Raw genomic sequence first — 86,160 nt, 5'->3', positions numbered from 1 at the left:
GTACCTCGTACCTCGTACCTTTGCCCCAAACAAAAACGGCGTCCCGAAGGACGCCGTTTTTTTGATTCTAGTGAATCTTATTTCTTCATTGCATCGTTCGCGTTGTCGCGAACTTTCGCCAAAATACCTTTCAGTACTTTAGGGCTTGCAGAAACGATGTTGCCTGTCTGCATGTAATCTGTCGCGCCAGAGAAATCGGTGCACAGTGCGCCAGCTTCGCGAGCGATAAGCTCACCCGCTGCCATGTCCCAAGGTTTCAAGCCTAGCTCGAAGAAACCGTCGAAACGTCCTGCTGCAACGTAACAAAGGTCAAGTGCTGCTGAACCTGTACGACGGAAGTCTGCACAATCAACGAACAGTGCACTTACGACTTTCATGAAGCCTTCAGAGTGTTGTTTTGCTTTGTACGGGAAACCTGTTGCTAGGATAGTACCCGTCAGGTCTTTCGGGCTGTTCACACGAATACGCTTGCTGTTTAGCTGTGCGCCAGAACCGCGTTGTGCAGAGAACAGTTCGTTACGGATTGGGTCGTAAACACACGCAACTTCAGTGCGGCCTTTAATACGCAGAGCGATAGACACAGAGAAGTGTGGAATGCCTTTTACGAAGTTGGTGGTGCCATCCAGTGGGTCGATGATCCATTGGTAATCAGCATCTTTACCTGAGATAGCGCCCGCTTCTTCAGAAACGATGCTGTGGTCAGGGTAAGATTTCTTGATTACATCGATAACAATGTGCTCAGCAGAAGTATCGATATTGGTAACGAAGTCATTAGTGCCTTTTTGAGTGGCTTCTACGTTATCAGGGTTTTCAGCAGATTTAGCGATAAAGTCGCCAGCCTTTCGCGCAGCGCGAATGGCAATGTTTAGCATAGGATGCATACAAATTTCCCAACGGATGTTAAAGAACGGAAAGCGGCGGCGAGTATATCAGAGCTGCGGTAAAAGGGAAGTGGTTATTTTTTGCTCGCTCACTGTTCTTGTCGCGCCAAAAGCGGCCCATCTTTAATACCAATATGATAGAATCCGGCGGCTTAATTTCTTCAACAGTATGCAGTGGTTTCTAAATGTTAGAAAATATTCGAATTGTGCTTGTTGGCACATCGCATTCAGGCAACATTGGTTCAGCAGCACGTGCAATGAAAGTCATGGGACTGACAAACTTAGTCTTGGTGGCACCAGAGTGCAGTGTTGATGGACAGGCCATTGCTTTAGCAGCTGGCGCAAGTGATATCGCTAACAATGCTCGCATTGTAAATACTGTGGAAGAGGCGGTCGCTGACTGCGGCTTGGTCATCGGGACAAGTGCACGTAGCCGTACTCTTGATTGGCCGATGTTAGATTCTCGCGAAAGTGGCATTAAAGCTATCGAGGAGTCGACCCAGCATCCCGTTGCCTTTGTGTTTGGTCGTGAGCGCACAGGTCTGTCGAATGATGAGCTTCAAGCGTGTAACTATCACGTAGCCATCCCGGCAAACCCAGAATACAGCTCACTGAATTTGGCCATGGCGGTCCAAACCCTTTGTTACGAAACCCGCATGGCGTGGTTAGATAGCCAAGCGTATAAAGGTGAAGTAAAAGAACAAGAGTATCCACTGGCGGAAGATCTCGAGCGTTTCTATGCGCACCTAGAGACAATATTGGATACCACTGGTTTCATCAAAAAGCAGCATCCTGGCATGGTGATGACCAAACTAAGACGTTTATTTAACCGTGCAAGACCTGAAAGCCAAGAGCTAAATATTCTTCGTGGTGTGCTTTCTTCAGTCGAAAAAATTGTGAAAGAGACGTCAAAATAACCTCTTTTTATTAAGGGTTAAAAACTTGACTAAAACACTCGGGTAAATACTTGACCGTTTTAGTCGGGTATGTCAGACTCGTTTCATTGTTACTCAAAGGTAGAGTGTTATGAGACTGACTTCTAAAGGTAGATATGCCGTAACTGCGATGTTGGATGTCGCGTTGCATTCAGAAATGGGCCCCGTGCCTCTTGCTGATATTTCAGAGCGTCAAGGGATTTCTCTGTCTTATCTTGAGCAACTATTTTCCCGTCTTCGTAAAGCAGGCCTAGTGTCTAGCGTACGTGGACCAGGCGGTGGCTACCGTCTAGGTGTGGATGCTAACGACATTGCCGTTGGCATGGTTATCGCAGCGGTTGATGAATCCGTTGATGCCACTAAGTGTCAAGGTAAAGGCGATTGCCAAGGCGGAACACGCTGTCTGACACACACACTTTGGCGTGACCTTAGCTCACGCATTAGCAGCTTTTTGAATGACATCTCGCTCGGCGAGTTGATGCAAGATAACGAAGTTAAGCAGGTGGCAGGTCGTCAAGACTCATCGCTTGATTCGTCAACAATTGTTAGACATGGCTTAAACTCCAGTAGCAGTGAAAACCCAGCAAGCGCTCTGGGTGTGAATTTTCGCTCTTGATTAGCCGTACCGGAGTATTTGGAGATACAAATGAAATTGCCAATTTATTTTGACTATTCAGCTACATGCCCGGTAGACCCGCGTGTTGCTGAAGTAATGATGCAGCACCTGACGCTAGATGGCGTATTCGGTAACCCTGCATCTCGCTCGCACCGTTTTGGTTGGCAGGCAGAAGAAGCGGTTGATACTGCACGTGAAGATATCGCGAATTATCTGAACGCAGACCCGCGTGAAATCGTATTCACTTCTGGTGCTACTGAGTCTGATAACCTGGCGATTAAAGGTGTTGCGCACTTCTACAGCAAGAAAGGCAAACACATCATCACCTGTAAAACAGAGCACAAAGCAGTGCTTGACCCTTGCCGCCAACTTGAGCGTGAAGGGTATGAGGTGACGTACCTTGAGCCAGAATCAAACGGCATTATCGATCTGAACAAATTGGCAGATGCCATGCGTGAAGACACTGTGCTTGTTTCTATCATGCACGTGAACAACGAAATCGGCGTGATCCAAGATATCGCAGCCATCGGTGAACTATGCCGTGAGCGCAAAGTGGTATTCCACGTTGATGCTGCGCAATCTGTCGGTAAGTTGCCGCTAGATACGCAAGAAATCAAAGTCGACCTTATTTCGATGAGTGCACATAAAGCCTACGGCCCTAAAGGCATTGGTGCTTTGTATGTTCGCCGTAAGCCACGTATTCGTCTAGAAGCGCAAATGCACGGCGGCGGTCACGAACGTGGCATGCGTTCAGGCACATTGCCTACGCACCAAATCGTGGGTATGGGCGTTGCATTCCGCCTCGCGAAAGAAGATCTAGAAAAAGACCAAGCACATGCACTAGCACTGCGTAACCGTTTTTACGATGGCGTCAAAGATCTTGAAGCGGTTTACGTGAACGGTGATTTTGAGCAACGTGTTGCTGCAAACTTGAACATTAGCTTCGCCTTTGTTGAAGGTGAATCACTGCTGATGGCGCTGAAAGACTTGGCGGTATCATCAGGTTCGGCATGTACATCAGCGAGCCTTGAGCCTTCTTATGTATTGCGTGCATTGGGTCTGAATGACGAATTGGCACATAGCTCAATTCGCTTCTCTTTCGGTCGTTTCACGACAGAAGAAGAAGTTGACCACGCAATCGAGCAGGTTCGTAAAGCGGTTATCAAGCTGCGTGAAATGTCACCTCTTTGGGATATGTACAAAGAAGGTATTGATTTAAACACTGTTGAGTGGGCACACCACTAAGCGGTCTCTGGATTTCGAGGAACAGATCATGGCTTACAGCGAAAAAGTAATCGATCACTATGAAAACCCACGCAATGTTGGCGGATTCGACAAGAATGATCCAAGCATTGGCAGTGGCATGGTTGGCGCACCAGCATGTGGTGACGTGATGAAGCTTCAAATCAAGGTTAACGAGCAAGGCATCATCGAAGATGCGAAGTTTAAAACCTATGGTTGTGGTTCTGCGATCGCCTCAAGCTCACTGGTTACCGAGTGGGTAAAAGGCAAGTCACTTGACGAAGCAGCAGCGATCAAAAACGCTGAAATCGCGGAAGAGCTTGAACTGCCACCAGTAAAAGTACACTGCTCAATTTTGGCGGAAGATGCCATCAAAGCTGCAGTCAGTGATTACAAAAAGAAACACGAAGCTTAATACGTAAAAGGGTTGTTGTATCTATGGCCATAACGATGACAGAAGCGGCCGCATCACGCGTTCGCTCTTTTCTTGAAAGCCGAGGCAAAGGCCTTGGGCTGCGCCTAGGTGTTCGCACTTCTGGCTGTTCTGGTATGGCTTACGTACTGGAGTTTGTCGATGATCTCGAAGAAGAAGACCACGTCTTTGAAGAGAAAGGTGTGAAAGTGATTGTCGACAGCAAAAGCATGCTGTATCTCGACGGCACCGAGCTGGACTTTGCAAAAGAAGGGTTGAATGAAGGCTTCCAGTTCAACAACCCTAACGTCAACAGTGAGTGTGGTTGCGGCGAAAGCTTTAACGTTTAATCCGTGAGTTGAAATGAATCATTTCGAATTATTCGGGCTATCATCTCAGTTTGATCTGGATGGTAGCTCTCTTTCTTCACAGTTTCGCGAACTTCAGCGACGCTTTCATCCAGACAAATTTGCCACAGCATCAGAACAAGAGCGCCTGCTCGCCGTTCAGAAAGCGGCTCAAATCAATGATGCTTACCAAACCCTCAGTGATCCCGTCAGACGCGCAGAATACCTGCTTGCGCTGAATGGATTAGAATTGCGTGACGAAACCCAAACCATGCAAGATCCTGAGTTTTTGATGCAGCAAATGGAAATGCGTGAAGAGCTAGAAGATATTGCAGACAGCAATGAGCCAGATGTATTGTTGTTTGACTTCGAAGAGAAGACGGTGGCGATTCACCAATCACTATTGATTGAATTGAAAGACGCCTTGAACAGTGCGCAATGGGAAACTGCTGCGGTACTGGTTCGTAAACTCAAGTTTCTCGTCAAACTCAAACAAGAAATCGAACGAATCGAAGATCGGCTGCTCGGTTAACAACACGCGGCGGCGGGTCCGGCTACAGGAACCAACATGGCACTGTTACAAATTGCAGAACCGGGTCAAAGTGCTGCGCCGCACGAGCACAAGCTTGCGGTAGGTATTGACCTAGGCACCACCAACACGCTTGTTGCTTCAGTACGAAGTGGCACAGCGACAACGCTTAACGACATCCAAGGTCGCGCACTGATCCCTTCAGTGGTTCACTACGGTGAAGATGCGACACTCGTGGGTTATGACGCACAAGCTCGCTCCGAAACAGACAGCGCAAACACCATAGTGTCAGTAAAACGCATGATGGGTCGTTCGCTGGCGGATGTTCAATCTCGTTACCCACACCTTCCTTATGCACTGACTGCGTCTGAAAACGGCTTGCCGTTGATCAACACACGCTCGGGCAACAAAAACCCTATCGAAGTGTCTGCGGATATTCTTCGCACAGTCAACGAACGTGCTGAGGCATCACTCGGTGGTGAACTCGAAGGTGTTGTGATTACCGTTCCAGCCTATTTTGACGATGCACAGCGTGCAGGCACAAAAGATGCGGCGAAACTGGCGGGCTTAAACGTTCTTCGACTGCTTAATGAGCCAACCGCTGCGGCCATCGCTTATGGTTTGGATTCGGGCCAAGAAGGCGTCATTGCTGTTTATGACCTTGGTGGCGGCACATTCGATATCTCTATCTTGCGTCTGTCTAAAGGCGTATTTGAAGTGCTCGCAACGGGCGGCGACTCCGCGCTAGGTGGTGATGATTTTGACCATCTGATTGCAGATTGGATCGCTGAGCAAGCAGGCTTCGCTTCTCTGTCTGGTGATGATCACCGTCGATTACTGAATGCGGCAACTGCAGCCAAAGTCGCGTTGAGCGATGCAGAGATCACAGACATTTCAGTGCTTGATTGGCAAGGCGCACTCACTCGCGCTCAGTTTGATGAACTGATTGGTGCGCTTGTGAAGAAAACGCTGCTGTCTTGCCGCCGTGCGCTAAAAGATGCGCAAGTGAAAACTGACGACGTGCTAGAAGCGGTGATGGTGGGGGGGTCTACCCGCGTGCCATTGGTGCGTGAAAAAGTGGGTGAGTTCTTTGGTCGTACGCCACTTACCACGATTGACCCAGACAAAGTTGTTGCGATTGGTGCAGCAACCCAAGCCGATATTCTCGTTGGCAATAAGCCAGATGGCGAAATGCTGCTGTTGGACGTTATTCCTTTGTCTTTGGGTATCGAAACCATGGGTGGTTTGGTGGAGAAAATCATTCCACGTAACACCACGATACCTGTGGCTCGCGCACAAGAATTTACCACCTTTAAAGACGGTCAAACCGGCATGAAGGTGCACATCGTTCAGGGTGAACGTGAGATGGTGGACGATTGTCGTTCGCTAGCGAACTTTACGCTGAAAGGCATTCCTCCAATGTCTGCGGGTGCTGCGCACATTCGTGTCACCTATCAGGTTGATGCGGATGGTTTGCTATCAGTGACGGCGATGGAAAAGAGCACGGAAGTGCAATCATCGATTCAAGTTAAGCCTTCTTACGGTTTGAGTGATGATGAAATTGCCAACATGATCCGCTCTTCCTTTACACACGCACAAGAAGATAAAGATGCGCGCTACCTTGCGGAGCAACGCGTTGAAGCTGACCGTGTGATTGAAGGCTTGCTGGTTGCGCTTGATGCCAATGGCGATGAGTTGCTGTCAGAAGACGAAAAGAAAACCCTAATTTCTGCCATTGAAGCCTTGATTGTGCTGCGTAATGGCGATGATGCTGCAGCCATTGAGCAAGGCATCAAAGACACAGATAAAGCGAGCCAAGACTTTGCCTCACGCCGTATGGACAAATCCATCCGTGAAGCCTTGGCTGGCCATTCCATTGACGAGGTTTAAACATGCCAAAGATTGTTGTTCTGCCACACCAAGACCTTTGCCCTGAAGGTGCAGTTCTGGAAGCAGAAGCCGGAGAAACAGTACTAGACGTTGCACTACGCAACGGCATTGCAATTGAACATGCGTGTGAAAAATCTTGTGCGTGTACAACGTGTCACGTGGTTATTCGTGAAGGATTCGACTCACTCGACGAAAGTGACGAATTGGAAGACGACATGCTGGATAAAGCATGGGGCCTTGAGCCAGAATCACGTTTAGGTTGCCAGGCGAAAGTGGCGGACAAAGACTTGGTTGTTGAAGTGCCGCGTTATACTTTGAACCACGCAGCAGAAAACCATTAAGCATCGCTTGGCATTGCCGAACGAGTGAGTGATTGTAGGGAGTTGAGACAATGAGCCTGAAATGGATTGATTCACGCGATATCGCGATTGAACTGGTGGAAAAGTTTCCTGATACTGACCCTAAAACCGTGAGATTTACAGATCTACACGCGTGGGTGATGGAGTTGGACGATTTTTCTGATGACCCGAATCACTCAAACGAAAAAATCCTAGAGGCGATCATCCTGTGTTGGATGGACGAGATGGATTAATCGTTGGCTAAAGTGCTTGTTTGATGGGTTTTTTACAGGCACATTAGTTTTATCCAAGCGGGCTTATGGCCCGCTTTGTTTTTCTCATCAATACGTCATTTTTGATGTTCACAATGATACACATACTGCAAAGGGTATGTGCTTGCTATCAAGCTTTCCCTTCGTAGATAACAAACGTCAGCCTTCAGAATTAAAAACCTTACTATTGTTTCAGTAAGGGCTAGGAACAAGGAGTTCAACATGACCGACAAGATGCAAATCGCACTGACCAATGAGCCTGCAGCAGATGTGTGGGGTGGTGCGAACGCCGTTATCTCTTTTGACCAACACGGTGCGACGGTGCACGCGAAGGGTGAAGCCGCTCTGGATAATGTGCAGCAAGCCGCGAGAAAGCTGGATACGCAAGGTATTCGCAAAGTGGCGTTGAAAGGCGATAACTGGGACGTCGAATCTGCGTGGGCATTCTATCAAGGTTTACGTGGCCCAAAAGCGGGCTATGAGTTTGCTGCGCCAACACTGGACGACAAACAACAGAAAGAGTTGAACAACCGCATTGTGGCGACAGATTGGGTTCGCCAAATTATCAATGAAACCGCGGAAGAAGTCGGCCCTCAGCAACTTGCAGTTCGTGCTGGTGAGTTCATTAAATCACAGGCGCCAAACCCAGAAAACGTGAAATACAAGATTGTGTCAGGCGCTGACTTGCTTGAGCACGGTTGGGTCGGCATTCACACCGTGGGTCGCGGCTCTGCGCGTAAACCGGCGATGCTGCAGTTGGACTACAACCCAACGGGCGATGCGGATGCTGACGTGTTCGCGTGTATCATTGGTAAAGGCATTACCTTTGACTCTGGTGGCTACAGCATCAAGCAGTCGAGCTACATGGATTCAATGAAAGCCGACATGGGCGGTGCGGCAATGGCGACCGGTGGTTTAGGGCTTGCGATTGCACAAGGGTTAAACAAGCGCGTTAAGCTGATTCTGTGCTGTGCTGAAAACATGATTTCCAGCAATGCTTACAAACTTGGCGACATCATCACCTACAAAAATGGTGTGACCGTTGAAGTATTGAATTCGGATGCAGAAGGACGCCTAGTGCTTGCGGATGGTCTCCTTTACGCGAACAAGTACAATCCTACATTGACCATAGACTGTGCGACCTTAACCGGTTCTGCCAAAATGGCGTTGGGCAATGATTACCATGCATTGTTCTCGTTTGACCAAAATCTCGCTCAGCGTTGCATTAGCGCTGCTGATGCGGAAAACGAAGGCATGTGGCAGCTGCCACTTGCTGAATTCCACCGCAACATGCTGCCTTCAAGCTTTGCTGATTTGGCGAACGTGAGTGGTGGACAGTATTCACCTGGCGCGAGCACGGCAGCTGCGTTTTTGTCGTACTTCGTTGATGACTACAAAAAAGGGTGGGTTCACCTTGATTGCTCGGGCACGTACCGTAAAGGCGCAAGCGACAAATGGTCGGTTGGCGCAACGGGCATGGGTGTGAAAACCTTGTCTCGCATATTGGTCGACGAATCGGCACGATAACTGATATTTTTGTCGGTAAAAACGCAAAGCAACCTGTTAATTAACAACTCACCCTTAGAATTAACAACAGAGTTAACGGTTCCGCGATATCAGGGTGGGGTATGGCGGAATGCTCTGGTAGGCTGTCCTTAAGATAACAAACTGATAACGCGCTAATAAGGCGTTATCAGGCGAATAAAAAAAGGAATACAAAATGACTATTGAGCGCACTTTTTCGATCGTGAAGCCTGACGCCGTTGAACGTAATTTGATTGGCGCAATTTACCAACGAATTGAAGCAGCAGGATTACGTGTTGTTGCTGCAAAAATGCTGCACCTTTCCGAAGAGAAAGCGAAAGGGTTTTATGCTGAGCATGAGGGAAAGCCTTTTTATAACGATCTCGTTGAATTCATGACGTCTGGTCCAGTGATGGTGCAAACGTTGGAAGGTGACAACGCCATCAGTCGTTACCGCGAACTGATGGGTAAAACGAATCCAGAAGAAGCAGCCTGCGGCACGCTACGTGCAGATTTTGCTGTAAGCATGCGTCTAAACTCAGTGCATGGCTCTGATAGCCCTGAGTCTGCAGAACGCGAAATTGCATACTTCTTCGCGAATGATGAGATTTGTCCTCGTAAGGACTGATTCATAAGAGTCGACGAATCACGTAAACAAAGGGAGCGAATGCTCCCTTTTTTATTTTGTGCGTTTCTCGGCGAATACCCAAACGACATGAAGGTGTTCGCCATTGATGTCCTCTGTTCGAGCAAGTTGAATCCTGCATCTTCAGATTGTTTGGGTATACACTAATCAAATGCACCGTTTGAATGAGCAAAACAGCGTCGCAAGCCATGAATGATGCGCGATGGTCATGCTTGTGTCTTCTTTGTGCGTTTGTTGTGGCGAGCGGGGTCACAAGTAAGAGGTGGAATCTGGATCACAAAGACTGTACAATTTCGCGCCTTGATTTCAGGGCTTGCAGTCAAGTGTTGATGCAACGTTGCTGTTAAATCAAACGCAACATATTCCCGTTCTATTACGTTTCACGAGGCAATCTGATGACGACGGAAAAAATTAATCTGCTGGATTTCGATCGGCAATCACTACGAGCGTTTTTCGCTGATGAGTTAGGCGAGAAGGCGTTTCGTGCTGATCAGATCATGAAGTGGATTTACCATTTTGGTTGTGATGACTTCGATCAGATGAACAACATCAACAAAAAGCTTCGTGAAAAACTGAAAGCGAAATGCGAAATTCGCGCGCCAGAAGTGTCCCTTGCAAAGCATTCAAGTGACGGCACCATCAAATGGGCCATGCGCGTGGGTAACCAAGACGTAGAAACGGTTTACATTCCTGATGAAGACCGTGCGACCCTGTGTGTTTCTTCACAAGTAGGCTGTGCGCTTGACTGTAAATTCTGCTCGACTGCGCAACAAGGTTTCAACCGCAACCTGAAAGTGTCCGAAATTATCGGTCAGGTTTGGCGTGCGGCAAAAGAAATTGGTATCGAGAAAGAGACTGGTCGTCGTCCTATCACCAACGTTGTGATGATGGGCATGGGCGAGCCGTTGCTTAACATGAAAAACCTGATCCCGTCGCTGAATTTGATGTTGGATGACTTGGGGTTCGGCCTGTCAAAACGTCGTGTGACTGTGTCGACTTCAGGTGTCGTGTCAGGTCTTGATCAAATGACTGACAAAATCGATGTGGCGTTGGCTATTTCGCTTCATGCTCCAAATGATGAGCTTCGCAGCCAAATCATGCCGATCAATGATCGCTTCAACATCGAGACGTTTTTAGACTCTGTTCGTCGTTATATCGCTTCTTCAAATGCGAACCGTGGACGAGTCACTGTTGAGTATGTGCTCCTTGATCACGTGAATGATGATATGGACCATGCGCGCCAACTCGCAGAGCTGTTAAAAGACACGCCTGCGAAGATAAACCTGATTCCTTTTAACCCCTATCCTGGGTCACCATACAAGAAACCGAGTAATTCGCGCATCGATAGGTTCATGAAAACATTGATGCAATACGATTACACGGTCACGGTGCGTAAAACGCGTGGTGATGATATTGACGCTGCATGCGGTCAGTTAGTCGGCGATGTGATTGACCGTACTAAACGTACTCAAAGCAGACTGAATGTTGAGGAGCAGATTCCCGTCAAATCAGTCTGATAACTGATTGATAGGATGGGAATATGGCAAGGACGCTTTGTAGTCTGTTATTGATGGGATTATTAGCTGGTTGTGTCACAGTAACAGAAGAGAAAAACAACGCGAAGTTTGATACCATTCAAATTGCTGAATCCCGAATAGCGCTTGGGCTTGCCTATCTCGATGCTGGGCAATGGGAAAGGGCACGACAAAACCTTGAACTGGCTGTGCAGCATGCACCGACCTATTATCGTGCACTGATCAGTTTCGCTCACTATCTTCAAGAAGTGGGCGAATACGACCAAGCGGAAGAACAATTTAAGAAAGCGCTTCGTACATCACCGCGAAACGGAGATGTTAGAAACAATTATGGCGTTTTCTTGTGCCGTCAGGAACGTTATGACGAAGCACAAGCAGCCTTTGCCAAAGCGATAGAGCAGCCGTACTATTACAAAATGTCAGGCAGTTACGAAAATGCCGCCATTTGTGCCTTAAAGTCTGGTGACGCGGTCTTAGCAAAGGAATGGTTTGAAAAAGCCATTGATCATGAACCAAATCGTCCATTGTCTACGCTGCAACTTGCAAAGTTAGAAGTGGAAGACGATGAGCTGAATGAAGCCAGATTACGCTTGTTCCAGTTCCATAAGCGATATGGATACCGCTCCAACAGTTTGCTGACTATGATTTCATTGGAAGCAAAAGCGGAGCGCCCTCACGAAGTGGAGCGTTATGCGAATGTATTGGCTAAACAATTCCCTAAATCGAAAGAATATAGACTGTACTTAGCGAATGAATACTGAAAAAAACGAAGAGCAGCCATTAGACATCGAAGCGACACATCCAGGTACCGCGCTGAAGCAAGCAAGAGAAGCGCAAGGGTTGACCGAACAGGATGTGGCGGATCGATTGCGACTTCGTGTTTCCGTTATTCGTGAATTAGAAGCGGATTGTTGCGATCAAAAACAGATCGCCACGTTTACCCGTGGTTATATTCGTTCCTACGCCAAGCTTGTCGGACTAGATTCTGACAAGCTACTGTGCGATTTTCAGCCAGCAAAAGAACATGAAGACTCTGCACAACAAATGCAGAGTTTTTCGCGTAAAACGCGTTTAGAAAAACATGACAGCCGCGTGATGGGATTAACCTGGGTGATCCTTGCGGTGGTGGTTGGCTTGACGGCATTTTGGTGGTGGCAAAACCAGCAAAATGATCCGTTGCTTTCGCTTCCAGAGAGCGCGAACATTTTTGCGCAGCAAGAAACTGAAACCAGCGATGGCAGTACAGTCACCCTTGATGTTGTTACTGACGTTGTTGAGCCTGCATCAACAGATGCTTCAAGTGATACCTCTGCATCTGTCGATGTTGTGAGCAATGTTGATGCTGCGAGCAATGAAAACACAGCGTCTGACGCAAACGCAGCAGAAGGCAATGCGACAGAAGAGAATGTCTCCACTGACATTGTGTTGTCTAAATCAGAGCCAACGCAGACCGCAAGCAGCGCGGAACGCACTGAAACACCCGCGGTGACGACAACAACGGCATCTTCGACCACATCTACAACACCGACTGCAACGCAAAACTCACCGCTTGCGCCGTTAACCATGCGCTTTAGTGCAGATTGTTGGGTGGATGTGCGTGATGCCAATGGCAAGCGCTTGGTTGCGGGTATTAAAACAGCTGGAGAAAGCGTATCGCTATCTGGCAAAGCACCGTTTAAAATCGTCCTAGGTGCACCTAGCGCCGTAGACCTCGCCTATGATGGCAAAAAAGTTGATCTCAGTGGTTATCCTTCAGGTCGGGTAGCCCGTTTGAGCCTTCCGAAGTAATTCAGAGTACACCTAATGCATACCGAATCTCCTATTAAACGTCGTCAATCCACGCGTATCTATGTGGGTGACGTGCCAATCGGCGACGGCGCACCAATAGCAGTCCAGTCAATGACAAACACCCGCACAACTGACGTCGACGCGACAGTTGCGCAAATTCAGGCGCTGGAAAAAGTCGGTGCTGATATTGTTCGTATCTCTGTGCCTACCATGGAAGCCGCAGAAGCGTTTAAGTTGATCCGCCAACAAACGTCGATTGCGTTGGTTGCTGATATTCATTTCGACTATCGTATCGCGCTTAAAGTCGCTGAGTACGGTGTGGATTGTTTGCGTATCAACCCAGGTAACATTGGCAATGAACAGCGCATTCGTTCAGTCGTGGATGCGGCGCGCGACAAAAATATCCCTATCCGAATTGGTGTGAATGGCGGCTCACTTGAGCGCGATTTACAAGAAAAATACGGCGAGCCAACGCCGGAAGCGTTGGTGGAATCCGCTATGCGCCACGTTGATATCCTTGATCGCTTGAACTTTGATCAATTCAAAGTCAGCGTGAAAGCGTCTGATGTGTTCTTGGCGGTAGAATCATACCGTCAGCTTGCAAAACGCATTGATCAACCGCTTCACCTTGGTATTACCGAAGCGGGCGGCGCGCGTGCGGGTTCCGTGAAATCGGCGGTTGGCCTTGGTATGCTGCTCAGCGAGGGTATTGGTGATACTCTTCGTATCTCATTGGCAGCAGACCCTGTTGAAGAAATTAAAGTTGGCTTCGACATTCTCAAGTCATTGCGCATTCGTTCACGCGGTGTGAATTTTATTGCGTGCCCAACATGCTCCCGTCAGGAGTTTGATGTTATCGGCACGGTGAATGCGTTGGAGCAACGTCTGGAAGACGTGGTTGTTCCTATGGATGTTTCCATCATTGGTTGTGTGGTCAATGGCCCCGGCGAAGCGGAAGTGTCACACATTGGTGTTGCCGGTAGTAATAAACGCAGTGCGTATTACGACGATGGCAAGCGTCAAAAAGAACGTTTTGATAATGACAACCTGATCGATCAGCTGGAAGCGAAGATCCGGGCAAAGGCATCAATGCTTGATGAAAACAATCGCATTGATGTAAATACAGAGAAGTAAGCAATCCGCAGACTTCACGCGAAACATAAGATCGGTTACGAGAGTTAAAGTGGCAAAATCAATTCAAGCGATTCGAGGCATGAACGACTGCCTCCCTACACAGTCTCCACTTTGGCAAAAAGTTGAAGGCACAGTAAAAGACGTGATCAGCGCATACGGCTACAGCGAAGTGCGCATGCCGATCGTTGAAATGACGAATCTATTCTGTCGCGCAATCGGTGAAGTGACCGACGTGGTAGAAAAAGAAATGTACACCTTTGAAGACCGCAATGGCGATAGCCTGAGTCTTCGTCCTGAAGGGACGGCGGGTTGTGTGCGTGCAGGCATCGAAAATGGCCTGCTGTACAACCAAGAACAACGCCTATGGTACATGGGTCCTATGTTCCGCCACGAACGCCCTCAAAAAGGCCGCTACCGTCAATTCCATCAATTTGGTGTTGAAGTCTTCGGTCTAAATGGCCCTGACGTTGATGCAGAACTGATCATGATGACAGCGCGTCTATGGCGTGAACTGGGTATTCATGAGCACGTTCGTCTTGAGCTGAACTCTATCGGTTCTTTAGAAGCACGCGCAAATTACCGCGAAGCCTTGGTGAGCTTCTTGATGCAGCATGAGTCTGTACTTGATGAAGATTGCAAGCGCCGTATGCACACCAACCCGCTGCGCGTTTTGGACACCAAGGTACCAGAAATCCAAGCGGTACTGACTGACGCACCTAAGCTGTCGGAGTACTTGGATGAAGCGTCAACGCAACATTTTGCAGGTTTGTGTGAACTGTTGGACGCGGCTGGCATCCAATACTCGGTTAACGAGAAATTGGTACGTGGTCTTGATTACTACAACCGTACTGTTTTCGAATGGATCACTGAAAGCCTAGGGTCTCAAGGTACGATCTGTGGCGGTGGCCGTTATGATGGCCTTGTTGAGCAACTGGGCGGCAAAGCGACGCCTGCGGTTGGCTTTGCAATGGGTGTTGAGCGTTTGGTTCTGTTGATGGAAACACTCGAGCTTAACGAAACACGTCCCGCTGTTGATGTTTACATGGTAACGTCGGGCGAAGGCACACTGGCTGCGGGCATGAAACTGGCTGAAATGCTGCGTGAAACCGTGTCAGGTCTGCGTGTGATGACCCACTTCGGTGGTGGTAACTTTAAGAAACAATTTAAGCGCGCGGATAAAGTCGGCGCGTCTGTTGCTCTCGTGTTGGGTGAAGATGAAGTTGCGCAAAATATGGTGACTTACAAAGACCTTAAAGGCGGCGAGCAGCTAACCATTTCTCAGGATGATGTAGCCGAAAAATTGGCTCAATTGGTTTAAGAGAGGACAAAACGTGGACGTCTACACCACAGAAGAACAACAAGTCGAAGCGATTAAACAGTGGTGGCGGGATAACGGTAAAGCCGTTGTCCTCGGCGCAGTGATTGGTTTGGGTGGCCTATATGGATGGCGCTATTTCCAAGCTGAACAAGAAACGGGCCGCGAGCAAGCATCTGAAGCTTACACACAAGTCGTCAATGCATTGGCGGCGGGTGATGAAAAAGCAGAAGAACAAGCTGCCGCTTTCATCAGTGAGCGTCAAGGCGAAGCGTATGCCTCTCTCTTGTCTCTACAATTGGCAAAATCGCTGGTTGAAACCAATGAATTGGTAAAAGCCGCGGAACAGCTTCGCATGGTTCAATCATCAAAAGATGAAACCCTAAGTGCGATTGCTTCTGTGCGTCTTGCGCGTGTTGAAGCTGAACTGAAAAATTACGATGTAGCGCTGAAAGAATTGGACAAAGTGACAGCACAAAGCTGGACTGCTCAAGTTGAAGAGCTACGTGGTGACATCGAACTTCGTCAGGGAGACACAGCCGCAGCACGTTCTGCGTATGCAGCATCTATCGCCGCTGCTTCAAACCCTGTTGTTCAGATGAAGCTAGATAATCTGCCGCAATAAGGTCTGACAATGATGCGCAAGGGATGGAAACATGTTGGTGCAGTCGCCCTTTTAGGCGCACTACTTGCTGGTTGTGCGAGTGAAGAAGATTCGATCCAAATGGCACCATTGCCAGTGGTTCAAAGCGAATTTACTCCAGCACAATTGTGGTCTTCTCAAGTGGGTGATGGTGTTGGGCGCTATTTCAGCAATCTATCACCAGCAGTGGCTTACGATAAAGTGTATGCTGCTGACCGCGACGGTATCGTCTCGGCCATGGATCTTGAAAGCGGCAAAACCGTTTGGAGTGTGAACCTTGGTGAAGAAGCGCCTGCGCTTCTTTCTGGCGGTATCACAGCTTCATACAGCAAATTGTACATTGGTACTGAAACTGGCGAACTCATTGCGCTGGATGAAGAAACCGGTGAGCTCGTATGGCGCACGCAAGTTGGTGGCGAAATTTTGTCTAAACCGCTTGCTGATGAAGGGCTGATCGTGGTGAATTCAAGCCGTGGTGAGATTTCAGCTTATGAAGCTGAAACGGGTGAGCAGCGCTGGAGTTTGTCCAGTGAAGTGCCAAACCTGACGCTTCGTGGTGACAGTTCGCCAGTCTCGATTTCCGGTGGTGTATTCTGGGGCATGGCAAATGGTCGCCTAGGTGCTGCATTCATTGAGAATGGCAATATCATTTGGCAGCAAACCATTGCAAGCCCGAAAGGCGCAACGGAAATTGATCGTTTGGTTGATGTTGATTCAACGCCAGTGGTTGCGGGTTCATTGCTTTATGCGGTGGGTTACAACGGTTCGTTGGTGGCGATCGATTTACGTTCAGGTCGCCCTGCATGGAAACGCACGTACAGTTCGTCAACAGATATCATGGTTGCTGGGAGCTACTTGTTCCTGATCACCGATAAAGATTATGTTGTTGCTGTTGATGCACGTAGTGGCACAGAGCTTTGGACGAACAAAGAACTTGAGTATCGTCAGCTAACCGCGCCTGTGGCTATTTCTGGCTATGTGGTTGTCGGTGATGCCGAAGGCTACCTACACTGGATTGATCCAACGTCTGGTGAGTTTGTTGCACAACAGCAGCTTGATGATAGTGGCATTGCGGTTGCGCCAATGAACGTGGACGATGGGTATATCGTTGTTACACGCGATGGCAGCATCAGCAAAAAGCAAACGCCATAGTTAAATCGTAACGTCCAATTCGATACAAGGTATTGAGTATTGGGCGTTTATAAAATATTCGGCTCCTGACTTTTCAAAGTCAGGAGCCGCTGTTATTCATAACCAAGAAAATTCTAGAGGTCAGTATGATTCCTGTAGTAGCCCTTGTTGGGCGTCCGAATGTTGGGAAGTCGACACTCTTTAACCGGCTAACACGTACGCGCGATGCGCTTGTTGCCGATTTTCCGGGATTGACCAGGGATCGTAAATACGGAAAAGCCATGCTGGGCGAGCACGAGTTCATCGTGGTTGATACCGGTGGTATTGATGGCACAGAAGAAGGTGTCGAAACCAAAATGGCTGAACAGTCATTGGCTGCGATTGAAGAAGCTGATGTTGTTTTGTTCATGGTTGATGGACGTGCCGGTTTGACGGTTGCGGATGAAGCGATCGCTCAACATCTACGTTCACGTGAAAAAACCACCTTCCTTGTCGTTAACAAGGTTGATGGCATCGACGCTGATGCTGCAAGTGCAGAGTTCTGGCAGTTGGGCATGGAGCACATGTTCCAAATCGCTGCTGCACATGGTCGTGGTGTTCTCGGTCTGATGGATCGCGCTTTGAAACCGTATGCGGAAGCATTGGCAGAAAAAGAAGCACAAGAAGGCCTGGTCGATCTGACTGGCGAAGAAGAATTTGAGGAAGTAGATAAAGATCTGACGGAAGAAGATGCAGAAACTGCGCTTCAGCGTCTGCAAAATCTGCCAATCAAATTCGGTATTATTGGCCGTCCAAACGTAGGTAAATCAACACTGACTAACCGTATTCTCGGTGAAGATCGCGTGGTGGTTTACGACATGCCAGGCACAACTCGTGACTCTATCTATATTCCTATGGAACGTGATGGTCGCGAGTATGTGATTATTGATACAGCGGGTGTTCGTCGTCGTAAGCGTGTTAACGAAAAAGTAGAAAAATTCTCTGTTATCCAAACACTGAAAGCGATCGAAGATTCGAACGTTGTGTTGCTCGTGATTGATGCGCGTGAAAACATCTCAGACCAAGATCTGAGCTTGTTGGGCTTTGCCTTGAACGCGGGCCGCTCAATCGTGATTGCAGTGAACAAGTGGGATGGTTTGGATAAAGACGTGAAAGACCGCGTTAAATCTGAGCTAGATCGCCGTTTAGGTTTCGTTGACTTCGCGCGCATCCACTTTATCTCGGCACTGCATGGAACAGGTGTTGGTCACTTGTTTGAGTCAATTCAGGAAGCGTATGAGTCCGCGACTAAGCGTATCTCAACAGCAATGCTGACACGCATCATGAACATGGCACAAGACGATCACCAACCACCTATGATCCGCGGTCGTCGTGTGAAGTTGAAATATGCGCACGCGGGTGGTTACAACCCACCGATCTTTGTGATTCACGGTAACCAAGTGAAAGAGCTGCCTGATTCTTACAAGCGCTATTTGATGAACTACTTCCGTAAATCGCTAAAAATCATGGGTACGCCAATTCGTATTCAATTCCAAAGCAGCGAGAACCCGTTTGAAGGTAAGGGTGAAAAACTCACTATCTCTCAATCGCGCCAACGTAAACGCTTGATGGATATGGTTAAAAACCGTAATAAGAAATAATCATTCTGAATGATGATGAAAAACCGGCCCAGAGGGGCCGGTTTTTTTATGCCTTTTAATCTTCACAGAGTTTTAAAAAAACATCTTTCCGTAATTTTGCCATTTTGGCTCATGCTTTCAGAGATCCCTCAGAAAAAATGCCAGATCACAGCGATGTTGTTATTGATCTGTTTCTTCCGTTTCACTAATTAATTGATCTTAGTCACATTAAAAGTGTGATTCAGTTAAAAATATCGTTCTAGATGGCATGGATGAATTAATGTACGCTCGATAAATGACCTTGTATTTATAAAAATCTGTAAATGTTCATTGTGATAACATTGTGCAATATTTTATATTGCCTAAAATCCATATACAGAACATGTAACTTATGCTTTCGGGAGTTGTATTGATAAATATTCTTTTGAGGGGTGATCGCTGATCAGATGCCGTTAACGCGGAGATCTGACGATCTTCTTAGGATCCAGCAAGACGCTGTTCTCATGCGTTCACTATTAAAGATAGAATAGAAAAGCAGACTGCGTGCTGTATAAGCGTATGAAAATACAGTGAGAGAGGTTGATTGGTGGGGAGCGCTATGGAAAATTTATGTCCTGATTGTGGACAAGCATTGATGTGGGAAAGCGGCGTATATGTTTGTAATCCTTGCGATAACACCTTTATCAAACAGGGATACTGCAAAACGTGCAGCGCTCAGTTAGAGAGGCTTCAGGCCTGTGGCTCAACCAGTTACTTCTGCCATGAGTGCAATGAGTTAAAATCTCGCTCAACGGCAAACATTGTCTTTGAAGCAAAAAAAACGGTGTCTTAAAGACACCGTTTTTCCATCAGCAAGATCCCATCAAAGGATCGTGGATTGCACTTCACCGTCTGCAAGTGTCGTTGTAATCACATCACCTTTTGATGTGTCTGCGACGTTTTTCAGCACGTTTCCTTTGTCATTGCGCGTGATCGAATAGCCTCGCGCTAATGTGGCAAGCGGACTTACGGCATCCAGCGTTTCCATTTGTAGCGCCAGAGCATGGCGCTGTTGGCTCATCAATTGTTTCATGCCATCAACCAAACGTTGCTCCGTGTAACGAAGCTGAATACTGAGTTGTGGAATCTGACTGGCAGGAGAGTAACGCTCTAAGCGTTGTGCCGATCGATCAAGACGTTGTGCCTCAGTTTGAAGCGTTTGACGCATGGATTGGTATAAACGTCGCTCAAGCTCATCAAACTGCTGTGCTTGCTGTTGGAGCCTCGCTTGGGGGTGTTGCATTGCCAAACGGTGTTGAAGCCTTGTGAGGGCTGTTCTGCTTCTTGCTAGGTGGGTCGAGACACTGTGCGCTAGCCTATCGGTACGCTGAGAATACTGTTGAGTACGTAGTGAGGTATCACGGCTGACGAGCTCAGCGGCCGCTGACGGGGTCGGTGCTCTAACATCGGCAACAAAATCGGCAATGGTGACATCCACTTCATGGCCGACCGCACTCACAATAGGAATGGTACTGGCAGCAATCGTGCGCGCGACAATCTCTTCGTTAAAACACCATAAATCTTCTAATGAACCGCCGCCACGTCCAACAATCAGCACGTCACATTCATCTCGACTGTTTGCTCTGCCTATGGCTTGTGCAATTTGAATGGCGGCATCTTTGCCTTGTACCTGTGTCGGATAAATCACCACAGGAAGGCTTGGGTCACGTCGTTTTAATACATGCAGAATGTCGTGCAGTGCAGCGCCTGTTTTAGAGGTGATGATACCAACACGACGGGGTTGTTCCGGCAGTGGGCGTTTTAAGGCAGCCGCGAACAGGCCTTCTGCCGCTAAACTCATCTTCAGTTGATCAAACTGTTGTTGAAGCATGCCATCACCTTCTGGCTGCATGCTTTCTACGATGATTTGGTAGTCACCACGTGGCTCATAAAGGGAGATACGTGCGCGAACCAACACTTGGTTGCCGTTGGCTGGTTTAAAGGTAACGCGGCGATTGTTGCCTTTAAACATGGCGCACTTAACTTGAGCGCGGCTGTCTTTAAGCGTGAAATACCAGTGACCGGAAACTGGGACGGTTAAATTCGATATTTCACCGACTAACCAGACGATGCCCATTTCGTTCTCTAACAGAAGGCGAACTTCCGCGTTCAAACGAGAGACAGTGAAAATGTTTTCGTTCGGGCTTGTCATCACCAGTTAGCCTTAAATATCAGCGGGTTTTCGTCATGGTACTGGGGCAAAAAATGAATGCCAAACGATTTCGTGAAAATCTATAGCCAAACGTTTGCGTCATCAGTATAATGCGGCGGCAATATTTAGTCCCCCGTATTTAATTTTGGCGTGAGATATTGCAATGTTACGAATAGCTAAAGAAGCACTAACTTTTGATGATGTATTGCTGGTTCCAGCACATTCCACAGTTCTTCCAAACACTGCCGACTTACGCACTCAACTGACGAAAACTATTTCATTGAACATCCCTCTGATCTCAGCGGCGATGGATACAGTGACTGAAGCCCGTCTTGCGATTGCGTTAGCTCAAGAAGGCGGTATTGGTTTCATCCACAAAAACATGACCATCGAACAGCAAGCGGAACAAGTACGCTTGGTGAAAATCTTCGAAGCGGGTGTTGTTTCTAATCCTGTTACGGTTACTCCAGACCAAACCATCGCAGACGTGAAATTGCTGACAGAGCGTAATGGCTTTGCAGGTTTCCCTGTTGTGACTGAGACCAACGAACTGGTTGGTATCATCACAGGTCGTGATGTTCGCTTTGTAACGGATCTCAGCCTAAAAGTGGCTGACGTGATGACGCCAAAAGATCGCCTTGCCACCGTTAAAGAAGGTGCAAGCCGCGAAGAAGTTCAGAAACTGATGCAGCAATTCCGTGTTGAGAAAGTGCTGGTGGTTAATGACGACCATCACCTGAGCGGTATGATCACAGCAAAAGACTTCCAGAAAGCTGAGCGCAAACCAAACGCATGTAAAGATGAGCAAGGCCGTCTCCGCGTAGGTGCTGCGGTTGGTGCAGGTGCAGGTAACGAAGAACGTGTTGCTGCACTTGCTGAAGCGGGTGTTGATGTACTGCTTATTGATTCTTCTCACGGCCACTCTGAAGGTGTTCTTCAACGTATTCGTGAAACGCGCGCAGCGTTCCCAGATCTACAAATCATCGGCGGCAACGTGGCAACAGCTTCTGGCGCATTGTCACTGATTGAAGCGGGTGTTGATGCGGTTAAAGTGGGTATTGGCCCAGGTTCAATCTGTACCACGCGCATCGTTACTGGCGTAGGTGTTCCACAAATCACTGCGATTTCTGATGCAGTAGAAGTGGCGAATCAGCACGGCATTCCGGTTATCGCTGATGGCGGTATTCGTTTCTCTGGTGACCTGTGTAAAGCCATTGTTGCTGGCGCATCTTGTGTGATGGTTGGCTCAATGTTGGCAGGTACTGAAGAATCTCCAGGTGAAGTCGAACTTTACCAAGGCCGTTCTTACAAATCTTACCGTGGTATGGGTTCTCTTGGCGCGATGTCTAAAGGCTCATCTGACCGTTACTTCCAAACGGATAACGCAGCAGACAAGCTTGTACCTGAAGGTATCGAAGGCCGTGTGGCTTACAAAGGCCGCCTGAAAGAAATCATTCACCAGCAAATGGGTGGCTTGCGCTCTTGTATGGGCCTAACGGGCTCTGCAACGATTGAAGCGCTGCGCACCAAAGCAGAATTTGTTCGTATTACAGGTGCAGGCATGACCGAATCGCATGCGCACGATGTAACGATCACCAAAGAAGCGCCTAACTACCGTACTGGTCAGTAATCGCAACGACGTTTTTTTGAAGGGGCTTCGTGCCCCTTAACTTGATGACTTTTTGAGAAAATCTGAAATGACCAAAAATATTCACGACCAACGTATTCTGATCCTCGACTTTGGCTCACAGTACACCCAGCTTATTGCTCGCCGTATCCGTGAAATCGGAGTTTACTGTGAACTGTGGGGTTGGGATGTTGACGAGCAGGATATCCGTGACTTTAACCCGAACGGCATCATTCTTTCTGGTGGCCCAGAAAGCGTGACAGAAGCGGGTTCACCTCGTGCACCTGAGTATGTATTCAACGCGGGTGTGCCTGTACTTGGCGTGTGCTACGGCATGCAAACCATGTCAGAGCAGCTTGGTGGTAAAGTGTCGGGTTCAACTGAGCGTGAGTTTGGTTATGCGAAAGTAACGCTCGATAACCCTGGCAGCCTATTTGAAGGCATCGAAGATTCTCTGAACGAAGACGGCCTTGGCATGTTGGACGTTTGGATGAGCCACGGTGATAAAGTGGTTGAAATCCCGTCAGATTTCGTGAAAGTCGCGTCGACGGATACGTGCCCATTTGCAGCAATGGCAAACGAAGAAAAACGCTTCTACGGCGTTCAGTTCCACCCTGAAGTGACACACACTCAACAGGGACTTCGCATGCTTGAGCGTTTCGTGATGGACATTTGTGGCTGTGAGAAGCTGTGGACGTCAGCGTCGATCATTGAAAATGCTATTGAAACAATCAAAGAGCAAGTGGGTGACGATGAAGTGATCCTCGGCTTGTCGGGCGGTGTGGATTCTTCAGTTGTTGCTATGCTGATTCACCGTGCGATTGGTGACAAGCTGACTTGTGTGTTCGTTGATAACGGCCTACTTCGTTTGAACGAAGGCGAGCAAGTGATGGACATGTTTGGTGATCACTTCGGCCTGAACATTGTTCACGTTAAAGCGGAAGACCGTTTCTTGTCTGCGCTGGAAGGTATCGCTGACCCAGAAGCGAAACGTAAGAAAATTGGCCACGTGTTCATTGACGTGTTCGATGAAGAATCGAAGAAGCTGAAAAATGCGAAATGGCTGGCACAAGGTACTATCTACCCTGACGTGATCGAATCTGCTGCGTCTAAGACGGGTAAAGCGCACGTGATCAAATCTCACCACAACGTTGGCGGTTTGCCAGACGACATGGAAATGGGATTAGTAGAGCCGCTGAAAGAGCTGTTCAAAGACGAAGTGCGTAAGATTGGCCTAGAGCTGGGTCTGCCTTACAACATGCTTTACCGCCACCCATTCCCAGGTCCTGGCCTTGGTGTTCGTGTGCTTGGTGAAGTGAAGAAAGAATACTGTGATTTGCTGCGCCGTGCGGATGCGATCTTCATTGAAGAGCTGCACAAAGCCGACCTATACAACAAAGTATCTCAAGCGTTCACTGTATTCCTGCCAGTGCGTTCTGTGGGCGTAATGGGTGACGGTCGTAAATACGATTGGGTTGTGTCTTTACGTGCTGTTGAAACGATCGATTTCATGACCGCACACTGGGCGCATCTGCCATACGATTTCTTGGGTAAGGTGTCTAACCGCATCATCAATGAAGTTGATGGTATTAGCCGTGTTGTTTACGACATTTCAGGCAAACCACCTGCAACAATTGAGTGGGAATAATTCATTATTTCCGTTTCAATAAAGTATGCGTTAATCGCCTAGCTTTTTTAAACCCCGAACAGGCTTCGGGGTTTTTTTATGCTTTGGGTAATGTAAAGGTCAAAAATTAACCATTAGTTGACCGAAGGTTGACATGGGATTATGCAAACATCTGCTTATCATTAAACCTGCTTATCATCAGTACAATAGCGCGGATTTTCAAACAGAACGACGTTCCATATATTCCTGTCTTATTCTTTAGAAAAACACTGACTAGACACTCTTATATATTAGTTAATGCTTTTTTAGTCCTCACCCTATGTCATCTAACTTCATGGTTTAACGCTCATTTTCCTGCCCTTGAAACGTTCTCAACCTCTGCCATAGTCGATAGTGCGATGTATGAGCTTCTAGTCTTCTGTAGCCCAGATGTCTATAGGGCTTCCTACTCTTAAAAGAGGTGCTTACATCGGTATTCGTATGACTTATTAAAAGGTATCGAAAATGGCAACGATCAATGGAACAGTGAACGATGACACACTCGTAGGCACATCAGACGCGGATGAAATCTATGGTTCTGATGGCAATGATTATATCCGCGGCGAGGGTGGTAACGACTATATCAATGGCGGTACAGGCAATGACACTTTGCTCGGTTCGGAAGGCGATGATGAAGTGCACGGCGGTACGGGGGATGACACCATCGTCGGAGGTGGCGGTGCCGACTTCCTCTACGGCAATGATGGCCAAGACAATATTGAAGGCGGTGAGGGTAATGACACCATCTATGCCGGTTTAGCGGACGATGTCGTCTATGGCCAAGCCGGGAACGACGTTATTTTCGGCCAGGGCGGTGTTGACCGTTTATTTGGCGGGGATGGTGATGACACCTTAGATGGCGGTCAAGGTGATGACATTCTCTGGGGGGATGCGGGCAATGACACCATGGATGGCAATGTTGGCGACGATATTCTCTGGGGTGGCGACGGCAACGATACTCAGAATGGCGGCAATGGCGCGGATTATCTCTGGGGGCAAAACGGCGTTGATACGCAACATGGTGGGAATGGCGACGATGTGATGCTCGGCGGTGATGGTGATGACCAAATGTACGGCGATGCGGATAACGACATGTTATTTGGTCAGGCTGGTAGCGACTACATGGATGGTGGTGACGGCGATGACAAACTCGAAGGGTACATTGGTGATGACACCTTAATTGGCGGTGACGGCAATGATGATCTCTGGGCCGGGGACGATGATGACACCATCGATGGCGGTGACGGCGATGACATCATTTCCGGTGGGTGTGATGATGACACGATCACGGGCGGCGATGGCGATGATGTCATTTACGGCGACGAAATAAACCTCGTCCTTAACAGTGGCTTTGAAAGTTGGGGGGATAACTCTGGCAACGATTGGGCATTGCTAGAAGATGACCAAGTGCCGGGCTGGTACAGCGTGGATGCCACGAAGATTGAACTTCAGCAAGGCTCCTTTGGTGGTACTCCCTATAACCCGCAACACAACACGGTGCTAGAACTTGATAGCACGGTAAACACTTCTGTTCGCCAAGACATCGATGTGACTAACGTGACGGCAGATGACGATCGCACCATGAATTTCTCGTTTGACTATGCGAATCGTTTTGCGGGTAACAACACCACAACCAGTCCATTTAAGGTGGAGGTCTTTGATGGTGACGGCAATGTGTTGTTTAGTCGCTCATTCGATAACCAATCGACGGTTCGTGCATACCAAAACTTCGAGGCCAGCTTTGAGATCCCTCAAGGCGTTGAAGACATCACACTGAGCTTTACTGCAACAGGCAAGTCCGACTGTATCGGCGCTTTGATTGATAATGTGGTGCTTGAAGCGACGGATGATTGTCACGGCGATGATGTGATCGACGGTGGTGCGGGTGACGACACCATCTACGGGAATGGCGGCGACGATGTCATTACAGACCACAGCGGCAACAACACCGTCTTTGGTGGTGATGGCGATGATCATATCACCACAGGCAACGGCAGCGATGTGCTGCATGGCGGTAACGGTGATGATGGCTTCTGGGCGGGTGGCGGTAACGACACCATCTATGGCGGAAATGGTAACGATTACGGCGATGGGGGGGCGGGTTGTGACACCTTCTTCGGCGGTAACGGTAACGACGCCTTCTCTGGTGGTTCTGGCAACGACATTCTTTATGGGCAAGCAGGAGACGATACCCTAAATGGCAACGACGGCTGTGATAGCTTGTATGGTGGCCCTGGCGATGACACGCTAAACGGGGGCAATCATAACGATCTTCTTTCTGGCGGCTCGGGTGACGACCACCTGTTTGGCGGCAATGGTTGTGACAAGTTGTACGGCAATTCTGGCAATGATTGGCTACAAGGTGGCAACCACAACGACATTTTAGCCGGTGGCAGTGGCTGTGATAGCTTTGTGTTTGAAACCAACGATGGTCGAGACACCATCAAAGATTTCAACAAGCACTATGATTCGCTGGTGATTGATAATTCTGTCGCTACACACATCAGTCAAGTCAACGTGTATTCGTTTGATTGGGGTAAATCGACTTTGATTACGTTTGATTGTGATAACACACAGATCGTTCTCGAAAACTTCAAATGCTGGAACGTCAGTTCAGACATGTTTGATTTTGCTAATGTTTAATCGCTAACCCTTAAAGCGCTCAAGGCCTCTGCCGATCAGGCGGAGGCTTTTTCATTAACGGTGATTTTTTGTTCACCAATGTATGCCTTTCTTTCAATATTCACTTGAACGTGTCTGATCTTTCTGTCCTCTCAAAACCGTGACGTCACTCACTAACAGCCTGCCTAATACTCATTTCTTCATCCTGACGTAAATGCATTATTTCGTTTGTTGCGCGTCAGGTGGTTCATTGTTTCCAGTGTGTATGAAAGGTGTGTATTTTCTGAACTAATATTCTTTTTTTGTGAGTTAATTGGGTATTTGTGACTACCAAATAAGAATTAAATATGTATTTTATGCTGTTGAATAATTATGACGTGGTTTCACGTCAGCAAAATAATTCGCAGTAAGCGAAGCAAACACACACTTTTAACCATGGAGCTTTACATGAGTAACCATGCTATGGACAACATTCCAGACGCGCCGAAAAGCGCAATGGACAAGTTTCTCAACGGGATTGAGAAAGCAGGGAACAAAATCCCTGATCCGGCATTATTGTTCTTTTATGGACTGTTGATTGTTTGGGGCCTGTCGGCACTTCTTTCTCAGGTTGATTTTGGCCTGATACACCCTGTTACCGGCGCATCCGTAGAAATTAACAACCTCCTTACTGGTACTGCATTGGCGAACTTCCTTGCCAATATGGTGACCACCTTCACTAGCTTCGCGCCTATGGGTATCGTGCTAGTGGCAATGCTGGGTGTGGGTGTGGCAGATGCGTCTGGCTTCATCACCACTGGCCTGAAAAAAATGCTAAACGTCACCCCTAAGAAACTGCTGACACCAGCACTTATCTTAGTGGCCATCGTGTCGCACACAGCGGCAGATGCGGGTTATGTTCTGGTTATTCCATTGGGCGGCATTATCTTCCACGCAGCGGGTCGTCACCCACTGGTGGGTATTGCAGCTGCATTTGCGGGTGTATCAGGTGGTTTCTCTGCGAACTTCATTCCTGCGGGTATCGACCCATTGCTTGCTGGTTTCACCCAGTCAGCAGCACAAGTATTGGACAAAGACTATGTGGTAAACCCACTGGCTAACCTTTACTTCACCGGTTTGTCGTCGTTCCTGATCGTGGGTATCGGTTGGTATGTGACCGAGAAAATCATCGAGCCACGCCTAAATAAACTGCCTATCGATGAAGATGCTGAAAAAGCACCGGATTTGGGTAGTTTCACGGATATCGAAAGTAAAGCATTCAACCGCGCAGGTTTTGCAATGCTTGCAGGTATCGCGTTGCTGGTGTTTGCGATTCTTCCAGAATCTTCAGCACTGCGTTCTCCAGAAGGTGAACTGACAGCATTTACCGCACCGCTAATGAAATCTATCGTGCCATTGATCTTCATCTTGTTTGTGATTCCAGGTGTGGTTTATGGCCGCGTAGCGGGTACATTCAAAACCCAAGGTGACATCATCAAGGCAATGAGCCTGACCATGTCTACCATGGGTAGCTACCTCGTGATGTCATTCTTCTGTGCTCAATTCCTTGCTGCATTCAGCCAATCAAACATTGGTACCTTGCTGGCATTGGAAGGCGCTGAATTGCTAAAAGCACTGAACATGCCTGGTCAATTGACCATCATTGGCATGATCCTGCTTACTGCGAGTGTGAACCTATTGATCGGCTCTGCGTCGGCTAAATGGGCATTGATTGGTCCTATCCTTGTGCCGATGTTGATGGCGTTGGGTATTTCCCCTGAATTGTCTCAAGCGGCTTACCGTGTTGGTGACTCCGTATCTAACATCATTTCTCCTTTGATGGTGTTCTTCCCGCTGGTGGTTGTTTACTGTCAACGTTATGTGAAGAGCACAGGTATCGGTACGCTGGCGTCAATGATGATGCCTTACTCGATTGCCATGCTGATCGGTTGGAGTATCTTCCTGCTAGCATACTGGGCTCTAGGTATCCCATTGGGTATCCAAGCGCCATACACTTACTCTATGTAAGCGTGATCCTTGCCGGTGTGCTTGATCAAAAGCACACCGCAATGCATCGAGAGCCTCGCCACTGTGCGGGGCTTTTTTTCGCCTGAATGTTTACGTATGAATGTGTATGTATGAGCACGGCGCGTGAAAGTCTGCACACGAAAAGGCGCCTAAAAGGGGCAGCCAATAGAAGCAGTAAAAGGGATAGATAGAAAAAGAGACAGACATAAAAAAACCGGCGACTGCCGGTTTTTCTGATTCATAGAAGCCTGATGTTACTTGAGATGCTTGGCGTGAAAGCGCACATGATCTTCAATGAAACTAGAGATGAAGTAATAGCTGTGGTCATAGCCTTCTTGCATACGAAGCGCTAATGGATAGCCAACTTCTTCTGCTGCTTGGAGCAGGTTTTCTGGCTTGAGCTGATCGTGTAAGAACTGGTCGGCATCACCTTGGTCAATGAGCATTGGCAGGTGAGATGTTGCCTTTTTGATCAATGCGCAGCTGTCGTATTCGCGCCATGCATTTTTGTCATCCCCCAAGTAATTGCTCAGGGCTTTTTGTCCCCAAGGGACATTGACGGGGTTCACGATCGGGCTAAAGGCAGACACAGAACGGTACAGGTCGCTGTTTTTCAGTGCGATGGAGAGAGCGCCGTGACCACCCATGCTGTGCCCAGAGATCGCTTTAACGTCGCTAACGGGAAAATGGTCTTCAATCACCGCCGGTAACTCTTTCACCACATAATCGTACATGTGGTAATAGCGATTCCACGGGGCCTCTGTGGCATTCACATAGAAACCTGCGCCAATGCCGAAGTCATACGCGCCATCAGGATCGTCTGGAATGTTTTCTCCACGCGGGCTGGTGTCAGGTGCCACAATGGCAATACCTAGCTCAGCAGCAATGCGGTGTGCGCCTGCTTTCTGCATGAAGTTTTCGTCTGAACACGTCAAGCCGGAAAGCCAGTAAAGCACAGGGACTTTGTTGGTTTCAGAGGCTTGAGGTGGTAGAAAAATGGCGAATCGCATATCACAATGAACAGTACGCGATGCGTGGGTGTATTGCTTATGCCAACCGCCAAAGCTGCGGTTGCTGCTGGTGTTTTCAATACTCATGGCGAGCTCCATTCAAACCGCGCTTTACACAAAAGGTAAAACGCGGTTTTTGACTGAATTACTTGTCGAAGTGAATGACAGAACGAATGCTCTTACCTTCGTGCATCAAGTCGAACGCTTCGTTCACGCCGTCTAAGCCCATGGTATGTGTGATGAAGTCATCCAGTTTGAATTCACCCGCAAGGTAGCGCTCAACGATTTCAGGCAGTTCTGAGCGGCCTTTAACGCCACCGAACGCAGAACCGCGCCACACACGACCGGTTACCAGTTGGAAAGGACGGGTTGAGATCTCTTGGCCTGCACCTGCAACACCGATGATGACTGATTCGCCCCAACCTTTGTGGCAGCACTCAAGTGCAGAACGCATGACGTTAACGTTGCCGATACACTCGAACGAGTAATCCACACCGCCATCTGTCATTTCAACGATCACGTCTTGAATCGGCTTATCAAACTTACTTGGGTTGATGCAATCGGTCGCGCCTAACTTGGTTGCGAGCTCGAATTTGCTTTCGTTCAGGTCAATACCAATGATGCGGCTCGCGCCTGCCATTGCTGCACCGATGATGGCTGACAAACCAATACCACCAAGGCCGAATACAGCAACTGTATCGCCTTTTTGTACTTTTGCCGTGTTAAGCACCGCACCCATGCCCGTTGTTACGCCACAACCCAACAAGCACACTTCTTCAAGTGGTGCTTCTTTGTTGACTTTGGCTAACGAGATCTCAGGTAATACGGTGTACTCAGAGAAGGTTGAACAACCCATGTAGTGGTAAATCGGTTGGCCGTCTTTGTAGAAGCGAGTAGTGCCGTCTGGCATTAAGCCTTTACCTTGGGTTTCACGAATTTTCTGACACAGGTTAGTTTTGCCTGATGTACAGAACTTACACTCCCCACATTCTGGTGTGTAAAGTGGAATGACGTGATCACCCACTTGTACGCTGGTGACACCTTCGCCGATTTGCTCAACGATACCACCACCTTCATGACCCAAAATGGCAGGGAAAATACCTTCTGGATCATCACCTGAAAGGGTGAAGGCATCGGTATGACAGACACCCGTTGCTACGATGCGCACAAGCACTTCGCCAGCTTTAGGTAGCATCACATCTACTTCTTCAATGCTCAGTGGTTTGCCTGCTTCCCATGCAATCGCTGCACGAGATTTGATGAATTGGTCTGCCATGAAAAAAATCCTCAGAAATTGGGTCAGTCGTCTTCTTGACTAACCGTAGGAGAAACCAGAAGCAGAAACATGTTCACTTCTGTGACAGCGCAGCATTACGCCATCAATGTGGAAACAGTTTATTTGTTTCCTGTCATTTGATAATCCATAATTCCGGCAATTAACTTTTACCGGACGGTAATAATGGCAGATTGGCAAGGCGTTTCAGAATTTGTCGCTGTGGCAGAAACTGCAAGCTTTACAAAAGCGGCACAACGATTAGGTACATCAACGGCACATGTCAGTCGCCAAGTTTCCCTTTTAGAAGATAGGTTAGATACGCGATTGTTGTTCAGAACAACCCGTCGCGTGTCGCTTACAGATGAAGGGGATACGTATTTTCAACATTGTCGCCTTCTTTTGGATGGATTACGGGAAGCAGAAAGTGCGTTAACGCAACTCAAAGCGTCGCCGCGAGGGCAAATAAAACTGACAGCCCCTGTCACCTATGGTGAGCAAATGATCATGCCCATCATCTTGGATTTTATGGCGCAGTACCCGCAGGTAGAGATAGACGTTGATTTGACCAACAACCAATTGGACTTGATTGATTCAGGGTGTGATTTTGCGATTCGTTTAGGGCGGCTAGCCAATTCTTCATTGGTGTGTAAGCGCTTGGCGACGCGCAAGCTGATCGTATGTGGTTCAGCCACTTACTTGGCGAAAAACGGTACGCCGCATACCTTGTCCGAGTTGAGCCAGCACAACTGCCTGCGAGGGCAACATGATTATTGGCGTTTTCGTGAAGAAGGGCGTGAGAGAAACATCCGCATTTCAGGAACATTGCGTTGTAACAGCGGCATCGCCTTGCTAGATGCAGCAAAGCAAGGGAGTGGGTTGATTCAGTTGCCGGACTATTACCTGCAAACGGCATTGGATGAAGGCTCTGTAGTGCGCGTGTTGAATAACTACCAAGATTTAGAAGAAGGAATTTGGGCTCTGTTCCCTCATCGCCGATTGCAGCCGTTGAGGGTGAAAATGCTGGTGGCATTTTTAACTGATGCACTGACAAATAAGGCACTGTGAAGGTTCTATCAGCGCCCTTATTAACCCAAACAAACGCTCGCTGAACAAGCACCTTGAGGTTGTTTGGGTATATACTTCATCTCGCGATCGAGTAATGGAAAGAAACAGTGGAAAACGACGTGACGCAAACAGAATTAGATCATCAATTTATGCTGCGAGCCATCGAGCTTGCGGGCAATGCAGAAGCCGAAGGTGAAGTGCCCGTAGGGGCTGTGGTTGTTCACAATGGTGTGGTGATTGGTGAAGGCTGGAATCGATTGATTGGTCAACACGATGCGACGGCACATGCTGAAATGATGGCGCTGCGTCAGGCGGGGAAAGTCCTGCAAAACTATCGGTTATTGGATGCCACGCTGTACGTGACGCTCGAGCCTTGCCCAATGTGCGCCAGTGCTATGGTGCATAGCCGAATTGGCAAAGTGGTTTATGGTGCGTCTGATGCGAAAACGGGTGCCGCGGGTAGTGTGATGAATTTGCTCAGTTATGACGGTGTGAACCACCACGTCGCGTACCAAGGTGGTGTGTTAGACGTTGAATGTCGTGAGCAGCTACAAGCGTTTTTCCGTCGTCGCCGAGCGGAGAAAAAAGCGGAAAAGGACGCGCGTAGAGCCGCACTGGCTGCAGAGGGTTCTGAGATGTTGGAAAAACCGAAAAGAACCCCAAAAAATGTCACGTCGGATAAAGACGCTTAATAGCTTTCCTCAAAGTCTGCAAACTCTCTGATCGCAAAGGTGCGCTGTCGCCACAACACTTTCTTCAAGTTGTTAGAACGCATTCTCTTGCGGCGGTTTGCAGCCATACTGCTGCTTCGGCTAAAGCTTGCTTGAGCCTGTCTCTTCTTTGCTAACATCTGTTACTCCATAAAGGAATGAAAAGCGCAGCCAACGCTGCGCTCGTGATTCGCTAGATGGTTAAGGTTATAACCTGCTAGTGTGAACACACTATGACAGGTTAGTTGCCTTTTTTGTCGCTGTCTTTTTCGCCTTTGGGACGTTCTGACTTTTCTGGCTCAGTTAACGCTTTTTCATCGGCATTTTCCGTAGAAGCGTCACCGTCACCTTTGCGTTCACCATTTGGCGTGGCTTGTTCCATGTCTACCACGATGGTTTGCAAGTCATCCACGTTATCGGCTTCTTCGCTTTGGATGGCGAGTGCTTGGTCTTGCTCATGCCCAATGATGCTTTGGTAGTATCGACGGATATTCTCTACATAGCTTTTCGCTTCATAGCCGCGCGCGTAACCATAACGGGTTTGCGTGTAGTACTGACGTTTTGCTAGCAAGGGTAAGCGTTGCTTCACATCTGCCCATGAATCGGGGTTGCCGCCTTGCGCCTTAGTCAGTCGACGCGCATCCATCATATGGCCGAAACCGATGTTGTAAGAGGCAAAGGCAAACCAAATACGCTCGTGATCATTCACACTGTCAGGCACGCGGTCGAGCATTTTGCGCAAGTAAGCCGCACCACCACGGATGCTTTGCTCTGGGTCTAAACGGTTTTTCACCCCAACGGATTTTGCTGTTGGCAGTGTTAACATCATCATGCCGCGAACCCCTGTTGGTGAAACCGCTCGTGGGTTCCAGTGGGATTCTTGATAGGACAATGCCGCCAGTAAACGCCAATCAAATTCGTCGGCGTACTTTTTAAATAGCGGTTCCCATTTCGGCAATTTGCTGTCGATGGCACGCAGAAAAGCGCGGGTGTCTACAAAGTCAAAACTGTCGACGTGACCGAAGTACTTCTCTTCCAGCGCGGCCAATTCGCCACTTTGGGTTTTCTTGCCAAAGAACTCGATCATCAAGGCATACAGGCTGTCGTCTTGGTTTTTCTTCATGAACCAAGCCACAGGCTCATCTTCTGTCAGTTCAATCGCGACCGTGATCGTGGGGTGAGTGCGTTGGATCAGGGCGATATCGACAGAGTCGGCGATGGTGAAATCGAGTTGTCCATCAGCGACTTGCTTAAGAAGCTCATCATCGTCGGTGTCTTTGACGCTTTCCCAAATCAAATCTTGGTATTCGCGCTGGATGGCTTGAAGGGTCATGGCATGGCTAGAACCTTCAACCACGGCAATGCGTGCGCCGTCTTTGTTCAGTTCCGTTAAATTCCGTGGACGCCAATGGCCGTTTTTGTACACCAATTGTTGGCTGACAAAGTAATACGCAGGCCCGGGGCGGAATTGTTTCATGCGCTCTTCGGTAATGGTTAGGCCTGCTGCCAAAATATCAACATCGCCACGCTCAAGCGCAGGGAAAAGGCCAGAAAGGGTATACGCCGGCTGCATTTCGAGCTTCACGCCAAGGCTGTCTGCAAATTGGGTCGCGAGTTCGAAGTCGAGACCTGTCGGGCCATCAGAACCAATGTAATATGACAGTTGGTTGTTGAGCGTGCCTACACGCAACACACCACGATCGCGGATTTTCTCCAGCTCAGATCGGTCGTCATAGTGCCATTCGCAGGCGGAAAGAAAGAAAACCGCGATGAAGCCTGCAAGCAGGGGATAAAGTCGTTTTACTGCGCTCGAGTTCAAAAAGATATGCTCACTCTCTATCGATAGGGGACTGTTATATCAAAGCTCGCACTATGCGAAAAGCCGAGCTGCATTTCTTGCTGAAATTGTGCTGTATTCTGACGAGAACGACGGTCATCAGAAAAAAGTTACGCAAACGGTTGCGTCAGGTGTTACGTCGCTCACCTTTTTACCCTATAATACCGCCCCGAAGGCCTTGTTGGAGGCTCAAAAGTGGTATCGACGTAGCTTTTCCATGAACGTTAGCAGCGATTAATCATGGGGTTAGGTCAATGTCACTTTAATCCACCGCTAACCGAGAGACGTACGCACATGGAAATTTTGCGTGGTTCCCCCGCTCTGTCCGATTTTCGAGTCAATAAACTTCTAGAAAGCTGTCAGGCGAATGATTTGCCTGTTACTGGCCTCTATGCAGAGTATACCCATTTCGCTGATATCAGCGCGCCGTTGAGTGAAGATGAACAACAAAAGTTGGCACGTCTTCTCACGTACGGACCAACAATCGCTGAACATGCTCCAACAGGAACCTTGATTCTTGTTACGCCACGTCCCGGCACCATTTCTCCTTGGTCCTCTAAAGCGACCGATATCGCGCACAACTGCGGATTAAATCAAATCAAGCGTCTTGAGCGCGGCACGGCGTACTACGTTGAGCTGTCTGCTGCACTGACCGAAGCACAAACACACACACTTATAGGCCTACTTCACGACCGTATGATGGAAGTGGTGTTTGCTGACATGGCAGAGGCTTCTGCACTGTTCATTGAAGCGACGCCTGCACCGGTGAAGGCCGTTGATGTGTTGGGTGGTGGTCGCGACGCATTGGTTACCGCGAACGTGGAACTCGGCCTTGCGCTTGCAGACGATGAAATTGATTACTTGGTGGAAAGCTTCATCAAACTGGGTCGCAACCCGAACGACATCGAATTGATGATGTTTGCTCAGGCTAACTCAGAGCACTGCCGTCACAAGATTTTCAACGCCGATTGGACAATCGATGGTGTTGATCAGGACAAGAGCCTGTTCAAAATGATCAAAAATACGTTTGAGCACAACAGCGAAAACGTATTGTCAGCGTACAAAGATAACGCCGCTGTTATGAAGGGCTCTGAGGTGGGACGTTTCTTCCCGAACCCTGAATCTCGTCAATATAACTACCATCAGGAAGCGGCACATATCCTGATGAAAGTTGAAACACACAACCACCCAACGGCGATTTCCCCGTGGCCTGGCGCTTCTACCGGTTCTGGTGGTGAAATCCGTGATGAAGGCGCAACCGGTATTGGTGGTAAGCCCAAAGCGGGCTTGGTTGGTTTTACCGTTTCTAACCTTCGTATCCCAGGTTTCGAACAGCCTTGGGAAACCGATTTCGGCAAACCTGACCGTATCGTCACTGCGCTGGACATCATGCTAGAAGGCCCTCTGGGTGGCGCGGCATTTAACAACGAATTTGGTCGCCCTAACCTGTTAGGTTACTTCCGTACCTACGAAGAAAAAGTCACGTCACACAACGGTGAAGAAGTACGTGGCTACCACAAGCCAATCATGATTGCTGGCGGCATGGGTAACATTCGCGAGCAACACGTACAGAAGAAAGAAATTCCGGTTGGCGCAAAGCTTATCGTACTTGGCGGTCCTGCAATGAACATCGGTCTTGGCGGCGGTGCAGCCTCGTCAATGGCGTCGGGTCAGTCAGCAGAAGACCTCGACTTTGCATCAGTACAGCGTGAAAACCCAGAAATGGAACGCCGTTGTCAGGAAGTGATCGACCGTTGTTGGCAGTTGGGTGAAAACAACCCTATCGCCTTTATCCACGATGTGGGCGCGGGCGGTATTTCTAACGCATTGCCAGAATTGGTCGATGACGGTGAGCGTGGCGGTAAATTCCAGCTACGTGATGTACCGAACGATGAGCCGGGCATGAGTCCGCTAGAGATTTGGTGTAACGAATCTCAAGAACGTTATGTGATGGCCGTTGCGCCAGAACACATGGCAGTGTTCGATGCAATTTGTCAGCGCGAGCGCGCACCTTATGCCGTTGTAGGTGAAGCGACGGAAGAGCGTCACTTGACCCTTGAAGATGCGCATTTTGATAACACGCCTATCGACATGCCGCTTGACGTGTTGCTGGGTAAGCCACCAAAAATGCACCGCGACGTTCAAACGCAGAAAGTGGAAGGCAAAGCGATCGACCGTACAGGTATCTCGGTGGAAGACGCATCACTTCGCGTACTTCGCCTTCCTTCTGTGGCAGAAAAAACCTTCCTGATCACCATCGGCGACCGCACGGTAACAGGCCTGGTTGCGCGTGACCAAATGGTGGGCCCTTGGCAGGTGCCTGTGGCGAACTGTGCGGTAACGGCAGCAAGTTATGACACCTACCACGGCGAAGCGATGTCGATGGGTGAGCGTACGCCAGTGGCTCTGCTTGATTTCGCAGCATCGGCACGTTTGGCCGTGGCCGAGTCACTGACAAACATCGCATGTTCTGACATTGGCGACCTGAAGCGCATTAACCTTTCAGCGAACTGGATGGCTGCAGCGGGTCACCCGGGTGAAGATGCAGGCCTTTACGAAGCCGTGAAAGCGATCGGTGAAGAGCTGTGTCCTGCGCTTGATTTGACGATTCCAGTGGGCAAAGACTCGATGTCGATGAAAACCCGTTGGGAGCAAGACGGCGAGCAGAAAGAAAATACCTCACCACTTTCTTTGGTGATCACGGCCTTTGGTCGTGTTGAAGATGTACGTAAAACGGTGACGCCTCAACTTCGTACCGACAAAGGCGAGAGTGCATTGGTGTTGGTCGACTTAGGTCAAGGCCAAAACCGTCTAGGTGCAACCGCACTGGCGCAGGTGTACAAGCAATTGGGTGACAAACCCGCTGATGTTGATAGCCCTGAACTACTGAAAGGCTTCTTCAACGCGATGCAAACACTTGTGCGTGATGAAAAACTTCTGGCTTACCACGACCGTGGCGACGGTGGTCTTTATGTCACCTTGGCAGAAATGGCGTTTGCTGGTCACGTTGGCCTTGAAGTGGACATCAATACTTTGTCTGCAACAGGCGAGTGTGATGACGAGATTGCAGCTCTGTTCAATGAAGAACTGGGTGCCGTCATTCAAGTGCGCACCGAAGACTTGGATATGGTTCAATCGACGTTAGCTTCCCACGGCTTAGAAGCGTGTAGCCATGTCATTGGTACGCTGAGCGATGAAGATACTGTTCGTATTTGGAATGGTGATGATTTGGTGTTGGAACAAAACCGCACTGAGCTTCGCACCATCTGGGCGGAAACGACCCACAAAATGCAAGCAATGCGTGACAACCCAAGCTGTGCAGACCAAGAGTTTGCAGCGAAGAAAGATGTCACCGACCCAGGTTTGAGCGCAGCATTGTCGTTTGACGTGCAAGAAGATGTTGCTGCACCGTTCATCGCAACCGGCGCACGTCCTCAAATGGCGATCTTGCGCGAGCAAGGCGTTAACTCACACGTTGAAATGGCAGCGGCATTTGATCGCGCTGGCTTTGACGCGAAAGACGTTCACATGAGTGACTTGCTGAGCGGCAATGTGACGTTGGAAGGCTTTAATGGTCTTGTGGCGTGTGGCGGCTTCTCTTACGGTGACGTATTGGGCGCTGGCGAAGGCTGGGCGAAATCTATCTTGTTTAACGACATGGCGCGTGACCAGTTCGAACGTTTCTTCCATCGCGGCGATTCCTTTGCGCTGGGTGTGTGTAACGGTTGTCAGATGCTATCTAACCTTCATGACCTGATCCCGGGTGCTGATTTGTGGCCACGTTTTGTGCGCAACGAATCTGAGCGTTTTGAAGCCCGTTTCAGCTTGGTTGAAGTGCAAGAAAACCCATCTTTGTTCCTTGGTGGCATGGCAGGTTCACGTATGCCTATCGCGGTTTCTCACGGTGAAGGCCGTGTGGAAGTGCGCAATGCTGAACACCTTGCTGCGATTGAACAATCAGGCACAGTTGCCCTGCGTTACTTGGATAACTTCGGCAACGTAACGGACAATTACCCGTCTAACCCGAACGGATCGCCAAACGGCATCACTGGCCTCACAACCACAGACGGCCGTGTGACCATCATGATGCCGCACCCTGAGCGTGTATTCCGTACTGTGGCGAACTCATGGCACCCAGACAGTTGGGGCGAAGATAGCCCATGGATGCGTATGTTCCGCAATGCGCGCGTAACGCTAGGGTAATTTGGTGAAGGAATCACCAAACTTGTGACACAAACCGCTACCCACGGGTGGCGGTTTTTTATCTCATTGCATGCGGTAAGGGCGAAAAGGTATATTCCGGTGGCAATGAAGGAGAGATGCAAATGGACAGTGCAATCAGTTTTACACTCATTCCCACGGGACAAGTCTCATCTGAGCTGTTGACCCGTTTCCCCGCTTTATCTCAACTCGATGAGATTTCTTCCGATCAAGAAGTGCCCGTGTTGGTGGCAGAAAAAGACGGTGCAACGGTCGCCGTTGCCGTGCTTTCTCATGCAAAACGTCATAACGGCATTATGGTGGAAAACGCCACATTGACCCTGCTTGAAGTGGATCAATCTTCACGTTTACAGGGTATCGGTAAAATTTTGCTAAATGCGTTAGAAGCTTACGCAGCAACCATCACTCATGAGCTGAAAGTGGATTGTGGTGCCGTGATTGGGCGTAAACCTATGCAGTCATTGTTGACGAATTCAGGTTACCAACCGCCGTTTGCAAGCGGTGATGCGAAGCCAACCCAATGGAAAAAATCTCTGATTTGAGCCGATGCGGTGCACGAATGTGAGAGTGAAAGCTGCGCGATAATTCTCACCTCGGGTTACAATTAACATCATAGCGTTAAACGAATTTATTGATGATATTGCTGATTCGGTTACTAGGGATTGGCACTTATAGGGAATGCGACATGAAAAAAATCGAAGCGATTATTAAACCATTCAAGCTAGATGACGTCCGTGAAGCGTTAGCTGAAGTGGGTATCACAGGTATGACGGTATCTGAAGTGAAAGGTTTTGGCCGTCAGAAAGGCCACACTGAGTTATACCGTGGTGCTGAATACATGGTCGACTTTCTGCCGAAAGTGAAGCTAGAAATCGTCGTTGCAGATGATATGGCAGAGCAGTGTGTAGATACCATTGTTGAAACGGCACAGACTGGAAAAATCGGCGACGGCAAAATTTTCGTTACCGAAGTTGAGCGTGTTGTTCGTATCCGTACGGGTGAAGAAGACGAAGAAGCGGTGTAAGTTTCACCCTCAAATATTTAGAAGGCCTCCCATTGGGAGGCCTTTTTGTTGCCGAAAGCTTTTGGCTGACGGGTTATTGACCTATGAGCTATTGACCTATGAGTTATTGAGCGATACCCGTTGCGTCATTGATGACATGGTAAATGTAATTTTGCTCTACCGCGCCTTGGAACAACCATGCTTGAGGGCCACGCGCGAAGATAATGACATCTTCTCCTGAGTGGGTTTCAGAGCCCAATCCAACCAATGCTTGTTGGAGATAGTCGAGCTTCAACACTTGTTCTTGAGAAACGCTAGGGCGTGGAGATTCTCCAACGGCGCCCGGGCCATTCCCGTAAACAATGGTGGTGTAGGTGTTGCCATCGACGTCCTTGTTGAATTTACCTTGTTGTTTCGATAGGCCCAGAATTGGGTTACCTCTTTCTGCGTAACCGTTCATGATCATGGTGTGCGCATGGTCAGCAGTAACGATGATGAGGGTATCTTTAGGATCGGTTTTTTCGAGAGCGACCTTGATGGCTTCATCGTAGGCTTTGGTATCTTCTAATGCGCGAGCTGCATTGCCACCGTGGTGCGCATGGTCAATACGTCCCGCTTCGACCATTAGCACATAGCCTTCTTTGTCTTGTTCAAGGATATCGATGGCCTTGTCCGTCATTTGTGCCAGCGAAGGTTCTTTGTTATCGACTTTTCGGTCTGCTTCATATTGCATGTGGCTTGGTTCAAACAAGCCTAGAACACGGGTTTTCTCATCGACCTTGATACTGTCAAAACCTTCAAGGTTATACACGAATTGGCCGTCACTGTAGCGCGCTTGCCATTCTTCAATCAGGTTGCGGTCATCTGTACGCTTCCCACCTTTATCCGGGTATTCAGGGTCAGTGGCATCAGCGGGTATGAATTCGCGACGCCCGCCACCAAAGGCCACTTGGAAACCGTCACCAACATCAAAAGCGACGAGCTGACTTGCGATGTCTTTACAGCCCTGTTCCTTGGCAATGTTCGGGACTTTGCTGTCATTTTCCCAATTACGGTCTGGGCTATGAGCATACGCCGTCGCTGGGGTTGCATGGGTGATGCGCGCGGTTGAAACGACGCCCACTGCTTTGCCTTTGTCTGCTGCTAGCTCGAAGATAGAACTGGCTTCGTTGCCTGCGACAGTGTCGCAAAACCCTCTGCGAACGTTGTCATTAACGTTAATAATACCGCCTTTGGTTTTTACACCTGTGACGATCGCTGTGGCGGTACCTGCAGAGTCTGGGGTTTGCATGTCGGTATTGTAGGTTTTGGAAAGGGCGACATGTGGCAGCGTTTCCATGTTGAGTATGTTTTCTTCACCACTGCTGCCATTTTGTTGGCCCACATAAATGCGTGCGGCGGTTATCGTTCCTAAGCTCATGCCGTCACCGATGAACACGATGACGTTTTTTGCTTGGCCGATGATAGGGGTATTTTTCTTTGCGTTTTCAATAGCCGACTGAGCGTCCTTATACCAAACATCACTTTGTTGCGGTACAGCAGCCGTTGCGGATCCTGCAACTAAGCATGTCGCGATAAGAGAAAGGGTAAATTGCTTTTTCATTGTTTTAATCCATTACTTTTGGTTATTGGCAATATTGTTATTAGCACCAATGAAGCAACGATGATGTTTCAATGACAAAATGAAGTTGGGGGCGGGATGTTTGTATGACTAATAAGACAGTAAATCAACAGAAAAGGGTATAAGTCAGCACGTCGAATTCACGCCGACGTGCCAATTTATAGTGTGTTCGATCGGTTAATAGCACACAACGTAACGGTCAGGTCGGTGGTTCATGGTGAGTACGAGATTCAGTACAAATGCGCCCATTGCCGAGCACGCTAAAAGCCAAGGCGAGACGAAGAAAAACGAGGCGAGTAGAATTGATAAATCGATACCCATTTGAACGTTACCCGCGCGCACCCCAAACTTTTCTTGGCAGAAAAGGGCCAGAACATTGAAACCACCCAAGCTGGCGTTGTGGCGAAAAATCATCAGCATACCCACACCCATCAGTAAGCCACCGATCAATGCGCAATACACGGGTGATAACCAATCCACGCTGAACACATGCCCAATGTTGTCTGTGATAATGGAAACCATTGCGCCTGCAAACACGCTTCTTAGCGCAAATTGACGCCCAAAGCGTTGCCACGCCATGACATAGAAAGGCAGGTTAAACAGGAAATACAGGGTACCAAACGACAGATCTACAAATTGATTGAGCAAAAGTGCCAGTCCTGTCGTACCGCCTGTAAGAAGGCCAGCCTGTTGAAGAAAGAACACGCCCTGCGCCACGATAAATGTACCTGACAGAATGGCGATTACGTCTTCGAGGGACGTGTGTCTAGCGGTTAAGTTCAAAAGGTTCTCCCAAAATGGTGTTGCTTCGCAAATTTGTCGTTTTTAAAGGAAAAAATGACGTTGCTAACGAGCCATTAAAACAAAAAGTGGGAAATCTTAATGAGTAAGGAAAACATTGAAAAGATGTGCCTTAAAGACAGCCTTGAGGCTGTGTCACAAATGCGTTACACACTGTAAAGAGAAAAGGTTTACACACCCTGTTGAATAGCGGCGCTATGCCGCTTTGCAGGCGATGGGTGAATTGAATTCATGGTTAGAATGAAAAATGACCATGTTCGGCAGCGCAAAAAAAATGTGATTGCTACTACCTGTTGCGCAACAAATTTTGTAGAATCGCACCAGTTAGGAAAACCGTGACGAAAACGTTTGCGTCCGCATGGATACTGGTGTTTAAGAAACGGTAAAAACCCACTTATTCTGAGGTTACAACCAGGTTGACTAAATCACTTGTTCCTATCGAGTTATTTAGCCAACTTGGTTAAACACGTTAGCCTAGGGAACAATCTGAGTCAGGAGATACAGATGCTAAAGCGTGACATGAATATCGCTGATTACGATCCAGAGCTTTTTACTGCGATCCAGGAAGAAACTGCACGTCAAGAAGAGCACATTGAGCTCATCGCGTCAGAAAACTACACCAGCCCTCGCGTTATGGAAGCGCAAGGTTCCCAGCTAACCAACAAATACGCTGAAGGCTACCCAGGCAAGCGCTACTACGGCGGTTGTGAGTACGTTGATAAAGCGGAAGCATTAGCCATTGACCGCGCGTGTGCATTGTTTAATGCAGAATATGCGAACGTTCAACCACACTCAGGTTCTCAAGCTAACAGCGCGATTTACATGGCGTTGTTGAACCCTGGTGATACAGTCCTAGGCATGAGCCTAGCGCACGGTGGTCACTTGACGCACGGCTCTCCAGTAAACTTCTCTGGTAAGCACTACAACGTGATTCCTTACGGTATCGACGAAGCGGGTCAAATTAACTACGACGAAATGGAAGCGTTGGCGATTGAGCACAACCCTAAAATGATCATCGGTGGTTTCTCTGCTTACTCACAAATCGTTGATTGGGCGCGTATGCGTGAAATCGCTGACAAAGTGGGTGCTTACCTGTTTGTTGATATGGCACACGTAGCGGGTCTGATCGCGGCGGGTGTTTACCCAACGCCAGTACCACACGCACACGTTGTTTCTACGACGACGCACAAAACGTTGGCAGGTCCACGCGGTGGTTTGATTCTTTCGAATGCTGGCGAAGACATGTACAAGAAGCTGAACTCAGCAGTCTTCCCTGGTGGTCAAGGTGGTCCTTTGATGCACGTTATCGCGGCAAAAGCGGTTGCGTTCAAAGAAGCGATGGAACCTGAATTCAAAGCGTACCAACAGCGCGTTGTTGATAACGCAAAAGCCATGGTTGCTCAGTTCCAAGAGCGCGGTTACAAAATCGTGTCTAACAGCACAGAAAACCACCTGCTTTTGGTTGATTTGATCGACAAAAACATCACCGGTAAAGAAGCGGATGCAGCATTGGGTGCGGCGAACATCACTGTGAACAAAAACAGTGTGCCAAATGACCCACGCAGCCCATTCGTAACATCAGGTATCCGTGTGGGTTCTCCTGCAATTACGCGTCGTGGTTTTACCCAAGATGATGCAAAAGAACTGGCTAACTGGATGTGTGATGTGCTGGATGACATCGAAAACCAAGATGTTATTAACGCGACCAAAGCGAAAGTGCTTGAAATCTGTAAGCGTCTACCTGTTTACGCGTAAGCCGTAAATTGATGACAAAAAGCACCTTCGGGTGCTTTTTTTGGCTCTAAATTCACCACTTTCGTCATTCTACCCACTTACCCTTTAGGTTAAATCGGTTACACTGTTCTTCAATTATTGAAGGAGGCGAGATGCACTGTCCATTCTGTGGTGCAAATGACACCAAAGTGATCGATTCACGACTTGTGGCTGACGGCCACCAGGTGCGTCGTCGTCGCCAGTGTTTAGCGTGTAGCGAACGTTATACCACGTTTGAAACTGCCGAACTGGTGATGCCGCGTATCATCAAAACCAATGGCAACCGAGATCCGTTCAACGAAGATAAAATGCGTGGCGGTATTCAACGTGCGTTGGAAAAACGTCCAGTCAGTACTGACGACATCGAGAAAGCCATCAACACCATCAAGTCCACCATTCGTGCTACGGGTGAACGTGAAGTGTCGTCTACCTTGGTGGGTAACCTCGTGATGGATGCATTAAAAGAGCTCGATAAAGTGGCATATATTCGCTTCGCGTCCGTATATCATAGCTTTGAAGATATTCGTGATTTTGGCGAAGAGATTGCTCGCCTAGAAAAATAAGCGGATCCATGTTTTCTATTTTTGATTCAGAAATGATGCAGCGTGCGATCGATTTAGCGCAGCGCGGCATCTACACCACAGCACCAAACCCGAACGTTGGCTGTGTGATCACCCAAGGTGATGACATTGTTGGCGAAGGTTTCCATTTTCGTGCCGGTGAACCTCATGCCGAAGTTCATGCATTGCGAGAAGCGGGTGAGCACGCTTTGGGCGCCACCGCATATGTCACGCTTGAGCCTTGTTCTCACTATGGCCGAACGCCGCCCTGTGCGGATGCATTAATCAATGCCAAGGTGAGCCGCGTTGTGTGTGCCATGGTTGATCCCAACCCGAAAGTGGCCGGTCAGGGCATACAACGATTGCGCGATGCGGGTATTCAGGTCGATGTGGGCTTGATGCAAGCACAGGCTGAAGCATTGAATCCAGGGTTCATCAAAATGATGAAAACCGGTATCCCGTTTGTTCAGTTGAAGTTAGCCGCCAGTCTTGATGGGCGTACGGCGCTGGCCAACGGGAAAAGCCAATGGATCACTGGACCTGAAGCGCGCAGCGATGTTCAAGGCTTCCGTGCCGTTGCTGGCGCGATCCTTTCAACCAGCCAGACTGTCCATGATGACAATCCATCGTTGAATGTGCGCTGGGCGCAGTTACCTCAAGATGTAAAAGCACATTACGATGAGGCGACCTTGCGTCAGCCTCTCCGTGTGATACTTGATTCGAAAGGCACCGTTTCCTCGACATCGCAGCTGTTTTCTCTGGAAGGGGATATCGTCATCGTCACCGCGAATACCTCGTTGTCTTTTGAGCAAGAGAATGTCGATGTCATTGTGGTGCCCAAGTGCACAAAAGGCATAGACTTGAACGCGGCACTGCGCGCATTGGCAAGCAAAGGCATTAACCACATTTGGGTTGAAGCGGGGGCAACGCTCGCAGGCAGTTTGCTTGCTGAAAACCTCGTTGATGAGCTGATTGTTTATCAAGCGCCAAAGTTGATGGGGGCGGATAGCCGAGCCTTGGTGAATCTCGAAGGGATCGTCTCCATGGAGCATGTTCCGACCTATTCTTTGACGGACGTTTGCCAAATGGGCAACGACATTCGTCTGCGATTACACAAGCAGTAATACTCAAAGCGAAGAAGTATGTTTACAGGAATTATCGAAGCGGTTGGCCGTATTCAGAAGATTACGCCAAAAGGGACAGACATCGCCCTGACTGTTGATAGCGGAAAACTGGATCTGTCAGATGTGAAGCTGGGTGATAGCATTGCCACCAATGGCGTGTGTTTGACCGTGGTTGAATTGACAGGCAACGGGTATGTTGCTGACCTTTCAACGGAAACATTGAAGCGTACTGCGTTTGTCCACTATCAAGCTGGGCAAAAAGTGAACCTTGAAAAAGCCATGCTGCCTACGACACGTTTTGGTGGTCACATGGTATCAGGCCATGTTGATGGGCTGGCTACTGTGGTGTCTCGCGAACAAACGGGACGTGCGATTGAGTTTTGGCTCGAAGCATCCGCAAGTTTGGCGAAATACCTCGCAGAGAAAGGGTCTGTCACGATCGATGGCATTAGTTTGACCATCAATGCCGTTGATGGCGCTCGCTTCAAGTTGACCATTGTGCCGCACACTGCACTGGAAACCACCATTGAAGATTTGAGTGTCGGCAAGCAAGTGAATCTCGAAGTGGACGTGATTGCTCGCTACCTAGAAAGATTGATGATGGGCGACCGCGCCGCGCAGCAGACGGGCGAAGGCGGATTGACCATGGCAAAACTCGCGGAGTCGGGTTTTCTTAGATAATGTAACCCTTGCCGTTTGGGCAAAGGCAGATGTAACAAGGAACGAACAATGGCCATAAGCAGCGCAGAAGAGATCATTGAAGATATTCGTCAGGGCAAGATGGTAATCCTGATGGATGATGAAGACCGCGAAAATGAAGGTGATTTAATCATCGCGGCCGAGAAGGTTACCCCTGAAGCCATCAACTTTATGGCGATGTATGGTCGCGGTCTGATTTGCTTAACCATGACGAAAGATCGTTGCCAACGTCTTGGTTTGCCGCTGATGGTCAGCGACAACAATGCGCAATTTTCTACCGCATTCACTGTGTCTATCGAAGCGGCGACCGGTGTCACCACGGGTATTTCTGCTGCTGATCGTGCACGCACTGTAGAAGCGGCTGTGGCCCCGAATGCGGTTGCTGCTGACTTGGTGCAACCGGGACACATTTTCCCGTTGATGGCGCAAGACGGTGGTGTTTTGACACGTGCAGGCCACACTGAAGCAGGCTGTGATTTGGCGCGTCTAGGCGGGTTTTCTCCGTCTGGTGTCATTGTTGAAATTCTCAATGAAGACGGCACCATGGCGCGTCGTCCTGATTTGGAAAAGTTCGGTGAAAAACACGACATCAAACTCGGCACCATTGCCGATTTGATTGAATACCGTAACAACAACGAAACCACCATCGAGCGTGTGGCTGAGTGTAAACTGCCAACGGATTTTGGTGAATTTGACCTGATTACGTATCGTGACACCATCGATAACCAAGTGCATTATGCGCTGCGTAAAGGTGAGGTTGATAACCAGCCGACCATGGTGCGCGTGCACTTGCAAGATACCTTTACTGACGTGCTTCACTCTGACCGTTCGGCAGAGCGTAGCTGGTCACTGACGGATGCAATGAAGCGCATTAACGCCGAAGGCGGTGTGTTGGTCATCCTTGGCAAAGAAGAATCGGCAGACGGCATCATCGAAAAAGTGCGTAATTTTGAAGCGCAGGACAAAGGTGAACGCCCAGCATCCGCCAAGTGGCAAGGTACAAGTCGCCGTGTGGGTGTTGGTTCGCAGATCTTAGCCGATCTTGGTGTGACAGAAATGCGCTTGTTGTCATCCACATCAAAACGTTATCACGCTCTGTCAGGGTTTGGCTTGAAAGTTGTCGAGTACGTTTGCGACTAAACTGAATTAAGACGTTCTAACAATGAAAGCGCAGCACTCGCTGCGTTTTTTGATTTGCAGGGCGTAAACATAGATACCCAAACAACCTGAAGATACAGGATTCAGCGAGTTTGGTTATGCACAATACATTGCGGGATAAGCGCTAGAAGCTTTGCTGATAAGTGTGATAGAATCCCGCGGTTTCTCAATCCGGATAAATAAGTCACAGGAAGGCCCATGAAGGTAATCGAAGGTGCATTTGCAGCACCAAATGCTCAAGTTGCTATCGTTATCTCCCGATTCAACAGCTTCATTAACGAAAGTCTGCTGGATGGAGCCATTGATGCACTGAAGCGTCAGGGCCAGGTTAGCGAAGAGAACATTACTGTAGTACGTTGCCCAGGTGCTTACGAGTTGCCATTGGTTGCACAACGTGTTGCAAAAAGCGGTCGTTACGACGCAATCATCGCCTTAGGATCTGTGATCCGCGGCGGTACGCCACACTTTGACTATGTGGCCGGAGAATGTAACAAAGGTCTAGCACAAGTTGCATTGGAGTTTGATACTCCTGTTGCTTTTGGTGTCCTGACTGTTGACACCATCGAACAAGCCATCGAACGCGCGGGTACCAAGGCTGGTAATAAAGGGGCAGAGGCTGCACTAAGCGCGCTTGAAATGGTAAATGTCCTGTCCCAAATCGAATCCTAACGGGGGTTATCGTGAAACCAGCCGCAAGACGCAATGCGCGTCATTTTGCACTACAAGCCATTTATTCTTGGCAATTAACCAAAGGCAACGTTGCTGATATCGAAGCACAGTTTCTTTCGGCAGATAATTACGAAGAAGAAGAGCATCAGGCCGAAGAGCCACGCCTACGCCAACCTGAAACGGATGTAGAATACTTCCGTGACCTGTTTGCAGGCGTTGTGTTGAACCACCAAGAAATGGACAGCAAAATGCGTCCTTACTTGTCTCGTCCAATCCAAGATCTGGATGAGATGGAACATGCACTTCTGCGTCTAGCTATGTATGAGCTAACAAAACGTGAAGATGTTCCTTTCAAAGTTGTGATTAACGAAGCTATTGAGCTGGCGAAGCGTTTCGGCGCAGAAGACAGCCACAAATTCGTGAACGGTGTGCTTGATAAAGCCGTACCGACACTAAGAAAGAAATAATCTGAAAGACAGATAAAAAGGCCAGCCTCGCTGGCCTTTTTCTTATCAGCCCTCTAACGTTTGGAAAGAAAGGATGTCAGGAAACGAATTTGATTTGATTCATCGATATTTCAAGGCTCAGCCCGTTGTTCGAAAAGACGTGGTACTGGGGATCGGTGATGATGCAGCCGTGATCTCTCTTCCTGAAAACAGCCAATTGGTGGTGACGACCGATTCGCTGGTCGCAGGCACCCATTTCTTGGCAGATGCCGATCCTGTCAACGTTGCGCATAAAGCGCTGGCGTCAAATTTAAGCGACCTCGCCGCCATGGGCGCCGTGCCTGCGTGGTGTTCGCTTGCACTCACCATGCCTTCACCGGATGAAACGTGGCTCGCAGGCTTCTGCGACGGTTTCTACAAGCTTGCTGAATATTACAATGTCCAGTTGATTGGTGGAGACACCACCAAAGGTCCATTGAGCATCACTATCACATTACAAGGTATTGTTCCTGCTGGAACGGCGATCCGTCGTGATGGCGCGAAAGCGGGCGATTGGCTGTATGTTACTGGTAACTTGGGTGACAGCGCCGCTGGCCTTGATGTCATTCTTTCTGGCAATGCACCAAGCACTGAGCTTGAAGAAACATTACTTAACCGTCACTACTACTCACAACCGCGAGTATTAGCAGGCCAAGCGCTACGGGCGGTGGCATCGTCTGCGCTCGATATTTCAGACGGCTTAGCTGCCGACCTTTCCCATATCCTAAAAGCCAGCGGTGTGTCTGCAGTGATCAATACAGAAGCGCTTCCTGTTTCTGATGAATTGCTCGAATACGCAGGCAGTGCGGAAAATGCCGCGAAGATGGCCCTGTCTAGCGGTGAAGAGTACGAACTATGTTTTACCGTGCCTGAGAGCCACCGTGGAGCGATAGACACGGCATTGGCTCACACCAACACCCCAGTGACCTGCATTGGTCAAGTTCGTCACGGAGAGGGCTTACAGTTGCGATGGCAGGGACAAGCTGTGGATTGGCAGTTAGCCGGTTGGGACCACTTTCGGAGTGATGTATGAGTAACCCTATTAGTAAAATTCGACTCTCAAACCCGATCCATTTACTCGCCACGGGCTTTGGATCCGGGTTGTCACCTTGGGTACCGGGCACCATGGGCACACTCGCAGCTGTGCCTTTCTATTTGTTGATGGCGTCGCTGTCTCCCACGTCACTGATTGTCGCTATTGTGTTGGGTTCAGCGGTGGGCATTTACCTGTGTGAGCGTACCTCGTCTGACATGGGTGTTCATGACCATGGCAGTATCGTTTGGGACGAATTTATCGGTTTTTGGATCACGATGTTACTGGTACCAGTGACCGATTGGCAGACGGTATTGGCAGGCTTTGTGATTTTCCGTTTCTTCGACATGGTAAAACCGTGGCCGATCAGTTGGCTTGATAAGCAGGTTCACGGTGGCGTTGGCATCATGCTTGATGACATTGTGGCGGGCTTAATGTCAATGGTCGCATTATGGGCGGGACACACATATATGGGTTGGTGGTAATCCAAACGAAGATGTGATGTTTTCACACCATGACGAGATCTGACATGACGAGAAAGACTGGAAATGAAAACGGCGCTGAATGCGCCGTTTTTTGATTGGGTTGAAGGTCATGTTACCTGTAACAACTAACTGGCAAGGTAGCGGCGAATTTGCGCCTCAATGCCTTTCCCATCAATTTCCAATTCTTGGTGAAGCTCTTGCTGCGTACCTTGATGAACAAATTTGTCTGGTAGACCAATCTGAAGCACAGGTTTAATTTGGCGTGACTTCATCAGGTATTCAATCACACCTGAACCCGCACCGCCTGCAATCGCATTTTCTTCAGCGGTGACAATCACATCATGGTTTGCCACAAGCTCGTCAATGAGCGCTTCATCCAACGGCTTCACAAAGCGCATGTCAGCAACGGTCGCGTTGAGGTTTTCAGCAGCTTCCAATGCGTATGACTGCATGGTACCGAAGCTTAGAATCGCTACTTTTTCGCCTTGGCGACGGACCACGCCTTTGCCGATTGGCAATGCGGTCATGACTTGCGCGACGTCTGCGCCAATGCCTGTACCGCGAGGGTAACGCACAGCCGAAGGGCCTCGATGTTTGTGGCCAGTGTAAAGCATTTGGCGACATTCGTTTTCATCGCTAGGTGCCATGATCACCATGTTCGGAATGCAACGCATAAAGCTCAGATCAAAGGCACCTTGGTGCGTTTGTCCGTCAGCGCCCACAAGACCACCACGGTCAATGGCGAACATCACAGGCAAATCCATGATGGCGACATCGTGGATCAATTGGTCGTAACCGCGCTGTAGGAAAGTCGAATAGATCGCGACAACGGGGTTATAGCCACCAATGGCCATGCCAGTACCCAGTGTGACTGCATGTTGTTCTGCGATAGCAACATCAAAATAGCGATCGGGATATTCTTTCGAAAAACGCACCATGCCAGACCCTTCGCGCATTGCTGGGGTGATGGCGAGAAGTTTTTCATCTTCTGCGGCCATGTCGCACAACCAATCGCCAAAGATTTTGGAAAAGGTTGGGCCTGATGCAGCCGCTTTTGGCAATTTATTCTCAGCAGGGTTGAATTTCGGCACGGCATGGTAGCCGATAGGATCTTTCTCTGCGGGCTCGTAGCCTTTGCCTTTTTTGGTCATCACATGCAGGAACTGCGGCCCTTTAAGGTTACGCATGTTCTTGATGGTTTTAACCAATTCTTCCACATCGTGTCCATCAACAGGGCCGATGTAGTTAAAGCCGAGTTCTTCAAACAGGGTGCCAGGCACAACCATGCCTTTAAGGTGTTCTTCTGCACGACGAACCAATTCTTTGATTGGTGGTGCGCCAGAAAGCACTTTCTTACCGCCTTCGCGGATAGACGTGTAGAAGTTCCCTGAAAGCAACTGCGCAAGGTGATTGTTCAACGCGCCGACGTTTTCAGAGATCGACATTTCGTTGTCGTTGAGTACAACCAACATGTCTGAATGGACACCACCTGCATGGTTCATGGCTTCAAAGGCCATACCAGCAGTGATTGCACCGTCGCCGATAACGCTGACCACTTTGCGTTCGCGACCTTCTTTTTCCGCCGCGATAGCGAGCCCTAAAGCCGCACTGATCGACGTAGAACTATGGCCAACAGAAAGCACATCGTATTCACTTTCTTCACGCCAAGGAAACGGGTGTAACCCCTCTTTTTGGCGAATCGTAGACATGCGCTCACGGCGACCTGTCAGAATTTTGTGAGGGTAAGCTTGATGGCCTACATCCCAAACCAGATGGTCAAAAGGTGTGTTGTACACATAATGCAGAGCAACGGTGAGCTCAACGGTGCCTAACCCAGACGCAAAGTGTCCACTCGAGTGGCTCACTGAGTTGAGCAGGTAGGTTCGGAGCTCGCCACACAGCGTCGGCAACACATCCCGCGGGAGTGTCCGCAATTCATCAGGTGTATTGGCCAGCGCAAGCGTTGGGTATTTTGCGATATCGAGAGTCATAAATTCGTTTTGGCGCGACTTAATTGTTTTTAGTTATTGCGCTCGATGATATATCGGGCGAATAGCTCTAATTGCTGTGTATTGTAGGGGATTGCGTCTAGCGCGTGTAGTGCTTCTTTATAAAGAAGTTCTGCTTTCTCTTTTGCCCCTTCAAGGCCGAGCAGTGCAGGGTACGTACTTTTGTCCGCTGCAACGTCAGAACCTTGTGGTTTTCCAAGTGTTTCAGTGTCGCTGATAATGTCGAGAATGTCGTCCTGTACTTGGAATGCCAGGCCGATCGCCTCAGAAAACTTATCGAGTTGTGGCAAGCATGCGACGCCTTTGTCGCCCGCTGCGTAAGCGCCTAGTCTCACCGCACATCGGATCAACGCACCTGTTTTGTTTCTGTGAATCATCTCAAGCGATTGCAAATCAACGTGCTTGCCTTCGGCAGCAAGATCGAGCGCTTGACCTAAACACATCCCTGCGGCACCGGACGCGGCAGCAAGCTCTTTTACCATATGAATACGATACGCATTGCCTTGGTCACAAAGATCACCCTCGGCCAGTATCGTAAAGGCGAGAGTTTGAAGTGCATCACCCGCCAATACGGCGCTCGCTTCATCAAATGCAATGTGACAGGTTGGTTGGCCACGACGTAAATCGTCATCATCCATGGCGGGTAAATCATCATGGATAAGGGAATAGGCGTGAATGCATTCAACGGCAGATGCTGGCGTATCCAATGCGTCGTCGTCGAGGCCAAAGAGTTGGCCTGTTACGTACGTTAAATAAGGGCGTACGCGCTTTCCACCCAACAAGGTGCCGTGCTTCATCGCTTGGATTAAAGGCTGGTCGTGATGACCAAGAGAGTCCATCCAGTGAGCGAGCTGGCGATTGTTGCGTTCCTGATAATGACGAAGGGTGGTTTGCAGAGCGGTGTTACTCATCGCGGGTATCTTCGAACTGTTCCAAAGGTGCATTATCATCTTGAGCGAGAAGGATTTCTACGCGTTGTTCGGCATCCGTTAAGGTTTTTTGACCTTGACGTGCCAGCGAGATACCACGTTCGAATTGCTTCAGCGCCGCATCTAGCGGTAATTCACCGTTTTCGAGACCATTCACGATTGTGTCTAACTCTTTGAGTGTCTCTTCAAAGGTCATATTTTCTGGTTTCTTGGCTGCCATGATGATTCTACATTGGGGAGAATGGCGGAGAAGTTAACTCAGCGTCTGATAAGGGTCAAATCCTTGAATGAAATTATGTGTATTAAAAGGGCTTTTCTACAATTTATAAAGAAGCACTAAAACTATCGTCTCTGCTGCCGTTAAATACAGTAGCTGTTAAGATAGTTAGATAATTCAAATATTATTCTGGCTACACATTTTAAGGGGATCGATCTGTGGATCTGGCGACACTTATAGGGATGTTAGGCGCGTTCGCCTTCATCATAATGGCGATGCTACTCGGTGGTACCTTGAGCATGTTTGCCGACGTCCCGTCTGCGCTGATTGTATTTGGCGGTAGTCTTTTCGTTGTAATGATGAAATACCCAATGGGACAGTTCTTTGGTGCCTTCAAAATTGCGGGTAAGGCCTTTATGTTTAAGGCAGATGACCCTGAAGATTTGATCGCAAAAGTGGTTGAGATGGCAGATGCCGCGCGTAAAGGTGGCTTTCTTGCATTGGAAGAGATGGAAGTGACCAACTCTTTTATGAAGAAAGGCGTTGATATGCTGGTGGATGGTCACGATGCGGAAGTGGTGAAAATGACACTTCAAAAAGACATCGCCATGACCGATGAACGCCATGATGGTGGGGCTCAATTCTACAGTGCACTCGCTGATGTTGCACCCGCGATGGGAATGATCGGCACACTGGTTGGTCTGGTAGCCATGCTTTCAAACATGGATGACCCAAAGGCCATCGGTCCCGCGATGGCGGTAGCACTTTTGACAACACTCTACGGTGCGATGCTCGCGAACATGGTCGCCATTCCGATCGCAGATAAACTCCGTTTGCGTAAAGATCAGGAAAAGCAGAATCGACGCCTGATCATGGATGGACTTCTGGCCATTCAGGATGGACAAAACCCACGCGTCATTGATGGCTATCTGAAAAACTACCTCAACGAGAAGAAACGCGCCGTTGACGTAGACGCATAAGGAGCCTGATATGGAAGAAGAATGCAAATGTCCCCCCCCAGGCCTACCGGCTTGGATGGGTACGTTCGCGGACTTGATGTCCCTACTGATGTGTTTCTTCGTACTTCTACTTTCGTTTTCGGAAATGGACGTATTGAAGTTTAAACAGATCGCTGGCTCCATGAAGTTTGCGTTTGGTGTGCAAAACTTACTTGAAGTAAAAGACATCCCGAAAGGGACCAGTGTGATTGCGCAGGAGTTTCGCCCAGGTCGCCCTGAGCCAACACCCATCGAAGTGATCATGCAGCAAACCATCGACATGACGCAGCGCTCCCTCGATTTCCAAGACGGAGAATCTGATCGTGCGGGTGGCTCACAACGGGACTCTGCGAAACTTGAAGGGGGGTCTACCGCCAGTGAAGCCTCAATGCAGGAACAAGAACAAGACGTTGAACAAATGTCGAGTACCGCTCAAATGGTGGTACAAGCCTTAGAGCGCGAAGTGGAAGAGGGGGCTATTGAAGTCGAAAACCTCGGGCAGCAGCTGGTTATTCGCATTCGAGAGAAAGGCGCGTTTCCTGCGGGGTCGGCGTTCTTGCAACCTAAGTTCCGTCCGTTGGTGCGTCAGATTGCTGAGTTGGTGAAAGACGTGCCGGGTGAAATAAAAGTGTCGGGACATACCGATGATTCGGCGCTGGATTCAGAACTGTATCGTTCAAACTGGGATCTGTCGGCGCAGCGTGCGGTGTCTGTTGCTCAAGAGATGGAAAAGGTTCAAGGGTTTGATCCGATGCGCATGCGTGTAGAAGGTTTGGCCGGTTCAATGCCGCGCGCCCCGAATGATTCGCCTGAGAATCGAGCGCTTAACCGTCGCGTCGAAATCTCTATTATGCAAGGCAAACCGCGAGAGTCTGAAGAGTTGTCAGCAGACGCACCGGTTGAGGCAATTCAGGAAAACTGATGGCGTCCTAAGCGAGAAGAATTGGCACCTATAAGGAAAGCAGCGCATCGTCGCTGCTTTTTGGTTCGTGTCGGGTTATTTCGAATACGTTATGCTTGATGTATAATCCGCGCCTTTAAAGAAGCTGTAGCGAAACCTGTTATGAAATTTATCGTAAAAATTCACCCTGAGGTGATGGTCAAAAGTGAATCTGTACGGAAACGCTTCACGAAAATTCTGGAAGGTAACATCCGAAATGTTCTTAAGCGGAAGTCAGTTGCTATGGCGGTATTTAACCGTCGCGACCATATCGAGGTTTCGTTAAAAGACGCTTCTCAACGCGAGCTTATGCTCGACGCTTTGACCAGTACCCCTGGTATTCACCACGTGTTGGAAGTCGAGCAAACTGAATTCACAGATCTGCACAACATTTACGAGATCGTTGCTGCAACGGTAAGCCACCAATTGGAAGGCAAGTCTTTCTGTGTACGTGCTAAGCGTCGCGGTAATCATCCGTTTACGTCTATCGAAGTAGAGCGTTACGTTGGTGGTGGCTTGAATCAAGACGTCGAATCTGCTCGTGTTCAATTGAAAAACCCAGACATCACTGTTCACCTTGAAGTGGACAAAGAAAACGTCAACGTGGTGCGCGAGCGTTTTAAAGGTCTAGGTGGTTTCCCTCTCGGTACACAAGAAGATGTACTGAGCTTGATCTCTGGTGGCTTTGACTCAGGGGTTTCAAGCTATTTGCACATTAAACGTGGTAGTAAGGTGCACTACTGTTTCTTCAATCTTGGTGGTGCTTCCCATGAGATTGGTGTTCAGCAAACTGCTTACTATTTGTGGGAGAAGTTCGGCTCTTCTGCGAAAGTGAAATTTGTGTCTATTGATTTTGAACCTGTTGTCGCTGAGATCTTAGAAAAGGTTGAAGATGGTCAAATGGGTGTGATCTTGAAGCGTATGTTCATGCGTGCGGCCTCGAAGATGGCAGAACGAAATGGCATTCAAGCACTGGTTACTGGCGAGGCGTTGGGCCAAGTCTCTAGCCAAACGTTGACCAACCTTCGTCATATCGATAACTCGACAGACACCTTGATTCTTCGTCCTCTGATTAACTGGGATAAAGAAGATATCATCAATTTAGCGCGTCAGATTGGTACCGAAGATTTCGCCAAAACGATGCCTGAATACTGTGGCGTGATTTCTCGTAAGCCAACCATTAAGGCTGAGAAAGAAAAGCTAGAGATTGAAGAAGCGAAGTTTAACTTTGAGATCCTCGAGCAAGTGGTGCGTGAAGCGCGTACGATCGATATCCGTGAGATCGAAAAGCAAAGTAAAGAAAAAGCTCCCGAAGTTGAGCAGGTTGGTGACATTGAATCAGGTGCAGTGGTGCTTGATATTCGCAGCCCTGAAGAAGAAGACGGCAACCCGTTAGAAATCGATGGCGCTGACGTAATGCACATTCCGTTCTTCAAACTCGCCACCAAGTTTGGCGATTTGGATCAGAGTAAAACGTACTTACTTTACTGTGATCGTGGTGTGATGAGCCGCTTGCAAGCGCTTTATTTGCAAGAGAATGGCTTCACAAACGTGAAAGTGTATCGCCCATAGTTGGTGCAATGCCATATTCAAAAAAAACCGACCATGCGTCGGTTTTTTTATTGCTTATAAAGGCGAAGATTCACATATGTTTTCTCGCTTCTCGCTTCTCGCTTCTCGCTTCTCGCTTCTCGCTCTAGGCGAACTTCTGCTCATAGTGAAGGTTTGGAATGATTACCATTGGGCCAACCACTTCTGCCGCTTTTTCTTTCCCCGCCAAGACATAAACAATCTCAACAGCAAACTCTAGTGCCGTGCCCGGCCCTTGGCTCGAAATCAGCTTGTGGTCGCGATCCGTGAAAACGCGTTTTGTATTGCGCTTGTCTTCGGCGATGTGCTCAACAAATGCAGGGTGACATGATTTGTATGCGTCGGGATAAAGGCCGTTTTTCTCCAATACCAACGCAGGTGCTGCACAGATGGCGGCGACCCATTTTTGATCGCATTGCTGCTGGCGAAGCATTTCAATGATCAGTGCGCTTTCACCCAAACAGGTTGCGCCTTCAACACCACCAGGAATGACAATACAGTCGTATTCGTCGTCCGCCACTTTGACGAGAGGTGCGTCAGCAATCAACCTTACGCCGCGCGAGCAGGTCAATTCGAGTTCGCCATTTGGTGCTGCGCTTGCCGTCGTTACGTTAAATCCGGCGCGTACCATGACATCAATGACGGTAACGGCTTCCATTTCTTCGGTGCCTGGTGCGAGGCACACTAAAACGCTAGGGGTGGTCATAGGATTGCTCCAAGTTCTTAATTGCGAGGTATAACGCCTGATTTTCAGGCGTGGCAATACTATGGCGACTGGCACAACGAATCAAATAGCCTGTAATGGCATCGATCTCTGATGCGCGTTTGAAAAACACGTCACGATTCATCGAGGAATAGTTTGTCGCTGTCGCATTCGCCACTGAGAGGGTGCGTTGTAGCACCGTGTCGCTGTCGGTATCTATGCCTTCCGCATGCATGACGAGGGCAATCTCGCTTGCAAGTTGGTGCAGCTGGTCTCGGTATTCGGGTTTGGTGAGTTCACCGTTTTGAATCTGAAAGATCCCCGTTAACGGGTTGATCATGCAATTGATAGCGAGCTTTTGCCACAATGCCTGTTCGATCTTGTTCTCCCAGGCGCAAGGGGGGAGGGCATGGTTCAGCACCTCTGCTAAGAAATTACAGCGCTTACCGCTTGGGTTAATACCGCCTAGCCGTGTTTCACCAATGCCTGTGTGCCTCACGGTGGCCTCTGATAACAACAAGCTTGCTTGAGAGGTGGTCGCCAGCAACAAAGGAATACCCCCCAGTTTTTCTAGGGCGCTTTGTGCAGTGCCCATGCCGTTGTGCATGAGAATGACGGGCGTGTCTTGGTGAAGGTGTGGCAATAGGCTGTTTAGTGCTGTATCGACTTGAAAGGCTTTGACACAGACAAGGATGCAATCGCTATCAGCAAGTAAGGCTGGGTTGTTTGCAGGAAAGTGTTGCTCTGCTTGCGATTCAAGACCGCGTGTTAAAGAGGTCTGTTCTGCCCGCGTCCAGAAATGAACGTGGTGGCCAGCTTCTTGAAGTTTTAATCCCCAAAGTGTGCCAACAGCACCTGCACCGACGAGCGTGAAATGCATGATGTATCCTTTCTATCTTCAACACTCAGAAGAATACCACTGATTATCCTTTCTTATCATTAATGTTGAAGTGACGAACAATGTTGGTTTTTTATTTAGAACGACAGGTGATAGAAAGCAAAAAAGCACCCGAAGGTGCTTTTTTCGATAATCTTGCGATTACAGGTGCATACCGATGCGGAAGATAGCCGCGTCGCCGTAACCGTCTACACCCAGTTTGTTGGAGAAGTAACGGTAGGTTACGCTGGTGTAAACACTCTCGGTAATGTCGTAAGACAGAACAACAGCGCCATTTACGCCCGAAGATTTAGTACCTACTTGTGCTTGGTACTCATCTGAACGTGCGAACTCTACTTCGTTCCAGTTAACCAGTTGCAGCGGTTGGCCTGCAATTTCGAAGCTGTAGCCTGCTGACCAGCCTAGCATACCGCCGTTCATGCCGCTTGCGCCTGATTGACCTTCACGAGAAGCATCGTGAACACCAACCCAAGGTTTGAACCAGTAGTTGTCGCCAGTAAGACCAACGTAGCCAAGACCAACAACGCGATTTTGTTCGCCGCCAAACTTGTTATCAACGAGGTCGTAAACTTGACCGTATGCGGTTACGTTGCCGGCAATTTTGTAATGGATAGAAAACTTAGCTGCTTGGCCACGCTCGTCGGAACCTTTGTTCAGTTTCTCGTACTCGTAGAAACCGTAGATCTCACCCCAAGTAAAGCCTGCGCCACCTTCAGCACCGATGGTGATGTGATCGTCACGCATGTCACTTACATCATTACCATCAAAGCCTTGAGTACCATTGGTCCAAGTCAGGTAGTCGGTGTATACGTTACCGAAACCGTATAGATATTCAGCTTGTGCTGGTACAGCTGCTGCTGACGCCAGAACGGCAAGTGCTACTACTGATTTACGCATCTTAAGTTCTCTTTTACATCGCTAAGATTGGAGTGGCAAAGACACCGAATGGTAGGACCTCCGCCGTTGCGAGCGCCATTCTATGTAAAAGTTCAAAAAAGGAAATGCAATGTAACCGCAATCGTTTGCTTAATGTGATGCAGATCTCTATGTAACGGATTACATATGAGAATTCGATATCAATATATGACGGGTGTTTTGGTTTTGAGTCGATTTGGTGTGGCAACCCGTGACGAATACCACGGGTTCAACAGGTTTGAGGTTATTTCTGTAACTCAGCGAGACGTTTGAAGTGGTGTCGAAGTCCGACAATCATCGCAAGGCTTGGTAAAACCATCAGCGTTGTAATGATGAAGAACAGCGACCAAGGGTTAAGCCAATCAACGCCATTCAACCATTCAAAGCTTTCAATCCAATCGACCATGGAGCCGCTGAAGGATGACAGCGTCGTGCGTCCAAGGTTGCCGAGGGAAGCCAAAAGCGCATATTGCGTGGCTGAAAATGCGCGCCCCGTTAGGAAAGTGAGGAAAGAAACAAACGCGATCGTGGCAAATGCACTGGTGAAGTTATCAACCAATATCGTAGCAAGGAAGAGATCTTTGTTTGGGCCTATCTGCGCCATGAGTGCAAACATTAAGTTGCTGGCAGCCATGGCGATACCGCCAATCAATAAGCCTCTTACAACACCGAATCGAACGTTGACGGCACTGCCAATTAATGTGAAAACGACGGTTGCGCCCCAGCCAATGAGCTTAGAGTAGTTGCCAATATCTTCGTTACTAAATCCGATCTCTTTGTAGAATACGATCGACATGCGTCCAAGGAAGGCTTCACCGATTTTAAAGAGAAAGACAAAGAGCAATAGCGTCAATGCGACTTGCACGCCATTACGTCGGAAAAATTCGGCAAACGGCTCAACAATGGTGACTGAGAACCAAACCATAATACTGCTTTCACCTTGATTAAGGCGCTTGGCATAGCGAGATTCAGCTTCTGCTTGAAGTTTTTCTCGATTGGTATTGGGTTCACCGACGAACAAGGTGAAAAGGATCAGCAACCCTACAAATGCTGCCATGCCGTAATACACGCCATTCCAGCCAATGCTATCGGCATTGATAAAAGCGAAATAACCAGGAAGGCTGTATCCCGTCCACCAACCGATAACCGCCATTGCAGCGGCCTGCGGCAGTTTGTTTTTTTCCTGCTCTTGGAAGCTATCTATCCTGAAGGCATCAATGGCAATGTCTTGCGTGGATGATGCAAGTGCGATTGTAAAAGCCAGCGTGGTGGTTAGCCAAAGGTTGAACGAGGGATCTGTGTTGGCAATGCTCAAGGTACAAACGAGCATAATGACCTGCATGAGCAAGATCCAACTGCGGCGTTGCCCTAAATATTTATGTAATACAGGGAGTTTTACGCGGTCAATCAGCGGTGCCCACATCCAGTTTATGGCGTATACGGCAAATACAGAGCCAAACAACCCGATGGCAGTACGCGTAAGACCCGCATCTTTGAGCCAACCTGACATGTTGGAGCCGATTAAAAGCCAAGGGAAGCCACTGGCGCAACCGAGAAGAAAAACCCAAAGTAGGCGTCTATCAAGGTAGCTGGTTAGTGTCTCTCGCCAAGTTTGCGCGGGATCGTGGGACATGAAAAGACGTCCTTGTGAGTAACAGAGAATATCACCATGCTACCGTGCTTCAAGGTCGAATGCCACGAGCAAAGTCGGGGACTTTTCCTTTATTGATCAGATAACAAGCGCATTCTTGAACACGCTGCTTAACGAAGCGATTGCCTCTAAGTTCATGCTCTTGTCGGGATTCGATGAGGTAAATGAGATACCAGTAAACCGATTCGTACTGGTCTTCTGGAGGGCCGCTAGGAACGGAGAGCTGCCACCAGTCTAAAAATTGGTGCTTTACCGACTCTTTTAACTCATCGTAATCGGACTGACGAATAATAAAGCGCACGACCTCAGCAGCAAACGCTGGCGCATATTGTCGAATATGCTCGCCAGCCGCTTGCTTGTCGTTGTTTTCCGGGTTGTCCGCAACGAGTTTTAGCATGTCCCCAAGGCCTATTACTTAGTGGTGATCGTGATTTTCTCGATAAGTATAGGTTGCTGTGGCACATCGCGCATGCGCGCATCTGGGATTGTTACAGTTTTCACGCTCGCAATTTTTTCAACCGTTGTAAAGCCTTGAATAACCTTGCCAAAAACGGTGTAGCCAAACTTGTAATCAGTCCCGTCTAGGTTGCTGTTATTTTGCAGATTGATATAAAACTGGCGCGTTGCTGAATCTGGATCTGAGGTACGTGCCATCGCAATAGTGCCGCGGCTGTTGCTCAAACCATTTTTGGATTCGTTCACTACTTCTTCGTAGCTTGGTCTGCGCTCAAGAGACTTGTCGAAACCGCCACCTTGCACAACGAATCCTTTGATAACACGGTGGAATTGTGTGCCGACATAGCTGCCGTCTTCAACGTATCGTAGAAAGTTTGCCACTGTTTTAGGGGCTTTTTCTGGATAGAGTTCAAGCGAGAAATTGCCGTCAGTCGTCGTAACATTCACTATCGGGTTTGCCGCCCACGCCGACAGCGAAGCGAGCATGAAGGCAACGGTTAACGCCGCTTTTAAAACGTTTTTCATTAGAAGTTCTCGTTCATAAAGGTTGCAAGTTGCTTGTCACGCGAAATGTCTTGAAGCACAGCTTCCAACAATGTGTTTAAAGCAATTTCCATGTCTTCCACCGAAGCACTGGTTGCGCCTTCCATGGTGGATTTACCTGTGTAGCGTTTCACGAATTTGTTATCGCTTGTCTCAGCCACAAGTTGGATTTGCACGTTGGTTTGCATGGTGTGTGAAAATACGGAGTGTTCAACTTTGACCAATGCATCCAGCACATCTAGGCGCACTTTGCCTTTGCTGTCAGTCGCAACGCGGTAGCCTTGCGAGTTGAATTGGCGAGTTAGCGCGTCTTCAAGAACAATGCGTACGTTAGAGGTTGCGTGGATCGGTTGAACATTTTTACGGCCGTTATCAACGACAGCAACAAATTGGGCAGTACGTAAGTCACGGCTTTCTACCATCACCGTTTTACCCTGAACGACAGGCACTGACGAAATCGTTGGTTGAGGTGCGACGGTAAGTTGCGGCTCTTTGGGCGTAGAGCACGCGCTCAAACCTAAAACGAGACCAGATATAAGTAGAATTTTTTTCATGTGTTAACACATCCCTTTAGCGTCTGACTTATTTAGAAGCTTCGACAATAACAAACTTACTGTTGGAGGCAATGATCTGCGCATTGCCAAAAAGACGTTTCAATTTAGCATGATAGCCGAGGTGACGGTTTCCTATCACGACAATACGTCCCTTCGGTTCTAGAACTCGCTTGGCGTCACAAAACATTTGCCAAGCAATATGATCAGTCACTGCATGTTGTTGGTGAAACGGAGGATTACAAAGTACCAGATCGGCACAGTTTTCTTCGAATTCATCAAGACAGTTGTTGGCACGACATTCGAACCGTGATGGATCAATACCATGGGCGGCTAAATTGTGTCTTGCTGAGGCGATCGCCATGTGACTTTCGTCCACAGCCGTCACTTTTGCTTGTGGGTTCAATTTCGCCGATTGGATCGCCAGAACGCCGTTTCCACAGCCTAAATCGATAATGTGTTTTATTTCTTCGCCACGTGGAAGATGCTCGAGCATTAAATAAGCAGCAATATCGAGGCTTTCAGATGAAAACACATTTGCGTGGTTTGATAGCGTAAGCTGGTATTCAGGCACATCAAACGAGGTCATTGCGTTTGGCAAGGCATCGAGTTGAATGTGCTTTTCACAAAAAATCAGACGCGCTTTCTTTTTCGCCAACGACGTGTGTGTTTCACCCAAGTGTTTTTCGAACAGTTTGAGTGTTGAGGTGTGCACATCTTTCGCTTTTGCGCCAAAAACCACAGAAGGTGATTTGCCGCTCAATTGCGCGATTTGTTGCAATTGCCACACCAAGAGTCGATTGTTTTTTGGCAGTTTTGCTACCACGATATCTACATCAAAAGAAAGCACATCAAGCGATGTCAGCAATGTTGCACCGTGGAGGTCATTTTCTTCTAGGTTCTTTTCAATGCTCTGTTGTGAGAGCAGGGAATCGTTTATAGCTGTAACATTAAATTGCTGCGCGAGAGCCCAGCAAGTTAGCGCACCGAACCCATCATTTAAGATCAATACACGCGATTGCGGGGGCAGGGCGAGACCTTTAACATGCTCAATTAAATATTCGTCCGCGGCATCCCATGCTTGCAGAGTTTCGTTCTTTTGGATTGGATAGCGACGTAGCGCTAAAGCGAGGCTTTCAATTTGCAAAGTGGTTTTCATTCAAAGATGCCAGCGAAGCGAGAAAAAGAGTGGGATTGATGGCGTATATTGTCGCAGATGATGCAAATACTGCAATCCTCTTCGCTTCTGCCTATCATTAGACGGGACGCGATGATGTTTCAAAAAGATAAGGGCTATAACGAATAATGGTTGTACAGCAAAAAATCGAACAAAAACTGGCCGCAGCATTTTCTCCTGTGTTCTTAGATGTGATCAATGAAAGTCACATGCACAATGTTCCCGCTGGGTCAGAGAGCCATTTCAAAGTAACGGTTGTTACGCAGGGCTTTGAAGGGAAACGATTACTGGCAAGACACCGTTCGGTTAACCAAGTGCTCGCGGACGAGTTGAAAAATGATATCCATGCTTTGGCAATTCATACATATACTGAAAGCGAGTGGCACGAATTAAACGGACAATCCCCGGTTTCTCCTCCATGCCATGGCGGGTCAAATTTAGACTTGTAAGATTGAACAATATTCAAGGCTGTTAGTATAAACGGCCTTTTTCTTGGCAAAAGTAAAAAATGCATAACGCGTAGTTAACAACTTGAATGAAAAATTCAGTGAAGTGAAATGTAAGTGAGCAAATGTTAAAGATTTACGTGTCGACGAAACACGATATGCATGCATGAACACATTTACAGTTTGTTACGCTTGTAACACTCTTTAAACAACGTCTTTGCATGCCAATTTGTGCACTTGCTCATACTTATCAATCAGAATTGGCGATAGTTTGCTCAGTTGCCGAAAATTCAAGGTGTATCACGGTGATTGCCGTGGAATAGCGACTTTGGTTGATGGTAGAATCCACCGCTTGAAAACTAGCCCGACACTGAAAAATGTTGCGGGTTAGTCATTTGGAAGTTGCGAAGGTTGAATAATTTCGTTGTTCAGCCAGACAGTGGAAAGTCGTGTATTAACTGCGCAATAACAGAATTCTTTTTCCCGTTAATGTAGTGCAAGTGCGTATGATTACAATAAAAAAGGGTTTGGATATCCCCATTTCAGGGACTCCTACTCAGGTGATTAATGATGGCCCAGCCATCAAAACAGTTGCCTTGCTTGGCGAAGAGTACGTTGGCATGCGTCCAACGATGCATGTTCGTGTTGGCGATGTAGTAAAGAAAGGTCAGATGCTTTTTGAAGACAAAAAGAATGCTGGCGTTAAATTTACTGCACCTGCTGCAGGTACTGTGGTTGAAGTTAACCGCGGTGCGAAACGTGTTCTTCAGTCGGTTGTCATCGAAGTCGAAGGCAATGAGCAAGTCACTTTCAATAAGTACGAAGCCTCTGAAATTGCAGGCCTAGACCGTCAAGTTGTTGTAGAACAACTTGTTGAATCTGGTGCTTGGACAGCGCTTCGAACCCGTCCATTCAGCAAAAGCCCGGCAGTAGATGCGAAGGCTGCGGCTGTATTCGTTACAGCAATTGATACCAACCCTCTGGCTGCAAATCCAGAGCAAATTATCAATGAGCAGCAAGAAGCATTCGTTGCTGGTTTGGATGTTCTTTCACGTCTAACTGACAATAAAGTGTTCGTATGTAAAGGTGAATCAAGCCTTCCGCGTAGCTCACAATCTAATGTCGAAGAACACGTGTTCAACGGTCCTCACCCAGCAGGTTTGGTTGGTACTCACATCCATTTCCTTCGCCCTGCAGGCTTGGAAGCGCAAGTTTGGCACCTGAACTACCAAGACGTTATTGCGTTCGGTAAACTTTTCCTAACCGGTGAAATTTACACTGATCGCGTAATCTCTTTGGCAGGCCCTGTGGTAAACAACCCTCGCCTAATTCGCACACAAGTCGGTGCGTCAATCAATGATCTTACTGACAATGAATTGATGCCTGGAGAAATCCGTCTTATTTCTGGTTCCGTACTAAGCGGTACAGATGCTGGCGGTGCTCATGGTTTCCTTGGTCGCTTCCACCTGCAGGTGAGTGCGCTTCGAGAAGGCCGTGAGAAAGAACTGTTTGGCTGGATTGTTCCAGGCAAAAACAAGTTCTCTGTAACCCGTGCGTTCCTGAGCCAGTTCTTCAAAGGCCAGCTGTTCAACATGACAACCACTACCAATGGTAGTGAGCGTTCAATGGTGCCAATTGGTAACTACGAACGTGTTATGCCTCTGGACATTGAGCCAACCATGTTACTTCGAGACATCTGTGCAGGTGATTTGGACAGCATGGTTCAGTTAGGTGCATTGGAACTTGATTCAGAAGATTTAGCTCTGTGTACCTTTGTTTGCCCTGGCAAATACGATTTTGGCCCGATGCTTCGCGAGTGCCTTGATCAAATTGAGAAGGAAGGGTAACTGATGAGCCTAAAAAAATATCTGGAAGACATCGAACCGCATTTTGAACCTGGTGGTAAGCATGAAAAATGGTTTGCGCTGTATGAAGCAGTAGCAACCTTGCTTTACACCCCAGGTACAGTGACACATCGCGGTGCGCATGTTCGTGACAGTATCGACCTAAAACGCATCATGATCATGGTGTGGATTGCTGTGTTCCCTGCCATGTTCTTCGGCATGTACAACACAGGTAACCAAACCGTCATGGCACTGAATGCCATGTACAGTGGCGACCAACTTACCTCAATCATTGATGGTAACTGGCACTACTGGCTAACACAGATGTTTGGTGGCACCCTCCAAGCCGATGCCGGCTGGGCAAGCAAGATGATTCTTGGTGCGACCTACTTCCTACCAATCTACGCGACAGTGTTCCTTGTCGGTGGTTTCTGGGAAGTCCTTTTCTGTATGGTCCGCAAGCATGAAGTTAACGAAGGTTTCTTCGTTACCTCTATTCTGTTTGCTTTGATTGTTCCGCCAACGCTTCCGCTATGGCAAGCAGCGCTAGGTATTACCTTCGGTGTTGTTGTTGCGAAAGAAATCTTCGGTGGTACCGGACGTAACTTCTTGAACCCAGCACTTGCTGGTCGTGCATTCCTGTTCTTTGCATACCCTGCACAGATTTCAGGTGACTTGGTTTGGACTGCTGCTGATGGCTTCTCTGGTGCAACTGCACTGAGCCAATGGGCTGCAGGCGGTCAAGGCGCGCTGGTTCATAACGTCACGGGTAACTCGATTTCTTGGATGGACGCGTTCATCGGTAACATTCCAGGTTCAATCGGTGAAGTATCAACACTGGCTATCATCATTGGTGGTGCAATGATCGTTGCGATGCGTATTGCATCATGGCGCATCATCGTAGGTACCATGATTGGTCTTGTTGCTACTGCGACCTTGTTCAACATCGTTGGCTCAAGCACTAACCCAATGTTCAGCATGCCTTGGCACTGGCATTTGGTTCTAGGTGGTTTTGCGTTCGGTATGATGTTCATGGCGACCGATCCAGTTTCAGCCTCATTCACCAATAAAGCAAAATGGTGGTATGGCATTCTGATTGGTGCGATGGCAGTTATGATTCGTGTTGTTAACCCAGCATACCCAGAAGGTATGATGCTGGCGATTCTGTTCGCGAACCTGTTTGCCCCGCTGTTCGACAACCTGGTCATTCAGGGCAACATCAAACGGAGGCTGGCTCGTGTCAAGCAATAACGATAGCATTAAAAAAACGCTGACCGTAGTTATCGCGCTGAGCCTTGTGTGTTCAGTCGTGGTATCTTTCGCGGCGGTTTCTCTGCGTCCTTTGCAAGAGAAAAATGCCGTTCTAGACGTACAGCGCAACATCCTTTCTGTTGCCGGCATCGATGCTGACGGTGACATTCAAGCAGCCTTTGGCAAATTCATTCAACCGCAGTTGGTTGATTTGGCAACAGGCGAGATGGTGGGTACTGAAGCAGAAGCTGCGAAGTACAATCAACGTCTTGCTGCCAATGACCCAGCTGAGTCGGTTCTGCTTCCAGCAGACCAAGACTTCGGTGGTATTGGCCGTCGCGCCAACCTAGCGAAAATTTACTTGGTGAAAGACGCAGAAGGCAAAACGAGCGAAATCATTCTTCCAATGCACGGTAACGGTCTTTGGTCGATGATGTATGCGTTCGTTGCAGTTGAAACCGATGGCAACACCGTTGGCGGCATCTCTTACTACCAACAAGGTGAAACTCCAGGACTGGGTGGCGAAGTCGAAAACCCACGCTGGCGTTCACAGTTCGAAGGTAAGAAGCTGTTTGACGAGCAGGGTAAACCAGCGATTCGTATCGTAAAAGGCGGCGCTCAACCTGGAGATATCCATGGTGTTGACGGTCTGTCTGGGGCTACTCTGACTGGTAACGGTGTTCAGTACACCTTTGACTTCTGGTTGGGAGACAATGGTTTCGGACCATTCCTGACTAAAGTTCGTGAAGGAGGCCTGAACAATGGCTAACACTAAAGAACTTAAACAGAATCTGTGGGGCCCACTACTAGACAACAACCCTATTGCACTTCAAGTGCTAGGTGTGTGTTCTGCGCTAGCGGTTACCACTAAGCTAGAAACAGCATTTGTTATGACGCTAGCGGTAGTATTCGTTACCGCTTTCTCTAACTTGTTCGTTTCGGCGATTCGCAATCATATCCCTAACTCAGTGCGTATTATCGTGCAGATGGCGATCATCGCCTCGCTGGTAATCGTTGTTGACCAGATCCTTAAAGCATACGTTTACGACATCTCTAAGCAGTTGTCAGTATTCGTTGGTCTGATCATCACTAACTGTATCGTAATGGGTCGTGCTGAAGCATACGCAATGAAATCAGCGCCACTTCCATCTTTCATTGATGGTATCGGTAACGGTTTGGGTTACGGTTTCGTTCTGATCTCTGTCGGCTTCTTCCGTGAGCTTTTGGGCTCAGGCAAGCTGTTTGGTATGTCTGTATTGCCTCTGACTTCAGAAGGCGGTTGGTACCAGCCAAACGGTATGATGCTTCTGGCACCATCAGCATTCTTCCTGATCGGCTTCCTGATCTGGATTGTACGTACGTTCAAACCTGAACAAATAGAAGCGAAGGAGTAAGGACGTAATGGAACATTACATCAGCCTGCTGGTCCGTTCGATCTTCATCGAAAACCTGGCACTTTCTTTCTTCCTGGGTATGTGTACTTTCTTGGCTGTATCTAAGAAAGTTAAAACATCGTTCGGTCTTGGTGTTGCGGTAATCGTAGTACTGTCTGTGGCCGTTCCGGTTAACAACCTGATTTACAACTTTGTACTAAGAAACGGTGCGATTGTTGAAGGCGTGGATCTTAGCTTCCTGAACTTCATCACTTTCATCGGCGTTATCGCGGCTTTGGTACAGATCCTAGAAATGGTTCTGGACCGCTTTTTCCCGCCGCTATACAACGCACTGGGTATCTTCCTTCCATTGATCACAGTTAACTGTGCAATCTTTGGTGGTGTATCTTTCATGGTTCAACGTGACTACAACTTCGTAGAGTCTGTGGTTTACGGTTTCGGCTCTGGTGTGGGCTGGATGCTAGCGATTGTTGCGCTGGCAGGTATTCGTGAAAAGATGAAGTACTCAGATGTACCTCCTGCACTTCGTGGTCTAGGTATTACCTTTATCACTGTAGGTTTGATGGCGCTGGGCTTTATGTCTTTCTCCGGTGTTCAACTGTAAGTCGGGTAAACCGCGAAATAAGGAATAGTCAATGGACATTATTCTTGGTGTAGTGATGTTTACTCTAATTGTACTGGCTCTGGTACTGGTGATTCTATTCGCCAAATCCAAGCTAGTACCATCAGGTGACATCACCATATCTGTAAACGGCGATGACTCTTTAGCTATCGTTACACAGCCTGGCGGCAAGCTGCTAAGTGCGCTTGCAGGTGCAGGCGTATTCGTCTCTTCTGCATGTGGTGGCGGTGGTTCTTGTGGCCAGTGTCGCGTGAAAATCAAATCGGGCGGCGGTGATATTCTGCCAACTGAACTTGATCACATCAGCAAAGGTGAAGCGCGTGAAGGCGAACGTCTAGCATGTCAGGTTGCAATGAAAACCGACATGGACATCGAGCTTCCAGAAGAAATCTTCGGTGTTAAGAAGTGGGAATGTGCTGTTATCTCTAACGATAACAAAGCAACCTTCATCAAAGAGCTTAAGCTTCAAATCCCTGATGGCGAATCTGTACCTTTCCGTGCAGGTGGTTACATCCAGATTGAAGCACCAGCGCACCACATCAAGTACGCTGACTTTGATGTACCAGAAGAGTACCGTGAAGATTGGGACAAGTTTAACCTATTCCGTTATGAGTCTAAGGTTAACGAAGAAACTATCCGCGCATACTCAATGGCGAACTACCCAGAAGAGTTTGGCATTATCATGCTGAACGTGCGTATTGCGACGCCACCACCTAACAACCCAGAAGTTGCTCCAGGCATCATGTCTTCGTTCATCTGGTCGTTGAAAGAAGGTGATAAGTGTACGATCTCTGGTCCATTCGGTGAGTTCTTCGCGAAAGACACTGAAGCTGAAATGGTATTCGTTGGTGGTGGTGCTGGTATGGCACCAATGCGTTCGCATATCTTCGATCAGCTTAAGCGTTTGAAGTCTAGCCGTAAGATGTCTTTCTGGTACGGTGCACGTTCTAAGCGTGAGATGTTCTATGTAGAAGATTTTGATGGTCTTCAAGCAGAGAACCCTAACTTCCAGTGGCATTGTGCGCTGTCAGATCCGCTTCCAGAAGATAACTGGGAAGGTCTAACAGGCTTCATCCACAACGTGTTGTTCGAGAACTACTTGAAAGATCACGATGCGCCTGAAGATTGTGAGTTCTACATGTGTGGTCCTCCAATGATGAACGCAGCTGTGATCGGCATGCTGAAAGATCTGGGTGTTGAAGATGAAAACATCCTACTTGATGACTTCGGTGGCTAAGTTACACCACGTCTGAAAGAACAATGGCTGGCCTTAGGGTCAGCCATTTTGCGTAAATACCATACCAATCACAGAAGTTATTTAAGAGAACCAAAATGTAAGTGCCATAAATCATTCTGATTTTCTTCGATTTACATCGTCATGTTCGCTAAATATATACTGTGATTGGTATTCGAATGCTGTTGTGTTGATGGCTATGGCCGCAACGTATTGCGTTCTAATGCCTCTCTTTCCAAAACCGGATAAAGTAATGAAAAAATTCCTGTTGTCTGCCGGTCTTATTGTTAGCGCCTTATTGGTTCTGGCAGGCTGCGATCAAACGCCGAAACAAACGCACTTAACAGGTTCCACAATGGGAACCTATTACTCGGTTAAGTTTTTGAACGATGTGACATTGCCGAGTGCATCTGACATCCAAGTGGAAATTGATAAGCGTTTGGAGTTGGTGAATGATCAAATGTCGACCTACCGTAAGACGTCTGAACTGAGTCAGTTTAACCAACACAAAGATGATTCACCGTTTACGGTATCAAAAGATACGGCGACGGTGATGAGCGAAGCGATTCGCATCAATAAGCTATCAGGTGGGGCACTGGATGTTACTGTCGGGCCTTTGGTTAACCTATGGGGTTTTGGCCCTGAAGGCAGACCCGATCGCGTACCAACCGATGCTCAAGTCGCAGAGCGCCGTGCGATGACGGGGATTCATCATCTTTTTGTGGATGGTATGTCTTTGATCAAAACGAACCCAGACCTGTATGTTGATCTTTCCTCGATCGCAAAAGGGTTTGGCGTGGATGTTATTGCAAATTACCTGGCTGAACTTGGTTTGAGTAACTATCTGGTTGAGATTGGCGGTGAACTTCAATTGAAAGGCGTGAATGCGGAAGGTCAGCCTTGGCGCATTGCGATCGAAAAACCAAGCGACGATCAACAAACCGTTCAAGAGATCATTGCCCCTGGAGATATGGCAATGGCAACGTCGGGCGATTACAGAAACTATTTTGAGGAAAATGGTGTTCGTTATTCGCACACGATTAATCCTGCTACGGCAAAACCTATTAATCACCGCTTGGTGTCTGTCACTGTCTTGGATAAGTCATGTATGACGGCAGATGGCTTTTCTACTGCCTTCATGGTGATGGGGCCTGACAAAGCACTTACACTGGCGAACAGTGAAAAAATTGCCGCATTTTTCATCATAAAGACGGATAATGGCTTCAAAGAAGTCGCATCGGACGCGTTTAAAAAGTATCTAACACGTTAAGGGTAATGAAATGTCTGTATATCTGATAACGTTTTCGGTCTTCATGCTTGTGATTGCAGGCATGTCTATCGGTTACATTGTTCAACGAAAAACGATCAGCGGCAGTTGCGGCGGTCTCGGCTCTATCGGCATTGAAAAAGAATGTGATTGCCCAGAACCATGTGACGCTCGTAAAAAGCGCGAAGCGCGTGCGGCGAAAGCTGAAGAGTGGAAAAAGAATCAGATTCTCTAACTATTCCACCTTGTTAAAAGGTCGCTGTGAGCGGCCTTTTTTGTGTCTGAAATCTGAGGTTTTGTTCTTAATGTCCTATGAGGAAAGGTTCTTAAGGCGACAAACTTGCATCATATCGATTTCGCGCAGATAATTACCACTGTTTATCTAAACAGTGTTTTGGGCCGTTCTTGCTATGAAGAAGATTATCCATATCGACATGGATTGTTTTTATGCCGCTGTTGAAATGCGAGATAACCCGTCACTTCGTGGTATTCCCTTGGCTATTGGGGGATCAGAAAAACGGCGTGGCGTTATTTCTACGTGTAACTACGAAGCCCGTAAGTTTGGTGTGCGCTCTGCTATGGCGACGGCACACGCGTTAAAACTGTGTCCGACACTTACGGTTGTGCGCGGAGAAATGGCCAAATACAAAAGCGTATCACAGCAAATACGCGCCATTTTCGAACGTTATACAGACAAAATAGAGCCCTTATCACTTGATGAAGCTTATTTGGATGTGAGTGACTGCTTACTTTTCCAAGGCTCTGCAACCCTTATTGCTGAAGATATTCGCCAGACCATTAAGCGAGAACTTGGCTTAACGGCGTCAGCGGGCATTGCTCCGATTAAATTTATCGCTAAGGTCGCCTCAGACCTGAATAAACCCGATGGAAAATACGTGATCACACCTGATGGTGTGGCGGCGTTCGTCAAAACCCTACCGTTAGAAAAAATTCCTGGCGTAGGAAAAGTGACGCTGGCAAAGCTTCATGAGATGGGACTCTACAAAGGCGAAGATGTTCAAGCCTACGACAAGAACACATTGCTCTCTCGCTTTGGTAAGTTTGGTCAATCGCTTTGGAATCGTTGCCATGGCATCGATGAGCGAGAGGTAGAAACACATCGCGTAAGAAAATCAGTCGGCGTCGAAAGAACCTTGCCCGAAGATATTCAAACCGAATCGGAGTGCATGGACGTGATGGCATCGCTTTACGAAGAACTTGAAACCCGTCTGAAGCGAGTCTGTCCTGATTTGCTGATTGCTAGGCAGGGCGTAAAGCTCAAGTTTTCTGATTTTCAGCAAACGACGGTAGAGCATCGTCAGTGGAAATATGATGAAGACGCTTTTCCTGAGCTTCTCGTGGAAGCGCTATCGCGACAGAATGGACGAGGGGTGCGTCTTGTTGGTCTGTCGGTCGGGTTGATTGCAACTGACGACAGTAAGGTCTCCCAGCTCAGTTTTGATTGGTCGTAAAAAGGGCACGTTACGTGCCCTTTTGCTATCGGGTGTTTAGGTATTGGTTATGCTTTCACTGGGATAGCTTTAAGCATGGCGACCATTTGCTCCCAAAACAGACCGACGGTTTCAATGTTTACCTTCTCGTCTGGCGAATGCGGGAATTTGATGGTTGGGCCAAACGAAATCATGTCCATGTTCGGGTACGGTTCTTTGAACAAGCCACACTCTAGGCCTGCGTGAATAACCATAATGTTAGGAACGCGACCGTAAATGCCTTCATAAGTATTGCGGAACACTTTCATGATTTCCGAGTCAGGATCAGGCTTCCAACCCGGATACGCGCCTGAGAATGCCACGTCAGCACCCGCCAACTCACCCAATGAACGAAGCATGCTTTCAACATAGCTACGGCCGCTGTCCGCCAAAGAACGAATGAGGCATAGCAGCGTCATGGTGGATTGCTCGGTCGTAATAACACCAAGGTTAAGTGACGTTTCAACCACGCCTTCAATGTCATCGCTCATGCGAATCACGCCATTTGGACATGCATTGATCGCTGCAATGATGCGATATTGAACGGAAGAGGTAAGTGCTTGCTGACCTGCATCTGCTTCGATGATGGACAGTGACAAGTTTGTTTCGATGGCGCTCAACTCTTGATTCAGCAACTGTTCATAGTAGCCGAACAATGATGCCAGCTTTTCAACGTTTTCTTCTGGAACGGCAACGTCTGCAAATGCTTCACGAGGGATAGCGTTACGCAGTGTACCGCCACGCACAGACAGAATGCGAAGACCCAGCTCTTCGCTATGGCCTGCCAGAAAGCGACCTAACAACTTGTTCGCGTTCGCACGGCCAGTGTGAATATCACAACCGGAGTGACCGCCTTTTAGGCCCTTGATTTGCAACGTTTTGGTCGCGTAACCTGAAGGCAAGTTTTCTCGCTCAAGTGCGAAGGTAATGGCTGCGTCTACGCCGCCAGCACATCCCATGTACACTTCGCCTTCTTGCTCAGAATCTGTGTTCAAAAGGATGTCACCTTCCAACCAGCCTTCTTGTAAACCGAAAGCACCTGTCATACCGGCTTCTTCGTCGATGGTCAGTAGCACTTCGAGTGGGCCGTGCTCGACGTCTTTTGATGCCAGCACCGCAAGACATGCTGCCATGCCCATGCCATTGTCTGAGCCAAGCGTTGTGCCGTCAGCGGTGACCCATTCGCCATCGATGTATGGACGAATAGGATCGACAGTGAAGTCATGGTCGGTGTTTTCATTTTTCTGCGGCACCATGTCGATGTGCGCTTGAAGTACGACGCCTTTGCGATTTTCCATGCCCGGGGTGGCTGCTTTTTTGATAAAGACGTTACCTACGTCGTCACGACGCACCGCAAGACCTTCCTGAGTTGCCCATTCAATGATGTATTGAGCCAGTTGCTCTTCATGTTTGGATGGATGAGGAATAGAACAAATCTTATCGAAAAACTGCCATACAGGCTGCGGGGATAGTTGGCTGATCTCAGACACTGGCTGTCTCCAGAAAACAAAGAAATAGAATTCGCACGCTGTTTATGCTGACTTATTATTGATTATCAGAATTTGTAACGTAAAAGTATGCATTGTTAAAAGCATACCACTATGAATATGGGATGGAAGCTAAACCTTTTGCTTTTAGTTAGTGAATGTAACGCAGAGAATATTCGTGGTTTGTGTAATTAAATTACCTTAACTGCGAGTTTTTGATTGTTAATGTGATCCAGATCTCTTTTATTGTTGTAATTAAACCACGAATCGTCTATTATCCCACCGTTCAAGAAAGGGCAAGACGCCCAAGAACATAGCCATGCGCTTTCAATGTTTAAGGATAAGCCCGAAATTTTCGTCTCCATGGAACCGAGCTTTACTAAAGCTGCATTCTCACGAAAATTTTTTGAGGTAATCCGTATGAAAGGTAATTCTGCATGTCGCTACTGGAACACTGGTTCTGTGTTCACTGGTAATTTTAAATATCCGGCACCGTTCGGGTATAAACGCAAGTAAGATGACTTGCATGATTTGATACATCCCCCGCTATACAGATATTTCGTTTCTAATTTGGAAACCACGTTTTAATCTGACGCCGCTAAAATAGCGGCGTTTTTTTTGTCTTCATTTTCTCTCGTTTTGTCAAAGCTATCGGCAGGCTTCTCATTCTTTTGATGTTGGGTTTATGCATATCTCAAATTTCTCACCTGTCTATTTAATCATCGATTTTTGGCTCTAGTATTGAGCTTACGCGACAAAAATTCGCCGATATGATGTGTCTCTGATTGATTCATCAACAGTTGAAGCCAGAGTGACTTAATTCACGCTGGAAATTTCGATAATTGGCGAGTAAGATTCGCGTCAAATTCAGACGCAAACGTTTAGCCAAACGTTTGCGTAATATTGGCAGACACACTCACTTTCCAAGGAACGAAAGCCATGCTTGAGCGTCTTTTTAAATTAAAAGAGCAAGGTACTGATATACGCACCGAAGTTATCGCAGGTTTAACCACTTTCCTGACTATGGCTTACATCATCTTTGTTAACCCAGCCATCTTGTCTGAAACGGGCATGGATCGCGGCGCTGTGTTTGTTGCGACCTGTTTGGCTGCGGCGATCGGCTGTTTCGTGATGGGTCTCGTTGCTAACTACCCGGTAGCACAGGCACCAGGTATGGGGTTGAATGCCTTTTTCACCTACACGGTTGTATTCCAAATGGGATACTCATGGCAGGTGGCTTTAGGTGCTGTGTTCCTTTCTGGTCTTTGCTTTATTGCGTTGAGCCTGTTTAAAGTCCGTGAGTTAATCATAAACTCTATACCTCTCTCTTTGCGCACGGGCATTTCAGCAGGTATCGGTATGTTCTTGGCGCTTATCGCGTTGCAGAACTCTGGCATCGTTGTTGCGCACCCAGCGACCTTGGTGTCAATGGGCGATCTATCAGCGTTCGCACCTGCAATGGCAGCCTTGGGCTTCTTCCTGACAATTGGTTTGGTAAATCGCGGCATTAAAGGCGCGGTAATGATTGCTATCTTGATCGTGACGGCCATTTCGGTGATTTCGGGCAATGTGCAATACGCAGGTATCGTTTCTGCGCCGCCAAGCCTCGCGCCTACTTTCATGCAGATGGACCTGTCTGGCGCATTTGATGTTGCCATGATTTCGGTTGTGTTCGCCTTCTTGTTTGTTGATTTGTTTGATACAGCGGGCACATTGGTCGGTGTTGCTACTAAAGCTGAACTGATGGACAAAGACGGCAAACTTCCTCGCTTGAACCGCGCACTATTGGCAGACAGTACTGCAACGACAGTAGGTGCTGTTTTGGGTACATCAAACACCACGTCATTCATTGAGAGTGTGTCGGGTGTTGCTGCGGGTGGCCGTACTGGTTTGACTGCAGTCGTCGTCGGTATTTTGTTCTTGTTGGCACTGATGTTCTCGCCATTGGCGGGTATGGTGCCAGCCTATGCGACAGCAGGTGCATTGTTCTACGTTGCTATTCTTATGATGTCTGGCTTGGTGAGCGTTAACTGGCGTGATCTGACAGAAGCGGCACCGGTGGTTGTGGTGTGCTTGATGATGCCATTGACCTACTCAATCGCACACGGCATCGGCTTGGGCTTTATCTCTTACTGCGCAATCAAAGCGTTTAGTGGTAAAGGACGTGATGTACCTATTAGTATTTGGGTTCTTGCTGCGCTGTTCTTGCTGAAATTTGTTATGTAAGCCACAATACGCCGCAATTGAATCTGTGAGTTAAATGGCGACCGTCGCCACTGAGGTTTTTTAAAATGAGCAACAAGTTTGTTATCACGTGGGACAACATGCAAATGTATACCCGCCAACTGGCTGAAAAATTGTTACCTGCAGAGCAATGGACTGGGATTATTGCAGTAAGTCGTGGAGGTCTTGTACCTGCTGCGATTCTTGCTCGTGAGCTAGGCATTCGTCACGTTGATACTGTGTGCATTTCTAGCTATGACCATGATCACCAGCGTGATATGCGTGTTATCAAAAAAGCTGAAGGTGACGGCGAAGGCTTCATCGTGGTTGACGATTTGGTTGATACTGGCGGCACTGCAGAAGTGATCCGTGAAATGTATCCAAAAGCGAAATTCGTGACCGTGTGTGCGAAACCAGCAGGTAAACACCTTGTTGACGATTTCGTTGTCGACATTGCTCAGGATTGCTGGATTGAGCAACCTTGGGACATGGGCGTAACGTTTGTTGAGCCTGTTGCTAAGCGCTAATATTACTTAGTGCGATGTGATAGTGAAAAAGCCCCGAAAGGGGCTTTTTTTGTATGTGTTGATATTTGATCTACTTTGCACATGGTGAGTCTTGTGCATTTTTCTAGGGTTTCTCGTTACTTTCCTTGGTTTCTCTTTGAAACTGCAATATCGAGAACTGCTCTGTAGCTTTCTTCCTCTCATGGTTTACACTAATGCCAGTTAAATCATCGACATTAGGGGTGGTTCCGTGAGCACATCCGATTCCGAAAATCTTTCCGTAAAGCTCTTCAAACAAACTAAATTCGCCAGAGAAACATCGACCATTGTAGGCTCTACCACCAAAGCGAAAAAAGAATCGAATAATGCGATTGATGGTGACAGTGATAGCCGTTGGTATCGCGTGTTACGCCGTCCTCAATGGGTTTGGCAAGGTGTCGATCCTATTGATATGGAAGAGACCTTGGCGCGCATTGCCGCATCTGACAATGATAGAACCCATGACAACCAGCTAGATACGGTGGTGGGCTATCGCTCAGGAAACTGGGCGTATGAATGGACGCAATCTGGGATGCGTCAGCAACGCATCGCACAGGAATATGACGAAAAAGGGAGTAAAGAAGCTGCTGCGAATGCGTGGCTGCGAACGAGCACCTATTTCAGTATTGCAGGGTACCCTCACCTCAAAGGGGATACCTTGGCGCTTCAAGCTGAAACGTTAGCCAATAAGGCATTCCATTCCGCGATCGACAAATTGCCATACAAGGTAAAGAGTGTGGTTGCGAAGGTTGATGGTAAAGCGCTGGAAGGCTTCTTGTATTTACCTCACACCGATTCACCTTTGCCTGTGGTAATTGTGAGTGGTGGTTTGGATAGCTTGCAAACCGACCTGTGGCGGTTGTTTGAAACCTATTTTGCCCCTGCAAACATCGCAATGCTGACCATTGACATGCCCTCTATTGGTCGAAGTGCGCATTGGAATCTGTCAGAAGATAGTAGCCGTCTTCATCAAGCCATGTTGAATGAGTTAGCGTCTGTGCCTTGGGTCGATCACCACCGTGTGGGCTTTCTTGGTGTGCGATTCGCCGCGAATGCTGCGGTGAGAATGGCGTTCGTCGAGCAAAACCGAGTGAAATCCTGTGTGTCCATTGGCGGTATGCTGCATGCCATGTTGGTGGACATTAAAAAGCTGAATGCGGCTCCCGCTATGTACCTTGATTCCATTGCTTCGCGCATGGGGAAAGGCAGTGCATCAGATTCAATGCTGACTCAGCTTCAAGCGTTGTCGCTCAAAAACCAAGGTTTGCTTACGGGCAGGCGCACCAAAGTACCTGTATTGGCATTGAATTTAGAAAACGATCCGGTTTGCCCGAAAACCGACAATCAATTAGCTGCATTATATAGCCATGGCGGTAAAGCAATGACGCTTCCAAATAAGCCCATTCACGATGGATATCACAGGGCGATGCTGGAAACGATGAAGTGGTTCGCCAAAACTTTGTGATGATTATCTGCTCAATGTCTCGAAATGAAGACGTAATTTAGAATCATGAGGTTCTAAGCACGAATTTTCGGTGGTTGCGTGTTATACAAGTAAGGTTAAGTGTTAAACAACATTGCGTACTTTAGGCGAGTTTTGTAAATGGTTATTTCTGAGTTGTACGCCTAACGACGTAAGCAAAATTAGACTGATTATAAATAGACTGGACTCGTCTTGAGGGATCTTGCTATGACTGAAGAAACCAAAACCTTATCCCACGGAAGGCTGCTAACGCGTTTTACCCAAATTGGGCCGTACCTTCGACAGAACAAATCGACAGAAGAACGTTACTTTTTTGATTGTTTGTCTGCCTGTGTGAATGCAAAGAAACCCCCTGAAAGTCGTGAATTTTGGGGCTGGTGGCTTGAGTTAACGCCAAAAGAGGGCGGTTTTGAATACGCCTACAAGTTTGGTAAATTCAATACAGAAGGTGAGTGGCAATCGGACAATGTGCCGAAAAAGTGCAATAAAGAAGTCACAGAATCGCTTGATGCTTTTTATAAAAAGATCTGCAATTTTGTAGAAGGTGAATTGCAATTAGAAATCACCGCGCTTCCTACACTTAAGCAACCAAAATTAGGTTCTGCTGCATAAATCGGATGATTTGTCTCGAATCGTAACGAGATTGCGTTATTCACTTGTTATCTTGGTCTGGGATTGATAAAAGAAGAGCTCATTTGCTTTTATGTTATCAATATCATGTCAGGCCAAGAATACGTTTCATCCGTTACTTCCGATGCTGGTGATAAGCAAGATCGCCAGACCATCGTTGTCAAACTCGGCACCAGTGTACTTACTGGTGGCTCGACCAAAATCGATCGGGCGCATCTTGTCGAGCTTGTGCGTCAGTGTGCCATGCTCATTCGTCAAGGGCATCAAGTCATTGTTGTTACGTCTGGTGCAATCGCAGCGGGCCGTCACCATCTAAATCATCCCAAACTCGCCAACACCATTGCCAATAAGCAAATGCTTGCTGCAGTGGGGCAGAGTCGTCTGATTCAAGAGTGGGAAAGCCTGTTCGACATTTATGGTATCCACATCGGTCAGATGTTGTTAACCCGTGCAGACCTTGATGATCGTGAACGTTACTTGAATGCACGCGATATGCTTCAAGCCTTGCTCGACAACAACATTGTTCCCGTTGTGAACGAAAATGATGCCGTTGCGACCGCTGAGATCAAAGTGGGAGACAACGACAACCTATCTGCACTGGTCGCCATTCTTGCCGAAGCAGACAAACTGCTTCTTTTGACCGATCAGCCGGGATTGTTTACCGCTGATCCGCGCTCAAACCCTGATGCCGAACTGATTCGTGAAGTGCACACCATTGATGAAACCCTACACCAGCTCGCTGGCGGCAGTGTCAGTGGATTAGGCACAGGCGGCATGGCGACCAAGTTGCAAGCCGCTGACGTGGCGCGCCGTGCTGGCATTGAAGTGACCATTGCAGCGGGTAGCCGCCCTGAAGTGATTCAACACGTGGTAAACGGCCAGCCGGCGGGCACACGCTTCCTGCCGCTTGAGTCGCCGTTAGAAAGCCGTAAGCGTTGGATCTTGGCTGGTCCTCCGCCAGCGGGTGACATCATCATTGATGCGGGCGCGGCTTCTGCTGTTGTTGAACGCCACAGTAGTTTGCTATCAAAAGGCATCGTATCAGTGAAAGGCTCATTTGATCGCGGCGCTGTTGCGCGTGTATGTGATAAGCAGGGCAAGCAGCTTGCTCGTGGTATTTGTCGCTATTCAAGTAATGACTTGAGTGCGATTGCGGGTCGACACAGCCAAGACATTCAAGATATTCTGGGCTATGCACATGGACCTGTCGCGATTCATTGCGATGATTTGGTCGTGATCGATTAATCAGATCGTGGGTTGTTCCGCGATCTAAAAGGACGAAGCAATAGAGGCGATAATGAGTCTGCAAACAACCAGTTTACAGAGCATGGGACGTGCAGCGAAAGATGCTGCATATGCATTGGCGACGGCACCAACAGCGCAAAAGAACCACGCGCTGGCAGTGATCGCTGATGAACTCGAGGCAAACGCAGCGGCGATTTTAGCGGCGAACGCGAAAGACATCGATGCAGGCAGAGAGGCGGGTTTGCCCGAGGCCATGCTTGATCGTCTATTACTCAACGAATCACGTTTGGCGGGCATTGCCGCAGACGTGCGCAATGTCATTTCTTTGTCTGACCCCGTCGGCAGCGAAATGGATTGTAAAGTGCTGGAAAACGGCATGACGTTGAGCCGCCGTCGTGAGCCCATTGGCGTTATTGGCGTGATTTATGAAGCGCGACCTAACGTGACGATTGATATCGCGTCTCTGTGCCTAAAAACCGGTAACGCCAGCATTCTTCGCGGTGGACGTGAAACCTTCCACTCTAACGTTGAGTTGGTGAAGGTGATTCAAACCGCGCTTGAAAAAGCTAATCTGCCTGCTTCGTCTGTTCAGTACATTGAAAAGCCGGATCGTGAATTGGTGGGTGAACTGCTTCGTCTTGATGATTACGTGGATATGATCATCCCTCGCGGTGGTGCAGGTTTGCACAAAATGTGTAAAGAAAACAGCACTATCCCTGTGATCATCGGCGGCTTTGGCATTAGTCACATGTACGTGGATAAAACAGCGGATCTCGATCGCGCTTTAGATTTGATCATCAACGCGAAAGCGCAACGCCCATCAGCGTGTAATGCGCTGGATACTTTGCTCGTGAACAAAGACATTGCGGCGGAATTGTTTGAAAAGCTGACGCCACTGCTTAACGACAACACGTTGAAGATTGTTGCCGAGAAAGCAGCGATGCCATTGCTTAACGGTGTGGCGGATCTTCAAGAAGCTGGCGAGGGCGATTTCGATACGGAATGGCTGAGCTACACGCTAGGCGTGGCATTGGTTTCTGATGTCCGTGGTGCGCTTCAGCATATGCGTGACCACAACGCTAGTCACTCAGATGCGATCTTGACCAACGATTTGATGGCAGCAGAAGCTTTCATCAATGGCGCAGGCTCTGCTGCTGTGTACGTGAATGCCTCTACACGCTTCACAGACGGCGCTCAGTTCGGTTTGGGCGCAGAAGTTGCTGTGTCTACCCAGAAGCTTCATGCTCGCGGCCCTATGGGCTTAGAGGAGCTGACAACCTACAAATGGGTAGGTAAAGCGGATTATCTGTCTCGCCCATAGTTTGGGAAGCAGATTTCCGATGAAAAGGCGCTGATTCAGCGCCTTTTTTGTGTCTGGCGCTTTTATATACCCAAGTTACTTAGGTGTATCTCTACCGCTTGGGCGGCTTTAAGGCTACGCTATGCCGTGATTGTTTGAATGATGATGGCCTTCGATGGATTACGCGACACTTTCCCGCATTAGCGTTAAACACTTAACCGTGATGCATGTGCTCTTGATGACGCATAGCGTGACGGCGACAGCCAATATTTTGTGTGTCACGCCATCGAGTGTGAGCAAGGCGTTGGCACAACTTAAAACGCAGCTGAATGACGAGCTTTTCTTTCGTACAGGGAATCAACTCGCGCCCACGCAATATGCCTTGAGTATTGGCCCTGCGATCCACAATGTGTTGTCGAACATTAATGGTATTTTTCAGCAAGGGGAGTTTGCGCCAGAGACCTTCACGGGCACGCTTTCCTTGTCGATGCGCGAAAGTACGTTTGAGCTTTTCGCCCCGCAGATCGGAGAGATTTCTCAGCAATTGAGCGACCATGCTCAGTTGGTTATCTCCACCAAAGAGCAGTTCAGTTTTGAGGCATTACTGAGCGGGAAGATAGATTTTCTGCTGCTGCCGCATGATATAAGCCAGCCACCGACGCACAGCAAGAATTTAGTGTGGAAGGCGATTTTGAGTGATGAAATGGTTTGTTTAATGAATCACCGTCACCCACTTGCTAACGAAGAGCTGACCATTGAAAAGTACCTAAGCTATCGTCATATTCGCGTGATTGATAAAGACTTGGCAGAGCCTTATTTTGAACAGACACTCACGCAGCGTCATGGAGCAAGAAACATTGCAACCATGGTGGCGGATTTCGGTTCGGCGGCCTTGATGTGTCAGCACTCGCCATATTTGTTTACGTGTTCGAAGCGTTGGGCAGAAACGGCGCAGCAAGGGAAAGGGCTGGTGGCAAAGCATTTGCCGTTTGATTACGGACAAGTGGCGTATAGCTTGGTCTGGAATACCGTGAGTTTGAACAACCCAGCGTGTCGTTGGTTGCATGATCAACTGGTTGGCGACACGGCAGAGATTTAGGTATAAATGGTCGGCAATTGCATGGGGCGATTGATCTTCGAATACAGCAAATCATGGAAGCGGGTCATCTCACTTTCACTGCATTTCTCCCACGTCAGCGCTTCACCAATCACACCGTGATGTTGAAACGCGTTTAGGCGGATCTTTACCTCTTCAGGCAGAGTGTTGAGGTAATCGCCCACGGCATCGACTTCGGTGTCTAAATCACTTTTCCCCGGAATGTGCAGCAAACGCACTTCGTGCAGTTTTCCCATCTCAGCCAATAAGTCGATAGTGTCGATGACGCGGTGTTTATCGCGGCCGACGAGCCACAAATGCGTGTCTGATTGCCAAGCTTTTAGATCGATCATGGCACCATCAAGGTAGGGGGAAACGCGCTCCCACCCTGTGCGTGATAGAGAACCGTTGCTGTCGATAAAACAGGTGAGGTGTGCGAGCTCAGGATCGGATTTCACCGCTTTAAATAGGGCGATGATGAAAGGCAACTGTAGGGTGGCTTCGCCCCCAGAAATCGTAATCCCGTTCAGAAAAAAGTGGTGTTGGCGAATGAGTGCGAGCATGTCATCCACACCGTAGCGGACGATTTTCGGGTTGGACTTGTCTGGACACACATCGATGCAAAGATCGCAATGCGTGCACTTGTCAGCGTGCCAGATCACACGTTGCTGTGAGCTGATAGACAGGGCATCGCTTGGACAGCTTTTCTCACAATCGCCGCAATGTGTGCAGTGATTGATGGTGTGCGGGTTATGGCACGTGATGCAATCGAAATTGCATCCCTGTAAAAACACCACCAAACGGTTACCTGGCCCATCAACACAAGAGAATGTCAGAATACGACTGACCAGTGCTTCGTTTTGCGTTGGCTTGACTGACATTCTCTTGGTCTCTTTAACGATGAACGGTAATTACTTGTAAACCGGCGTTGATTCAAAGCTCACTACGCGTGGTGCACGGTTTAGAATCCCTGTGTTTTTCGATGCTTCTGCACCCAACCACGTGGTGTTCTTACGTGAACCCTCGTCATCAAACTTCGCGATATCGGACAGTTTGATCATGTAGCCCGTGACGCGAACCAAATCGTTTGATGCAACGTTCGCTGTGAACTCACGATAGCCTGAATTGATTGCGCCTTTACACAGGTTGAACATCGCTTCTGGGTTTGATTTTACCGTCTCATCAATCGTCAGAATATCGCTGATGCCTGAGGTGTAATGCTTGTGGTGACCCGCAGTTGCATGCACGTAAGTCACAGGGTCTGGTTCAGTACCGTAAGGAATACGCACGCCAGGTGTTGCGTCCAAATCAAGACTGATACCGCCTTGTGCGTGCAGCAATGCTTTGCCGTTGTAACCATGTTTGACTGGGTTTTCGTCAACCAGAGTAGCTAGCTTTGCAGAAATCGCGTGGCCCAATTCGTTAGCGCTGATGTCGTGACCGTACTTGCCTTGCTTGCCGTCTTTTTCGAACAAGGTGTTTACAGCCTCAGCCATGCCGTAGATACCGAACATTGGCGCAAAGCGGCTTTCTTCAATCAGACCTTCAGTCGCAAGAAAGTTGGTGAAGAAGTTTGATGACTCATGCAGGTACGTGCTGCGAACGTCCATCAGCTCAACCATTAGTTTGCTGTAGGTCGGCAGAACATGGTTGATGAAGTCGTCGCTGTTTGTTGCTTTGCTTGCCGCTTCTTTTAAGTTCATACGTACTAGGGTGTTTGAACCGCCAGCCAATGGCAATGAGTTGTAGCAGCTCACAATGCCGAATCGCTTGTCACCGTAAGCGCCAGCATGCATTGGGTAGTTTGCAATGTGTGGCTTGCTGCATTCACAGATGTTGCTGGTGGCTTGACGAAGAAGATCGTCTGGCGTGACAGCAGGGTCATACATGAACGTAAGGTTTGGCGCGATTTGTTTTAGTTCAGCATCGACGCGCAGGATGGTGCGGCAGATGATGTTGTCAGCAGGGCCGATGTTCGCGTGCATGAAGGCATCAGGCAGGGTGCGGTCAAGCATGATCCAGAAGCGCTTAATTTTTTGGTGGATTTCGTCTTCTGTCAGTGTGCCCACATACGGCATCAAAACGTCATCAAGTTGGCCAACATACACAGGGATGTTGGTCACTGATGGAACGTGATGGTAGATGATGTTTAGCATGTTCAGTGCATCATCAAGGTTTTCCGCTGGCGCAAGTTCTAGGTGCTCAGAACCTTGCGACAAGAACTTTGCGTAATCTGGTAGCACGTAACGTGGTTTGAAGGGCGCATGGCCTTCGAACATGTCACAAATCACACCGTCTTTCATTGCTTGCTCGATGCTGTCAGTGATTGACAGGTAAGGCAGGCTTGCTTCCGCTTCTAGTGCAAGAAACTGGTTCTTTTGCTTTGGTGAAAGACTTGGGTTGTTGATGATGTCGTAAAAACGTTGCTGCAGTTCAGATAGGTTGTTGTTCATGGAAAAGACCCTACTTTAATTTGGGTTTATTTTACGGTGGATAAGGGTTTTTCCACTATTGATATGATGGGAAGGTGGTATTTCCATTTTGGAAATCCGTAGCAGTATGATTACAGGGAGAGCAGGGAGAGCA

The 86,160-nt window shown here is 48.3% G+C and carries 80 protein-coding genes; 58 read left to right on the top strand and 22 right to left on the bottom strand.

What is annotated here, in order from left to right; translation table 11 throughout:
- Positions 1–77: 77 nt before the first annotated feature.
- Positions 78–881, bottom strand: coding sequence for an inositol-1-monophosphatase (suhB, locus tag BCT27_RS06515; RefSeq protein ID WP_102318461.1), 804 nt, complete (start codon positions 879–881; stop codon positions 78–80).
- A 185-nt stretch (positions 882–1,066) separates the two neighbouring features.
- Here suhB and trmJ point away from each other — a divergent pair, with 185 nt between their 5' ends.
- From trmJ to BCT27_RS06415, 20 genes are all read left to right on the top strand, one after another.
- Positions 1,067–1,798 carry a tRNA (cytosine(32)/uridine(32)-2'-O)-methyltransferase TrmJ gene (gene trmJ / locus BCT27_RS06510; protein ID WP_102318460.1) on the top strand — a complete coding sequence of 244 codons (732 nt, stop codon included), beginning with the start codon at positions 1,067–1,069 and terminating at the stop codon, positions 1,796–1,798.
- 109 nt (positions 1,799–1,907) lie between these two features.
- A complete protein-coding gene (gene iscR / locus BCT27_RS06505) occupies positions 1,908–2,432 on the top strand; it encodes a Fe-S cluster assembly transcriptional regulator IscR (RefSeq protein ID WP_017012612.1) in 525 nt (174 codons plus the stop codon).
- A 30-nt stretch (positions 2,433–2,462) separates the two neighbouring features.
- Entirely contained in the window at positions 2,463–3,677 is a 1,215-nt protein-coding gene (locus tag BCT27_RS06500; protein WP_017016683.1) for an IscS subfamily cysteine desulfurase, read from the top strand.
- Positions 3,678–3,705: 28 nt separating this feature from the next.
- On the top strand, positions 3,706–4,089 hold the full coding sequence (gene iscU, locus BCT27_RS06495) for a Fe-S cluster assembly scaffold IscU (protein ID WP_017008618.1): 384 nt from the start codon (positions 3,706–3,708) through the stop codon (positions 4,087–4,089).
- 23 nt (positions 4,090–4,112) lie between these two features.
- Positions 4,113–4,436 (top strand): iron-sulfur cluster assembly protein IscA, encoded by a 324-nt coding sequence (gene iscA, locus BCT27_RS06490; protein ID WP_017008619.1) that lies wholly within the window; start codon positions 4,113–4,115, stop codon positions 4,434–4,436.
- Between the two features lie 13 nt (positions 4,437–4,449).
- Complete coding sequence (hscB, locus tag BCT27_RS06485) at positions 4,450–4,965, top strand: co-chaperone HscB (protein WP_017016684.1); 516 nt, start codon at positions 4,450–4,452, stop codon at positions 4,963–4,965.
- A gap of 36 nt (positions 4,966–5,001) precedes the next feature.
- Positions 5,002–6,852: a Fe-S protein assembly chaperone HscA gene (gene hscA / locus BCT27_RS06480; protein ID WP_102395352.1), complete on the top strand. Its 1,851-nt coding sequence runs from the start codon at positions 5,002–5,004 to the stop codon at positions 6,850–6,852.
- A 2-nt stretch (positions 6,853–6,854) separates the two neighbouring features.
- Positions 6,855–7,193: an ISC system 2Fe-2S type ferredoxin gene (fdx, locus tag BCT27_RS06475; RefSeq protein ID WP_017008622.1), complete on the top strand. Its 339-nt coding sequence runs from the start codon at positions 6,855–6,857 to the stop codon at positions 7,191–7,193.
- Positions 7,194–7,243: 50 nt separating this feature from the next.
- A complete protein-coding gene (gene iscX, locus BCT27_RS06470) occupies positions 7,244–7,444 on the top strand; it encodes a Fe-S cluster assembly protein IscX (RefSeq protein WP_017008623.1) in 201 nt (66 codons plus the stop codon).
- A gap of 240 nt (positions 7,445–7,684) precedes the next feature.
- Complete coding sequence (gene pepB / locus BCT27_RS06465) at positions 7,685–8,989, top strand: aminopeptidase PepB (RefSeq protein WP_102395351.1); 1,305 nt, start codon at positions 7,685–7,687, stop codon at positions 8,987–8,989.
- Between the two features lie 193 nt (positions 8,990–9,182).
- Positions 9,183–9,614 (top strand): nucleoside-diphosphate kinase, encoded by a 432-nt coding sequence (ndk, locus tag BCT27_RS06460; RefSeq protein ID WP_102318456.1) that lies wholly within the window; start codon positions 9,183–9,185, stop codon positions 9,612–9,614.
- A 413-nt stretch (positions 9,615–10,027) separates the two neighbouring features.
- Positions 10,028–11,149: a dual-specificity RNA methyltransferase RlmN gene (rlmN, locus tag BCT27_RS06455; protein ID WP_102395350.1), complete on the top strand. Its 1,122-nt coding sequence runs from the start codon at positions 10,028–10,030 to the stop codon at positions 11,147–11,149.
- A 23-nt stretch (positions 11,150–11,172) separates the two neighbouring features.
- On the top strand, positions 11,173–11,928 hold the full coding sequence (gene pilW / locus BCT27_RS06450) for a type IV pilus biogenesis/stability protein PilW (RefSeq protein ID WP_198597520.1): 756 nt from the start codon (positions 11,173–11,175) through the stop codon (positions 11,926–11,928).
- The gene (rodZ, locus tag BCT27_RS06445; protein WP_102395349.1) at positions 11,918–12,955 is read left to right on the top strand and encodes a cytoskeleton protein RodZ; all 1,038 of its coding nucleotides are present in this window, start codon (positions 11,918–11,920) and stop codon (positions 12,953–12,955) included. Before pilW ends, rodZ begins: the two co-directional genes overlap by 11 nt.
- A gap of 15 nt (positions 12,956–12,970) precedes the next feature.
- Positions 12,971–14,089, top strand: coding sequence for a flavodoxin-dependent (E)-4-hydroxy-3-methylbut-2-enyl-diphosphate synthase (gene ispG / locus BCT27_RS06440; RefSeq protein WP_102318452.1), 1,119 nt, complete (start codon positions 12,971–12,973; stop codon positions 14,087–14,089).
- A 49-nt stretch (positions 14,090–14,138) separates the two neighbouring features.
- Complete coding sequence (gene hisS / locus BCT27_RS06435) at positions 14,139–15,407, top strand: histidine--tRNA ligase (protein WP_102395348.1); 1,269 nt, start codon at positions 14,139–14,141, stop codon at positions 15,405–15,407.
- Between the two features lie 13 nt (positions 15,408–15,420).
- A complete protein-coding gene (locus BCT27_RS06430; RefSeq protein ID WP_017008631.1) occupies positions 15,421–16,029 on the top strand; it encodes a YfgM family protein in 609 nt (202 codons plus the stop codon).
- Positions 16,030–16,038: 9 nt separating this feature from the next.
- The gene (gene bamB / locus BCT27_RS06425) at positions 16,039–17,199 is read left to right on the top strand and encodes an outer membrane protein assembly factor BamB (protein WP_102395347.1); all 1,161 of its coding nucleotides are present in this window, start codon (positions 16,039–16,041) and stop codon (positions 17,197–17,199) included.
- A gap of 125 nt (positions 17,200–17,324) precedes the next feature.
- Positions 17,325–18,818 (top strand): ribosome biogenesis GTPase Der, encoded by a 1,494-nt coding sequence (der, locus tag BCT27_RS06420; protein WP_102389659.1) that lies wholly within the window; start codon positions 17,325–17,327, stop codon positions 18,816–18,818.
- Positions 18,819–19,395: 577 nt separating this feature from the next.
- Positions 19,396–19,629, top strand: a complete 234-nt coding sequence (locus BCT27_RS06415) for a zinc ribbon domain-containing protein (protein ID WP_102318449.1) — start codon at positions 19,396–19,398, stop codon at positions 19,627–19,629.
- Positions 19,630–19,659: 30 nt separating this feature from the next.
- Here BCT27_RS06415 and xseA read toward each other — a convergent pair whose 3' ends face one another.
- Entirely contained in the window at positions 19,660–20,988 is a 1,329-nt protein-coding gene (gene xseA / locus BCT27_RS06410; RefSeq protein WP_102395346.1) for an exodeoxyribonuclease VII large subunit, read from the bottom strand.
- A 163-nt stretch (positions 20,989–21,151) separates the two neighbouring features.
- Here xseA and guaB point away from each other — a divergent pair, with 163 nt between their 5' ends.
- The 4 genes from guaB (at position 21,152) to BCT27_RS06390 (ending at position 28,910) form a co-directional block, all read left to right on the top strand.
- Positions 21,152–22,618, top strand: coding sequence for an IMP dehydrogenase (guaB, locus tag BCT27_RS06405; RefSeq protein WP_102389667.1), 1,467 nt, complete (start codon positions 21,152–21,154; stop codon positions 22,616–22,618).
- Between the two features lie 67 nt (positions 22,619–22,685).
- Positions 22,686–24,263 carry a glutamine-hydrolyzing GMP synthase gene (gene guaA / locus BCT27_RS06400; RefSeq protein ID WP_102389669.1) on the top strand — a complete coding sequence of 526 codons (1,578 nt, stop codon included), beginning with the start codon at positions 22,686–22,688 and terminating at the stop codon, positions 24,261–24,263.
- Positions 24,264–24,746: 483 nt separating this feature from the next.
- Positions 24,747–26,924 (top strand): calcium-binding protein, encoded by a 2,178-nt coding sequence (locus BCT27_RS06395; protein WP_102389672.1) that lies wholly within the window; start codon positions 24,747–24,749, stop codon positions 26,922–26,924.
- Positions 26,925–27,350: 426 nt separating this feature from the next.
- On the top strand, positions 27,351–28,910 hold the full coding sequence (locus BCT27_RS06390) for an AbgT family transporter (RefSeq protein ID WP_017008638.1): 1,560 nt from the start codon (positions 27,351–27,353) through the stop codon (positions 28,908–28,910).
- A gap of 254 nt (positions 28,911–29,164) precedes the next feature.
- Here the strand turns inward: BCT27_RS06390 and fghA are convergent, their stop codons facing one another.
- The gene (gene fghA / locus BCT27_RS06385; protein WP_102318445.1) at positions 29,165–30,007 is read right to left on the bottom strand and encodes an S-formylglutathione hydrolase; all 843 of its coding nucleotides are present in this window, start codon (positions 30,005–30,007) and stop codon (positions 29,165–29,167) included.
- 58 nt (positions 30,008–30,065) lie between these two features.
- On the bottom strand, positions 30,066–31,196 hold the full coding sequence (locus BCT27_RS06380) for an S-(hydroxymethyl)glutathione dehydrogenase/class III alcohol dehydrogenase (RefSeq protein WP_102318444.1): 1,131 nt from the start codon (positions 31,194–31,196) through the stop codon (positions 30,066–30,068).
- 183 nt (positions 31,197–31,379) lie between these two features.
- On the opposite strand from BCT27_RS06380, the gene BCT27_RS06375 reads away from it, so the two are divergent.
- Both BCT27_RS06375 and tadA read left to right on the top strand, forming a co-directional pair.
- The gene (locus tag BCT27_RS06375; protein WP_102395345.1) at positions 31,380–32,261 is read left to right on the top strand and encodes a LysR substrate-binding domain-containing protein; all 882 of its coding nucleotides are present in this window, start codon (positions 31,380–31,382) and stop codon (positions 32,259–32,261) included.
- Positions 32,262–32,380: 119 nt separating this feature from the next.
- Positions 32,381–32,953, top strand: a complete 573-nt coding sequence (tadA, locus tag BCT27_RS06370; protein ID WP_277869468.1) for a tRNA adenosine(34) deaminase TadA — start codon at positions 32,381–32,383, stop codon at positions 32,951–32,953.
- On the opposite strand, the gene BCT27_RS25625 is transcribed toward tadA, so the two are convergent.
- Positions 32,950–33,111 carry a hypothetical protein gene (locus tag BCT27_RS25625; protein ID WP_017011365.1) on the bottom strand — a complete coding sequence of 54 codons (162 nt, stop codon included), beginning with the start codon at positions 33,109–33,111 and terminating at the stop codon, positions 32,950–32,952. The two genes, tadA and BCT27_RS25625, sit on opposite strands and share 4 nt — an antisense overlap.
- A gap of 101 nt (positions 33,112–33,212) precedes the next feature.
- Positions 33,213–34,790, bottom strand: a complete 1,578-nt coding sequence (gene mltF / locus BCT27_RS06365) for a membrane-bound lytic murein transglycosylase MltF (RefSeq protein ID WP_102395344.1) — start codon at positions 34,788–34,790, stop codon at positions 33,213–33,215.
- Between the two features lie 312 nt (positions 34,791–35,102).
- On the opposite strand from mltF, the gene purL reads away from it, so the two are divergent.
- The 3 genes from purL (at position 35,103) to glnB (ending at position 40,053) form a co-directional block, all read left to right on the top strand.
- Positions 35,103–39,011: a phosphoribosylformylglycinamidine synthase gene (gene purL / locus BCT27_RS06360; protein ID WP_102395343.1), complete on the top strand. Its 3,909-nt coding sequence runs from the start codon at positions 35,103–35,105 to the stop codon at positions 39,009–39,011.
- Positions 39,012–39,133: 122 nt separating this feature from the next.
- Positions 39,134–39,571, top strand: a complete 438-nt coding sequence (locus BCT27_RS06355) for a GNAT family N-acetyltransferase (protein ID WP_102395342.1) — start codon at positions 39,134–39,136, stop codon at positions 39,569–39,571.
- Positions 39,572–39,714: 143 nt separating this feature from the next.
- Positions 39,715–40,053, top strand: a complete 339-nt coding sequence (gene glnB / locus BCT27_RS06350; protein ID WP_017011361.1) for a nitrogen regulatory protein P-II — start codon at positions 39,715–39,717, stop codon at positions 40,051–40,053.
- A gap of 103 nt (positions 40,054–40,156) precedes the next feature.
- Here the strand turns inward: glnB and BCT27_RS06345 are convergent, their stop codons facing one another.
- Entirely contained in the window at positions 40,157–41,635 is a 1,479-nt protein-coding gene (locus tag BCT27_RS06345) for an alkaline phosphatase family protein (RefSeq protein WP_102395341.1), read from the bottom strand.
- Between the two features lie 195 nt (positions 41,636–41,830).
- A complete protein-coding gene (locus BCT27_RS06340) occupies positions 41,831–42,436 on the bottom strand; it encodes a DUF6198 family protein (protein WP_074926992.1) in 606 nt (201 codons plus the stop codon).
- Between the two features lie 522 nt (positions 42,437–42,958).
- Here BCT27_RS06340 and glyA point away from each other — a divergent pair.
- The 9 genes from glyA (at position 42,959) to pgpA (ending at position 50,440) form a co-directional block, all read left to right on the top strand.
- Complete coding sequence (glyA, locus tag BCT27_RS06335) at positions 42,959–44,209, top strand: serine hydroxymethyltransferase (protein ID WP_017011357.1); 1,251 nt, start codon at positions 42,959–42,961, stop codon at positions 44,207–44,209.
- A gap of 131 nt (positions 44,210–44,340) precedes the next feature.
- A complete protein-coding gene (nrdR, locus tag BCT27_RS06330; RefSeq protein WP_102318437.1) occupies positions 44,341–44,790 on the top strand; it encodes a transcriptional regulator NrdR in 450 nt (149 codons plus the stop codon).
- 8 nt (positions 44,791–44,798) lie between these two features.
- A complete protein-coding gene (gene ribD, locus BCT27_RS06325; RefSeq protein WP_102389681.1) occupies positions 44,799–45,911 on the top strand; it encodes a bifunctional diaminohydroxyphosphoribosylaminopyrimidine deaminase/5-amino-6-(5-phosphoribosylamino)uracil reductase RibD in 1,113 nt (370 codons plus the stop codon).
- Between the two features lie 18 nt (positions 45,912–45,929).
- Positions 45,930–46,592, top strand: a complete 663-nt coding sequence (locus BCT27_RS06320; protein ID WP_102318435.1) for a riboflavin synthase — start codon at positions 45,930–45,932, stop codon at positions 46,590–46,592.
- Between the two features lie 48 nt (positions 46,593–46,640).
- On the top strand, positions 46,641–47,750 hold the full coding sequence (ribBA, locus tag BCT27_RS06315; RefSeq protein WP_102389683.1) for a bifunctional 3,4-dihydroxy-2-butanone-4-phosphate synthase/GTP cyclohydrolase II: 1,110 nt from the start codon (positions 46,641–46,643) through the stop codon (positions 47,748–47,750).
- Between the two features lie 216 nt (positions 47,751–47,966).
- Entirely contained in the window at positions 47,967–48,437 is a 471-nt protein-coding gene (ribH, locus tag BCT27_RS06310) for a 6,7-dimethyl-8-ribityllumazine synthase (RefSeq protein WP_016959723.1), read from the top strand.
- Positions 48,431–48,904, top strand: a complete 474-nt coding sequence (gene nusB / locus BCT27_RS06305) for a transcription antitermination factor NusB (RefSeq protein ID WP_371734780.1) — start codon at positions 48,431–48,433, stop codon at positions 48,902–48,904. Before ribH ends, nusB begins: the two co-directional genes overlap by 7 nt.
- Positions 48,905–48,977: 73 nt before the next feature.
- Complete coding sequence (gene thiL / locus BCT27_RS06300; protein ID WP_102395340.1) at positions 48,978–49,955, top strand: thiamine-phosphate kinase; 978 nt, start codon at positions 48,978–48,980, stop codon at positions 49,953–49,955.
- Positions 49,952–50,440 carry a phosphatidylglycerophosphatase A gene (gene pgpA, locus BCT27_RS06295; protein WP_102395339.1) on the top strand — a complete coding sequence of 163 codons (489 nt, stop codon included), beginning with the start codon at positions 49,952–49,954 and terminating at the stop codon, positions 50,438–50,440. The genes thiL and pgpA overlap by 4 nt, the downstream gene beginning before the upstream one ends.
- A 125-nt stretch (positions 50,441–50,565) precedes the next feature.
- Here pgpA and dxs read toward each other — a convergent pair whose 3' ends face one another.
- From dxs to xseB, 3 genes are read right to left on the bottom strand one after another with little or no spacing between them, the layout of a single operon-like run.
- A complete protein-coding gene (gene dxs / locus BCT27_RS06290; protein WP_102395338.1) occupies positions 50,566–52,431 on the bottom strand; it encodes a 1-deoxy-D-xylulose-5-phosphate synthase in 1,866 nt (621 codons plus the stop codon).
- A 29-nt stretch (positions 52,432–52,460) separates the two neighbouring features.
- Positions 52,461–53,360 (bottom strand): (2E,6E)-farnesyl diphosphate synthase, encoded by a 900-nt coding sequence (gene ispA / locus BCT27_RS06285; RefSeq protein ID WP_102395337.1) that lies wholly within the window; start codon positions 53,358–53,360, stop codon positions 52,461–52,463.
- Positions 53,353–53,598, bottom strand: a complete 246-nt coding sequence (gene xseB, locus BCT27_RS06280) for an exodeoxyribonuclease VII small subunit (protein ID WP_102318429.1) — start codon at positions 53,596–53,598, stop codon at positions 53,353–53,355. Before xseB ends, ispA begins: the two co-directional genes overlap by 8 nt.
- Before the next feature lie 215 nt (positions 53,599–53,813).
- Here xseB and pomA point away from each other — a divergent pair, with 215 nt between their 5' ends.
- The 3 genes from pomA to thiI all read left to right on the top strand — a co-directional run bounded on the left by pomA (position 53,814) and on the right by thiI (position 57,105).
- The gene (gene pomA, locus BCT27_RS06275; RefSeq protein WP_026024688.1) at positions 53,814–54,575 is read left to right on the top strand and encodes a flagellar motor protein PomA; all 762 of its coding nucleotides are present in this window, start codon (positions 53,814–53,816) and stop codon (positions 54,573–54,575) included.
- Between the two features lie 10 nt (positions 54,576–54,585).
- The gene (locus tag BCT27_RS06270) at positions 54,586–55,515 is read left to right on the top strand and encodes a flagellar motor protein MotB (RefSeq protein ID WP_017011345.1); all 930 of its coding nucleotides are present in this window, start codon (positions 54,586–54,588) and stop codon (positions 55,513–55,515) included.
- A 141-nt stretch (positions 55,516–55,656) separates the two neighbouring features.
- A complete protein-coding gene (gene thiI, locus BCT27_RS06265) occupies positions 55,657–57,105 on the top strand; it encodes a tRNA uracil 4-sulfurtransferase ThiI (RefSeq protein ID WP_102389696.1) in 1,449 nt (482 codons plus the stop codon).
- A 124-nt stretch (positions 57,106–57,229) separates the two neighbouring features.
- On the opposite strand, the gene BCT27_RS06260 is transcribed toward thiI, so the two are convergent.
- From BCT27_RS06260 to BCT27_RS06225, 8 genes are all read right to left on the bottom strand, one after another.
- Complete coding sequence (locus BCT27_RS06260; protein ID WP_017011343.1) at positions 57,230–57,829, bottom strand: DJ-1 family glyoxalase III; 600 nt, start codon at positions 57,827–57,829, stop codon at positions 57,230–57,232.
- The gene (locus BCT27_RS06255; protein ID WP_102395336.1) at positions 57,816–58,706 is read right to left on the bottom strand and encodes a 2-dehydropantoate 2-reductase; all 891 of its coding nucleotides are present in this window, start codon (positions 58,704–58,706) and stop codon (positions 57,816–57,818) included. The genes BCT27_RS06260 and BCT27_RS06255 overlap by 14 nt, the downstream gene beginning before the upstream one ends.
- 159 nt (positions 58,707–58,865) lie before the next feature.
- On the bottom strand, positions 58,866–59,621 hold the full coding sequence (locus BCT27_RS06250; protein WP_102318426.1) for an outer membrane protein OmpK: 756 nt from the start codon (positions 59,619–59,621) through the stop codon (positions 58,866–58,868).
- Positions 59,622–59,883: 262 nt separating this feature from the next.
- Positions 59,884–61,272 carry an AmpG family muropeptide MFS transporter gene (locus BCT27_RS06245; protein ID WP_102389698.1) on the bottom strand — a complete coding sequence of 463 codons (1,389 nt, stop codon included), beginning with the start codon at positions 61,270–61,272 and terminating at the stop codon, positions 59,884–59,886.
- A gap of 49 nt (positions 61,273–61,321) precedes the next feature.
- The gene (locus BCT27_RS06240) at positions 61,322–61,687 is read right to left on the bottom strand and encodes a hypothetical protein (protein ID WP_102318425.1); all 366 of its coding nucleotides are present in this window, start codon (positions 61,685–61,687) and stop codon (positions 61,322–61,324) included.
- Positions 61,688–61,701: 14 nt separating this feature from the next.
- On the bottom strand, positions 61,702–62,271 hold the full coding sequence (locus BCT27_RS06235; protein WP_102318424.1) for a peptidylprolyl isomerase: 570 nt from the start codon (positions 62,269–62,271) through the stop codon (positions 61,702–61,704).
- On the bottom strand, positions 62,271–62,843 hold the full coding sequence (locus BCT27_RS06230) for a YajG family lipoprotein (protein ID WP_102318423.1): 573 nt from the start codon (positions 62,841–62,843) through the stop codon (positions 62,271–62,273). Before BCT27_RS06230 ends, BCT27_RS06235 begins: the two co-directional genes overlap by 1 nt.
- Before the next feature lie 28 nt (positions 62,844–62,871).
- Positions 62,872–63,999, bottom strand: a complete 1,128-nt coding sequence (locus BCT27_RS06225) for a methyltransferase (RefSeq protein ID WP_102395335.1) — start codon at positions 63,997–63,999, stop codon at positions 62,872–62,874.
- Between the two features lie 146 nt (positions 64,000–64,145).
- Between BCT27_RS06225 and bolA the strand changes: the two genes are divergently transcribed.
- The 10 genes from bolA to dinB all read left to right on the top strand — a co-directional run bounded on the left by bolA (position 64,146) and on the right by dinB (position 73,547).
- Positions 64,146–64,466 carry a transcriptional regulator BolA gene (gene bolA, locus BCT27_RS06220; protein ID WP_102318421.1) on the top strand — a complete coding sequence of 107 codons (321 nt, stop codon included), beginning with the start codon at positions 64,146–64,148 and terminating at the stop codon, positions 64,464–64,466.
- Positions 64,467–64,969: 503 nt separating this feature from the next.
- A complete protein-coding gene (locus BCT27_RS06215) occupies positions 64,970–66,310 on the top strand; it encodes a Na(+)-translocating NADH-quinone reductase subunit A (protein WP_102318420.1) in 1,341 nt (446 codons plus the stop codon).
- A 3-nt stretch (positions 66,311–66,313) separates the two neighbouring features.
- A complete protein-coding gene (locus tag BCT27_RS06210; protein ID WP_102318419.1) occupies positions 66,314–67,558 on the top strand; it encodes an NADH:ubiquinone reductase (Na(+)-transporting) subunit B in 1,245 nt (414 codons plus the stop codon).
- A complete protein-coding gene (locus BCT27_RS06205) occupies positions 67,545–68,327 on the top strand; it encodes a Na(+)-translocating NADH-quinone reductase subunit C (RefSeq protein WP_102318418.1) in 783 nt (260 codons plus the stop codon). Before BCT27_RS06210 ends, BCT27_RS06205 begins: the two co-directional genes overlap by 14 nt.
- Positions 68,320–68,952: an NADH:ubiquinone reductase (Na(+)-transporting) subunit D gene (locus tag BCT27_RS06200; protein WP_102318417.1), complete on the top strand. Its 633-nt coding sequence runs from the start codon at positions 68,320–68,322 to the stop codon at positions 68,950–68,952. Before BCT27_RS06205 ends, BCT27_RS06200 begins: the two co-directional genes overlap by 8 nt.
- A gap of 7 nt (positions 68,953–68,959) precedes the next feature.
- Positions 68,960–69,556, top strand: coding sequence for an NADH:ubiquinone reductase (Na(+)-transporting) subunit E (nqrE, locus tag BCT27_RS06195; protein WP_017011330.1), 597 nt, complete (start codon positions 68,960–68,962; stop codon positions 69,554–69,556).
- Positions 69,557–69,587: 31 nt separating this feature from the next.
- Positions 69,588–70,811, top strand: a complete 1,224-nt coding sequence (nqrF, locus tag BCT27_RS06190) for an NADH:ubiquinone reductase (Na(+)-transporting) subunit F (RefSeq protein ID WP_102318416.1) — start codon at positions 69,588–69,590, stop codon at positions 70,809–70,811.
- A 250-nt stretch (positions 70,812–71,061) separates the two neighbouring features.
- Positions 71,062–72,078 carry an FAD:protein FMN transferase gene (locus BCT27_RS06185; RefSeq protein WP_102395334.1) on the top strand — a complete coding sequence of 339 codons (1,017 nt, stop codon included), beginning with the start codon at positions 71,062–71,064 and terminating at the stop codon, positions 72,076–72,078.
- 10 nt (positions 72,079–72,088) lie between these two features.
- The gene (nqrM, locus tag BCT27_RS06180) at positions 72,089–72,310 is read left to right on the top strand and encodes a (Na+)-NQR maturation NqrM (RefSeq protein ID WP_017011327.1); all 222 of its coding nucleotides are present in this window, start codon (positions 72,089–72,091) and stop codon (positions 72,308–72,310) included.
- Positions 72,311–72,485: 175 nt separating this feature from the next.
- The gene (dinB, locus tag BCT27_RS06175) at positions 72,486–73,547 is read left to right on the top strand and encodes a DNA polymerase IV (protein WP_102395333.1); all 1,062 of its coding nucleotides are present in this window, start codon (positions 72,486–72,488) and stop codon (positions 73,545–73,547) included.
- A 47-nt stretch (positions 73,548–73,594) separates the two neighbouring features.
- Here the strand turns inward: dinB and BCT27_RS06170 are convergent, their stop codons facing one another.
- Entirely contained in the window at positions 73,595–75,055 is a 1,461-nt protein-coding gene (locus tag BCT27_RS06170; protein WP_102395332.1) for an aminoacyl-histidine dipeptidase, read from the bottom strand.
- Between the two features lie 936 nt (positions 75,056–75,991).
- Between BCT27_RS06170 and BCT27_RS06165 the strand changes: the two genes are divergently transcribed.
- The 7 genes from BCT27_RS06165 to BCT27_RS06135 all read left to right on the top strand — a co-directional run bounded on the left by BCT27_RS06165 (position 75,992) and on the right by BCT27_RS06135 (position 83,577).
- Positions 75,992–77,278 carry an NCS2 family permease gene (locus BCT27_RS06165; RefSeq protein WP_102318412.1) on the top strand — a complete coding sequence of 429 codons (1,287 nt, stop codon included), beginning with the start codon at positions 75,992–75,994 and terminating at the stop codon, positions 77,276–77,278.
- 65 nt (positions 77,279–77,343) lie between these two features.
- Positions 77,344–77,802: a xanthine phosphoribosyltransferase gene (gene gpt, locus BCT27_RS06160; RefSeq protein WP_102318411.1), complete on the top strand. Its 459-nt coding sequence runs from the start codon at positions 77,344–77,346 to the stop codon at positions 77,800–77,802.
- A gap of 229 nt (positions 77,803–78,031) precedes the next feature.
- Positions 78,032–79,285: an esterase FrsA gene (gene frsA, locus BCT27_RS06155; RefSeq protein ID WP_102389706.1), complete on the top strand. Its 1,254-nt coding sequence runs from the start codon at positions 78,032–78,034 to the stop codon at positions 79,283–79,285.
- A 225-nt stretch (positions 79,286–79,510) separates the two neighbouring features.
- Positions 79,511–79,915 (top strand): sigma factor-binding protein Crl, encoded by a 405-nt coding sequence (gene crl / locus BCT27_RS06150; protein WP_102318409.1) that lies wholly within the window; start codon positions 79,511–79,513, stop codon positions 79,913–79,915.
- A gap of 105 nt (positions 79,916–80,020) precedes the next feature.
- Positions 80,021–81,178, top strand: coding sequence for a glutamate 5-kinase (gene proB / locus BCT27_RS06145; protein ID WP_102318462.1), 1,158 nt, complete (start codon positions 80,021–80,023; stop codon positions 81,176–81,178).
- Between the two features lie 52 nt (positions 81,179–81,230).
- Positions 81,231–82,499, top strand: a complete 1,269-nt coding sequence (locus BCT27_RS06140) for a glutamate-5-semialdehyde dehydrogenase (RefSeq protein ID WP_102395331.1) — start codon at positions 81,231–81,233, stop codon at positions 82,497–82,499.
- Positions 82,500–82,653: 154 nt separating this feature from the next.
- Positions 82,654–83,577 carry a LysR family transcriptional regulator gene (locus BCT27_RS06135; RefSeq protein ID WP_102318407.1) on the top strand — a complete coding sequence of 308 codons (924 nt, stop codon included), beginning with the start codon at positions 82,654–82,656 and terminating at the stop codon, positions 83,575–83,577.
- On the opposite strand, the gene BCT27_RS06130 is transcribed toward BCT27_RS06135, so the two are convergent.
- Together BCT27_RS06130 and BCT27_RS06125 are read right to left on the bottom strand one after the other, a co-directional pair.
- Positions 83,574–84,455, bottom strand: a complete 882-nt coding sequence (locus tag BCT27_RS06130) for a YjjW family glycine radical enzyme activase (RefSeq protein ID WP_102395330.1) — start codon at positions 84,453–84,455, stop codon at positions 83,574–83,576. The genes BCT27_RS06135 and BCT27_RS06130 overlap by 4 nt on opposite strands.
- A 30-nt stretch (positions 84,456–84,485) precedes the next feature.
- Positions 84,486–86,027, bottom strand: a complete 1,542-nt coding sequence (locus BCT27_RS06125) for a YjjI family glycine radical enzyme (RefSeq protein WP_102395329.1) — start codon at positions 86,025–86,027, stop codon at positions 84,486–84,488.
- Positions 86,028–86,160: the final 133 nt, after the last annotated feature.

The sequence above is a fragment of the Enterovibrio norvegicus genome (assembly GCF_002876705.1).
Classification (GTDB): domain Bacteria; phylum Pseudomonadota; class Gammaproteobacteria; order Enterobacterales; family Vibrionaceae; genus Enterovibrio; species Enterovibrio norvegicus_B.
This window is presented reverse-complemented; position numbering and strand designations above follow the sequence as displayed.

Excerpts from the sequence above, each read along its gene's own strand:
- suhB (WP_102318461.1), bottom strand. The coding sequence starts at position 881 with ATGCATCCTATGCTAAACATTGCCATTCGCGCTGCGCGAAAGGCTGGC.
- trmJ (WP_102318460.1), top strand. The coding sequence starts at position 1,067 with ATGTTAGAAAATATTCGAATTGTGCTTGTTGGCACATCGCATTCAGGC.
- iscR (WP_017012612.1), top strand. The coding sequence starts at position 1,908 with ATGAGACTGACTTCTAAAGGTAGATATGCCGTAACTGCGATGTTGGAT.
- BCT27_RS06500 (WP_017016683.1), top strand. The coding sequence starts at position 2,463 with ATGAAATTGCCAATTTATTTTGACTATTCAGCTACATGCCCGGTAGAC.
- iscU (WP_017008618.1), top strand. The coding sequence starts at position 3,706 with ATGGCTTACAGCGAAAAAGTAATCGATCACTATGAAAACCCACGCAAT.
- iscA (WP_017008619.1), top strand. The coding sequence starts at position 4,113 with ATGGCCATAACGATGACAGAAGCGGCCGCATCACGCGTTCGCTCTTTT.
- hscB (WP_017016684.1), top strand. The coding sequence starts at position 4,450 with ATGAATCATTTCGAATTATTCGGGCTATCATCTCAGTTTGATCTGGAT.
- hscA (WP_102395352.1), top strand. The coding sequence starts at position 5,002 with ATGGCACTGTTACAAATTGCAGAACCGGGTCAAAGTGCTGCGCCGCAC.
- fdx (WP_017008622.1), top strand. The coding sequence starts at position 6,855 with ATGCCAAAGATTGTTGTTCTGCCACACCAAGACCTTTGCCCTGAAGGT.
- iscX (WP_017008623.1), top strand. The coding sequence starts at position 7,244 with ATGAGCCTGAAATGGATTGATTCACGCGATATCGCGATTGAACTGGTG.
- pepB (WP_102395351.1), top strand. The coding sequence starts at position 7,685 with ATGACCGACAAGATGCAAATCGCACTGACCAATGAGCCTGCAGCAGAT.
- ndk (WP_102318456.1), top strand. The coding sequence starts at position 9,183 with ATGACTATTGAGCGCACTTTTTCGATCGTGAAGCCTGACGCCGTTGAA.
- rlmN (WP_102395350.1), top strand. The coding sequence starts at position 10,028 with ATGACGACGGAAAAAATTAATCTGCTGGATTTCGATCGGCAATCACTA.
- pilW (WP_198597520.1), top strand. The coding sequence starts at position 11,173 with ATGGCAAGGACGCTTTGTAGTCTGTTATTGATGGGATTATTAGCTGGT.
- rodZ (WP_102395349.1), top strand. The coding sequence starts at position 11,918 with ATGAATACTGAAAAAAACGAAGAGCAGCCATTAGACATCGAAGCGACA.
- ispG (WP_102318452.1), top strand. The coding sequence starts at position 12,971 with ATGCATACCGAATCTCCTATTAAACGTCGTCAATCCACGCGTATCTAT.
- bamB (WP_102395347.1), top strand. The coding sequence starts at position 16,039 with ATGATGCGCAAGGGATGGAAACATGTTGGTGCAGTCGCCCTTTTAGGC.
- der (WP_102389659.1), top strand. The coding sequence starts at position 17,325 with ATGATTCCTGTAGTAGCCCTTGTTGGGCGTCCGAATGTTGGGAAGTCG.
- BCT27_RS06415 (WP_102318449.1), top strand. The coding sequence starts at position 19,396 with ATGGAAAATTTATGTCCTGATTGTGGACAAGCATTGATGTGGGAAAGC.
- xseA (WP_102395346.1), bottom strand. The coding sequence starts at position 20,988 with ATGACAAGCCCGAACGAAAACATTTTCACTGTCTCTCGTTTGAACGCG.
- guaB (WP_102389667.1), top strand. The coding sequence starts at position 21,152 with ATGTTACGAATAGCTAAAGAAGCACTAACTTTTGATGATGTATTGCTG.
- guaA (WP_102389669.1), top strand. The coding sequence starts at position 22,686 with ATGACCAAAAATATTCACGACCAACGTATTCTGATCCTCGACTTTGGC.
- BCT27_RS06395 (WP_102389672.1), top strand. The coding sequence starts at position 24,747 with ATGGCAACGATCAATGGAACAGTGAACGATGACACACTCGTAGGCACA.
- BCT27_RS06390 (WP_017008638.1), top strand. The coding sequence starts at position 27,351 with ATGAGTAACCATGCTATGGACAACATTCCAGACGCGCCGAAAAGCGCA.
- fghA (WP_102318445.1), bottom strand. The coding sequence starts at position 30,007 with ATGAGTATTGAAAACACCAGCAGCAACCGCAGCTTTGGCGGTTGGCAT.
- BCT27_RS06380 (WP_102318444.1), bottom strand. The coding sequence starts at position 31,196 with ATGGCAGACCAATTCATCAAATCTCGTGCAGCGATTGCATGGGAAGCA.
- BCT27_RS06375 (WP_102395345.1), top strand. The coding sequence starts at position 31,380 with ATGGCAGATTGGCAAGGCGTTTCAGAATTTGTCGCTGTGGCAGAAACT.
- BCT27_RS25625 (WP_017011365.1), bottom strand. The coding sequence starts at position 33,111 with ATGTTAGCAAAGAAGAGACAGGCTCAAGCAAGCTTTAGCCGAAGCAGC.
- purL (WP_102395343.1), top strand. The coding sequence starts at position 35,103 with ATGGAAATTTTGCGTGGTTCCCCCGCTCTGTCCGATTTTCGAGTCAAT.
- BCT27_RS06355 (WP_102395342.1), top strand. The coding sequence starts at position 39,134 with ATGGACAGTGCAATCAGTTTTACACTCATTCCCACGGGACAAGTCTCA.
- glnB (WP_017011361.1), top strand. The coding sequence starts at position 39,715 with ATGAAAAAAATCGAAGCGATTATTAAACCATTCAAGCTAGATGACGTC.
- BCT27_RS06345 (WP_102395341.1), bottom strand. The coding sequence starts at position 41,635 with ATGAAAAAGCAATTTACCCTTTCTCTTATCGCGACATGCTTAGTTGCA.
- glyA (WP_017011357.1), top strand. The coding sequence starts at position 42,959 with ATGCTAAAGCGTGACATGAATATCGCTGATTACGATCCAGAGCTTTTT.
- nrdR (WP_102318437.1), top strand. The coding sequence starts at position 44,341 with ATGCACTGTCCATTCTGTGGTGCAAATGACACCAAAGTGATCGATTCA.
- ribD (WP_102389681.1), top strand. The coding sequence starts at position 44,799 with ATGTTTTCTATTTTTGATTCAGAAATGATGCAGCGTGCGATCGATTTA.
- BCT27_RS06320 (WP_102318435.1), top strand. The coding sequence starts at position 45,930 with ATGTTTACAGGAATTATCGAAGCGGTTGGCCGTATTCAGAAGATTACG.
- ribBA (WP_102389683.1), top strand. The coding sequence starts at position 46,641 with ATGGCCATAAGCAGCGCAGAAGAGATCATTGAAGATATTCGTCAGGGC.
- ribH (WP_016959723.1), top strand. The coding sequence starts at position 47,967 with ATGAAGGTAATCGAAGGTGCATTTGCAGCACCAAATGCTCAAGTTGCT.
- thiL (WP_102395340.1), top strand. The coding sequence starts at position 48,978 with ATGTCAGGAAACGAATTTGATTTGATTCATCGATATTTCAAGGCTCAG.
- pgpA (WP_102395339.1), top strand. The coding sequence starts at position 49,952 with ATGAGTAACCCTATTAGTAAAATTCGACTCTCAAACCCGATCCATTTA.
- dxs (WP_102395338.1), bottom strand. The coding sequence starts at position 52,431 with ATGACTCTCGATATCGCAAAATACCCAACGCTTGCGCTGGCCAATACA.
- ispA (WP_102395337.1), bottom strand. The coding sequence starts at position 53,360 with ATGAGTAACACCGCTCTGCAAACCACCCTTCGTCATTATCAGGAACGC.
- xseB (WP_102318429.1), bottom strand. The coding sequence starts at position 53,598 with ATGGCAGCCAAGAAACCAGAAAATATGACCTTTGAAGAGACACTCAAA.
- BCT27_RS06270 (WP_017011345.1), top strand. The coding sequence starts at position 54,586 with ATGGAAGAAGAATGCAAATGTCCCCCCCCAGGCCTACCGGCTTGGATG.
- thiI (WP_102389696.1), top strand. The coding sequence starts at position 55,657 with ATGAAATTTATCGTAAAAATTCACCCTGAGGTGATGGTCAAAAGTGAA.
- BCT27_RS06260 (WP_017011343.1), bottom strand. The coding sequence starts at position 57,829 with ATGACCACCCCTAGCGTTTTAGTGTGCCTCGCACCAGGCACCGAAGAA.
- BCT27_RS06255 (WP_102395336.1), bottom strand. The coding sequence starts at position 58,706 with ATGCATTTCACGCTCGTCGGTGCAGGTGCTGTTGGCACACTTTGGGGA.
- BCT27_RS06250 (WP_102318426.1), bottom strand. The coding sequence starts at position 59,621 with ATGCGTAAATCAGTAGTAGCACTTGCCGTTCTGGCGTCAGCAGCAGCT.
- BCT27_RS06245 (WP_102389698.1), bottom strand. The coding sequence starts at position 61,272 with ATGTCCCACGATCCCGCGCAAACTTGGCGAGAGACACTAACCAGCTAC.
- BCT27_RS06240 (WP_102318425.1), bottom strand. The coding sequence starts at position 61,687 with ATGCTAAAACTCGTTGCGGACAACCCGGAAAACAACGACAAGCAAGCG.
- BCT27_RS06235 (WP_102318424.1), bottom strand. The coding sequence starts at position 62,271 with ATGAAAAACGTTTTAAAAGCGGCGTTAACCGTTGCCTTCATGCTCGCT.
- BCT27_RS06230 (WP_102318423.1), bottom strand. The coding sequence starts at position 62,843 with ATGAAAAAAATTCTACTTATATCTGGTCTCGTTTTAGGTTTGAGCGCG.
- BCT27_RS06225 (WP_102395335.1), bottom strand. The coding sequence starts at position 63,999 with ATGAAAACCACTTTGCAAATTGAAAGCCTCGCTTTAGCGCTACGTCGC.
- bolA (WP_102318421.1), top strand. The coding sequence starts at position 64,146 with ATGGTTGTACAGCAAAAAATCGAACAAAAACTGGCCGCAGCATTTTCT.
- BCT27_RS06215 (WP_102318420.1), top strand. The coding sequence starts at position 64,970 with ATGATTACAATAAAAAAGGGTTTGGATATCCCCATTTCAGGGACTCCT.
- BCT27_RS06210 (WP_102318419.1), top strand. The coding sequence starts at position 66,314 with ATGAGCCTAAAAAAATATCTGGAAGACATCGAACCGCATTTTGAACCT.
- BCT27_RS06200 (WP_102318417.1), top strand. The coding sequence starts at position 68,320 with ATGGCTAACACTAAAGAACTTAAACAGAATCTGTGGGGCCCACTACTA.
- nqrE (WP_017011330.1), top strand. The coding sequence starts at position 68,960 with ATGGAACATTACATCAGCCTGCTGGTCCGTTCGATCTTCATCGAAAAC.
- nqrF (WP_102318416.1), top strand. The coding sequence starts at position 69,588 with ATGGACATTATTCTTGGTGTAGTGATGTTTACTCTAATTGTACTGGCT.
- BCT27_RS06185 (WP_102395334.1), top strand. The coding sequence starts at position 71,062 with ATGAAAAAATTCCTGTTGTCTGCCGGTCTTATTGTTAGCGCCTTATTG.
- nqrM (WP_017011327.1), top strand. The coding sequence starts at position 72,089 with ATGTCTGTATATCTGATAACGTTTTCGGTCTTCATGCTTGTGATTGCA.
- dinB (WP_102395333.1), top strand. The coding sequence starts at position 72,486 with ATGAAGAAGATTATCCATATCGACATGGATTGTTTTTATGCCGCTGTT.
- BCT27_RS06165 (WP_102318412.1), top strand. The coding sequence starts at position 75,992 with ATGCTTGAGCGTCTTTTTAAATTAAAAGAGCAAGGTACTGATATACGC.
- gpt (WP_102318411.1), top strand. The coding sequence starts at position 77,344 with ATGAGCAACAAGTTTGTTATCACGTGGGACAACATGCAAATGTATACC.
- crl (WP_102318409.1), top strand. The coding sequence starts at position 79,511 with ATGACTGAAGAAACCAAAACCTTATCCCACGGAAGGCTGCTAACGCGT.
- proB (WP_102318462.1), top strand. The coding sequence starts at position 80,021 with ATGTCAGGCCAAGAATACGTTTCATCCGTTACTTCCGATGCTGGTGAT.
- BCT27_RS06140 (WP_102395331.1), top strand. The coding sequence starts at position 81,231 with ATGAGTCTGCAAACAACCAGTTTACAGAGCATGGGACGTGCAGCGAAA.
- BCT27_RS06135 (WP_102318407.1), top strand. The coding sequence starts at position 82,654 with ATGGATTACGCGACACTTTCCCGCATTAGCGTTAAACACTTAACCGTG.
- BCT27_RS06130 (WP_102395330.1), bottom strand. The coding sequence starts at position 84,455 with ATGTCAGTCAAGCCAACGCAAAACGAAGCACTGGTCAGTCGTATTCTG.
- BCT27_RS06125 (WP_102395329.1), bottom strand. The coding sequence starts at position 86,027 with ATGAACAACAACCTATCTGAACTGCAGCAACGTTTTTACGACATCATC.